The 115,343-nt window shown below is 41.0% G+C and carries 99 protein-coding genes, 2 tRNA genes, 6 pseudogenes, 2 riboswitches and 2 other annotated features (1 of these 111 running past the window's edge); of the genes and pseudogenes, 63 read left to right on the top strand and 44 right to left on the bottom strand.

The annotated features are described in order from the left end of the window. The 3 genes from HUK45_RS03335 to HUK45_RS03325 all read right to left on the bottom strand — a co-directional run. Window positions 1–569 carry the start of an ABC transporter ATP-binding protein gene (locus HUK45_RS03335; protein ID WP_191911081.1) on the bottom strand. It extends 832 nt beyond the left edge of the window, so only the first 569 of its 1,401 coding nucleotides appear in the window; it begins with the start codon at window positions 567–569; the stop codon falls past the left edge of the window. Window positions 570–574: 5 nt separating this feature from the next. Further along, window positions 575–1,132: an ECF transporter S component gene (locus HUK45_RS03330; protein WP_191911080.1), complete on the bottom strand. Its 558-nt coding sequence runs from the start codon at window positions 1,130–1,132 to the stop codon at window positions 575–577. A gap of 61 nt (window positions 1,133–1,193) precedes the next feature. Continuing rightward, a riboswitch (TPP riboswitch) is annotated at window positions 1,194–1,283 on the bottom strand. A 52-nt stretch (window positions 1,284–1,335) separates the two neighbouring features. Next, window positions 1,336–2,292, bottom strand: a complete 957-nt coding sequence (locus HUK45_RS03325) for a nucleoside hydrolase (RefSeq protein ID WP_191911079.1) — start codon at window positions 2,290–2,292, stop codon at window positions 1,336–1,338. 120 nt (window positions 2,293–2,412) lie between these two features. Between HUK45_RS03325 and HUK45_RS03320 the strand changes: the two genes are divergently transcribed. Next, complete coding sequence (locus tag HUK45_RS03320) at window positions 2,413–3,405, top strand: NAD(P)/FAD-dependent oxidoreductase (protein ID WP_191911078.1); 993 nt, start codon at window positions 2,413–2,415, stop codon at window positions 3,403–3,405. 92 nt (window positions 3,406–3,497) lie between these two features. Here the strand turns inward: HUK45_RS03320 and HUK45_RS03315 are convergent, their stop codons facing one another. After that, window positions 3,498–3,719, bottom strand: coding sequence for a hypothetical protein (locus tag HUK45_RS03315; protein WP_191911077.1), 222 nt, complete (start codon window positions 3,717–3,719; stop codon window positions 3,498–3,500). Window positions 3,720–3,925: 206 nt separating this feature from the next. On the opposite strand from HUK45_RS03315, the gene HUK45_RS03310 reads away from it, so the two are divergent. Both HUK45_RS03310 and HUK45_RS03305 read left to right on the top strand, forming a co-directional pair. Beyond that, window positions 3,926–4,576: a L,D-transpeptidase gene (locus tag HUK45_RS03310; protein WP_191911076.1), complete on the top strand. Its 651-nt coding sequence runs from the start codon at window positions 3,926–3,928 to the stop codon at window positions 4,574–4,576. A 23-nt stretch (window positions 4,577–4,599) separates the two neighbouring features. Next, a pseudogene (locus HUK45_RS03305) lies at window positions 4,600–5,835 on the top strand (D-alanyl-D-alanine carboxypeptidase family protein). Between the two features lie 345 nt (window positions 5,836–6,180). Here the strand turns inward: HUK45_RS03305 and HUK45_RS03300 are convergent. Together HUK45_RS03300 and HUK45_RS03295 are read right to left on the bottom strand one after the other, a co-directional pair. Continuing rightward, entirely contained in the window at window positions 6,181–8,313 is a 2,133-nt protein-coding gene (locus tag HUK45_RS03300) for an LTA synthase family protein (RefSeq protein WP_191911075.1), read from the bottom strand. 127 nt (window positions 8,314–8,440) lie between these two features. Beyond that, on the bottom strand, window positions 8,441–8,713 hold the full coding sequence (locus HUK45_RS03295) for a hypothetical protein (protein WP_191911074.1): 273 nt from the start codon (window positions 8,711–8,713) through the stop codon (window positions 8,441–8,443). A 157-nt stretch (window positions 8,714–8,870) separates the two neighbouring features. Between HUK45_RS03295 and HUK45_RS03290 the strand changes: the two genes are divergently transcribed. The 3 genes from HUK45_RS03290 (at window position 8,871) to HUK45_RS03280 (ending at window position 12,647) form a co-directional block, all read left to right on the top strand. Beyond that, the gene (locus tag HUK45_RS03290) at window positions 8,871–9,524 is read left to right on the top strand and encodes a histidine phosphatase family protein (protein WP_191911073.1); all 654 of its coding nucleotides are present in this window, start codon (window positions 8,871–8,873) and stop codon (window positions 9,522–9,524) included. Window positions 9,525–10,090: 566 nt separating this feature from the next. Next, a complete protein-coding gene (locus tag HUK45_RS03285) occupies window positions 10,091–11,512 on the top strand; it encodes a basic amino acid/polyamine antiporter (protein ID WP_191911072.1) in 1,422 nt (473 codons plus the stop codon). A gap of 13 nt (window positions 11,513–11,525) precedes the next feature. After that, window positions 11,526–12,647 carry an aminotransferase gene (locus tag HUK45_RS03280; RefSeq protein WP_191911071.1) on the top strand — a complete coding sequence of 374 codons (1,122 nt, stop codon included), beginning with the start codon at window positions 11,526–11,528 and terminating at the stop codon, window positions 12,645–12,647. 232 nt (window positions 12,648–12,879) lie between these two features. On the opposite strand, the gene HUK45_RS03275 is transcribed toward HUK45_RS03280, so the two are convergent. Both HUK45_RS03275 and HUK45_RS03270 read right to left on the bottom strand, forming a co-directional pair. Next, the gene (locus HUK45_RS03275) at window positions 12,880–13,704 is read right to left on the bottom strand and encodes a response regulator (RefSeq protein ID WP_191911070.1); all 825 of its coding nucleotides are present in this window, start codon (window positions 13,702–13,704) and stop codon (window positions 12,880–12,882) included. A gap of 11 nt (window positions 13,705–13,715) precedes the next feature. Beyond that, the gene (locus tag HUK45_RS03270) at window positions 13,716–14,999 is read right to left on the bottom strand and encodes an ATP-binding protein (RefSeq protein ID WP_191911069.1); all 1,284 of its coding nucleotides are present in this window, start codon (window positions 14,997–14,999) and stop codon (window positions 13,716–13,718) included. Between the two features lie 201 nt (window positions 15,000–15,200). On the opposite strand from HUK45_RS03270, the gene HUK45_RS03265 reads away from it, so the two are divergent. Continuing rightward, window positions 15,201–16,748: a YfcC family protein gene (locus tag HUK45_RS03265; RefSeq protein WP_191911108.1), complete on the top strand. Its 1,548-nt coding sequence runs from the start codon at window positions 15,201–15,203 to the stop codon at window positions 16,746–16,748. Between the two features lie 249 nt (window positions 16,749–16,997). Here the strand turns inward: HUK45_RS03265 and HUK45_RS03260 are convergent. Beyond that, a tRNA-His gene (locus tag HUK45_RS03260) sits at window positions 16,998–17,072 on the bottom strand. Between the two features lie 203 nt (window positions 17,073–17,275). Between HUK45_RS03260 and hdcC the strand changes: the two genes are divergently transcribed. The 4 genes from hdcC to hisS all read left to right on the top strand — a co-directional run bounded on the left by hdcC (window position 17,276) and on the right by hisS (window position 22,235). Then, window positions 17,276–18,730 (top strand): histidine-histamine antiporter, encoded by a 1,455-nt coding sequence (hdcC, locus tag HUK45_RS03255; protein WP_191911068.1) that lies wholly within the window; start codon window positions 17,276–17,278, stop codon window positions 18,728–18,730. 267 nt (window positions 18,731–18,997) lie between these two features. After that, window positions 18,998–19,933 (top strand): histidine decarboxylase, pyruvoyl type, encoded by a 936-nt coding sequence (hdcA, locus tag HUK45_RS03250; protein WP_191911067.1) that lies wholly within the window; start codon window positions 18,998–19,000, stop codon window positions 19,931–19,933. Window positions 19,934–20,078: 145 nt separating this feature from the next. Next, window positions 20,079–20,603, top strand: coding sequence for a histidine decarboxylase maturation protein HdcB (gene hdcB / locus HUK45_RS03245; RefSeq protein ID WP_191911066.1), 525 nt, complete (start codon window positions 20,079–20,081; stop codon window positions 20,601–20,603). A 330-nt stretch (window positions 20,604–20,933) separates the two neighbouring features. After that, complete coding sequence (gene hisS / locus HUK45_RS03240) at window positions 20,934–22,235, top strand: histidine--tRNA ligase (protein ID WP_191911065.1); 1,302 nt, start codon at window positions 20,934–20,936, stop codon at window positions 22,233–22,235. A 125-nt stretch (window positions 22,236–22,360) separates the two neighbouring features. On the opposite strand, the gene HUK45_RS03235 is transcribed toward hisS, so the two are convergent. Both HUK45_RS03235 and HUK45_RS03230 read right to left on the bottom strand, forming a co-directional pair. After that, window positions 22,361–23,512, bottom strand: coding sequence for an MFS transporter (locus HUK45_RS03235; protein ID WP_191911064.1), 1,152 nt, complete (start codon window positions 23,510–23,512; stop codon window positions 22,361–22,363). A 330-nt stretch (window positions 23,513–23,842) separates the two neighbouring features. Next, window positions 23,843–24,784 (bottom strand): LysR family transcriptional regulator, encoded by a 942-nt coding sequence (locus HUK45_RS03230; RefSeq protein ID WP_191911063.1) that lies wholly within the window; start codon window positions 24,782–24,784, stop codon window positions 23,843–23,845. A gap of 130 nt (window positions 24,785–24,914) precedes the next feature. Between HUK45_RS03230 and metE the strand changes: the two genes are divergently transcribed. Further along, window positions 24,915–27,179: a 5-methyltetrahydropteroyltriglutamate--homocysteine S-methyltransferase gene (gene metE / locus HUK45_RS03225; protein ID WP_191911062.1), complete on the top strand. Its 2,265-nt coding sequence runs from the start codon at window positions 24,915–24,917 to the stop codon at window positions 27,177–27,179. After that, window positions 27,180–28,025 carry a methylenetetrahydrofolate reductase [NAD(P)H] gene (gene metF, locus HUK45_RS03220; RefSeq protein WP_191911061.1) on the top strand — a complete coding sequence of 282 codons (846 nt, stop codon included), beginning with the start codon at window positions 27,180–27,182 and terminating at the stop codon, window positions 28,023–28,025. Window positions 28,026–28,079: 54 nt separating this feature from the next. Here the strand turns inward: metF and nhaC are convergent, their stop codons facing one another. Together nhaC and HUK45_RS03210 are read right to left on the bottom strand one after the other, a co-directional pair. Then, window positions 28,080–29,447: a Na+/H+ antiporter NhaC gene (gene nhaC / locus HUK45_RS03215; RefSeq protein WP_191911060.1), complete on the bottom strand. Its 1,368-nt coding sequence runs from the start codon at window positions 29,445–29,447 to the stop codon at window positions 28,080–28,082. A 399-nt stretch (window positions 29,448–29,846) separates the two neighbouring features. Beyond that, window positions 29,847–31,172 (bottom strand): nucleobase:cation symporter-2 family protein, encoded by a 1,326-nt coding sequence (locus HUK45_RS03210; RefSeq protein WP_328797139.1) that lies wholly within the window; start codon window positions 31,170–31,172, stop codon window positions 29,847–29,849. A 62-nt stretch (window positions 31,173–31,234) separates the two neighbouring features. Beyond that, window positions 31,235–31,333: riboswitch (purine riboswitch) on the bottom strand. An 82-nt stretch (window positions 31,334–31,415) separates the two neighbouring features. On the opposite strand from HUK45_RS03210, the gene HUK45_RS03205 reads away from it, so the two are divergent. After that, the gene (locus tag HUK45_RS03205) at window positions 31,416–32,846 is read left to right on the top strand and encodes a C69 family dipeptidase (RefSeq protein WP_191911059.1); all 1,431 of its coding nucleotides are present in this window, start codon (window positions 31,416–31,418) and stop codon (window positions 32,844–32,846) included. Window positions 32,847–33,498: 652 nt separating this feature from the next. On the opposite strand, the gene HUK45_RS03200 is transcribed toward HUK45_RS03205, so the two are convergent. Further along, window positions 33,499–34,416, bottom strand: coding sequence for a magnesium transporter CorA family protein (locus HUK45_RS03200; protein WP_191911058.1), 918 nt, complete (start codon window positions 34,414–34,416; stop codon window positions 33,499–33,501). A gap of 144 nt (window positions 34,417–34,560) precedes the next feature. Here HUK45_RS03200 and HUK45_RS03195 point away from each other — a divergent pair, with 144 nt between their 5' ends. From HUK45_RS03195 to trxA, 4 genes are read left to right on the top strand one after another with little or no spacing between them, the layout of a single operon-like run. Then, complete coding sequence (locus HUK45_RS03195; RefSeq protein WP_191911057.1) at window positions 34,561–35,538, top strand: choloylglycine hydrolase family protein; 978 nt, start codon at window positions 34,561–34,563, stop codon at window positions 35,536–35,538. Continuing rightward, window positions 35,538–36,440 (top strand): RluA family pseudouridine synthase, encoded by a 903-nt coding sequence (locus HUK45_RS03190; RefSeq protein ID WP_191911056.1) that lies wholly within the window; start codon window positions 35,538–35,540, stop codon window positions 36,438–36,440. The genes HUK45_RS03195 and HUK45_RS03190 overlap by 1 nt, the downstream gene beginning before the upstream one ends. Window positions 36,441–36,462: 22 nt before the next feature. Then, window positions 36,463–37,224: a DUF475 domain-containing protein gene (locus HUK45_RS03185; protein ID WP_098044522.1), complete on the top strand. Its 762-nt coding sequence runs from the start codon at window positions 36,463–36,465 to the stop codon at window positions 37,222–37,224. Between the two features lie 2 nt (window positions 37,225–37,226). Continuing rightward, on the top strand, window positions 37,227–37,541 hold the full coding sequence (gene trxA, locus HUK45_RS03180) for a thioredoxin (protein WP_191911055.1): 315 nt from the start codon (window positions 37,227–37,229) through the stop codon (window positions 37,539–37,541). A gap of 92 nt (window positions 37,542–37,633) precedes the next feature. On the opposite strand, the gene HUK45_RS03175 is transcribed toward trxA, so the two are convergent. The 6 genes from HUK45_RS03175 to trpX all read right to left on the bottom strand — a co-directional run bounded on the left by HUK45_RS03175 (window position 37,634) and on the right by trpX (window position 42,917). After that, complete coding sequence (locus HUK45_RS03175) at window positions 37,634–38,968, bottom strand: MATE family efflux transporter (RefSeq protein WP_191911054.1); 1,335 nt, start codon at window positions 38,966–38,968, stop codon at window positions 37,634–37,636. 293 nt (window positions 38,969–39,261) lie between these two features. Further along, window positions 39,262–39,591: an ArsR/SmtB family transcription factor gene (locus HUK45_RS03170; RefSeq protein ID WP_191911053.1), complete on the bottom strand. Its 330-nt coding sequence runs from the start codon at window positions 39,589–39,591 to the stop codon at window positions 39,262–39,264. Window positions 39,592–39,623: 32 nt separating this feature from the next. Further along, on the bottom strand, window positions 39,624–40,199 hold the full coding sequence (locus HUK45_RS03165; RefSeq protein ID WP_191911052.1) for a cadmium resistance transporter: 576 nt from the start codon (window positions 40,197–40,199) through the stop codon (window positions 39,624–39,626). A 75-nt stretch (window positions 40,200–40,274) separates the two neighbouring features. Further along, on the bottom strand, window positions 40,275–41,039 hold the full coding sequence (locus HUK45_RS03160) for an ABC transporter ATP-binding protein (protein ID WP_191911051.1): 765 nt from the start codon (window positions 41,037–41,039) through the stop codon (window positions 40,275–40,277). Then, window positions 41,032–41,931, bottom strand: a complete 900-nt coding sequence (locus HUK45_RS03155) for an ABC transporter permease (RefSeq protein ID WP_003716517.1) — start codon at window positions 41,929–41,931, stop codon at window positions 41,032–41,034. Before HUK45_RS03155 ends, HUK45_RS03160 begins: the two co-directional genes overlap by 8 nt. Further along, window positions 41,928–42,917: a tryptophan ABC transporter substrate-binding protein gene (trpX, locus tag HUK45_RS03150; protein WP_191911050.1), complete on the bottom strand. Its 990-nt coding sequence runs from the start codon at window positions 42,915–42,917 to the stop codon at window positions 41,928–41,930. The genes HUK45_RS03155 and trpX overlap by 4 nt, the downstream gene beginning before the upstream one ends. A gap of 384 nt (window positions 42,918–43,301) precedes the next feature. On the opposite strand from trpX, the gene HUK45_RS03145 reads away from it, so the two are divergent. The 3 genes and pseudogenes from HUK45_RS03145 to HUK45_RS03135 all read left to right on the top strand — a co-directional run bounded on the left by HUK45_RS03145 (window position 43,302) and on the right by HUK45_RS03135 (window position 46,236). Next, on the top strand, window positions 43,302–44,843 hold the full coding sequence (locus HUK45_RS03145) for an ABC-F family ATP-binding cassette domain-containing protein (RefSeq protein ID WP_191911049.1): 1,542 nt from the start codon (window positions 43,302–43,304) through the stop codon (window positions 44,841–44,843). A 41-nt stretch (window positions 44,844–44,884) separates the two neighbouring features. Next, a pseudogene (locus HUK45_RS03140) lies at window positions 44,885–45,569 on the top strand (putative ABC transporter permease). Between the two features lie 73 nt (window positions 45,570–45,642). Beyond that, window positions 45,643–46,236, top strand: a complete 594-nt coding sequence (locus HUK45_RS03135; protein ID WP_191911048.1) for a glycoside hydrolase family 73 protein — start codon at window positions 45,643–45,645, stop codon at window positions 46,234–46,236. A gap of 391 nt (window positions 46,237–46,627) precedes the next feature. On the opposite strand, the gene brnQ is transcribed toward HUK45_RS03135, so the two are convergent. Next, complete coding sequence (gene brnQ, locus HUK45_RS03130) at window positions 46,628–48,007, bottom strand: branched-chain amino acid transport system II carrier protein (RefSeq protein ID WP_191911047.1); 1,380 nt, start codon at window positions 48,005–48,007, stop codon at window positions 46,628–46,630. Between the two features lie 79 nt (window positions 48,008–48,086). Further along, window positions 48,087–48,330 (bottom strand) — a binding site (T-box leader). A 68-nt stretch (window positions 48,331–48,398) separates the two neighbouring features. Next, window positions 48,399–49,634, bottom strand: a complete 1,236-nt coding sequence (locus HUK45_RS03125; RefSeq protein ID WP_191911046.1) for a DUF2325 domain-containing protein — start codon at window positions 49,632–49,634, stop codon at window positions 48,399–48,401. A gap of 126 nt (window positions 49,635–49,760) precedes the next feature. On the opposite strand from HUK45_RS03125, the gene HUK45_RS03120 reads away from it, so the two are divergent. Next, on the top strand, window positions 49,761–50,840 hold the full coding sequence (locus HUK45_RS03120; protein WP_191911106.1) for a DHHA1 domain-containing protein: 1,080 nt from the start codon (window positions 49,761–49,763) through the stop codon (window positions 50,838–50,840). 119 nt (window positions 50,841–50,959) lie between these two features. Here HUK45_RS03120 and HUK45_RS03115 read toward each other — a convergent pair whose 3' ends face one another. The 3 genes and pseudogenes from HUK45_RS03115 to HUK45_RS03105 all read right to left on the bottom strand — a co-directional run bounded on the left by HUK45_RS03115 (window position 50,960) and on the right by HUK45_RS03105 (window position 55,155). Then, window positions 50,960–51,610 (bottom strand): HAD family hydrolase, encoded by a 651-nt coding sequence (locus HUK45_RS03115; RefSeq protein ID WP_191911045.1) that lies wholly within the window; start codon window positions 51,608–51,610, stop codon window positions 50,960–50,962. 143 nt (window positions 51,611–51,753) lie between these two features. Next, complete coding sequence (locus tag HUK45_RS03110) at window positions 51,754–52,653, bottom strand: proline-specific peptidase family protein (protein WP_191911044.1); 900 nt, start codon at window positions 52,651–52,653, stop codon at window positions 51,754–51,756. A 97-nt stretch (window positions 52,654–52,750) separates the two neighbouring features. Beyond that, a pseudogene (locus tag HUK45_RS03105) lies at window positions 52,751–55,155 on the bottom strand (Xaa-Pro dipeptidyl-peptidase). Between the two features lie 630 nt (window positions 55,156–55,785). Between HUK45_RS03105 and HUK45_RS03100 the strand changes: the two are divergent. Genes HUK45_RS03100 through HUK45_RS03085 form a run of 4 tightly spaced genes read left to right on the top strand, consistent with a single transcriptional unit; the run spans window position 55,786 to window position 59,573 of the window. Continuing rightward, window positions 55,786–56,880 carry an ABC transporter ATP-binding protein gene (locus HUK45_RS03100; RefSeq protein WP_191911043.1) on the top strand — a complete coding sequence of 365 codons (1,095 nt, stop codon included), beginning with the start codon at window positions 55,786–55,788 and terminating at the stop codon, window positions 56,878–56,880. Next, window positions 56,880–57,686: an ABC transporter permease gene (locus HUK45_RS03095; protein ID WP_191911042.1), complete on the top strand. Its 807-nt coding sequence runs from the start codon at window positions 56,880–56,882 to the stop codon at window positions 57,684–57,686. The genes HUK45_RS03100 and HUK45_RS03095 overlap by 1 nt, the downstream gene beginning before the upstream one ends. Window position 57,687: 1 nt before the next feature. After that, a complete protein-coding gene (locus tag HUK45_RS03090; protein WP_191911041.1) occupies window positions 57,688–58,503 on the top strand; it encodes an ABC transporter permease in 816 nt (271 codons plus the stop codon). Beyond that, window positions 58,500–59,573, top strand: a complete 1,074-nt coding sequence (locus tag HUK45_RS03085; RefSeq protein ID WP_191911040.1) for an ABC transporter substrate-binding protein — start codon at window positions 58,500–58,502, stop codon at window positions 59,571–59,573. Before HUK45_RS03090 ends, HUK45_RS03085 begins: the two co-directional genes overlap by 4 nt. A gap of 408 nt (window positions 59,574–59,981) precedes the next feature. Here HUK45_RS03085 and HUK45_RS03080 read toward each other — a convergent pair. Together HUK45_RS03080 and HUK45_RS03075 are read right to left on the bottom strand one after the other, a co-directional pair. Then, a pseudogene (locus HUK45_RS03080) lies at window positions 59,982–61,309 on the bottom strand (APC family permease). A gap of 306 nt (window positions 61,310–61,615) precedes the next feature. Continuing rightward, window positions 61,616–62,638: a zinc-binding alcohol dehydrogenase family protein gene (locus HUK45_RS03075; RefSeq protein ID WP_191911039.1), complete on the bottom strand. Its 1,023-nt coding sequence runs from the start codon at window positions 62,636–62,638 to the stop codon at window positions 61,616–61,618. A gap of 164 nt (window positions 62,639–62,802) precedes the next feature. Here HUK45_RS03075 and HUK45_RS03070 point away from each other — a divergent pair, with 164 nt between their 5' ends. Beyond that, window positions 62,803–63,150 (top strand): winged helix-turn-helix transcriptional regulator, encoded by a 348-nt coding sequence (locus HUK45_RS03070; protein WP_191911038.1) that lies wholly within the window; start codon window positions 62,803–62,805, stop codon window positions 63,148–63,150. A 67-nt stretch (window positions 63,151–63,217) separates the two neighbouring features. On the opposite strand, the pseudogene HUK45_RS03065 reads toward HUK45_RS03070, so the two are convergent. Beyond that, window positions 63,218–65,886: pseudogene (locus tag HUK45_RS03065) on the bottom strand (HAD-IC family P-type ATPase). 254 nt (window positions 65,887–66,140) lie between these two features. Further along, window positions 66,141–67,535: an APC family permease gene (locus HUK45_RS03060; protein WP_191911037.1), complete on the bottom strand. Its 1,395-nt coding sequence runs from the start codon at window positions 67,533–67,535 to the stop codon at window positions 66,141–66,143. 134 nt (window positions 67,536–67,669) lie between these two features. Here HUK45_RS03060 and HUK45_RS03055 point away from each other — a divergent pair, with 134 nt between their 5' ends. The 11 genes from HUK45_RS03055 to HUK45_RS03005 all read left to right on the top strand — a co-directional run bounded on the left by HUK45_RS03055 (window position 67,670) and on the right by HUK45_RS03005 (window position 77,096). Further along, a complete protein-coding gene (locus HUK45_RS03055; RefSeq protein WP_003716537.1) occupies window positions 67,670–68,083 on the top strand; it encodes a bis(5'-nucleosyl)-tetraphosphatase in 414 nt (137 codons plus the stop codon). A gap of 1 nt (window position 68,084) precedes the next feature. Beyond that, window positions 68,085–68,654, top strand: coding sequence for a guanylate kinase (locus tag HUK45_RS03050; protein ID WP_191911036.1), 570 nt, complete (start codon window positions 68,085–68,087; stop codon window positions 68,652–68,654). Between the two features lie 41 nt (window positions 68,655–68,695). Beyond that, complete coding sequence (locus HUK45_RS03045; RefSeq protein WP_191911035.1) at window positions 68,696–69,139, top strand: Fur family transcriptional regulator; 444 nt, start codon at window positions 68,696–68,698, stop codon at window positions 69,137–69,139. Window positions 69,140–69,210: 71 nt separating this feature from the next. Continuing rightward, window positions 69,211–69,627 carry a hypothetical protein gene (locus tag HUK45_RS03040; protein WP_191911034.1) on the top strand — a complete coding sequence of 139 codons (417 nt, stop codon included), beginning with the start codon at window positions 69,211–69,213 and terminating at the stop codon, window positions 69,625–69,627. An 18-nt stretch (window positions 69,628–69,645) separates the two neighbouring features. Continuing rightward, window positions 69,646–70,503 carry a DUF6681 family protein gene (locus tag HUK45_RS03035; RefSeq protein ID WP_191911033.1) on the top strand — a complete coding sequence of 286 codons (858 nt, stop codon included), beginning with the start codon at window positions 69,646–69,648 and terminating at the stop codon, window positions 70,501–70,503. 153 nt (window positions 70,504–70,656) lie between these two features. Next, complete coding sequence (locus HUK45_RS03030) at window positions 70,657–71,217, top strand: TetR/AcrR family transcriptional regulator (protein ID WP_098044539.1); 561 nt, start codon at window positions 70,657–70,659, stop codon at window positions 71,215–71,217. 42 nt (window positions 71,218–71,259) lie between these two features. Further along, window positions 71,260–73,845 (top strand): YhgE/Pip domain-containing protein, encoded by a 2,586-nt coding sequence (locus HUK45_RS03025; protein ID WP_191911032.1) that lies wholly within the window; start codon window positions 71,260–71,262, stop codon window positions 73,843–73,845. A gap of 185 nt (window positions 73,846–74,030) precedes the next feature. Next, on the top strand, window positions 74,031–75,263 hold the full coding sequence (locus HUK45_RS03020; RefSeq protein WP_191911031.1) for an L-lactate MFS transporter: 1,233 nt from the start codon (window positions 74,031–74,033) through the stop codon (window positions 75,261–75,263). Between the two features lie 156 nt (window positions 75,264–75,419). Continuing rightward, a complete protein-coding gene (locus tag HUK45_RS03015) occupies window positions 75,420–76,418 on the top strand; it encodes a D-2-hydroxyacid dehydrogenase (RefSeq protein ID WP_191911030.1) in 999 nt (332 codons plus the stop codon). A 216-nt stretch (window positions 76,419–76,634) separates the two neighbouring features. Next, complete coding sequence (locus tag HUK45_RS03010; RefSeq protein ID WP_098044541.1) at window positions 76,635–76,820, top strand: CsbD family protein; 186 nt, start codon at window positions 76,635–76,637, stop codon at window positions 76,818–76,820. 15 nt (window positions 76,821–76,835) lie between these two features. Continuing rightward, window positions 76,836–77,096 carry a GlsB/YeaQ/YmgE family stress response membrane protein gene (locus HUK45_RS03005; protein WP_191911029.1) on the top strand — a complete coding sequence of 87 codons (261 nt, stop codon included), beginning with the start codon at window positions 76,836–76,838 and terminating at the stop codon, window positions 77,094–77,096. Window positions 77,097–77,311: 215 nt separating this feature from the next. Here the strand turns inward: HUK45_RS03005 and hflX are convergent, their stop codons facing one another. The 3 genes from hflX to HUK45_RS02990 all read right to left on the bottom strand — a co-directional run bounded on the left by hflX (window position 77,312) and on the right by HUK45_RS02990 (window position 80,020). Further along, window positions 77,312–78,586: a GTPase HflX gene (hflX, locus tag HUK45_RS03000; protein WP_191911028.1), complete on the bottom strand. Its 1,275-nt coding sequence runs from the start codon at window positions 78,584–78,586 to the stop codon at window positions 77,312–77,314. Window positions 78,587–78,623: 37 nt separating this feature from the next. Further along, window positions 78,624–79,283 carry a histidine phosphatase family protein gene (locus HUK45_RS02995; RefSeq protein WP_191911027.1) on the bottom strand — a complete coding sequence of 220 codons (660 nt, stop codon included), beginning with the start codon at window positions 79,281–79,283 and terminating at the stop codon, window positions 78,624–78,626. An 86-nt stretch (window positions 79,284–79,369) separates the two neighbouring features. Then, entirely contained in the window at window positions 79,370–80,020 is a 651-nt protein-coding gene (locus tag HUK45_RS02990) for a DedA family protein (RefSeq protein ID WP_191911026.1), read from the bottom strand. Between the two features lie 169 nt (window positions 80,021–80,189). On the opposite strand from HUK45_RS02990, the gene helD reads away from it, so the two are divergent. Further along, window positions 80,190–82,517 carry an RNA polymerase recycling motor HelD gene (helD, locus tag HUK45_RS02985; RefSeq protein ID WP_191911025.1) on the top strand — a complete coding sequence of 776 codons (2,328 nt, stop codon included), beginning with the start codon at window positions 80,190–80,192 and terminating at the stop codon, window positions 82,515–82,517. A 56-nt stretch (window positions 82,518–82,573) separates the two neighbouring features. Here the strand turns inward: helD and HUK45_RS02980 are convergent, their stop codons facing one another. Next, window positions 82,574–83,470 carry a DMT family transporter gene (locus HUK45_RS02980; RefSeq protein WP_191911024.1) on the bottom strand — a complete coding sequence of 299 codons (897 nt, stop codon included), beginning with the start codon at window positions 83,468–83,470 and terminating at the stop codon, window positions 82,574–82,576. A gap of 79 nt (window positions 83,471–83,549) precedes the next feature. Beyond that, a complete protein-coding gene (locus HUK45_RS02975; RefSeq protein WP_191911023.1) occupies window positions 83,550–84,443 on the bottom strand; it encodes a DMT family transporter in 894 nt (297 codons plus the stop codon). Between the two features lie 342 nt (window positions 84,444–84,785). Here HUK45_RS02975 and HUK45_RS02970 point away from each other — a divergent pair, with 342 nt between their 5' ends. The 3 genes from HUK45_RS02970 to guaA all read left to right on the top strand — a co-directional run bounded on the left by HUK45_RS02970 (window position 84,786) and on the right by guaA (window position 89,819). Continuing rightward, window positions 84,786–86,876, top strand: coding sequence for an LTA synthase family protein (locus HUK45_RS02970; RefSeq protein WP_191911022.1), 2,091 nt, complete (start codon window positions 84,786–84,788; stop codon window positions 86,874–86,876). A gap of 315 nt (window positions 86,877–87,191) precedes the next feature. Then, complete coding sequence (coaA, locus tag HUK45_RS02965) at window positions 87,192–88,115, top strand: type I pantothenate kinase (RefSeq protein ID WP_191911021.1); 924 nt, start codon at window positions 87,192–87,194, stop codon at window positions 88,113–88,115. Between the two features lie 150 nt (window positions 88,116–88,265). Then, complete coding sequence (gene guaA / locus HUK45_RS02960) at window positions 88,266–89,819, top strand: glutamine-hydrolyzing GMP synthase (protein WP_191911020.1); 1,554 nt, start codon at window positions 88,266–88,268, stop codon at window positions 89,817–89,819. Window positions 89,820–90,032: 213 nt separating this feature from the next. Here guaA and HUK45_RS02955 read toward each other — a convergent pair whose 3' ends face one another. The 4 genes from HUK45_RS02955 to HUK45_RS02940 form a co-directional block, all read right to left on the bottom strand. Continuing rightward, window positions 90,033–91,268: an ISL3 family transposase gene (locus tag HUK45_RS02955; protein ID WP_191911019.1), complete on the bottom strand. Its 1,236-nt coding sequence runs from the start codon at window positions 91,266–91,268 to the stop codon at window positions 90,033–90,035. Between the two features lie 170 nt (window positions 91,269–91,438). After that, a complete protein-coding gene (locus HUK45_RS02950; protein ID WP_191911018.1) occupies window positions 91,439–91,840 on the bottom strand; it encodes an Asp23/Gls24 family envelope stress response protein in 402 nt (133 codons plus the stop codon). 23 nt (window positions 91,841–91,863) lie between these two features. Continuing rightward, a complete protein-coding gene (locus HUK45_RS02945; RefSeq protein ID WP_191911017.1) occupies window positions 91,864–92,055 on the bottom strand; it encodes a hypothetical protein in 192 nt (63 codons plus the stop codon). Between the two features lie 10 nt (window positions 92,056–92,065). Then, entirely contained in the window at window positions 92,066–92,362 is a 297-nt protein-coding gene (locus tag HUK45_RS02940; RefSeq protein ID WP_191911016.1) for an Asp23/Gls24 family envelope stress response protein, read from the bottom strand. Between the two features lie 59 nt (window positions 92,363–92,421). Between HUK45_RS02940 and HUK45_RS02935 the strand changes: the two genes are divergently transcribed. The 10 genes from HUK45_RS02935 (at window position 92,422) to HUK45_RS02890 (ending at window position 100,926) form a co-directional block, all read left to right on the top strand. Continuing rightward, window positions 92,422–92,829 carry a hypothetical protein gene (locus tag HUK45_RS02935; RefSeq protein WP_191911015.1) on the top strand — a complete coding sequence of 136 codons (408 nt, stop codon included), beginning with the start codon at window positions 92,422–92,424 and terminating at the stop codon, window positions 92,827–92,829. Between the two features lie 881 nt (window positions 92,830–93,710). Beyond that, on the top strand, window positions 93,711–94,277 hold the full coding sequence (locus HUK45_RS02930; RefSeq protein WP_191911014.1) for a sigma-70 family RNA polymerase sigma factor: 567 nt from the start codon (window positions 93,711–93,713) through the stop codon (window positions 94,275–94,277). A gap of 188 nt (window positions 94,278–94,465) precedes the next feature. After that, a complete protein-coding gene (gene rpmG, locus HUK45_RS02925; RefSeq protein ID WP_003717523.1) occupies window positions 94,466–94,615 on the top strand; it encodes a 50S ribosomal protein L33 in 150 nt (49 codons plus the stop codon). A gap of 16 nt (window positions 94,616–94,631) precedes the next feature. Further along, window positions 94,632–94,808: a preprotein translocase subunit SecE gene (gene secE, locus HUK45_RS02920; protein WP_003717524.1), complete on the top strand. Its 177-nt coding sequence runs from the start codon at window positions 94,632–94,634 to the stop codon at window positions 94,806–94,808. A 119-nt stretch (window positions 94,809–94,927) separates the two neighbouring features. After that, entirely contained in the window at window positions 94,928–95,473 is a 546-nt protein-coding gene (gene nusG, locus HUK45_RS02915; RefSeq protein ID WP_191911013.1) for a transcription termination/antitermination protein NusG, read from the top strand. Between the two features lie 423 nt (window positions 95,474–95,896). Further along, window positions 95,897–96,322: a 50S ribosomal protein L11 gene (rplK, locus tag HUK45_RS02910; protein WP_191911012.1), complete on the top strand. Its 426-nt coding sequence runs from the start codon at window positions 95,897–95,899 to the stop codon at window positions 96,320–96,322. A gap of 95 nt (window positions 96,323–96,417) precedes the next feature. Beyond that, window positions 96,418–97,110 carry a 50S ribosomal protein L1 gene (gene rplA / locus HUK45_RS02905; protein WP_191911011.1) on the top strand — a complete coding sequence of 231 codons (693 nt, stop codon included), beginning with the start codon at window positions 96,418–96,420 and terminating at the stop codon, window positions 97,108–97,110. 277 nt (window positions 97,111–97,387) lie between these two features. Then, a complete protein-coding gene (locus HUK45_RS02900) occupies window positions 97,388–99,226 on the top strand; it encodes a pyridoxal-dependent decarboxylase (protein WP_191911010.1) in 1,839 nt (612 codons plus the stop codon). Window positions 99,227–99,248: 22 nt separating this feature from the next. Beyond that, window positions 99,249–100,685: an amino acid permease gene (locus tag HUK45_RS02895; protein ID WP_191911009.1), complete on the top strand. Its 1,437-nt coding sequence runs from the start codon at window positions 99,249–99,251 to the stop codon at window positions 100,683–100,685. A gap of 166 nt (window positions 100,686–100,851) precedes the next feature. Beyond that, window positions 100,852–100,926: transfer RNA gene (locus HUK45_RS02890), tRNA-His, on the top strand. Window positions 100,927–100,981: 55 nt separating this feature from the next. Here HUK45_RS02890 and HUK45_RS02885 read toward each other — a convergent pair. Genes HUK45_RS02885 through hemH form a run of 3 tightly spaced genes read right to left on the bottom strand, consistent with a single transcriptional unit; the run spans window position 100,982 to window position 103,888 of the window. Next, a complete protein-coding gene (locus HUK45_RS02885; protein WP_191911008.1) occupies window positions 100,982–101,638 on the bottom strand; it encodes a phosphatase PAP2 family protein in 657 nt (218 codons plus the stop codon). Between the two features lie 10 nt (window positions 101,639–101,648). Then, window positions 101,649–102,953, bottom strand: coding sequence for an Nramp family divalent metal transporter (locus tag HUK45_RS02880; protein ID WP_191911007.1), 1,305 nt, complete (start codon window positions 102,951–102,953; stop codon window positions 101,649–101,651). After that, window positions 102,953–103,888 (bottom strand): ferrochelatase, encoded by a 936-nt coding sequence (gene hemH / locus HUK45_RS02875; RefSeq protein ID WP_191911006.1) that lies wholly within the window; start codon window positions 103,886–103,888, stop codon window positions 102,953–102,955. The genes HUK45_RS02880 and hemH overlap by 1 nt, the downstream gene beginning before the upstream one ends. 145 nt (window positions 103,889–104,033) lie before the next feature. Beyond that, window positions 104,034–104,152 (top strand) — a sequence feature (ribosomal protein L10 leader region). A gap of 31 nt (window positions 104,153–104,183) precedes the next feature. On the opposite strand from hemH, the gene rplJ reads away from it, so the two are divergent. From rplJ to HUK45_RS02860, 3 genes and pseudogenes are all read left to right on the top strand, one after another. Then, window positions 104,184–104,684, top strand: coding sequence for a 50S ribosomal protein L10 (rplJ, locus tag HUK45_RS02870; RefSeq protein ID WP_102168620.1), 501 nt, complete (start codon window positions 104,184–104,186; stop codon window positions 104,682–104,684). 63 nt (window positions 104,685–104,747) lie between these two features. Then, window positions 104,748–105,113 carry a 50S ribosomal protein L7/L12 gene (gene rplL / locus HUK45_RS02865; RefSeq protein WP_191911005.1) on the top strand — a complete coding sequence of 122 codons (366 nt, stop codon included), beginning with the start codon at window positions 104,748–104,750 and terminating at the stop codon, window positions 105,111–105,113. Window positions 105,114–105,346: 233 nt separating this feature from the next. Next, window positions 105,347–106,336, top strand: a pseudogene (locus tag HUK45_RS02860) (DUF5692 family protein); the annotation flags it as partial. A 107-nt stretch (window positions 106,337–106,443) separates the two neighbouring features. Here the strand turns inward: HUK45_RS02860 and HUK45_RS02855 are convergent. Both HUK45_RS02855 and mscL read right to left on the bottom strand, forming a co-directional pair. Further along, entirely contained in the window at window positions 106,444–106,725 is a 282-nt protein-coding gene (locus HUK45_RS02855) for a hypothetical protein (RefSeq protein ID WP_102168623.1), read from the bottom strand. Between the two features lie 374 nt (window positions 106,726–107,099). Then, window positions 107,100–107,474 carry a large-conductance mechanosensitive channel protein MscL gene (mscL, locus tag HUK45_RS02850; protein WP_191911004.1) on the bottom strand — a complete coding sequence of 125 codons (375 nt, stop codon included), beginning with the start codon at window positions 107,472–107,474 and terminating at the stop codon, window positions 107,100–107,102. 173 nt (window positions 107,475–107,647) lie between these two features. Here mscL and HUK45_RS02845 point away from each other — a divergent pair, with 173 nt between their 5' ends. The 4 genes from HUK45_RS02845 to HUK45_RS02830 all read left to right on the top strand — a co-directional run bounded on the left by HUK45_RS02845 (window position 107,648) and on the right by HUK45_RS02830 (window position 110,393). Then, complete coding sequence (locus HUK45_RS02845) at window positions 107,648–107,968, top strand: PadR family transcriptional regulator (protein WP_102168625.1); 321 nt, start codon at window positions 107,648–107,650, stop codon at window positions 107,966–107,968. Beyond that, on the top strand, window positions 107,968–108,597 hold the full coding sequence (locus HUK45_RS02840; RefSeq protein WP_191911003.1) for a DUF1700 domain-containing protein: 630 nt from the start codon (window positions 107,968–107,970) through the stop codon (window positions 108,595–108,597). Before HUK45_RS02845 ends, HUK45_RS02840 begins: the two co-directional genes overlap by 1 nt. Beyond that, window positions 108,581–109,345 carry a DUF4097 family beta strand repeat-containing protein gene (locus tag HUK45_RS02835; RefSeq protein WP_191911002.1) on the top strand — a complete coding sequence of 255 codons (765 nt, stop codon included), beginning with the start codon at window positions 108,581–108,583 and terminating at the stop codon, window positions 109,343–109,345. Before HUK45_RS02840 ends, HUK45_RS02835 begins: the two co-directional genes overlap by 17 nt. Before the next feature lie 142 nt (window positions 109,346–109,487). Continuing rightward, the gene (locus HUK45_RS02830; protein ID WP_191911001.1) at window positions 109,488–110,393 is read left to right on the top strand and encodes a metal ABC transporter solute-binding protein, Zn/Mn family; all 906 of its coding nucleotides are present in this window, start codon (window positions 109,488–109,490) and stop codon (window positions 110,391–110,393) included. Window positions 110,394–110,530: 137 nt separating this feature from the next. On the opposite strand, the gene HUK45_RS02825 is transcribed toward HUK45_RS02830, so the two are convergent. Further along, complete coding sequence (locus HUK45_RS02825; protein ID WP_191911000.1) at window positions 110,531–111,403, bottom strand: LysR family transcriptional regulator; 873 nt, start codon at window positions 111,401–111,403, stop codon at window positions 110,531–110,533. A gap of 111 nt (window positions 111,404–111,514) precedes the next feature. On the opposite strand from HUK45_RS02825, the gene HUK45_RS02820 reads away from it, so the two are divergent. Genes HUK45_RS02820 through menC form a run of 4 tightly spaced genes read left to right on the top strand, consistent with a single transcriptional unit; the run spans window position 111,515 to window position 115,202 of the window. Continuing rightward, window positions 111,515–112,849 (top strand): M20/M25/M40 family metallo-hydrolase, encoded by a 1,335-nt coding sequence (locus HUK45_RS02820; protein WP_191910999.1) that lies wholly within the window; start codon window positions 111,515–111,517, stop codon window positions 112,847–112,849. An 18-nt stretch (window positions 112,850–112,867) separates the two neighbouring features. After that, on the top strand, window positions 112,868–113,323 hold the full coding sequence (locus tag HUK45_RS09730; protein WP_328797134.1) for an MFS transporter: 456 nt from the start codon (window positions 112,868–112,870) through the stop codon (window positions 113,321–113,323). Continuing rightward, window positions 113,286–114,077, top strand: coding sequence for an MFS transporter (locus HUK45_RS02815; protein WP_328797132.1), 792 nt, complete (start codon window positions 113,286–113,288; stop codon window positions 114,075–114,077). Before HUK45_RS09730 ends, HUK45_RS02815 begins: the two co-directional genes overlap by 38 nt. Before the next feature lie 18 nt (window positions 114,078–114,095). After that, window positions 114,096–115,202, top strand: coding sequence for an o-succinylbenzoate synthase (gene menC / locus HUK45_RS02810; protein WP_191910998.1), 1,107 nt, complete (start codon window positions 114,096–114,098; stop codon window positions 115,200–115,202). Window positions 115,203–115,343 lie beyond the last annotated feature (141 nt).

The following is a 115,343-nucleotide window of genomic DNA, read 5'->3' as shown; positions in this document are numbered from 1 at the left end:
TCATGATCGCTGATAATGATCGTTGTACCCCTTTCATTTTGCAGTTGGGTTAGCTTCTGAAGGAGAAACTGCCGGTTAGCTTCATCAATACTTGAAAAAGGTTCGTCTAGTAGAATAATCTCTGCCTTCATTGCAATTGTAATTGCTAATGCGACTCGCTGTAGTTGACCGCCAGAAAGGGTAGTTAGTTTCTGTTGGGCGAGCTTTTCTAAGCCGACAAAAGTTAACGCACTTTTTACCTGCTTATCGATCTCTTCGTGGGGAACTTGAAGATTTTCTAGGGTGAATTCTAATTCATGTTGTGGCGTATCCATTGTGAATTGCATTGCCGGATCTTGAAAGAGCATTCCAATTTGTTGTCCATGGGGAATGACGACTTTTCCTGAACAATTGCCACCATATTTTGGAAGTAAGCCAGCAATCACTTTTAACAGGGTTGTTTTTCCGCTACCAATGGGTCCGCTAAAGATGATTGAAGTATGAAGTGGTAACTCAAGGGAGACATCGTTAAGAATTGGCTGGCCACCATCATATGAGAATGTCAGGTGTTGAATAGCGATTGATTCCATTTATTTTACCTCGGAAGGACGTGACTTCTGTTTAACAGGTTAATAATGAGCTTAACGAGAACACCAGTGAAGAAAAACATTGATAACCAGCGAACAATTAACATCACAATTAACATTGAAAATGGGAAATGGCTGTAACCATTCCGGAACCAGTCCCAAGCAAATGTCAGGATCGTGGTAGTGGTTGCGGAGAGAAACAAGGTCACCCAATTGTATATTTTATAAAGCGTTAAGGTAAAACCAAGCTCAGTCCCGACCCCTTGAACCAGTCCCGAGAGCAGAGTGGTTACGCCCCATTGATCACCAAGGAGCATCTCCACAACGGCACTGAGAAATTCACCGAGAAATGAGGCACCGGGAAGTCGGAGCATAAAACCAGCTAACGGACCAGCCATGCACCAAATGCCTAATGTAATATCGTTAGCCATTGGCCCATAGCCAAAGGGAGTCAGGGCAATTGTTAAGCCGTTATAAAGCAGACCGGTTGCTAAGTAGATCACTCCAAAAACGATTCCGATGATTGCTAAGAGAATAATATCCTTTAAGTGAAATTGATGAAACATAATAATTCCTTTCTTGGGGAAAGAAAAAGAACCGTGACAAAAATGTCATGGTCCCTTAAATGGTTGATTGAAAACGCACTTCCTTCGCTAGCATTATCTAGACAGGTTCAATGGGTCTAATCTCAGCCAAGTGGCACCCCAGACATATAAATTTCTTTTGTTGTTATCATTATACAACAAAAACGGGTCCTTCGACAGTTAATTTAGTGATTAGCTAAAAGATTAATCAGGTGGTTCATAAAGACAGGGACAAATCGTTCTTGGTTAACGTTAATTGCCACCTTGACATTTGGGTGGCGAGCATTCAGCCGTGCTTTATCGCCGATTGTTCGGGCATAGTTGTGCTTGTTAGTAATAACCTTCATTGGCAGGGCAAGGATGGTTACAAATGATGGGTCAATTGCTACGCCAACTGCCAGTGGATCGTGAATTGCGCAGCCGTGCTTATCAATTTCTAACCGGTAATAGGCGTCAATGTAGAAGTCAGTGAGGTCAGCATAGGCAGTCCCAGCTGGTGTTCCCAAATTGCGCCACTGTTGAGTTTCTTTTTTTGTGAGAAGGGTCCGTAAAGTAACGTCAAGACCGACCATTGTAATTGGTAATGGACTAGTAAAGACCTCATTAGCTGCTTCAGCATCTTGATTGATATTTGCCTCAGCAACATCGCTAACGTTCCCTTCGACTGTCAGTGCCCCGCCCATAAGAGTAACATTACCGATTAATTGACTGATCTGTGGATCGCGATGTAGTGCAGCAGCAAGATTCGTCAATGGACCGGTAGGAACGATAATGAGGTCTTTATTATATTGATGGGCTGCTTCAATAATAAAGTCGACACCATCTTTAGGTTGAACTTGGTGGGATGGTTCGGGAAGTGAAATATTACCAATCCCGTTGCTTCCATGGATCTCCTTACTAACCTGCATGACTGTAAAATGGTTAGTAGTGCTTGAATGGCTAAGTCCCTTAAAAACGGGGACATCTTGGCCGAGTAATTCAAGAAGCTGTAATGAGTTTTTAGCGGTTTGCTCTAGCAAGTTATTACCATAAGAGGCGACAACCCCGATTAGGTCAATGTTTGGGTCAGCAATTGCATATGCAAGAGCTAACGCATCATCGACCCCCGTATCTAGATCCAAGATCATTTTTTTGGTGGCCATGATATTTTCCTCCAGTTAGTTATTTATGTTAATAATAGCTAAATGATAGCGGCCCCGCAATTTTAATTTCAGTGAAAATCAATTACAATAAGAAAAAAGAACAGAGAGGAGCCATTACGAATGGCAAAAATGTATGACATTACAATTATTGGTGGCGGCCCCGCAGGAATGTTTGTGGCCTTTTATTGTGGACTCCATGAATTAAATGCCCAATTGATCGAAAGCCTACCTCAACTTGGTGGCCAAGTTAATGCCCTTTATCCGGAAAAACAAATCTGGGACGTTGCAGGACTTCCAGGAGTTACGGGGCACGAATTAATAAGTCAGCTCCAAAAGCAACTTGCTGTAGCTCCGGTCGACCAGTTTACGGATGAGACCGTTGAGGATGTTGTAAAGGAAGCAGACGGAACGTTTACGGTTAAGAGTGCGGGTCGCATCTCGCATTCCCGCGCGATTGTGATCGCATTAGGAAATGGTGCATTTAAGCCCCGAAAGTTAGCTCTTGATGGGGCGGATGAAATTGAGGGACACCAGCTTCACTACTTTGTTACTCATCGCGATGACTTTACTGACAAACGAGTAGCGGTTCTGGGTGGCGGTAATTCAGCCATTGACATTGCATTAATGCTTGAACCCGTAGCTAAACAGGTTTCACTAGTTCACCGTCGAGATCAGTTTCGGGGAATGGAACATTCTGTTGCACTCTTAAAGAAGTCAAGCGTGGATTTGGTTACACCATTTTTGCCGAAGGAACTTCGAGTGGAAGACGATCAATCCGTTACGTTGAAATTAAAGAAGATGCGGAGCGATGAAATGGCAAGTCTGAACGTTGATCGGCTTGTAGTTAACTATGGGTTTACGTCAAACAATGCGGCACTTGATCAATGGTCGCTTAATTTAGCCGCTGAGCGAAACCTGATTAAGGTTGATTCAACGATGCAAACAAATATTGAAAATGTTTATGCGATTGGGGATGGGATTACCTATCCTGGGAAGACCGCACTAATTGCAACTGCTTTTGGTGAAGCGCCGACTGCAATTACGGCTCTTGCCAAGAAACTTTACCCGACTAAACGGTTAGCAACTCACAGTTCATCAATGAAGATTGGTTAATTCCCGCGATTAGACTCTGTAAGTTTAGAAAATATTGAAAAATAAAGACAGGGAAAAATTTTGTTTTTCCCTGTCCCGCAATTTTAGAGGCGCTAAAATAGGTCAAGAAGTAATTTAAAAAGGTAACAGATGTTTAGAATAATCCAAAATTTAAAGAAGATCCCCCATGTGATAATTGCTAATTGAAAATGGCAAAGATCATAGATGATCACGAGAGAAATAAAGAGGATGTTTTCTCGTAGGATGTCCTTTGACCATTTATGGGTGACGATGTATGTCCAAAGATTGCTAAAAAGACTACTAATATTTTGCATAGGGCTGATCTCCAATTAAATTAAGTTAGCACAAATCACCGCAACGATAAAAAAGAAAATTGCGGTAAGATAGCTGAGCTTCAAATTTTGACGCATTTTGTTACCTCTTGATTATTCATTTAAAATACGATTGATTATCTAATAGTCTATAATATAATAGAAATGATTTTATTGGTAGTTGAATTAAAAGGGGTAAGGTAAAATCAATGAAAAAAAGTAGATACGTTATTTATGCGTTATTCTGCCTAATTATTGCCATTTTTGGTGTTCATTCAAGCTTAAAGACTAGTGCAAACGATCAGGGGAGCACGGCAGCTACTACCGTTACAAAAACGATTGCACAAAAGTCAGCAGCATCTTCTAATTCTAGCAGTCAGATGCGGACACCAATTGATTGGCAAAAGTCTTCTGAAACCAAGGCATATCCTAATTTGAGCAAGGTTAAGCACTTATGGATCAAGGTCAATTTAAAGACTAACCGCACCTATTTGTATGATGGTAATCACGTGATCTACACAATGTATTCAACTGGTGGGATTTATAAAAAAGATCCTAAAACAGGTAAAATGAAAAGTATGACACCAACGGGTACTTTTTATGTTCAACAGGAACGGGGAAATAGTTTTTATAACGCGCGATTAAAAGAAGGCGCTAACTACTATACTTCCTGGTTAAACCATGGAGAATATTTGTTCCACAGTGTTCCAACAAATGCAGACGGGTCATATAATAAAAAGGAAGCTGCTAAGTTAGGAAAATCCACAGGCTCACATGGTTGTATTCGGTTGTCAGTGGCAGATGCTAAATGGATGGAAGAGAATTTACCAGTAGGAACAAAAGTTGAAATAGTTGGTTAAAAGCAACTGATTGGAGAATAAAAATGAAAAAGGTTATCGCTTTTCTTTCGACATTATTACTGATGATTTGTTTCGTGGTTGCTAGACCACAAACAGCATCCGCTGCCCAGCTGATTGACAGTCGCTCTGCAATTATGATCGACGCTGATACGGGGCAGATTATTTATCAACAAAATAGTGAGGAAAAGCTGCCGATTGCTTCAGTTAGTAAGTTGTTAACGGTAAGTGTGATTGAAGATGAGATTAATCATCACCAACTTTCATGGAATACCAAAGTAAAGATCAGTAAAAAGATTGCTGAGGTTTCTAATGATTCAAACTATTCTGCAATTGGGTTGCAAGCTGGACAATCATACACGGTTCGTGAGCTTTTCAACGCAACTCTGATTAAGTCCGCTGATGGAGCGGCTTTAGCATTAGCAACTGCTGACGGAAGCACCATAAAACAGTTTAACGAAAAAATGCAAAAGAAGGCTCGGTAAATAGGAATTACTGATGCTACGATTGTTAATCCGGTTGGGTTAAAGAATGGTGATCTGAAAGGATTAAAACAAACAGGAATCAGTAATAACGCTGAAAACTCCATAACTGCACGTGATGTTGCCTTGCTGTCACGGTACTTGGTTAAACACTACCCAAGCGTTCTAAAAGTTACAAGTCAGCCTAAAGCTCAATTTATGATTGCCAAGGGGAAGACAAAGGAAGTTGAAAACCTTAATAAAATGCTTCCCGGTGGTAAATATACCGTTGACGGTGTGCAAATTGATGGCTTGAAGACTGGTACTTCTGATGCTACTGGGGCTTGTTTCGCTAGTACAGGGATTTACCAGGGGCATCGGCTGATCACCGTTGTTCTTCATGCTAACGGTAAGGACAAGGATGATCGATTTACGCAAACGCAAAAGCTGTATCAGTACTTTATTCAGAACGCCCACCAACAAGTGTTAACGTTGAATAAAAAGCAATCGCAAAAGCGGGTTTCCAATGGTACCAAACGGATGCTAACCGTTGGACCACATTCGTTTACGGTATGGCAGATGCAAAAGACAGCCCAGTATACTATTCAGCCTCGTTATTACAAGCATTTGACTAACCATAAAGCAAGGTTGGACGCTCCGGTTAAAAAGGGTGAACAGCTCGGGACTATCGCAGTTACTGGTTCTGACATCAGAACAGTTGATAATAAACCTCTCGCTATTCCATTACGGAGTACCGAGACGATTAACCGCGGAAACCTTTGGCAGAGAATTTGGAATTAATTAGAGGGCGAGCCGATCTCGACTATGTTGCCTAGAGCATTAGCTCTAGCAAGTCGAGTACGTTTCTACTCTGCCACAAAATTTCAAAACACCGGACTGCAATTTTAATTGTAGTCCGGTGTTTTTTGCTTTGTTATGTAGTTAAGCTTTTACTGTATCATTGTCAAAACGTGTTCGCCAGGGACTTGCTAGAGCTAACGTGTCCTACTGCAACTTAGTCGAAACGCGTTCAGCCTAAGCTCCCTCAAGATAACGACCTCTCTCCTAGGCGCAAGTCGCCCTCGTCGAGAGAAATCGTTATCATCCGGGAGCTCTTTACGGCTTCACGCTCTGCTGGCTCACACTCTATTTATTATTCCCATCCGGGTTAGTAATTTTAATTCGGTTAGAATCAGTTGAGGAGTGGTTTTGCTCAGGAGCGTCGGTTGAGTAATCGTCAACGGTTGAACGATCGCCGTTCTTTGAGAAGATGCTGGTTGACTTATCTCCTAATTTCTTTTCGATCTGCTTCTCCCGCTTCAAACCATTGGAATAATTGTAGTCCGCAGGGTTAACCTTCTTGAAGCCTTTTGGATGGTAGAAACGAAGAAGGTTCTTTTCGTTTAAGGAATCGGAAAGCGATAATTCGGTATTAACAAGTTTGCGATCCTTCTTTAGCTGTTTCTTTTGTTTTGCAGTTAACTTAGCAATTTTACCGGTCTTATTATCATAAATTGTTCCGCTAATGCTGGAGAAATGAGGGGTCACAAAATCGTGATTACGGAAAGCAACAACTTGACTGTGCTGACTGGAGAAGAGGTCGGTACCAAACTGGATATACCGCTTGGTGCTAATCCCAAGGAGGTGAAGCAGGGTTGGTAAGACATCAACTTCACCGCCATATTGGTGATAAATTCCACCGTGACCGCCAGAACCAGGGATAACAAACATTAATGGTACTCGCTGAAGTTGAGTATTATCAAAGTCCGTCCACTCATCTGGATTACGATCAAGGGCAGATGCTAAAGCCTTGTTTTCAGAATTTGAAATTCCATAATGGTCACCATAAATCATGATCACCGAATTTTTATCTAACCCTGTCTTTTGCAGGTAAGCAAAGAATTCAGCGAGTGATTGATCGAGGTAATGGGCTGTCACGAAGTAGTTATCAACGGTAGTATTCCCGGTATTGGTAGTTTGGAAGTTAGGATCCTTATCCTCATCGTCCAAGCTGTATGGGAAGTGGTTAGTAACAGTGATGAACTTAGTATAGAACGGCTGCTGTAAGTTTTGTAAGTAGTTAATGGAGTTCTTAAAAAGCAGCTTATCTTTCAGACCATATCCCGTTGCCTTATCACCAGAAGTATCATAGTAGCTTGCATCGAAGAAGTATTGGTACCCTAAGTTCTTGTAAACGTTGTTCCGGTTCCAGAAACTGGCTACGTTACCATGAAAGACTGCGCTAGTATAACCAGCCCGTTGATTTAAAATTGCTGGCGCTCCCTGGAAAGTATTATCGCTACCAAGAGTGGCAAAAAGTGACCCTTGGGGAAGCCCAAATGTACTGGTTTCAAGCATATTTTCAGCATCACTGGTCTTTCCTTGACCAACTTGATGGAAGAAGTTATCGACTGCGTAAGTATCATTGCCATGATACAAAGAGTTTAGGAATGGGGTCACTTCTTGCCCGTTAACTTTTTTATCAATTAAGAATTGTTGGAAACTTTCAAGGTGGATAACAATAACGTTACGTCCCTTAGCGATCCCATACATTTTGGGATTTGGGGATGCATAGTGCTTGTCAGTAAACTTCTTAACTTTTAGTAGCTCTGACTTTGTAGCGCTTTGACGCATTTTGTTAATATGTTGTGATTTCAAAACATCATACCCGGTAAATGCATCAATTCCGAGATACTTAACAATATAAGTTCGGTCGAACGTCCGGGTAAGTAATTGTGGCCGGCTCATTTCGGCAAATGAAAGGTTAACGCCAAAAAGAGTCAATGCCATTGAAGTAAACGCAAAGGCTAATTTAGTGCTGATAGCACGAGGATCAAAATGGATCTTGTGCAACAGCATTAGAATAATAATAACGACAATATCAAGCCAATAAAAAAGATCGTGAATGTTAGTGAGGGCTAGTGAACTGCCACTTAGTCCCTGATTAACCTTTGAGTAACCAGTCATGGTTGCAATTGTCATAAAATCAGTAAATTCACGATAATAGATGACGTTTAGGTACAGTAAAAGCGTGTTAGCAATATCTAATCCCATTAAAACTGGGTAAAAGAAGCGGGACCGCTTAAAGTAAAAGGCAATACTGTAAATTAATGCGGTAATTGGTAACGGATTAATTAGCAGAATCAGGTATTGAAAAATGCCTTCTGCTCCTAATTTAAAGTCAGTAAAGTAAGCAAATAATGTCTTTAACCAAAAAAGGACTACTAGAAGGGTGAAGAACCCGATCCTAGTGTCCACGAATTTGCTTAGTTTTTTCATTAGGAATGTTCCTCGCAATCGAGATTTAATAGTTATTTAGTGCTAGCAAAACTAGCAAATCAATAGCCATTCTATCACAGATTAATTGAGAAACATTTATCTAAGAAAGATTGTTGTCAAAATTTAATTATTTATTTACCTTAACCGGAGCCGGTTCAGGTTCTACTAACCAGTCATGACTGAATAACTTGCGTAACTTCTTGTTGACAGGAATCCAAATTCCAGCACGAAGAATATCTTTTAAAGATTCAAGCATCGTTTTGTCCTGCCGGTATTCCTTGGTCAATGGAATTACCAATAAGTGGCCTTCTTCCGTCACTACGGTAACTTTTCTGGCACTCATGGCAATAATTTTAGCCGCGACAATATTAGGTTGAGAAGTAGTTTCTTTTAATGTCATTAATAATCCCTTCCTTCATCTTGGCTTTAAGAATAATGGGAAAGTATGAAGAAGCTGTGAAAACGCGGATAAGCAATTTCAAAGAATTGGTTCCGCTTCTAAATCGCTAATGGTAGCGCTATAATTAAGGAGATTACAGAAGAACGGAGGATGGGTCATGACAAAATTAAATATCTACTTAGTACGACATGGTCAAACATATTACAACATCTACAATAAACTTCAGGGATGGAGTAATTCGCCGTTGACTGAAAAGGGAAAACAGGACGCAAAAAAAGCTGGCGAGCGACTGAAAGAGATTCACTTTGACGCGGCTTTTTGTAGTGACACAACGCGGGCAATGGAAACTATTCAAGAGATCCTCGACTTAAATCAAGCAGATTCTGTACATTCACCGGTCGTTGCCCCATATTTCCGTGAGGAATTTTATGGTTCTTATGAGGGAACGAATATGGACTTGGCTTGGTATAATGCTGGTGCTCCACATGGCTACAATACATTTAAGGAAATCGTCCTTGCTAGTTCCATTGGTCAAGCGAAGGACTGGCTGAAGGATGCCGACCCATTCCATGATGCGGAAAATAACCAGGAATACTGGGAGCGAATGAATAAGGGACTTGAATTGATCCGGCATGCCGACCTTCCGGAAGATGCCAACGTTCTGTGGGTAAGCCATGGAAATACCCTCTTAAGCCTTGTCGAAAAATTTGGTGGCGGTAAATACGATGTCACCGTCCGTCCAAAGAATGGTAGCCTCACCACCGCCACCCTCACCGACCACGATTTCAAGATTGAGGAGTATGATAAATAGAGTGCCTTCGCTCCAAAGAGTTTCCGGAAAGCTAGCGATTTCTCCTGACGAAGGCGACTTGCGCCTAGGAAGGAGGTCGCTAGCTCTAGGAAACTCGGGCGAAGCACGTTTAAAGTAGAGTGTGAGCTAGCAGAGCGTGAAGCCGTAAAGAGCTCCCGGATGATAACGATTTCTCTCGACGAGGGCGACCTGCGCCTAGGAGAGAGGTCGTTATCTTGAGGGAGCTTAGGCTGAACGCGTTTCGACTAAGTTGCAGTAGGATACGTTAGCTCTAGCAAGTCCCTGGCGAGCAGTTCTCGGCTCAGTTGCCTAGAATTGCTAGCTCTAGCAATGCTGCCTAACATTAGGTAGCTTGTAATCTTAACGCGAATATCATTAAATACTGGGAGACTAATGATCTGTTAATCTCTCAGTTTTTTTGATTTAGGATTCAAATTTAGCCAATTTATCAATTCTATTTGAAAGAAGCAACTAACCCTGTTATAATTACCGTTAATTAATAAATATTTATTATTTTGAATAATAAACATTGAGTGTTACTTGAGGATGGATTGGAGTTAATGCTAATGGATGAGAAAAAAGGAATTAATACAACCGAGCTAACGTTGTTGATTATCGGTTCAACGATTGGCTCAGGAGTTTTTGGAATAACAAGTGACTTAGCAACAGCGGCTGCACCTGGGCCGGCGATTCTAGCCTGGATTATTGTCGGAATTGGGGTTTTAACCCTAGTATTATCGCTAAATAACCTTTCGCAAAAACGACCAGATCTGGATTCGGGAATCTTCAGTTATGCAGGGGCTGCATTTGGGTCGCTTGGCGAGTTCATTTCTGGATGGGCGTATTGGTTATCAGCTTGGCTTGGTAACATTGCGTTTGCCACGATTACAATGAGTGCGTTCGGGACATTTTTTCCTAAGGTGTTTGCAAATGGTCAAAATCTAGTATCCATTATTGTAGCAATTATTTTAACTTGGATTTTGACGCTTTTAGTTAACCGGGGGATTGAATCAGCAGCTTTTATAAATTCAATTGGAACAATATGCAAAATCATTCCGCTGATTGTCTTCGTTATTTGTGTAATCATTGCATTCAAAGCAAAAATGTTTACGACGGATTTTTGGGGTAACGTTATTCAAAACGTTCACGGATTAAAGCAAACGTCACTATTTACCCAGGTTCGGTCATCAATTATTGTTATGATGTGGCTGTTCGTTGGTGTTGAAGGGGCATCAGTACTTTCAAGCCGGGCACGAACACGGACTGATGCAGAACGGGCTTCAATTCTTGGTCTTGCTAGTTTACTGACAATCTACATTGTCGTTTCAATCTTGCCTTATGGAGTAATGACTCGGGCACAGTTAGCTGCTGGTGGTCAACCAGCTCTTGGAGCAATTATGCAACACCTAGTTGGCGGTTGGGGCGCCGCATTAATTAGTATTGGGTTAATCATTTCAGTGCTAGTTTCTTGGCTTTCATGGACGATGTTGCCAGCTGAATCATTGATGTTAATGGCAGATGACCAAACTCTGCCAACCTCCTGGGGAAAGTTAAACAGTAAGAAGGCGCCAACTCGAGCATTAATCATCACCGGGGTGCTACAATCAATTTTCTTGTTCTCTTTGTTATTCACTAATTATGCGTATAATTTTGCATATACCTTATGTACGGCTGCAATTCTGATTTGTTATTTCTTGGTAGGGGTTTACCAAATGGAATACAGCGGTCAAAATAATGAATGGGGTCAGTTTATTATTGGGTTAATCGCAACCCTGTTTGAATTAATGGCGATGATTTTGTCTGGTTGGAAGCAAGTGATGGTAGTTTCTGTCGGCTTTATCCCTGGCTTTATTTTCTACTTACAGGCATGTAAAGAGTTTAAGCATGTTGTTACTACTAAGGAAAAGGTTGTCATGGCCGTAATTGTTATCTTTGCGGTAGTTTCACTAGTCTTAATCGGTAACGGTACCATTTCGATTAATAATTAGGAGGTTATTACTTATGGTAGAGATTGCTCCATTTGGTGTTGAGGCGTGGCTGAATAAATGGGAAAAGAGTGCTAAATATGATATTTCCCAAAGCACGATTGCTTCGTTAACAATGCATGAGGTGTTAAACCTTGACGGTAATAATGGTCAAGAGTTTTATTCAATGTTGGATCAACAAAAGATGAACTATGGTTGGATTGAGGGCTCGCCTGAATTCAAGCAGGAAGTCGCTAAGCTGTACCAACATGTAGAACCGGAAAATGTGTTACAGACTAACGGGGCAACCGGGGCCAATATCTTAGCCCTATATAGTTTGATTCAACCTGGCGATCATGTTATTGCAGAATACCCGTCGTATCAGCAGCTATACGATATTCCTAAGTCGCTTGGGGCCAAGGTTGACTTTTGGCATATTCATGAAGAAGCTAACTGGTATCCAGACATTAACGAGTTGAAAAAACTAATTCGCCCTGATACGAAGATGATTTGCTTAAACAATGCTAATAACCCGACTGGGACAATTTTGGATAAGCAATTCTTAGAGCAGGTTGTCGAAATTGCTAAGTCGGTTGGTGCGTATGTCTTGGTAGATGAAGTTTATTTGCCGTTAGACGATCCAACAAAGTTTACATCAATTATCGATCTTTACGATAAAGGAATTGCCACTAATTCACTTTCTAAGACCTACTCAGTACCAGGAATCCGGATTGGCTGGACTGCAACCAATAGTGAACTCGCAGATCTTTTCCGAAAGTTCCGTGATTATACAATGATTTGTGGTGGTGTCTTTAATGATTTGCTTGCCACCTATGTTCTTCGTCACCGCGACCAGGTGTTGGCACGTAATCGAAAGCTGGTTCTCGGTAACTTGAAGATTTATCAAGAATGGATTGAAAATGAAGATCGGGCTTCAGTAGTAATGCCCCAAGCGGTGTCAACTTCATTCCCCAAGTTAGATGTACCAATTGATATTCATACCTTCTGTGAAAATCTGCTAAAGGATGAAGGGGTCTTACTCGTTCCGGGAGATGCCTTTGATACACCCAAGCACGTTCGTTTAGGATACTGTGCTCCTGAAGATACCTTAAAAGAAGGACTCAAACGATTATCAAGTTACCTTCATCAATGGGATTAGAAAGAAGCCTGATTCCCGCGACTAGACGCTATAGATTCGGAGATCGCTAAATATAAATAGGGGGGAGCGTGATAGAAGTCATTTATGACTTCGTCTTCACGCCCCCGCAAGCACAAATAGAGCTCCAGAGTTCGGATCTTACCGAACACTGGAGCTCATTTGTGTACTGCGCTGTTCGTGTTTTATCTAAATAATAGGACTTATGTCACAACCCCCTCTTATTTTTTTACTTTTACTCTTTACTAACGAGACCGTCTAAAAACTTTTGAATAGAAATTCTCCCACCAGAAGAGCGCTTGCCTTGCTGATATAGCATTTCGCTATGGACGCTTTCATAGCCAAAGAGCAGGTTAGAAATATCAGATAGCTGCTCGTCATAGGGGTTGTCAATCAATCGGTTAGCGATGTTTGCTAAACCAACCTTAATCGCCCGCCGAATCCGCTGGTCAATTATTCGGCGTTCGTGTTCTGAGATGCCCATTAATTGTTCTAAATTAATGTTTCGGTAATTCTCGTTTTGTGCCTTCATCAAGGAGGTAATCTTGAGAATATCGCCCGTCCCTTTTTCTGAAGTCATACCGAGATAGTTGAGGGTAGCGGTAGCCTGGTGGTGAGCTTCAGTTGATTTTGGTTGCGACTGGGGAGTAAAGTTATTAACCATTTTCGAAATATCGGAGAGTTGCGTCGCCATTTGGAGGCTTTGCCTAACGTTTTTAAGAACAGTTTTAACCTCAATCAAGTTAATGGGCTTATTAATAAAAAATTCGATTCCGGCCTTATAAGCTTCTGCCCGCATCTCACTATTTTGCACTTTGGAGATCATAACAAAGCGGATATTTGGTTTCACGTCTTTGACTTTTCGTACGAGGTCAACTCCTGATAATTCAGGCATTAAAAGGTCAACGAGGACAATATCGACATCTTTAACCATTAATTCTTGCAATGCGTCAGGTGAAGAACTGGTCATCCCGACAACTTCATCGTTAAAGTTTTGTTCAATGATATTTTGCAGGACATAGAGAATTGATTGGTCATCATCGACAATATAAAATTTCATCTTTACTCACCCTAACTAATTAGCTTTTGCTTATCCAATGTTACGAAAAAGGTTGTTCCAATACCTGGAGCTGAATCAACAGTGATCTTTCCCGCAAACTGTTCCTCAGCAATTGTCTTGACGTTTGAAAGACCGATTCCCCGGTAAATATCACCAAATTGGTCAAATTTAGTTGAAAACCCTGATTTGAAGATCAGCGGTAAGAGATTTTTCGCGATCCCGCTCCCGTTGTCGGTAACTGAAAAGTAGACGTGCTGACTATCCGCAGTAACCTTAATTAATAATTCCCCATTTCGTTTAGTGCCAATTGCATCAATCCCGTTAATGATGAGATTTGACAGGATGGTGACAAGGTAAAAATGACGCGGAATGGTGATATCAACGTGGTTTTGAACAACGAGGTTAATATGAGCCTGTTTCTCACGGATAATCATTTGGGAATAGTCGACAACGATTTTCAAAATATCGGTCATTGTCATCGGCGCGTTGCTTTGATCATCAAAATAATCTCCTAGTCCTTTAATAAGATTTTGGTAGGAATGCTTGATTTCATGAACGTTTTGAGCAATTTTATATGCCATTGCCTGCTCCTCAGGAAGCCCCTTCTCTTTTAGGCGTTGGTTAAGTTGATAGGCGTTCTTGGTTACCTGCTCAATCTCATTGATCGTTTTTTTCATGAAGTAAACCTCACTCTTGACCGCTGATGCGACCCAGATAAAGTGATAATATTGTCGTTCATGGCTTTCACTGTTCACCGTTAAAAATTGAAAATAACGAATTGGAAAAGCAATTAGGAATGCTAGTGTCGACCGAGCAAAGGCAAGAATAAATAGTCCTTGAAGGGTGTTAAAGGAGAATGAACTAAAGTGATTTAGAAAGGCAATCTCGGTCATGTTGGCAAAATAGTCACAGATAATAATCGTAAAGTAAAAGGCAACATTATTTTGAAAACTACGGAGCCAATAAATTAAATAGTAAAGGAGCACGTAGCAGGTAAAAAAGATGATGTCCGCGATCGTATAGGTGAGGGCATTTGATGCCGTTACGCCGTTACTGACCAGCAAGATGAACCCTCGAAAGACTGGGGATGCAATAGCAATTGCCAGACCTAATTGGAGCGGGTTTAAGTCCTGGTTGAAGTAGAGAAAAACTGGTAACAGAAAAGCAGAAAGAGCAATTGTATTCCCCGTGGTAAAAGCACTGGTACCAATTTGAGAAGCGAGAGCAACACAAACGGCAGCGATAATAATTCGTTGATGTTTCCGGTAACGTAAAAAGTTGAGGTTCTTTAACATGTGAATTCCTTAATTTTATCCATGATTAATTGTGATTATTCTTGATGATCGCGGAAAACGCTTACTAAAATTTTGATTGTAATTGGTTAATCAGTTAATAACTATTAATCATATTAACTACTATTATACAACTATCCGAATAACGGACGGGAGTAGTAATGGTAAATGCAATTATTTTATTATAGTGAGGAGTTTAGGGTTATGGATGCAACTGCTAATCAGCCAAAGAAAAAATGGAAACTGAAGATGCCTGGCGCCTTCACAATTCTGTTCTTTCTGACGGTCATTTCAGTATTTTTAACATGGTTTGTACCAGCGGGGAGTTATTCTAAACTTTCGTATAGCAATGATCATCTTCAGGTTGTAGCGCCTAGTGGGAAAAAGACGGTTTATCCGGCAACGCAGGCAACACTGAAGAAGCTCAACGTAAAAATTGATGTCGATCAGTTTAAATCTGGGGCAATTAGTAAGCCGGTTTCAGTTCCGGGAACCTATAAGCGGCTTAAGCAACACCCAATGAGTTTGTATTCAATTTTTACCAGCATGGTTAACGGGACAATGCAGGCTGTTGATATTATGATCTTCATCTTTGTCCTTGGTGGCCTGATTGGGGTTGTTAAGGCGAGTGGTGCTTTTGAATCAGGACTTGAAGCATTGACGAAAAAGTCAAAGGGTAAGGAATTTATCCTTGTCTTTATGGTTGCCGTCCTGTTGGCATTTGGGGGAACGCTTTGTGGAATTGAAGAAGAAGCGGTGGCTTTCTACCCGATTTTAGCACCGGTATTTATTGCGATGGGTTATGACTCAATCGTCGTTGTTGGGGCGATCTTCCTGGCATCGTCAATCGGGACAACTTTCTCGATTATTAACCCGTTCCAGGTTGTTATTGCTTCTAATGCTGCCGGAACTCAATTTACCCAGGGGATGACCGGGCGAATTGTTGGTTTTACCGTGGCTGTTATTTGCCTGCTCTTCTACCTCCATTGGTATGCCCGGAAGGTTCAAAAAGATTCATCATTCTCATACACTTATGAGGATAAGGAGAAGTTTGATGAAATGTGGTCAATGGATTCTTCAGAAGAAAAGGATCTTACATTTACAATTAAGAAACGAATTATTTTAATTCTCTTTGCCGCTTCATTTATTATTATGATTTGGGGTGTGATGGCTAAGGGCTGGGCCTTCCCAGAAATGGCATCATCATTCCTGTTAATTGCGGTAATTATCATGTTCTTAACCTGCTTTGGTCATAAGGATGGTCTTGGTGAATACCAAACAACCGAAGCATTTTCTAACGGTGCCGCCAGCTTAGTTGGGGTATCATTGATCATTGGGTTAGCACGGGGAATTAACAACATTTTGAATGATGGTTATATTTCTGATACGATCCTTTACCAATCTTCAGAATTAGTTCGCCATATGTCAGGATCTGTCTTCATCATCATGATGATGTTGATCTTCTTCGTCCTTGGTTTTATTGTGCCATCTTCCTCTGGTTTGGCAGTTCTTGCCATGCCAATCATGGCACCGTTGGCCGATACCGTTCATATTCCACGGTACATCGTTGTTACCGCCTACCAGTTTGGTCAATACGCAATGCTTTTCCTTGCACCAACCGGACTAGTTATGGCTACCTTGCAAATGCTTGATATGAAGTACTCCCATTGGGTTCGCTTTGTTTGGCCAGTCGTTGCCTTTGTCCTCATCTTCGGTGGTGGAATTTTGGTAACGGAGGTGCTGATAGGCTAGAGTGTAGAGTGCGAGCCGTGACGAACTAGCAACTGAGCACTAGAAAATCCCGGACGATGATTGTCTTGCAATCAAGGACGGGATAGCTAGGCGGAAGTTGCGGTCACGGCGAGCAAATCTTGACTATGTTGCAGTAGGATATGTTAGCTCGAGGAAGGTTAGGGCGAGCACATTTCTACTCTGTTGCCGAAAACTTTATAATTCAAAAAATGGTGTTCAGAAAATTCTGAATATCATTTTCTATTAAAGGGCGGTATGTGGGATTCGAACCCACGCGTGCCGGACCCACAAACCGGTGTGTTAACCAAACTTCACCAATACCGCCATGAAATAACAGTAACAAGTGTAGCATACTTTTTGAAAAATGAATAATTATGTTTGAGCAGGATCGTGGTTGTTAAGACTATTATTAACTTATGATAGCGGTTAATATTTTATTGAACAATCAATATACAAGTGATATATTGAATTTGAACATTGTGCATATTCCTATTCCTTACAAATACGATGTGAGGGATGTGTACAAAATGGCCGATGGGAATAAACAAGCTGAAAAGATGGGGCTTGTTGGTTTGATTGCACTTTGTGTTAGTGCAATGGTCGGTTCAGGAGTTTTTGACTTACCAAAGAATATGTCAATGGAAGCTGGGGTTACTGCTCAGTTTCTTTCCTGGATTATTACTGGTATTGGTATTTGGTTCATTGCTGAAATGTTTGTTATTTTAAGTGATGTTAAACCAGATTTAACTGCCGGTCTTTATAAATATGCTCAAGTTGGTTTCGGCTCTTTTACCGGATTCTTTAGTGCATGGGCATACTTTGTTTGTGAGTGTGCTGCTAATGCTGCATATGCTGTCTTGGTTATGAGTACCTTAGACTACTTCTTCCCGGGAACCTTTACAGGTGGTAATAATTGGCCATCAGTTATTGGTGCTTCAATTATTACCTGGGCAATAACCGCTCTAGTTCTCCGTGGGGTTGAAGTATCAAGTGGTGTTCAAAAGATTGCTACTGCAATTATGCTAGCAGTTGTTATCGTTTTCCTTGTTTCTGTGCTATTTCACTTTAATATCCATACATTTACCACTAATATGAACGCTACTCACAGTGTCCCATCCGTTAGTGATAAACCAATGGGTAGTGTGATGCATCAGTTAATGAACACAATGATGGTAACCCTGTGGCTCTTTGGAGGAATTGAAGGGGCCGTCGTTATGTCTGGTAAGGCCAAGAATGTTAAGCAGGTTGCTCCTGCGACCGTTATTGGTTTCGTTATTTGTTTAGTGATGTATGCACTTGTTGGGATGCTATCATTAGGTGCTTATTCATATGGTCAATTAGCAAAGATGACCTCTCCTTCAACTGCTTACATCTTGACTAACATTTGGCATAATAATATTGGTCGTGATGTGATCGCAATCGCATTGCTAGTTGCTGTTTTCTCAAGTTGGATTTCTTGGATTCAAATGTTGGCTGAATTGCCACAACATGCAGCAGCAGAAGATGGTTCTTTCCCACGAGCTTTTGCTAAGGTTTCGAAGAAGGGTGAACCAGTATTTTCAATTATCATTGCGACTGTTTTGATTGAAATTATTATTTTAATTGCTCACTTTGATGAAAGTGCATATCAAATGTTGCTAACAATTGTGGGAGTTATGACTGTTCCGCCTTACTTGTTATCTTCAATGTATTTGATTAAGATTAGTCGTAAGGAAAACGGTGACTTCCCTACGAATACAAAACATCATCGTGGAGCGGGAATGGCAATTGGGATCCTAGCATTCCTGTACATTATTTTTATGGCATATTCTGCCAATATTAAATATACTTTGATTTCATTTATTTTCTACGCTGTTGGTATCCCACTGTATATGTGGGCTCGTCACCAACATGGTAAGAAAATTTTTACTAAGGGTGAATTGATTTTTGCAATAGTTATTTTAGTAGTAGCTGTTTATGGGATCTACGATCTGGTTCACTAACTCTTAAAGATTAAATTTGTGTGCTTAATTCAAAAATAGAAAACAATAATATGGCTGTAAAAGGCGTCAAAATTAAAATTTTGGCGCCTTTTTTCTTTTAAATTTTGAGGTTAATTATTTCAAAAATTGCAATTTTTTCAACAAATTTCCCGTTTCCTATTGACATATATATATATATATATATATACTGAGGCTTGTAAGGAATAGGAAGCGCTTTCGTTCGTTGCTATTGTTGTAACTTTTGTTTTAATTAATGGAGGTCTAATTATGTCCGAATTAGATACGAAACTTAATAAGCTTGGCGTTGACCGTATTGCTATTAGTCCATACAAACAATGGAGTCGTGGTTACATGGAACCAGGAAACCTTGGTAACGGTTATGTAACGGGTTTGAAGGTTGATGCTGGTGTCCGTGACAAGACCGATGATGATGTCTTAGATGGTATTGTTTCATACGACCGTGCTGAAACTAAGAATGCTTACATTGGTCAAATCAACATGACTACTGCTTCATCATTTACTGGTCCTCAAGGTCACTGTATTGGTTATGACCTATTGAGAAACACTGAAGTTGATAAAGCTGAACCACTCTTTACTGAAAAGCAATGGGATGGCAGTGAATTACCAATTTACGATGCTAAGCCATTACAAGATGCTTTAGTTGAATACTTCGGTGTAAACGATGATCGTCGTCACTACCCAGCTCCAGGTTCATTTATTGTTTGTGCTAACAAGGGTGTTACTGCAGAACGGCCAATGAATGATTCAGACATGAAGCCTGGTCAAGGATATGGTGTATGGTCAGCAATTGCTCTTTCCTTTGCTAAGGATCCTTCAAAGGACTCCAGTATGTTTATTGAAGATGCTGGTGTTTGGGAAACTCCTAACGAAGACGAACTGATTGAATACCTTAAGGGTCGTCGAAAGGCAATCGCTAAGTCAATTGCAGAGTGTGGTCAAGATGCTAATACTTCATTCAAGAGTTCATGGATTGGCTTTGCTCACACTATGATGGAACCAGGACAAATCGGTAACGCAATTACGGTTGCTCCTTATGTTTCAATGCCAGTTGATTCCATTCCTGGTGGCTCTATCTTGACACCAGATAAGGATATGGAAATTATGGAAGACTTAACCATGCCAGAATGGCTCGACAAGATGGGTTACAAGTCACTAACTGCTAATGGTGCTGTTAAGTACTAATAGTAAACAATATAAGTCTTTTTAGTCAGCTATCTATTAACAGCAGTTTTTAAATTCCCTTCCAGAATGTCTTCTAGTCTTTTTGATAGGAAGAGGGTATTCAATTATATCCCTCTTCCTTTTATCGGTTAGGTTGTGTTGATTTATGACAGATAATTATAACGTAAGTGTTCAGCGGATTGAGAAAGTAGTTCCTGCTTCACTTATTACCAGTGAATTTAAACAAACGATAGAAAGGATAAACGATCGGATGTCACAAGTAATTGTGAATGATAATCATGGCAGTAAAGAAATTTTGATGACATCGATCCATAATTTTTATCGGTATGCTGATGGTAAAATTACTTCATTTAAAAAGGATGAAGTTAAAAGTGTGGAATTTATTAAAGGAACTCCACACGGGAAAGTAGTGATTAATTTTCTTGATTCCAGTCGCCTTCAATTAGACGATATTACTAGTGGTCGAGCATTTGATTTTATTCAGGATATTAAGCCACGAGAAATTAACCATGCAGGATATGATAATACGATTCGCGGTGAGTTCCCTCAATTACTTGATCCTGATCATGCCGAAGAAATTGATCGGTTACGACGCTGGATGCAAGATGGACATATTAGTCATTACGAATATGATGATGCTAACCCAGTTTACCCAAAAGCTGGAAAGTAAAACGTGATAAATGCATATTGACAAATTCATATGATCGTTTATCATTTAATTCAAGAGCAGTATTAATTTAATACTTGTTCTTCAAAAAGATTAGTCGACTAATTCTTTTTATTGATTTGAGAAACATCTTTAATTCACATTTTGCTTATGTGAATACTAAAAATATTTCGTGATGGGGAGCGTTATTACCCCGGCGGGTGGTTATACCATTTACCCGGTGGAACACTTTACCTTGATGGTAAGTGTGAATTAAGGTAGTATATGAAGGCTCTTCATAAGTCGGTAGACTTACTGAGGAGCCTTTTTGTTTGAAAAGGTGGGTTCTATAATATGGCAAAAGCTAAAGTTAATTATCAACGGCCACGTGGTACTGTTGATATTTTGCCTGGTGAAAGTGAACTATGGCAAAAAGTTGAAAATATTGCACGGAATACATTCGCGGAATTTGGTTATTCAGAAATTCGAACACCGATGTTTGAAGACTATAACGTCTTTGCACGAAATGTCGGTGACACCTCTGATATTGTTGAAAAGCAAATGTATGACTTTCACGATAAGGGTGATCGTCACATTGCTTTACGACCAGAAGGAACTGCTGGAGTTGTTCGGGCTTATGTACAGAACAAGTTATTTGGCCCTGAATATGCTAAGCCATACAAGGTTTATTACATGGGGCCAATGTTCCGTTATGAACGACCAGAGTCAGGACGCCAACGTCAATTTACTCAAATTGGTTGTGAAGCCTTAAATAGCGAGTCCCCACAAATTGATGCGGAAGTTATTCTTGAAGCATTAATGTTCTTTAAGCGGCTTGGAATTTCAGGGTTACGGGTTGCCATCAATACACTTGGTGATAAAGAAACCCGGGATAACTACCGTCAAGCTTTGATTGACTACTTAAAGCCACATTATGATGAACTTAGTGACGATTCTAAGGAACGTCTATATAAGAACCCATTACGTGTCCTTGATAGTAAGGATGAGACTGATAAGAAGATTGTTGCGAATGCCCCTTCAATCCTGGATTCATTGAGTGATTACTCTGCCAAGTACTTTGATTCAGTAAAGAGGATCCTTGATAAATTTAATGTTGACTATGTAGTTGATAATGAAATGGTTAGGGGATTAGATTATTACACTCACACCATTTTTGAAATTATGTCTAACTCACCAGTGTTTGGTGGTGGTTACACGACAATTTGTGGTGGTGGTCGCTATAATGGATTGATTTCGCAAATTGGTGGTCCTGATGAGGACGGCATTGGTTATGGTATTGGAGTTGAACGATTACTTCTTCTATTAAGACAAGAAAATAAGAGCTTTGTTCCACAACCAGGACTTGATTTATTCTTTGCTACCGTTGGTAAGGAAGCAGATGAATTTGCCTTTGAATTGATGGAACCGCTTCGTAATATGGGAATCAAAGTCGATAAGGATTATCAAGGCTTGAAAGTTGGTACTCAAATTAAGGAAGCAAGTCGACGAAATAGTAAGTACTTTGCTGTTATTGGTGACAATGAAGTTTCGTCAAAGGAGATCGAGTTAAATCTCACTGAAGCGGACAGCAGTGAGAAAGGACAGAAAGTATCTATTGATGAACTTTTGAGTGATCCAAAAAAGTATTTAAAGTAATATTAATTACTATACAATAGCAATGAAATAAATGGACAGTAAGAAGAGCAATGATCAAGACGGACACTTGGTCATTGCTCTTCTTACAGATTTAATAGAGCTATTTAAATTTGAGGTAGAGATGATTAGTAATCACAATCGGTATAAACGTGACTAACATTAATAGGAAGGCAAATAATAAATAGGACGTTATATGAATAGGCCTCAATGATAATTCCCCCAAGAAGAGGACCGATTGCTCGACCGATAGAAACGGTACTGCTAATGAGACTTTGATATTTACCAGATTTACTAACCGGCGTTATCTCAGAGATCCAGGCAGGAATTCCCGGAATACTAAGCATGTCACCAATGGTTAAAACGATAAAATCAATGGTAAAACCTAGTAATGTGTGGATAAGTGGTAGGAAAAGGAAAGAAAACGTAAAAAGGAGTAAACCAATATAGATCTGAATATGTAGTTTAATATAAGGAGCAAAATAACTAATGATTGGTTGACCTACAATAATAATTGCCCCATTCAAGGTCCAAAGCAGACTATATGCTACAAAAGGAATACCCAGATTGGTTATATGAACGGACATAATACTTTCCCAAAGAGCATAGGCTAAGTAAATCATAATTAGATGAAGAAAAATTGCATAGACCATAACTTCTCTAAGAAATTGATGGCTAGTATCTTCATGAGAAGTTGATACTTGTTTCCTCTTTATTTGTTTGTGAAGCGGTACATTAAAGCAAAGGAGAACTGTTAATAGGAAAATAATGTAAAAACAAGAAGCAACAACAAAAGTCAGCTTAATGCTGATTGGATATAAGATTCCTACCAGTAATGTCCCTAAAACAACCCCAACATTAAATGCGAGATATACCATGTTATAAACAAACCGGGCATCTTTGCTGGAAATAAAATTACCATATGAATTAATGACGGAAGCACAAATGCCGTCCCCAAAGCTAACAAAACAGATTAGAATTGGAAAAGCAGGCCAATTATGATAAAAAATCATTAAAATGATTGCGATAGTAGCAATAGTAGCGCCCCAAACGCTAGTGAGATATTCATTCCAATGATCAAATAAATAACCGCCAATATAGTTCCCCCATATCATGGTAATGGACATAATAAAAAGGACAATCCCAGCAACAGTTAGTGATTCTCCGAGGTGCTTATTGATGAAAACCGTTGTTAACGGCCAAAGAAATGCTGCACCTGTACTATTTAATAAACTTGCTAAAGCTAACCATTTTAGCTGAAGTGTCTTAGCTTTAGGCATAGAAAATTCCTCCTTGTAAAGGAAGCGCTCACCTTTATTCTATTATAAAATGGGTAAGAGTGCGAGTCAGCAGAGAACTTGCGGAAAGATAACACGAACTCCCGACAAAGGCGTCTTGCGCCTAGGAGGGAGGGTGTTATCTCTAGCAAGCTCCTGGCGAAGGAGTGAACCAGAAAACTTGTTTTCGTTTGTGAACCTCGCAAGGCTGATTAGACTTCTTACTATCAACTTGTTGATGAAAGAAGTCAATCAGCTACTACGCAGATCTTGGCTCTACTGCCGAGAAACATCATTTAAACATAAAAGAGGCGTGGACCATAATTAAACGGTTCACGCCTTGTCGTCATTCTCTCCAATAATTTGAAATCCGTAATCACGAATATGATTTTTAAGCAACTGAATAAATTTCAGACTTAACTGGCTTGGCACAGTATGCTGATGTTGAGTAATTCCGATTGTTATGGGATCGTCAAGCTCCAAAGGAATAGCGACAATCTTGTCATCATTAAGCTTACTGCTAATGATTCCTGAACTGATGGTATAGCCATTCAGACCAACCATTAAATTGAAAATGGTTGCCCGGTCACTAACCTTAATCTCCTTTTTATGGCTCAGAGTTGACTGAATTTCCTCGGAAAAGTAAAAGGAATTATTTTCACCTTGTTCAAAAGAGAGGTAGGGAAGCTCAGTCAGATCATCAAGGCTGATTGAGTGTCGTTTTGCAAGTGGATTATAACGGCTCAAAAAGACGTGTGGCTTAGCAACAAAGAGTGGCGTGAATTTGAGGCCGTTTTCCGTTAACAATTTATTGATAATTCGCCGGTTAAAATTATTGATATAGAGTACACCTAACTCACTCTTAAAAGTTCGCAGATCATTAAAAATATTTTCGGTTTCTGTCTCGCGGAGAGTGAACTTATAGGTTGGCGAATTAATTTTCTTGATTAGTTCTACAAAGGCATTAACAACGAAAGCGTAGTGTTGTGCGGAAACAGCGAAGGATTGGTGAAGCGCTTGCTGATGTTTGAAACGATCATCGAGCAGGCGAACCTGATCCAAGATTTGCTTAGCATAATTCATGAATTCACGTCCATCAGCAGTCAAACGGACTCCCGAGTTACTTCTTTGAAAGATCGTGATTCCCATTTCTTTTTCTAAATCCTTGATCGCACTTGAGAGACTGGGTTGGGTAAGGTAAAGTCGTTTAGCCGCTTCGTTAATTGAGCCAGTTTCAATCACGGCTTCTAAATATTCTAATTGTTTAATTCTCATTGATCTGATCCTTTTTTATTTGCATTATAGCCTTTGCCTATATCCAGTTCAAATATTTAACAGTTATTCAATAGCAAGAATCCATGGTAGATTATTAGACAAATAAAAAGGCGAAAGAGATGAATAAGTAATGACAACAACTACTACGATTATCGGCTTCCCCCGGATAGGTGAGAAGCGTGAATTAAAATTTGCTACTGAAAAATACTTTAAGAATAAGATTAGTCAAGAAGAATTACGGACAACGGCAAAGAAACTGAGAAAAAACAACTGGAAACTTCTTCAACAGGCAGGGATCGATGCAATTCCGAGCAATGACTTTTCATACTACGATCAAACTTTAGACGCTGCCTTCCTATTTAACCTGGTTCCACAGGATGTTCAAGACTTACCGTTTTCTGAGTTAGATAAGTACTTTGCCCTAGCACGTGGTTACCAGGGTGAAGAAGGGAATGTTCTGGCTTGGCCAATGAAGAAGTGGTTTAACACCAATTATCACTACCTTGTTCCGCAGCTTAATCAGGATACCCAATTTAAGCTAACTGGAAATAAAATTTTTGCAGAGTTTGAAGAAGCAAAAGAATTAGGGATCATTACCCGCCCCGTATTGATTGGTCCCTTTACATTACTGAAGCTAAGTGAATATCAAAATGTGACTGCTCGTGACTTTATTAATGACGCTGTAACTGCCTATAAAGAAGTTTTTAATAAACTTGCAGACAGTGGGGCGCAATGGATTCAACTTGATGAACCGGCCCTCGTTAAGGATTTAACTACTGAAGATCGTCAACTATTCAATGAACTCTACCAGCCACTATTGAAGGCTAAAGGAAAATTAAAGGTTCTCCTGCAGACTTACTTTGGTGACGTTCGGGATATTTATGACGACTTGATCGAATTACCGTTTGACGGCCTTGGCCTTGACTTTGTTGAAGGAAAGCAGACACTTCAATTAGTTCGTCATCATTTTCCAGAAGATAAGACTCTTTTTGCAGGAATCGTCAACGGAAAAAATATTTGGCGAAACCATTATGATAAGAGTTTGACGCAACTCAAAAAAGCTGGAGTGAAAAATCTTATAGTTAGCACCTCTTGCTCGTTACTCCATGTGCCAATTACAGTTGAAAATGAAAACTTTGAGCCAGCTGTTAAAGAGCACTTTGCATTTGCTGTAGAAAAGTTAGCTGAGCTTAAAGAGCTTGCAGCAATCTACGAAGGTTCTGCTAAAGAAAAGCTTCGTGCTAACCAGGAATTGTTTGCGAAGCAGCGAGTTCAGGAGGATGCTGAATTACATGAGCAAATTGCAAACCTGAAGGATGAAGACTTTGTTCGTCAACCAGCTCGTCAAGTGCGAGAAAAGATCCAGAAAGCAGAATTTCACCTACCACTTTTACCAACCACAACGATCGGCTCCTTCCCACAAACTAAGGAAGTTCGACAGACTCGTCGTCAGTTCCGTCGCCATGAAATTGATCAAAAACAATACGACGACTTTATTAAGGGAAAGATTGACGATTGGTTAAAGTGGCAAGAAAAGATCGGACTGGATATTTTGGTACACGGGGAATTTGAACGGAATGATATGGTTGAATACTTTGGCCAGCACCTTTCGGGATATATCTTCTCCAAAAATGCATGGGTTCAATCATATGGAACCCGCTGTGTTAAGCCGCCAATTATTTGGGGTGATGTTAAACGACAACAGCCAATTACCATTAAGTGGTCCAAGTACGCTCAAAGCCAAACCAAAAAGCTGGTTAAGGGGATGCTGACAGGACCGGTAACCATCCTGAACTGGTCATTCCCCCGTGAAGATATTAGCTTAAAGGAATCAACTCTTCAGTTAGCTTTGGCTATCCAAAAGGAAGTTCTTGACCTAGAAGCTAACGGGATTAAGATCATTCAGATTGATGAAGCGGCCTTGAGAGAAAAACTGCCGCTGAGGAAATCTGATTGGTATTCTGAATACTTGAACTGGGCCATTCCAGCTTTCCACTTAGTCCATAGCAAGGTCAAACCAGAAACCCAGATCCATACCCATATGTGTTACAGCGAGTTTTCCGATATTGTTCCAGCAATTGATGCGATGGATGCCGACGTTATTTCCTTTGAGGCCTCACGTTCTAATTTGGAAATCCTTGATACACTGAAAAAACAACATTTTGAAACGGAAGTGGGACCTGGAGTTTATGATATTCACTCACCACGAATTCCATCCGTTGACGAGGTGAAGACAACAATCAACCGGATCCTTGCTAAGATTGCTGCTCCAAAGGTCTGGATTAATCCAGACTGTGGTCTAAAAACCCGTGGTGTTGAGGAAACAAGGGCTAGTTTAGCCAATGTAATTGAAGCAACTCGTGAAGTTCGTCGTCAGTTAGGAGAGGGTGATTAAATGACAACTTTATCGTACGAAGTTTTTCCGCCTAATTCGACGATGGGGATCAATCATCTTAACCAGGTACTAACATCTTTGCGTGATCTTTCCCCGGATTTCATCAGTGTCACTTGTAACAGCAATACAAAACAGCTTGCTCATGAAACGGTTAGGGTAGCTGATTACGTTGAGAATGGTTGTCAAGTGCCAGCAATGGCCCATCTTCCTGCTTGGTATCTCAGTCGGGAAGACGTTGATCGAATCTTGGAGCAATTGCGAGTATGCCATGTCGACCGGGTACTGGTGCTGCGGGGCGATGAACGACCAAACCTGGAAAAGAAAATTGACTTTGCTCATGCTAGTGATCTGATTGCTTATATCAAACAAAACTATCCTGACTTCCAAATTACCGGAGCTTGCTACCCGGAGAAACATCCCGAGTCACTGAGTATGGTAGATGAAATTCAACATTTAAGATTAAAGGTTGAAGCAGGGTGTGACCAAATAATTACCCAGCTTTTCTTGGATAATCACAGTTATTATCGGTTCCGTGAGTTGTGTGCCATTGGCGGGATTAATGTACCAATTATTGCGGGAATTATGCCAGTCGTTAATGAACGACAAGCTAACCGAATTTTGCAAACTAGTGCGGTGACAGTTCCGGAGAAGTTTAAGGATATTCTGGCAAAATATCATAACCATCCCCAAGCATTGAAACAAGCTGGAATTACCTATGCAATTGACCAAATCGTTGACTTAGTAACCAATGACGTGTCCGGGATCCACCTTTACACGATGAACCACTCGGATACTGCCCGTCAGGTTAAGCAAAACATTGGCTCGCTTTTCCAAGTCTGTTGCTAAGGGGAAACAAAAACTGCTAATGCCTAACTAAGACACTAGCAGTTTTTTTGTAATTTAGTTTTTAGCACGCTTTAATCCAATCCCAGTAAATCCGCTAATAACAGAGAAGACTGGTGAAAAGAGACTGAAGAATGCAAATGGTAAGAAGTGGAGAACCGGTACGCCAAGAGTGGAGGCGGCGAACATCCCGGCAACTCCCCATGGAATTAGGTAGTTAATAACACTACCACCATCTTCAAGAACCCGACTAAGGGCTAGTGGAGAAAGCTTCATATCCTTAAAGGCGGTCTTAAAGGCTCGTCCTGGAAGAATTACTGAAAGGTATTGTTCACCAACGAAGAGGTTCACCCCAATTCCGGAAAGAATTGTAGTCAGAATTAAGCTTCCTGGAGTCTTAAGATGCTTAACAAGGGGATCCATTGCAGATTGGATAACGTTAAATTGCATTAAGATGCCCCCAAGAGAAAGGGTCACAATAATCAAGGAGACTGTTCCCATCATACTGGTAATTCCACCACGAGAAAGAAGAGCATTAACTGAAGCATCATTAGTATGAGCGACGAATCCCTCACTAATCAAGTTAGTTAATGATTTAAGGGATGTGTGTGGATCCTGAACAAAAATCATGATTACGGTCACAATGATGTTAATAAATAGGGTTGGAATAGCTGGAATGTGACGCCAAGCGCAGATGAAGAGTAATGCGATTGGCAGTAAGGCCCACCAGCTAATACTAAAGTTGTTTACTAATGCTTGCGTAGTGTGAACGATCTTACTAGAGTTCATCCCGCTACCGCTTTGACCAATAATCCAGAAAAGAATAAATGAAACAATGAAAGATGGGATGGTGGACCACATCATGTTCTTAATGTGGGCAAATAAATCACTACCGGCAATTGCGGAGGCCAGGTTAGTGGAATCGGATAGTGGCGACATCTTATCACCGAAAACTGCACCGGAGATAATTGAACCGGCAACTAAGGCTGGGTTAATTCCCATTGCGTGACCGACAGCGAAAAGTGCTAACCCGATTGTTGAAATCGTTGTAAAACCACTCCCAATTGAAACCCCAACTAGTGAACAGACGAGGAAAGTAGAAGGAACGAACCACCGTGCGCTGATAATCTTAAAGCCGATTACCATAATTGATGGAATAATCCCGGCTTTAATCCAAACGGCAATTAGTGCCCCAATCAGGATAAAGATAAAAATAGGAATGATTGCTGTACCAATTCCATCTTGGATTCCCTTATGAAGGTCGTCCCAAGAAGCTCCCCGCAGTTTTGCCCAAAGCATGATTAAGGCAATGACGAAGAGGACCGGAATTTGTGGGGAGAGCCCAAACTTAATAACGGCTGTCCCTAAAATAATTAACATAATTAGTAGGATACTAACTGCTTCACCGAACTTAATTGACTTCATAATTCAAATCTCCCTTATAAAATAATTGATTGGTTAGTGTTTGAATTGAAGTTGATAACGGATAATGCCACCACAATTTTTCATTTTTTGCTCCTCCTTAATGAACTGCTTGCATAAAAAATCCCGCTGATGAAATGATTCATCAACGGGACGATTTATTAACCGCGGTACCACCCACATACGTATTGATCTAATACGCTCTCGTATCAGGTGGTAACGGCACTGACTATGGCCGAGCAATCTTAAACTCGCGATAATTCATTAACTCCGCCTGACCGGTTCGCACATCCCCACCGGCTCTCTGACACCGAACGAAGCAATTACTGAAACGATAATTGTTGAAATTATTCTAGCGTGACCAAATTAAATTGTCAATAGTATTATTAAAATTTAATGAGATTAATCTTTGGCTGGTTTTTCTTTCCCGTAACCATTAAATAATAGGTTAAGGACAACGGCAGCAACACTACCGACAACCACACCGTTTCCCATCATAATCTGAAATTCGGTTGGTAGGAATTGAAAAATATGTGGATACATGGTTACACCTAACCCTAAACCAACAGAAACTGAGGCAACCAGGATATTTCTGTTATCAGTAAAGTCAACCTTATGTAGAATTTGAATCCCTTGAACCCCAACGATCCCGAACATAACAATCATGGCACCACCAAGAACCGGATCGGGAATAACGGTCGCAAGTGCACCGGCCTTGGGAAGCAATCCCAGAAGCAACAGCATAAAGGCGGCGTAGTACACTGGTCGACGGGTTTTAACCCCAGACATCCGAATAACACCAACGTTTTCGGAGAAGGTTGAGTAGGGGAAGGTATTAAAGAGACCACCAAGAATGGCGGCAATTCCTTCAGCACGGTACCCCCGCTTGATGTCATCACTCGTGAGCTTCTGTCCGGTAACTTCACTCAGGGCAAAGAAGACTCCCGTAGACTCGATCATCGTTGTCAAAGAGACCAGGATCATTGTAATCATGGCGCTCCCGTTAAAGTGTGGGACACCAAAGAAAAATAGTTGCGGGGTGTGAAGCCAGGCAGCTTCAGAAACCGGCTTTAATGAAACCATCCCCATTGCGCCAGCAACAAAGGACCCGATTAAGATTCCTAGTAAGATGGCAATTGACTTCAAGAACCCTTTTGCCCAAGCATTAAGAAGGAGGATCACCGCAATTGTGACGAACCCAATGAAGAGGTTTTTTGGATCACCAAATGAATGGGCGGTCGGTGTACCACCACCAAGATCCTGGAAACCGACCGGAACCAGGGTAAAACCAATGATGGTGATTAACGAACCGGTAACGACGGGGGGAAAAAGCTTTTTTAGTCGGGAAAAGACACCAGCAATCAGGAAAACAAAGATTCCGGCAGCAATAATTGCCCCGTACATATAGGTGATTCCTAGCTTACTCCCGATTGATTCCAATGGGGTTACTGATTGAACAGCACATCCCAGAACAACAGGAAGACCAATCCCAGTCAGTGGTGTTCGCTTCAATTGGAGCAAGGTCGCAATTCCACACATGAAAATATCAATTGAGACCAGGTAAGTCATTTGGATAGTCGAAAAATGCAAGTAGCTACCAATGAGTAACGGGACAAGAACGTCCCCTGAATACATTGCTAATAAGTGTTGAAAACCAAGTACCAGATCTTTAGGCGAAAATAAAACTTTTCGTTGGTGAGCGTTATTTACTGAACCTGTTTCGTCCACGATTAATCCTCCCTTTAAAACAGAAAAGAGACTGAGTTACGTTACTTCTCAGTCCCTACACATAAACTAGTATGATTGCTTATAGTCCAAAGTTTAAGGCTTTGGGTAGAGACTCACCGACCATATTACGGTATTATATAGGCATATAGTGTTGTTATCCTACCACGACTTGAAAAAGCAAGCAAGTTGATTGGGTTAAAAGTGTTATTATATTAGTAAACGCAACCGAAAGGACGGGACAAAATGAACGTCAAGAAAATGAGCAGTTGTACTGCAATGTTAGTTGGTAAAAACGCGTCAATTGATGGTTCAACCATGATTGCACGAAATGAAGATTATTACGACGGTGTTAACCCCAAGACTTTCCAAGTCTATCCTGCTAAGGACTATACTGGAGAACACTTTAAGTCAACCTACAATGGGTTAGAAGTTGACTTGGATGATCAAGGTTGTCGTTTTACCGCCACAACAAATGGTGATATTAATAACGGTCGGTGGGATGAACAAGGGATCAACGAATATAACGTTGCGATGAGTGCATCCGAAACCGAAATGACTAATCCACGAGTACTGGGTCACGACCCGCTTGTTGAAAAGGGTGTCGACGAAGACTCAATGGTTTACCTTGTTCTGCCATTTATCAAGAGTGCCCGTGAAGGTGTTCAACGTCTTGGTCACTTAATTGAAACTTACGGGACTGGTGAAAGTAACGGAATTGCATTTAGTGATAACAATGAAGTCTGGTACTTTGAAACTGCTGGTGGTCACCAGTGGGTTGCTCAACGAATTCCGGATGATGCTTATGCAATTTGTCCTAACATTATGTGCATTGAAGAGGTTAACTTTGAAGACCCAGACAACTTTATGTTTGCCCCAACAATCCAACAATTTGTTCAAGATAATAACCTAAACCCATACCCAGGTGGCTTCAATTTCCGGAAGATTTTCGGGACTAATGATGAAGCTGACCAATACTACAACACACCGCGTTCATGGTATGGTCAAAAGCTATTTACCCCATCAGTTGACCAAGAACCAACCAGCTTAGATATCCCGTTCATCCAACGGGCAGAGAAGAAGCTGGCTGTTGAAGATGTTGAATACTTCTTGTCATCACACTACAATGGTACGCCATATGATCCAACTGGCTCATACGCTTCTGGTGATGAAAAGGATCAGAAGAAGTTCCGCTCAATTGCTTTGGACCGGAACCAAAGCTCATGTATTTTACAAATTCGGAATAATGTTCCGGCTGAATGCGCCGCAATTCAATGGATTAACTTCGGCTTCTTTGCATACAGTCCATATGTTCCATTCTTCACCAACATTAACGCAACGCCAGCATCATATGACCATGCTGGTAACAAGGTTGATGACAGTGCATACTGGCTACAAAAGCAGCTTGAGGTCATCGTTGAACCACGTTACCACGAGTTTATTAACGAAGTAAATGCTTTCCGTGATGCTTCACAAAGTTATGCCGTTAAGCGGATTGACATGATTACCGCGATCGCAAAGACCAAGCAGGGGGATGCTGTTACCGACTTCCTTACCAAGCGGAACGAAAAGACCGCCACCCACGCCATGGATGCCACCAAGGATCTCCTCAACAGTCTCATCCACCAATCTCTCCTCAACTCCAAATTCCAGTTCGAGAGAGGGGATAATTATTAGGAGAGTGCCTTTGCCCCAAAGAGTTTCCGGAAAGCTAGCGATTTCTCCTGACGAAGGCGTCTTGCGCCTAGGAAGGAGGTCGCTGGCTCTAGGAAACTCGGGCAAAGCACGTTTAGACTCAGTTGCCTAGAACGTTAGCTCTAGCAAGTTCCTGGTGAGCACATTTCTACTTTGTTGCCTAGAACGTTAGCTCGAGGAAGGTTAGGCTGAGCACGTTTCAGTTAGAGTGTGGGCCGTGACGGACTAGCAATCGAGTACTAAGGAATCCCGTCCTTGATTGTTTTTACAATCAAGGACGGGATAGTTAGATGGAGATTACGGTCACGGCGAACAGATCTTGACTCAGTTGCCTAGAACGCTAGCACTAACTACACAAAAAACAAAGCCTAAGTACACAGCCGTTTAAGGTTATGTACTTAGGCTTTTCGAATGCAACCGAGTCAAAACGCGTTCACAGGGACGCACCTATAGACAACAACTTTCTACATAGTGATAACGTGCTTCGTCTGCGCTTCCTAGCTTCTACTTCAACCGAGTCAAAACGCGTTCGCAGGGAAGTCCCTATAGACAACAACCTCCCTCCCAGATACTTTCAGCATCCAGTCGGGAGAAATTGTTGTCTTACGGGACTTCTTAGCCTGCTCACGCTCTCTTACTTCCACCAATCCTTTCTAATCAGGAAGACGGCGCAGAGGATCATTAAGAGGATTGCAATTACAATGGTAATGATCCAGGAATAACTTTTGTTAGCTAGTGGTAGAGCGACGTTCTCGCCATAAAAGCCGGCAACGATGGTGGGGATGGAAAGGAGGATTGAATAGATTGTTAGAAACTTCATTGTTTGGTTTAGATCACTATCCAGGACCTTGCTGTATGCATTGGAAACCCGAGCAGAAACGTCAGAAGTCATCTGTGCCATTTCCAATCCTTGCTGGGCTTCAACAATGACATCATCAAGGTTATTTCTCTGTCGGGTCGACATGATCGGATTCATTCGGCGTTCGAATTCTTCCAGTAGTGAAACGTTTCCCTTTAATGAAGTGAGCATATAGACCAAGCCAGTTTCAATTTCCATAAATTCAGTAATAGCTTTTCGTCCGGTGCGTCCTTGAAGTGAACGCTGGATTTGTTGTCGTTTTTGGTCAACCCGGCGTAACGGACCAAAGTAATCGGTAGACAGGCGGTACAGGACGGCAAGAACCAGATTTAATTTTTCAACAACGGTATCGCGGTTTTGTAAACGTTTGAGCTGGTTAGCAATAATTCCATTAACAAAATTAGTTTTGGCATTTGTAAAAGTAATTAGGTTGTTGTTCGTTAACATGATACCAATCGGTGCGGTCTGTGGAGCAGTGACCTCGTGAGTTGGGACATAAACATCGAAAATCAGCAAGGTAACTCCAGCATCTGGATCAACTTCAACCCGGGCTTTTTCATAGGGGTCGATGGCATAGTCAAGCAGTTCCTTGGTAACCTCGTACTTTTGGATAAGATCCTGTCGCTCATGGGGGAGTGGTTCAAACACACTGATCCACCAGCTATGAGCGTTGATTCTCTCCGTACTTAACATTGCCGTTCATCCCCCTTGCGTAAATCGCTTATAATCCTATTCAACTATTTTAACAGAGAAAAGTAAAGCAGTCTGGAAACAAAATGATAACTATTTCCCGGGAAATCAGATAAACTTAAGATAAAAAATGGGAGGCAAACGATCATGTGTACCAGTATTTATCAGGTAACATTGGACCACACGCACTTATTGGCACGAACAATGGATTGGCCGATCTTGGCTGTCTCACCATTATTTGTTCCTCGGCAATTTAAGTGGGCCAACGCATTCGATCACCGGATTTATACAAATAAATATGCAATGGTTGGCGGGGGAAGCATTTCTGCAACCCGGATTGATGTATCAGATGGGGTTAATGAGCATGGATTAATGGCGCAGAAGCTGACATTTGCTAACGGGGCACACTACGTAGATGAGCGTAACCAGGAGAAAGTTCAGCTTGCAGCGTATGAATTTATCTTTTGGCTTCTCGGCAACTTTCGAACCGTCGCTGAAATCGAAGAGCACCTTAATGAAGTTGAATTAATGAGCGAAAAGAATAGTGATACCAAATATGGCAATCCGGAACTTCATTTTGCAGTTGCTGATCGAACGGGAAGAATTGTAGTGATTGAGCCAACCCAGAACCCGTTAAGAATAATTGAGAATCCCCTCGGTGTAGTAACTAACAGTCCTAATTTTGAAAAGCAGCTTCACCAAATGGAAAAGTATGTTGAATTTACACCCGAGTTTAATGAACACCGTGTCCCACTCAACACACCACGAGTAACAACTGGCCGGCTTTCAGGGAAAACCAATCCACCAGGTTATTATTCACCAAGTGCCAGGTTTGTTCGTGCAGCTTACTTAAAGGAACGATCGGATGTTCCACAAGATGAAAAACACGGGGTGGTTAGCGAATGGCACCTTTTAGATAGTGTGACGGTACCGCAAAATACCCGTCACCAGAGTACCTATTCCGTATATCGGGCAGTGACTGTAGCTGAGAGTTGCAGTTATTACTTTCAGCCGTACCACCGCGGTGACATTACAAAATTACAGTTGACTTCAGAAATGCTCAATTGGGATAAGCCAAAAGTTTATCACGTTCCTGACCAATTAACCGTTCGGGAGGTTAAGTAATGACTAACTATCAATGGCAAATCCGGGAACAGTTAACCGCTAATCAGCCAGCAATTTCCATTCGTGAACTATTGCAGCGACAATGGCTCCTGCCAAACCGTTTTGTTCACTATCTGCGTAGTCGTCGTCAAGTGTTAGTAAATGGTAAGTATCATCCAATGAATACAACAGTTCACCCTGGAGATCAGGTAATGTTGCAATTTAAAGGAGATGAGTTCCGGCATCCGGGCAATAACCAGTACATTCCGACACGGAGGCCGAAGTTGGCTGTCCTGTATGAAAATCGTGATTTACTAGTTGTTAATAAACCACGGGGCCAAAAAAGCCACCCCAATGAGATGGGAGAAACCGGAACACTAATGAACGATGTTGCCGGATATTTACACCATCAAGCATACATGGTTCACCGAATTGATCTGCAAACTAGCGGAGCAGTAATTGTAGCAAAAAATCCGGTTGTGGTACCAATATTAGACCGATTAATTAGTCAGGGGAGAATTCATCGGGAATACCTAGCGTTAGTTGAAGGGCAAATTAAAGGTAGTGGCGAGTGGAACTGGCCAATTGGAAATGACCCGAGTGATATTCGGAAAAGAAAGGTTAATGGCGAGCATTCACAACGGGCACAAACCTTTTATCAAACGGTTAAGAGTAATTCGGAGTATTCGCTGGTTGATTTGAAGTTAGGAACGGGAAGAACTCATCAATTAAGAGTTCATCTTGAATATAGCGGTCATCCGATTGTGGGAGATCCGATTTATAATCCTTCTTCGTCAGCTAAAATGTACTTACACGGGTACAAGCAACGGTTAGTGGTGCCGTTTAGTAATCAGAAAATTACAATTACCGCGCCGCTTCCTGACTATTTTAGTCAAGATCTGGTAAAATACCATTTAGAATAGAGAAATTAAAGGAGGACATTGATTGTCACTTTTAGAAAAGCTTTATGGTCCATTCTTTGATGGTCATAATTGGGCAATGGTAATTACTTCAGGACAGGATTGGTTGATTATCCTTTCCTTAGTATTAATTGAGTGTTTGCTTTCGGTCGATAATGCAATTGTGTTGGCTGCCCAAACACGAGTCTTGCCAACGCTAAAGGAACAGGAAGAATCACTTTTCTACGGGATTTGGGGTTCGTATATTTTCCGGTTCCTGGTTATTGGGTTAGGAACCTACTTGATCCACTTTTGGGAAATTAAGGTTCTTGGTTCTGTTTACCTGATGTACTTAGTGTACCGATTCTTCAGTGCCAAGTTTTCTCATAAGCAAAAGAAAGAGAAAAAACCGTTAATTCATCGTTTAGGCGGAAACTTAACGGGAAGAAAGCTATTTTGGTCGGTAGTTGCCCAGATTGAAATGATGGACATTATCTTCTCAATTGACTCCGTATTGGCATCTTTGGCAATTTCAAATAATCCAGTAATCGTCTTAATCGGAGGGATTATTGGGATTGCATGTATGCGTGGTGTCGCTGAAATTATTATGAAGTTAATGCGGAAGATTCCAGAACTGGAACCAATGGCGTATGTCTTAATTTTCATTATTGCAATTAAGCTCTTCTTAACTATTCCGGCAATTGACATTGAAATACCATCCGGTTACTTTGGGGCATTTGTCCTCATTGTCTTTGTCGTTACGATGATCATTCACTATCTTCGTCAACCAAAACGAAAGGAAGAATAGCAATGGCAATAGTTGTGACTGACCAGACTTTTGCTGAGTTGACTAGCTCTGCTCCAGTGGTGGTGGTTGACTTCTGGGCTCCCTGGTGTGGCCCCTGCAAGATGATGGCTCCGGCATTGGAAAACCTCGAAAAAAAGTATGCCGGTAAAATTAAGTTTTTGAAGTTGAATGTTGATGATAATAAAGAAATGGCTGCTAAATACAAAGTAATGAGCATCCCAACCCTGATCCTTTTTCGCGATGGCGTTGCTAAAGAAAAGGTAACGGGCTTCTACCCTGAAGCAAAGTTGGATCATTACTTTTCAAGAAAAATCTAAAAAACTTGGGAACGGAAAATTTTTTCCGTCCCCAAGTTTTTTTAGTCTTCTTTTTATGGCGAACCAATCGGAAACTTAAAAAGCTTTATTATTCAGCTTTCCTTTCTATCAAAGTGTGGTTCATAGACTTTGTAGAAGATTAGTCCCAAAATCAAAGTTAGCACGTCTGAACATGCTTGAGCAGCTAAGATTCCCGTATAACCAAAGAAATGAGCTAAAATAACGATAGCTAGGCCAAAGATTAATCCTTGACGACTGAATGATAACCAAAAAGCCGGGACAGCCTTTCCCATTGACTGGAAAGCGGTGGTAAATACCAGGATTATCCCAGCTAAAGTAGTTGTTATAGATAACCAGCGAAGCATCAAGGCTCCTTCTTTAACGATTACCGGATCATTCATAAAGATACGAATTACTTCAGGAGCAAAAATAAGAAGAAGGATTGTTAAGACAACGTTAATTGAAGAAATAACGAATAAATCAAAATGGATAATTTCGTAAAAACGTTTTTCGTTTCGGGCACCGTAGGCATAACCAATTAATGGTTGGGCACCAAAGGCAAAACCGACCATGATCATAATAATGATTGAATTAGCTTTCATCGCAATCCCCATTGCAGCAACGCTATTGGCTCCATATGAAATTAAGTAGCGGTTAGTCATTGCAGTGGCAAAGGAGACCATGATATTGGTAATCGATGCGGGAACCCCGATGGCGTAGATCTGAAGTTGGTAATGCCGGCTAATTTTCGTTTCATGAATTGAGGTCGTCAGTTTCTTGCTCTTCGTTCTGAGGTAGTAGATCATGATAATATCTGCAATCACACTTGAAGTGACCGTTGCCAGGGCAGAGCCGGCAGCTCCTAATCCACAGGTGAAAATAAAGATCGGGTTTAAGAAGATGTTAATGATTGTTCCAGCCATTGAGGCAATCATTGACTGGATCGCGAGGCCTTCCGTTCGAAGAATATTGGTTGGTGACAACCCGAAGATGATAAATGCCGCTCCCCAAGCGATTACCAGGTAATATTCACGGGCGTATTTCCAGGTACTAGGTGAGGCACCGAGTAGGTGAAGGATTGGATTTTGAAAGACTAATAGGATGATTGTAACAACAATTCCACAGGCTATTGAGTAATAGAAAGCGTAGCCGGAAACGTTTCTTGCAAGTTGATCCTTACGCTCACCGAAAAGCCGTGAAATTAATGAACTGCCACCAAGACCGAAAATATCACCAATCGCAATCATCAAGGTAAAAATTGGCGCTCCCTGAGATACTCCAGCAACTAGGTCAGGGTTACCAGTCTTAGAAACAAAGAAAGTATCAACCAGATTATAAATAAGCGTTACAGCCATGCTTAACACTACCGGTAGTGCAAGAGTAAAATAGGCCTTTTTAATCGAAGTACGCTCAAATAGGTTATTCACAAATAATCCTCCCGTTAAAAATTGTTTAAATTATTAAAGAGACCAAGAATACTCTTAGCCTCTTATTATCTTAAAGGATATTGATATTGTAGTGCAAGGAAGCTAGTACTTTCTCTCAAACGTGCTCAGCCTAACCTTCCTCGAGCTAATCGTTCCTACTGCAACATAGCAAAGAACTGTTCACCGCGACCGCCACCTCCGTCTAACTATCCCGTCCTTGATTGTCTTGCAATCATCGTCCGGGATTCCTTAGTACTCGGTGGCTAGTCCGTCGCGGTTCGCACTCTCTCTCCCTAATACAAATTCTTCGGGTGAGGTTCGCCTTTGATTTCGTGTTTAACGTGAGCAATCATGTCATCCGTTAATTCCATAATGTGGGGATCGTCAAGAATGTAGAAGACACGGGTGCCAGAGCGACGGGAACAAACCAGTTGGTAACGCCGGAGGATTCCGAGTTGTTTGGAAACCACTGGTTGGGCAAGACCAAGATCATTAACAATTGTTTTTACATCAACCTCATCAGTCTGGTGACGGAGATAGTAGAGGATTTTGATTCTTGTGCTATTGCTTAATACTTTGTAAATCTTTGCCGCTTCGTTAATTAAGGCATCTGGTTGTTCCACAGGTGAAGGCCTCCATCGCTTTTTGGTGAATATTATACCAGACCGACCCACTGTGCCAAGTGACGAATCAGTCCGCTATCGAAGAAGACATATATTCCGACTCCAATGTAGATAATTTTCATTAGCAGTTCGCTATATTTATCCATGAACCGGGCGACTGGTGATAGTTTACCAATTTCCTTAATCAAAATTACAACGAGAATGGTGAGGGTGAGAATGAAACTTAAAGCCAAGCCAAAATGATTGAGTGAGATTCCCGTGAGGATTGGTAAGAAGATCGAGAGGTTACAACCAGAACAAACTGCAAGGTATGTTATGAGAACGATCAGAATTGGTGATCGAGTGGCTGATTGTTGGTTAGAATCTTCATCGTTGTCATGGAGTGCCATGTAAATTGGTAAAATCCCAAGGAAGCCAAGGAGCCATTCAGGAAAGAAGAGTGTAAGTACCTTTCCAGCAGCAAAACTAGCAGTAACTAGGAGAGCGACCCCAATCATGTAACCGATGATAACGTCTCGCAATGGATATTTATTGACCAGACAAAGCAAGATAAAGAAGAAGTCTAGATTAACGGCAATAAAGGTAACAAAAAGAAGCCAATAATTCATGATTTAAACCTCCAACATTCCAAAAACGATATATTTCAATTTTTAATATATATCATTTTTGGAATATTTACAAGGTTAATCTTCAAAATAGGTGTAGAGTTTGTCAGTGGTGAGCTGTTGTTTTGCTTCGCCCTTAAAGTCGGCTTTAATTTGGCCATCTTTTAGGACAATTAACCGATTACCGTATGTTAAGGCATCTTCTAGGTGATGAGTAATCATCAGAGCTGTCAGGTGATCCTGATTGATCCGCTCATCAGTGGCATGGAGGAGGTTTAAACTCGTATGCGGATCAAGAGCAGCAGTATGTTCATCCAATAGTAGAATATCAGGGCGCTTGAGAGTAGCCATTAAAAAGCTAAGCGCCTGCCGTTGACCGCCAGAAAGGGCTCCGGTTGCGGTGGTCATTCGGTTTTCTAACCCGTTATTCATCGTGGCAGCTAATTTGGTGAACCGTTCCATATTTTGCTTTAGTTTTCGCAAAATCAGGTGACGTTTTTCACCACGCTTTGTTGCGAGCAGCATATTTTCAGCAACGGTCATCCGGGGAGCTGTTCCAAGCTTTGGATCCTGAAAGACGCGGGCAAGAAAGGACGTTCGTTGTTCTTCAGTTGAACGGGTGATGTCCTTACCATTATGAAGAATCTGTCCGCTGTCAGCATGGAGGTTCCCGCCAATAACATTGAAGAGGGTTGACTTACCGGCCCCGTTAGTGCCGACAATGGTAATAAAGTCACCTTCGTTAATTTTTAAATTAATTCCTTTGAGAATCGTGGTTTCGTTTGCAGTTCCCTTATTAACAACTGTCTTGACATTTTTTAATTCTAAAATGGGCTTACTCATGTGGTTGCACTCCCTTCAAGATTGGCTTTTTTAAATTAACAACCTTTTCCAATTGTGGTAGCATCATGCAGATTGCAAGGACAATTGAAGAAATTAAGTTGAGGTCGTTAGCGGAGAAGCCGAGTTGTAATACTGCCAATAAAATTAGGCGATAGATGATTGAACCAAGGGTCACTGCAACGAGCCGCTGGTTAAGAGTGAGGTCACCAAAGGCCACTTCACCAATAATAATTGAAGCTAAGGCAATAACGATGGTCCCAATCCCCATATTAACGTCAGCATAGCCATTGCTTTGGGCAACGAGGGCACCACAGAGAGCAACCATCCCGTTGGAAACCATTAAGCCAACATTAATCATTTTGTCGGTGTGAATTCCTAACGACTTTGCCATTGTGGGGTTATCCCCGGTTGCAATGAATGCTTGCCCATAATCGGTGGCGAGAAAGATCATCATTAGGATCGTTACGATGATAATCACAATTAAGCCGACAGTTACACTATCAAAGAATTGGGGAAGTTGACGAAGAAAATTACCATTAAAAAGTGTTGGCTTTCCCAATAATGAAATGTTAGATTTCCCCATGATCCGTAAATCCACGGAGTAAATTGCGGTCATGGTCAGGATTCCAGCTAGGAGGCTTGGGATCTTTCCCTTAGTATAAAGAAGACCGGTAATTAGGCCAGCAATCATTCCAGCACCGATCGCCAATAACGTTGCTAAAAACGGGTTAATTCCGTTTGCAATGGCGGTAACTGCGGTGGCGGCACCAAGAGGGAAAGTTCCTTCAACTGTCATATCACAAAAATCAAGGATCCGGAATGTAAGGTAAAGACCAAGACCGAGTAATGCCCACAATAATCCTTGACCGATAGATGAGACGATTAGATTCATTTGTATACTTCCCCCTTTGTTTGTGCTTCGTGTTCGAACTGGGCAGGAATTTGTAAGTGGAGTTTTTGTGCCTGCTTAAGGTTAAGGACTGGTTCGCCGCGACGAACGTATTCAACTGGGAGGTTACCAACTTTCTTTCCCTTAAGGACTTTTACGGTCATTTTTGCTCCCATTACACCAAGCTTGTATTGGTTAACGCTGTATGTAGCAACGCCGCCTTGTTTAACCATGGTGTCAGTAGCAGGGAAGACAGGCTTATTAGCAGCGTCCGCATTTTTAACCAGTGTCTGCATTGCACCAGCAACCGTGTTATCGGTTGGCACAATCACCGCGTCGACCTGACTTACCATTTGTTGGGAAACCTGGTTTAAATCGTTACTGTTCGAGATCGAGTATGCTTTTAGCCTAATGTTCATCTTCTTGCATTCACGGGCAATTTGGTGGTAGCCAGTAACACCAGAGCTGTCATTAGAAGTGTAAATTACCCCGAGAGTTTTAAGGTTAGGAACGAATTGCTTGATTAAGGTTAGTTGCTGGTGAACTGGTGCTAAATCGGAGACACCGCTAATGTTGCCACCAGGGTGTTGGTTATTCTTTACTAAGCCGGCTCCTTGAGGGTTAGAAACCCCACCGAGAATGATTGGCGTCTTAGTGGTAGAATTGGCGAGCGCCTGAGCAGCGGGGGTAGTAATTCCAAAGAGAACCGTTGGATTGTTATTCGTTAATGTATTGGCCATCGTTTTAAGATTACTCTGGTCACCGTTGGCATTCTCGTATTCTATTTTAATGTTCTTCCCGTTGTGGTAACCTTCCTTCGCCAGCTCATCGACAAACCCCTTGTAGATTTGATCTAAGGCGGGGTGATGCATCAAGGTTAATACCCCGACTTTTGGAACTCGTTGCTTAACAACACCACCGTTTTCGGTGAAAAAGGCAATACCGAGAAAGCCAAGCAGCAGGATAATGACTGCGGACATTCTTTTCATAAAGATAATACTCCTTCCCTAAAGAAAAAACGGGGAACCACATGCAAGGGGCTCTCCGCTTTTTGGAAAAAGAAAAGCCTGCATGTTGGATCCATGCAGACTGAATAAATGATCACTTCTCAGCCGGCACAGATGCAATCTGTTATCTCAGGTTGCATCCATGACGAACTCAACCCGAATTACCGGCTTTGCCAAGTATTTAACTTGTTAGTGTGAGACATAATCATTTAACATTCTCCGTTCATTTAAGATTGCTTATAGTTTAGCGAAGGATGATCTGGATGTCAAGGTAAAGATGAGATTCCTTTAATAATCAGTTTGGAGAGAAATTTGATTTGTGTTACCATATTAAGCAGTTTAAACGGAAAAATGAGGAGAGAAGACATGGCAGTATTAGATGTCAAGGGATTGACAATGAGTTATGCGGATAAGCAACTCTACGATGACGCTAGCTTTCAACTTGAAAAACATGAGCATATGGGAATTGTCGGTCAAAATGGTGCTGGTAAAAGTACCTTAATTAAGATTTTGATTGGGAAAGTTCTCCCGGTTTCGGGAACGGTAACTTGGGCCAAAAACGTCAAGATCGGCTACTTAGATCAGTATGTTGATATTCCTAAGGGGATGACCCTGATCAAGTTTCTTCACACCGCCTTTGCTGATCTTTATGAAATTAATGACCGGATGAATAAGCTGTACGAAGAATATGCTCAAAAGATGGATGATGAGCTGTTAACTAAGGCTGGTCGGCTCCAAGAACAATTGGATGCTCATAATTTCTATGATATTGAGACCGAAGTTGAGCGAGTAATGAATGGGTTAGGATTGACCGAAATTGGGAAGGACCACGTTGTCTCCGAAATGAGTGGTGGTCAGCGTTCTAAAATTATCCTGGCGAAAATGTTACTTGAGAAGCCTGACGTAATCCTGCTTGATGAACCAACTAACTACCTTGATACAGCTCACATTGAGTGGCTGATTGACTACTTGAATGACTTCGATGGGGCAGCGATGATCATCTCTCACGATTATGATTTTTTGGAACAGGTAACGAATACAATCTGTGATGTTGCTTTCGGCAAAATTACTAAGTACCGGGGAAGCTTTGAACAGGCAATGCGCCAAAAGGAAGAGCGGAAGGAAACCCAAGAACGAGAATACGAAAAGCAACAAGTTGTTATTGAAAAGGCTGAGCGGTTTATTCGAAAAAATAAGGCGGGCTCAAAGTCAACGATGGCTAAGTCACGGGAAAAGATGCTGGCCAGGATGAAGCGGATTGATCCACCGGCAGATAATTTAAAGGCCACTTTTAAGTTCCCGTATGAAAATACTGGATCCGCGAATGCGCTTCGGGTAGAAAACCTTTCTGTTGGTTATGGTCACCCGTTGTTAGCGCCCGTGACATTTTCAATGACGATGGGAGAAAAGCTGCTTTTTACAGGATTTAACGGTGTTGGGAAGTCAACGTTGATTAAGTCAATCTTAAAGAAAATTCCTGCGTTTGGCGGAACGGCAACTTTTTCACCATCCGCTAAGGTTAACTACTTTGATCAGGATCTTGAATGGGATGACCCGTCATTAACCCCATTACAGACAATTCAAAATATGTTTCCAACGATGCAGCCCAAAACTATTCGGCAAAAGCTAGCTCGGGCAGGAATTAATGCGGCAAATACAATGAAGCCGTTACACTTGCTTTCAGGTGGCGAGCAAACGAAAGTTAAGTTGGCGATTTTAGAGCTAACCCCGTCTAACTTTTTGATAATGGATGAACCAACAAACCACCTTGATGATGAAACCAAGGAAGGGTTGAAAACGGCATTACAAAATTTCCCGGGAAATTTAATTTTAGTTAGTCACGAACAAAGTTTCTATGAAGGCTGGCTTGATAAGATCCTTAATGTTGAAAAACTTAGCTTAAAGTAAAAAATATGAGACAATAATTGATGAAGGGAGGGTGCCGGACCATGCATTACTCAATTTCAGAAATTATTGTCTTATTTTTTACCTATTCGGTAGTTGGCTGGCTATGGGAAACCTTTTATTGTTCGATTAAGGATCATCACTATGCCTATCGTGGATTCCTTTTTGGTCCATATTGCCCCGTTTATGGATTTGCTGTTACCACGATTTTAATTACAGCAGAGCCCGTTAAAAATAATTTAATTCTCCTATTTATTGTTGGCTTTATTGTTGCTAGCATCTTTGAATATTTTGCGAGTCTCTTTTTGGAGAAAGTCTTTCATATGAAGCTCTGGGATTATTCTAAACTGAAAGGAAACATCCAAGGAAGAGTCGCTCCAGAAATATCATTGTTCTGGGGGATCGGTGTTGTTTTCTTAGTTAAGTACATCCAACCTTTTATCCAGCGAATAATTAATTGGGAAGAAGCGCTGACGCATGGTTGGCTAGCAATCATAATCGTTCTTGTAATGGGTACTGATCCAAGAAGCCAAGCCTGCGGAAGAACAGCGCTTAAAGCAGCGGCTGGCTAATTGGCGGGAAGAGATTATTAATAGTGAAGATACGCGACGGTTTAACCAGCACCTTTCTTGGAACCAACGTCGGCTGATTAGGAACTTCCCAAAGATGAAGGTTACCGATGTCAAGCACTTTAATGATGTCAAAAAGGACTTATTAAAGAAGTCTTAAAACTTCTCGCTTTATAGTAAATGATTGTTTATAATAAGCGCGAATACTTAGTCAAAGTCAAAGAGGAATATATATGAAAAAAGAAACTAAAATTATTTCTGCAATTACAATCGTTTTTCTTGTTGTCGTCTTTACAATTTGTGGGCTAACCATTAAGAATAGTCCATTGTCGGGGTACCCGCGACAAATTCACGATCAAAACATGACTGTCCAACAATTTGTCTCTCAGGTAGCGCCAGCAGCACAGCGTGAACAGAAGAAGTATGGCATTCCAGTAAGTATTACAATTGCGCAAGCTGGATTAGAGTCCCAGTGGGGAAACAGTCGGCTCGGCAATAAATACAACAACTTGTTCGGCATGAAGGCAAGTAAGGGTGAAGATAAGGTACGGATGTATACCATTGAAAACATTAATGGTAAGCAACGGTACATTCCTCAATACTTTGCGGTTTACCAAACATGGGATGATTCAATTAAGGCGCATACCAACATTATTGTTAATGGAACCAGAGACAACCATCACCGCTTCGATGGTGTCCGCACCAATACTAATTACCGAAAAGCCGCTCAAGAACTCCAAAAGAACGGCTATGCTACCGACCCCAACTACGCCAACAAACTCATCTACGCCATCCAAAAATTTGGATTGGAGAAGTATGACAAATAGAGTGTGAGCAGGTAAAGAAGGCCCGTAAGACAACAATTTCTCCCGACTGGATGCTGAAAGCATCTGGGAGGGAGTTTGTTGTCTATAGGGGCTTCCCTGCGAACACGTTTAAAGTAGAGTGTGACCTCGCAAAAAACTCGCGGAAAGCTAACGATTTCTCCGGGGAGTGGTGTCTTGCACCACTTCTCGGAGGTCGTTAGCTCTAGCGAGTTCCGAGGGAACACGTTTCGACTCTGCTGCAGTAGGCGGAGGTTGCCAGCCCTAGGAAACTCGGGCAAAGCAAGTTTTCGTAGAACGTTAGATTACAAAAAAACTCAGTCTAGAATGGTGACATTCTGAACTGAGTCTTTTTAGATTGGAGTTTTTAATTAATGGCGATTACTAGATTAAACTAATCAACTTCTGTCTGCTTAACGTTAACTTGGTTACGCCGGAAGAAGTGGACAAGGAGACCAACAACTAAACCAACAAGTGCTGGAACAACCCATGAGAGGCCCATTGAGGCAAGTGGCATCATCTTCCGCACACCAGCTACCCAGAGACCAAATGAGCTTTGACTTACAACAGCTGGGAAAGCAACAACCATATCACCAAGTGCTGGAACTACAGTCAAAAGGACAACGAAGAAGTAAACAACGCCATCGCGATGGAAGAGTGGTGAAGCAACTGAAAGGACGATTAAGACCATTGATAGTGGGTAAAGGAACATTAACATTGGTGTTGACCAAGCGATGATTTGATCCAAACCGAAGTTAGCAGTTAAGAATGAAGCAAGGCAACTAAGTGCTAACCAAGTATGGTAGCTAACCTTTGGGAAGTGCTTGTGGAAGTCTTGAGCAAAGGCAGCAACTAAACCAACAGCAGTAGTTAAACAAGTAACAGTTAATAGGAATGCTAAAACAACTTGACCAAATGCACCTGCATAAGCGTTGACTAATTGGTTGAAAGCAACACCGCCATCAGGTGAAACCTTAAAGCGACCAAGTGACATTGCACCAAGGACGATTAGGAGAAGGTAGATGAAACCGATGGCACCAACTGCGAGCACACCAGACTTTGTAACAACCTTTGAAACAGCACCTGGACGACGAACGCCCATCCCTTTAATTGCGGTAACAACAGTAACCCCAAAGGCAAGACCTGCTAGAGCATCCATTGTGTTGTACCCTTCAAGGAAACTATTAGTAACGGCACTGTGAACGTAAGCGCTAGTTACTGGTGCAGTAGCTGGGTTTCCCAACGGATTAGCGAAGGCAACCACGAAGACTAAGAATAAAAGTGCCAAGAAGACAGGGTTCAAAACTTTACCAACGTTTGAAAGAATGCTGTTTTCCTTGTAAGAAAAGGCAAATGCTAAGACAAAGAACACTGCTGAGAAAAGTAATAGTGACCAGCCTTGAGCAGCTTTTGGTACGAATGGTGCAACACCAACGGTAAATGAAACGGTTGCTGTCCGGGGAGTTCCGAATAAAGGACCGATGGTAGCATGAATCAAGACCATGAAGACCAGAGCAAATGCTGTACCGAGTGGTCGACCAACATCGTAAACCCCTTCAGCACGGGTGACAGCAATGGCAAGAACGGAAAGTAATGGGAGTAAGACCCCGGTAACTAAGAAACCAAGAGCAGCTGGGCCCCAATTCGCACCAGCTAACTGTCCAAGGTGAAGCGGGAAAATTAAGTTCCCGGCACCAAAGAATAGCCCGAATAGTAACGAAGCAACAACTAAGTATTGCTTAAATGTTAACTTTTTTGTTGTTAAATCCTGCATAATCAATTCCCTCCTAGGAAAAACGTTAAATAATTGCTTTGATCCCAACAAAAAAGTCCCTTAACCAAAATTACTTTGGTTAAGGGACGCTCGAGCGTGGTACCACCCTATCTTTGTATCATCATTACTGATAATACCTTACACGTACAGCCCGGGACTGAGCGATACGCTGGCACGTTAATGGGTGCTACCATTAAGTCTTACTATGAGTTAAGACTTAAGCTCGAAAGTGATTTTCGATTAACGTTGAACCTGTCTCCTTCCACCTAACGAGACTCGCTAATGGATATCGCTAATTTACTCTTCTTTCTCATTGCGATCGAATAATTAAATTGTTGTTTATTATTCTAACTAGTTTTTAATAAAAGTCAACAAGTTTTTTAGAATTTTTTTATTTTTTCTGATAATTAGCCATGTCTTCGCTTGTCTGTGCATAGGCAGGGTCACCATTCAAAGCCCGTGCAATTGCTCGTTCGACAGCGGTATTGGTTGTTGTGTTCGCGATTGCCAATGGTTTCTCGTAACGCTTAGCATGGTGATTTGCCAGTTGACTAATTCGGTGATGAATTTTATCAATGCAGACCACAACGAAGTCAGCCTCACGAATTTCGCGTTTCATTTTACTACTCGAAACCTTATCTTCCATGGAAGCATCAAGGGCATGATAAATCCCGTGGTGCTTATCAACAACTGCCTTTAATTCTTGTGAACGCTCGCGATCACCGGTAATTAAGAGAACAATGCGTTGTTTTAGATCATAGTCCAACTTCTTTTCGTAATCGTGTCGCGGATGGACAGGTTTCTTCACTTGCTTAGGCTTGGCAGGTTGTTTAGTTGTGTCGAAGTCCTGCTTTTCGTGGATCCAGCGAATCGATCCATTCTTAGCGTCTTCAAGACCGTTTCCATGGTCAAAGTAGGCGTAGTCGACCACCATTCCGGCCTTAAGACTCCGCCCAGGGAACTTAAAGGGATCAATAACGATCGTATTAGCCGAATTTTCGTCCAAGATTGAATTACCCTTTAGCGTAGCATTAATTTGCAAGACATCTGAACCGGGAACACTGCTAAGCTCGGCATATTCAATTACTTTAATCTTTTCTGGTTCGTAATCATCTAAGTGGTCAGCAGTCACTCGACGAATTGTGGGCAGACCACGAACCGTTTGTTGGGGATCGAGTTGAACAATGTCACCGTCTTCAAGCGGAAAGTGAAGTGAATGAATCAATGCTTCGTTGTAATAATGGTGATTAATCTCAGCACCACTTAATTTTCGGTGAACAAGGTAAAGATCATCTGCTGCTAGTCGCTCTTCTTGAGAAACTTTTTCGACCGTAACTGGTTCGGGAGTGACTGGCCGTTTGAGAGAACTGGTTGTCACCTCGTGTGCCGGACCGGTAAGCAGAGAAGAATGACTTGCCTGCCTAATCCGCGGGGCTGGTCGGGTTGCCTGATTTTCAGGTTGGAAAAATTGTTTTGGCTTCCGGAATGATGATTTCGGTTCTTCGTAATGATTTAAAATATTAATTACGGTGTTTAAACTTTGGAGTGTTTGCTTTAAACTTTGCTGGTCGCTACTGGTATTTTCTAGTAATTCGATCAACTCATGACGATAATCGTATATTTGCATAGTACTTTATCCTTTCTAAATGCTTACTAATAATAATCATACCAAGAAGTTTTGAAAGTGTCAGGACATATGAATAAGCTTCTTGGTATAATTGGTTAGGATTAAGCAAAGAAAATGGTATTAAGCATGGCAAATCAGGTAATTAAAATTTTCTCACACAACGACTTAGATGGTTTTGGCGCACCGCTATTACTAGAAACGGTCAAAGAGACGATGTTTTCTCATTGTGAATTCGATCTTACCAATTGTGGTGCAGGCCGGATTGATGAAGAATTTGCTAAATGGCTGCAGACTCCAGAAGCAAGTCGCGCCACAGATGTTTACATTATGGATATGACACCAGATAGTGATTATACGTTTAAGCAACTAAACGCTAATTTTGCTAACCACTGGTTGGTATTTGATCATCATGAAACCGAGGCTGAATTACGAGAACAGCATTCAGCTAACAGTATTCGACCGACAAATCCGCAAGTAAATCCTAGTGCAACGAGTCTTGTCTGGGATTGGTTAACAAAACAGCCGCATTTCGCAGAATTAAGTGAAGAACGACGACAACAGCTTGAATATCTTGTAGAACTTATTCGGGCTTATGACACATGGGATTGGCAAAATGATCCAAATATTAGTGAAGAAGAACGAGTTGCTGCTGATAACTTTGACCAATTATTCTGGTTTTATCCTCTGCAAGACTCGGCATCATTCGTTGCGAACGTCTTTAGTGTTGGCTGGGAAGAATATGCAAAGCAAAATCAGCTTTTGATTAAGACACTTAATGAACGGCGGGCAAAATACCTAAAGAGCCATTTGAAGGATACCTTAATTACAAAGATTGCTGGACACCAACTAGGATTTGTTTATGCTGACGATTATAAGTCGGAAATCGCTCATGAATTGCTGATCCAGCATCCTGATGTCGATGCCGCATTGGTAATTAGCCCGGTCAGTGTTTCCTTACGAAGTAACGGGAAACTTGATGTTGCTAAGTTCGCTGAGAAATACTTTAATGGTGGCGGTCATGCTGATGCTGCCGGTGGGCGACTTACTATTAACCCGATTGAGATTGGTGAACAAGCGGTTGCTGATAACCTAGCCGAAATAATTAAGAACAGTCAGCAAACAACAGCAACTGATAATACCGGAACCCTTGCTGACAACCTTGATCCTGAGGTTGCAGCCAAGATGGCGCAATTATTTAAGAAGTAAGGAAACATAGAGTAAAGGTGACATAACAGAAGCTATTTATAACCTCTGTTATGTCACCTTTCTATAATTGTTAGTTTTTAACCTTACCGAGTCTACTTGATTCTCAGCTTCGATTATTTCTAATCAATCTTCAATAAGTCCTGTGGCTCTTGGAGCGGGTAATCGGCGTCCTGAATGTTCTGTGGCTGTGATGATCCATATAGTGCCCCAGCAAATTTAATGCCAGCATTATGAGCAGCTTTCAGATCGTTGATCGTATCACCAACGTAAACTGAATTTTCGGGACGGGCACCAAGCTTGTCCATTGCCAGCAAGATTGGGTCAGGATCCGGTTTGTGGTTGCTAGTTAACTCTTCAGTTACGGCAACATCAAAATATTTCGTCCAGTCGTAATCATTGACAAAGTGTTCTTGATAATCTTCGCGAACTTTAGATGTTGCAATTGCCAATTTTGTATCAGGACGAGCAGCTAGTCCCATAATCATTTCTTTGATTCCGGGGAAGACCGTTACTAAATCTTCGCGTTGGAAAGATAACGCGCGCCATTCATCGACCATTTCGGGGATATCCTCTTCTTTGACACCGCCCTGACGTAAAGAATCAGCACCGGTGATACCGAAGAGCTTTCGCTTGAGAGAATCAACTTGGTCTGCAGGAACATGGTAGCCATGCTTTTCCATTACATCAATCATTGGTGGCATGTATTTCTCATAAGTATTAATGAGTGTCCCATCAATATCAAAAATGAAATTTGTAATTTGGTGTGCCATAAAGTAAACCTCGCAATCTTAAGTATTCCATTCTTATTGTATACCAATTATGGTTAGGAATTAACTAATATCAATATCTGTAACGCAAAGAATAAGAAAAGCCAAGAAAACCAATTCGAATTTTCTCAGCTTCTGAACTATCTTTAGTTTTGTTCGCAATCCCGAATGAAATCAGCGAGATGCTTGTAGTAAACATCTGGATTATCAACCATGTGATGGTGACCACCGTTTGGTGTGGTAACAAACTTAGCATTTGGGATTAATTCGGCCATCTTTTTCCCGGTAGCGAGTGGCATTGATTCATGTTCACCAAAGGTAATCAGGGTTGGAACCTTAATATTCTTAAGCTGGTTACGGAAATGCCAATCTTTTAGTTTTCCGGTAATTACAAATTCGTTATCACCTTGGAAGGCGTTGTAGACCGCATCGCCACCAAGATCTTTAAGGTGGTAAAGCTTAGAAGGTTGTTTCCGGTCAATGTAGTTTTCGTTCATTACCTGAACATACTCTTGATATTTCGGATTGCTGTAATCATTTTTCGCTTCACAATCCTTCATAAAGTCAACGGCTTCCTTAGAAAGCGTCTTTTCCCGAAGCGCATTGACGTGCTTAACGTAATCATCAATTTCGTCGACCATGGATGAAATGATGGCACCCTTTAAGTGTTGACCATACTTAACAGCATATTCTTGAACAAGGAGACCGCCCCAGCTTTGACCAATGAGGTAGAAGTTATCAAGTCCTAATTTCTCACGAACTTCATCAACTTCATCTAAGAAATATTCATAGGTTAAGTATTTCTTGGCAATTTCAGGATCTGAGTAGTCGGGCTGATCAGAATAGAGCGAGCCCAGTTGGTCGTACATTGTAACTTGAACGTTTAGTCCTTGCTTTTTCAGTTGTTCCGCGGCATCTTCCCAGTATTCATGGTTTCCACCAGGACCACCATGAAGAGCTAACAAGTGAATGTCACCCTCGCCTTGAGTGTTTGTCCACAGGTGATAACCGTTATCTAGGGTAATAATCTTTGTTCCTGTTTGCATTCTCAATCTCTCCTTTGCCTGCATATTAATACAATATACAAACTATTCTAGCACAGGATAAGTTTACTTGTGAAAAATAAGCGATTGGTGGAAGAAACTAGAGCGTCATTACTCCCGGAATCAACAAGGAACTATCGGCCGTTTTAACAGTATAGGTAATCTCTTCATTACCGCGAAGAGTGGCGCCAAAGTCAGTGCTATAAATAACCAGACCGAGGCGGTGACCCTTAAGCAGGTGATGAAAAAGCGGTTGAAGCTCAAAGTGAACTTTCACAAACTGATTTGCTGCTAAATCATCAACTTGACTGGCACTATGACGATTTTGCAGGTTGATATGACCGTCAGCAATTACCTTGTAGTCACTAGTCTTTGCTTGTAAACGAAATTCCCGGAGATCATCGCTTGCCCAATGAAAACCTAACTGGAGGACGTTGCGATTCATTAAAACTGGCGAGCTCGTTAAGCGCTTAGCAGTGCCCAAATCAACTAATTGAGCACTAAGCATCCCGTGATCAGTCGAAGAAGCAACGGTAACGGTAACTTCAGGTGTTCCCCGAAGCAAAAGATCTTCTTTTACTGGTGCTGTCATTAATTTATAGGAGAACTTTCCGTGGTCCTTGATTAACGAATTTTGCCAGTCATTAATATTCCGACACCATTTTTCAAAAGTTTCAGCAGTTTGGTGATCATTAAACTGATATTCCAAAGAAAGTTGCGGATCATTAGCGGTTAATTCCGTCTTATTAAAATAGAGCCTTCTTGCGTTCCCGGCAGTCCATTCATTATATTTCCACCAAGTTTCAGGTTGCGTATTATCTTGAACTAACACTTTTGGTAGAGTTTCGTCTGCATAGTTGTCCTTTTCCCAAAGTTTATTGGCTAGCCATAAGTTAACCATTTCAGAAAAGTCTAAGGATTGAAAGGCGTTGATATAGATGTGTTGACCTTGATGTAAGACTAGCTTGCTGGTTACGGGAAGCTTTTGTAATTCGTCATAGAGGGCTTTAACGTTGCTTGGCTTGACGTTGGTATCATTTAGCCCATGAACCATCATGACGGCTGCCTTAATCTTTTTGATTGCTGGTCGGTAATTACGGTTAGCCCAGAATTGATTATAGTTTCCGGTCTTCCGGTCCATTGCTTGTGCAAGCCCGTCAATATATTTATCATTTGTTTCCTTAATTCGTTGGTAGTCAGCTGGCCGCTTTGTTCGACTGAATGTTTCATCGGCCAGAACGTCGGCATCTTCACCCTGAAAGCCGCCTGGAGCACGAACAAGACCGTTTTCACGGTAGTAATCATACCATGATGAGATTGCCGCTTCGCTAATGACTGCCTTTAATCCGGGAACAGCAGTTGTCGCAACGGCGGTGGCCAGGGTTCCAAGATAGGATCGTCCAGTCATTGCAACATTGCCGTTACACCACCATGCCTTGATTTTAATCCCGCTATGCCGATCGGTAAACGCAATTCGATCACCATGAAGCCATTCGACAACAGCTTTCATTGAGTCGGTTTGTTCGGGCGAGCCACATGTTTGAAGCCCATCAGAATCTTTAGTCCCAATCCCCGCAGAGTAGATAATTGCATAACCACGTGCTGCCAGATAATTATTCAGGGTATAAGCTGGTGTTTCCGCAAAACTCTCTGTGGCGCGTTTACTTTCGCCCTTAATTTCACGATGGGTGAATTGCTTTGGAAAAGTTGGTTCGGTAGGAGAATTTTCTCCGGCAACCTTATGGATTAACGGATGATTAACATGGTGGGTTACTTTTTCTCCCCATTCATCATTAGTTCCCTGATTGTAGGGACTAGCGGTAAAGACGGCCGGCACCTTTAAACCATTATTGCTATCGACTGGCCTGAGAATTTCAACTTTAACAAGATCAGCTTGTCCATCGTAATCGGTGTCCATATCGGTTTCAACGTAAACCACTTCACGAATAAACTTGGCTGGATCAATGGAGGCAAGCGGCTTGCCATTAAGGTACAGTGGCTTTTTATACGCCGGTAATTGGTACGACCAGGTGAGGAAGCCTTCGCTCGTTAGTTGATCAATAAATGACTGACCATTCTTATTGCGGGTATTGAGAAGCAGGTAAAAGGCCTCTAGGACATCTAACGTTGACCAGCTAGTGTGTTGAGCAAACGGGAGGCCAATGTGTGCCCAGTCTTCAAGGGGATGGTTAAGATCAAAGTCAATTTCTGGCTCGAAATGAAGGAGCTGAAGTGCAACTAGATAAAAAACATCAGTTGTTAACGGCTGATCATTTTCAAGCCATTCGTCAATTGCAAGGGTTGGGGTGGCAAGGAGATCATGAAGCCATTGGCGAACCGCGATTGGCTGCTCGCTTGCCATGTGAGTACGGGCAAGGAGAGTGAGCCACATTTGGGTTGGATCCAGCTCCGTTGCTTCATTAGCTCTCAGTAAATGGAGTTTCTTTAATTCACGTAATTTTGTTCAGAACTTGTCTTAGTAATACTAAATTGGTTAATTTTCATGAAGAGCACCTCATTATGATAGAGTGTGAGCAGGCAAAGAAGGCCCGTAAGACAACAATTTCTCCCGACTGGATGCTGAAAGCATCTGGGAGGGAGTTTGTTGTCTATAGGGGCTTCCCTGCGAACACGTTTTAACTTAGCTGCAGTAGAACGTCATCTAGGCGGAAGTTGCGGTATAGAGTGTGACCTCGCAAAGAACTCGCGGAAAGCTAACGATTTCTCCGGGGAGTGGTGTCTTGCACCACTTCTCGGAGGTCGTTAGCTCTAGCGAGTTCCGAGGGAACACGTTTTGACTTTGTTGCAGTAGAAACTGGATATGTTACAGTAAAATGCTTGTAACACTTAACTATACATCATTCTACTGCAACATAGCCTAAACGCGTTCAGCCTAAGCTTTCTCAAGATAACGACCTCTCTCCGCAGTAGCTGATTGAACCTTATATCCATAAAGTTCTAGTCATCCTTGCGAGGCTTCACGCTCTGCTGGCTTTCCGCAAGTCCTCTGCTGGCTCACACTCTTCATTATAAATCCAAATTGTCATTGCATTGTAACTACCGGGGAAATAAATAAAGAGTATAATTAATTGGCTAACTATGGACGATGAAGTAAATAAACCGTGAGGGAAGATTATGGCAAAAAATATCTTGGAATTTAAACATGTTGGTAAGCATTACGATGATAATGTTGTTCTTCGTGACATTGACTTTGAGGTTGAAGCGGGAAAATTTTATACCCTGCTTGGGCCATCTGGTTCGGGAAAAACAACAATTCTGCGGATCATTGCCGGATTTGATCAAGCTAGCAGTGGTGAAATTCTTTTTGATGGGCAGCCGATCAATAATGTTCCCGCCAATAAACGACAAGTAAATACTGTTTTTCAAGATTATGCTTTATTCCCGCACATGAATGTCGCTGAAAACGTGGCATTTGGGCTTCAAATTAAGGGAGTAAAAAAGACGGCGATCCAACAACGGGTAAAGGAAGCCCTGCACCTTGTTCGGTTGGATGGTTATGGTAATCGAGAAATTACCGCGATGTCTGGTGGTCAGCGTCAACGGGTAGCAATCGCCCGCGCAATTGTTAAACGCCCGAAAGTTCTTCTTCTTGATGAAGCCTTATCAGCCCTTGATCATAAACTGCGGGTTGATATGCAACGAGAATTACGTCAGTTGCAGCGACAATTGGGAATTACTTTTATCTTTGTCACCCATGATCAGGAAGAAGCGTTGGCGATGAGTGACCAAATCATGATTATTAATGATGGGAAGATTCAGCAAACGGGAACTCCGGTGGATATTTATGATGAACCGTTAAACCATTTTGTTGCTGATTTCATTGGCGAAAGTAATATTGTTCCTGGAGTAATGAAGAAGGACTACGTTGTTAATATTAATGGTCAGGACTTTGAGTGCGTAGATGCCGGGATGAAGCCTAACGAAAGGGTTGAAGTTGTAATTCGACCAGAAGACTTAGACATCACCACGGTTGATCAGGGGAAGCTGAAGGCAACTGTTGATACGCAGCTCTTTAGGGGAGTTGACTACCAAATTACCGCTCACGATCAGCGGAACCATGAATGGAAGATTAATTCAATCCATAAAACAAGGGTCGGGGCTCAGGTAGGCTTAACGTTTGATCCCGAAGATATCCACGTAATGCGGTACAACGAATCCGAAGAAGACTTTGATGCTCGTCTTGATAGTTACGAGGAGGATGAGAATTAATGCGGCAAAAAGTAATGTTCATTGTTCCCTATGCTTTATGGATCATCCTCTTTGTGGTGGCACCATTAGCATTGATTTTTTATCAATCATTTTTTGATATTAATAGTCATTTTACATTGGCCAATTACCAAGATTACCTAACATCGCCAACATACTTAAAGATGACCCTGAATTCCGTTTGGTACGCGGCCCTGATTACAGTAGTAACCCTCGTGATTAGCTACCCGACCGCTTATATTCTTACTCAATTGCAGAATCGCCAGTTTTGGCTGCTGATTGTTATCCTGCCAACGTGGATTAATTTGTTATTGAAAACCTATGCTTTTATTGGTCTCTTTTCACGGACGGGATCAATTAACCACTTTTTACAATTTGTTGGTTTGGGAAGTCACCAGCTCCTATTTACTGACGCTAGTTTTATGTTTGTTGCGGCCTACATTGAAATTCCGTTTATGGTTCTACCAATCTATAATGCACTGATCGAGATTAATCCTTCATTATTAAATGCTAGCAAGGATCTCGGGGCGACTTCTTGGCAAACATTTCGGCGAATCGTTTTTCCGTTATCGATGCCCGGGGTAAAAGCAGGAATTCAAGCAGTTTTTATTCCCTCACTCTCCCTCTTCATGATCACACGGTTAATCGGTGGTAACCGGGTAATTACTTTAGGGACTGCGATTGAGGAGCACTTCTTAACGACCCAAAACTGGGGGATGGGGTCAACAATTGGGGTTGTTTTGATCCTCGCAATGTTTATTGTAATGTTTATTACTGGTGATACGCGTGAGAAAGGAGGTCGGCATTAAGATGAAACAAAAGATCGCGTGGGGCAAGTTATATTTAGGGTTAGTGTTTATTATCCTGTATGCACCGATCCTGTATTTAATGATTTTCTCTTTTAGTTCTGGAAAAACGATGGAACGTTATCACGGCTTTTCTCTTCAGCACTATGCCGACTTATTCGCGGATTCCCGGATGATTACGATCGTAATTAATACCGTGTTGGTTGCAGTGTTGTCGTCTTTAATTGCGACGATTATTGGAACACTGGGGGCCTTGGCAATTAAAGAAACGCACGGAACCTGGCGAAATAGTTTGTTGTCATTAAATAATGTCTTAATGGTTTCACCAGATGTCATTATTGGGGCAAGTTTTTTGATCTTTTTCACTGTTCTCGGCATTCGTCTGGGCTTTGTTTCAGTGCTTTTAAGCCATATTGCATTTTCAATCCCGATTGTGGTTTTGATGGTGCTGCCAAAGATTAATGAATTGTCGCCAACCTTGGTCGATGCCGCCTATGATCTGGGCGCATCAAGGTGGCAGGCACTATCCCGGGTAATCTTACCAGCGATTTCGCCAGGAATTATGGCTGGCTACTTTATGGCTCTGACTTATTCGCTTGATGACTTTGCGGTTACTTTCTTTGTTACCGGAAATGGCTTTTCAACGTTATCAGTAGAGATTTATTCTCGGGCACGTCAGGGGGTTAACCTTGAAATTAACGCTTTATCAACTTTGATGTTCATTGTGTCCTTGGCGTTAGTAATTGGGTATTACTTTGTTAGTAAACATGCTGGCCGTCGTCAACGCGTTGTTACAGTTAAGGAGGGGGATGCTCAATGAAAAAACTTTGGGGCGCCCTCCTGGGAATCATCGCACTATGCTGCTTGCTAGCATTGGGTGATTACTTCATGAACCGGCAGAATAATGGTAGTGGTGGAAAGACCGTGACCGTTTATAACTGGGGAGATTATATTGATCCAGCGCTGATCAAGAAGTTTGAACGCCAAACAGGCTATCACGTTGACTACGAAACCTTTGATAGTAATGAATCAATGTTAACGAAGATCCGGCAAGGCGGGACAAACTATGATGTTGTAGTCCCGAGTGAGTATACGGTTCAACGGATGAAAAAAGAACACCTTTTAGCGCCATTGGATCATCGGAAGCTCAGCAATCTGCGTTATATTGACGCCCGTTTTCTTAATCAGGATTTTGATCCAGGAAATCAATATTCAGTTCCGTATTTTTGGGGAACGTTAGGAATCATCTATAATGATCAAAAAATTACTGGACAAGAGGTGCAACACTGGGAACAGCTTTGGAGCCCACGACTAAAGAATAATTTATTATTAATTGATAGCGCACGGGATGTTTTTGCGGTGGCATTAATTACTCAAGGAAAGTCAGTTAATACGACAAATTATTCGCAATTAAAGCAAGCTCAACACCACCTGCAAGCTTTAACGCCAAACGTAAAGGCAATTATCGCGGATGAGATGAAAATGTATATGGAACAGGACGAGGCAGCTGTCGGGGTAACTTATTCCGGGGATGCTCGGGAGATGATGAGTGTTAACCATCACTTACACTATGTTGTTCCTAGTGAGGGGAGCAATGTTTGGTTTGATAATATGGTAATTCCTAAGTCAGCGAAGAATAAGCAGGCTGCTTACCAGTTCATTAACTTTATGCTTCAACCAGAAAATGCAGCTAAGAACGCTGAATATGTTGGTTACGCGACCCCTAACCGGGCTGCAAAGAAATTATTGCCACGGTCTGTTACTGACGATCATCAATTCTATCCGCCGGAATCAACAATGGAGCACTTGCAGACGTATAAGGATCTTCCTCGACGTGTTTTGGGTGAGTATAATGATCTGTTCTTAGAGTTCAAGATGTTTAAGAAGTAAAGATGGATCTTTACCGCGATTAGACTAAGTAAATTTAAGATCGATAAAGGCCGAGAAAAGCAAACTGCTTTTCTCGGCCTTTATTAGGCTTGTAGGTTTATTTGACAGGTTCTATGCGACAGAGCTGAAATGTGCCATGACCGCAACTTCCGCCTAGATGAAGTTCTACTGCAACAAAGTCAAAACGTGCTTCGCCCGAGTTTCCTAGAGCTAGCAACCTCCTTCCTAGGCGCAAGCCGCCTTCGTCAGGAGAAATTGCTAGCTTTCCGGAAACTCTTTGGGGCAAAGGCACTCTGAAACATGTTCAGCCTAAGCTCCCTCAAGATAACGAACTCTCTCCTAGACGCGAGTCGCCTTCGTCGAGAGAAATCGTTATCATCCGGGAGCTTTTTACGGCTTCACACTCTACTACATTCTCTTTGCATCCATTCTTTTAACGGCATAGAAGATTGGAAGGCCAACGATGACGATTCCAATGAAGAGAAGGACACCGGCAGGATCGTTGAAGACTTCACTGACAAGAACAAAGATTCCACCGGCAATTGCAATAATTGGCACGAGTGGGTAGAGTGGGGTGCTGAAGGACGGGGACCATTATTTTTCTTTCTTAGGATGAAAATGCCAAAAAACGCTAAAAGGTAGAAGCAGTAAACCGTGAAGACACAAAGATCCGAGAGGTGGTCAGGATCAAAGAAGAACATCATCACGGTTGCAAGAGCCACGATAAACAATGTGGCAACGACTGGCGACTTTCCCTTTGGTGTAACGAACGAGAGAAAACGCGAGAATGGGAGATCACCACGACGCGCCATTGCGTAAACGATTCGGGGGAAGGTAATCATCTTCCCGTTAAGGGTTCCCATCATTGAGATAATAATTCCGGCTGAGAGGAGCTTTCCACCAATAGCACCAAATGCCTTGGTTGCTAAGTATGCAGTGGCGTTTTCACCAAGACGGTGGATTAAGTTAGCTGGCAGGAACTTGAGGATTCCGATAGTAATTAGGGTATAGATTACTAAGACAGCTGTAATTCCCAAGATAATTGCCTTTGGTAGTAATTTTTGTGGATTCTTCATTTCACCACCAAGGTTAGCGATTAGGATCCAACCATCATAACCGAAGAGGGTGGCTAAAACTGCGACACCAAAGCCACCAGTAGCGTGTTGAACTTCGGTAACGGTTTGACCAAATGCATGTTGGTTACCAAAGAGGAGACCGAAGATAATAATTGCTGCGATTGGAATCATTTTCCCTGCCGTTGTAATAATGGCAAAGATTGCTCCAACCTTGTTTTCAAAAAGGTTCATCACACCGATTGCCAGAACAGTGATAACAGCCAGTGGAATTCGCCATTCAGTACCAAGACCAAAGAAATTGGCCATTAAGATACTCATAAAGCCGGCAACCGAAGCGATGATTGCGGGGCCATAGACGATTACTTGCATCCATCCGGCAAGAAAACCAAGAATCCGGCCATAGAGGTTTTCGATGTAGACGTAAAGACCACCAGTGTATGGCATTTGGGCCCCAATTTCGGCAACAGTTAAACCACCAGTTAGGGTAATAATCCCACCAAATACCCAGGCAGCAATGGCTAAAGTTGATGAACCGGCACTATCAAGCACGGAACCCTGTTTGAAGAAGATCCCTGAACCAATAATTGTCCCCACGACAATCGAGATTGCCGACCAAAAACCTAACGACCGTTTTAATTCTTCTTTTGGTTGATTATTCATCGCCATTCCTCCAATTCAAAATCGGCATAATAAAAACCGGGTCCACGCTTAATCATCTGGAAAGTGCCAAATGATTAAGTGAACCCGGCAATTCATTAAACCGTTCTATAGGTACACTAAAATCACTCAGCCTCGAATAGAGCTAGAGGCTGAGGAGGAAGATTGTTGTAATTGGTTATTAAATACTAACATTGATCTTTCTCCTTTCGTGTACTTGATGTTTCTTAGAATACCATTAGAAATTTAATTTGGCAAGGTTTAATTTTAAAATGTGTGTTATTAAGTCCTATTATTTTAATTACAAACCTAATTTTCCCATTTAGAAACAACTACTTTTCCAATCATGTGACCACTCTCTACTAAACTATGTGCCTTTCGGAGATTATCTGCATTTAGAGGAGAAAGTGACTGCGTTAATGTTCCTTTTAACTTACCTTCATCAAGAAGCTGTGCAATTTTGTCCAAAATAATATGTTGAGTCTGCATATTGTCTGTATGGTAATAAGATTTTGTGTACATCCATTCCCAGGCAAAAGTGGCTTTTTTCGGAGTTAAGAGGCGCAGATTGATTGGCCGTCTATTTTCGGTGATTGAGGTAATTGTTCCTTCAGGTTTGATTAACTCACACATTTCTTTCCAGTGACTATCAATGTCTCTAAGTTCTAAAATATAATCTACATATTTGTGGCCAAGCTTCCGTACTTCATCAACTAAATTATTCCTGTGGTTTACAGTATACTTGGCACCATGCGCTTTAACCCACTTAATGCTTTCAGGACGTGAGGCAGAAGCAATAACAGTTAAACCTGCATTGGCTGCTAATTGAGTTGCAACTGAGCCTACTCCCCCAGCACCGTTGATAATAAGCAGAGTTTTATCCTTGTTTTTTGAACTAGTAGTTGGTAATGATAACTGTTCAAATAATGCTTCATATGCAGTTAATGATGTAAGAGGCATTGCAGCTGCTTCGTCATCACTTAATGTCTTTGGTGCGTGGCCGACAATTCGTTCATCAACTAATTGATATTCACTGTTACTTCCGGGACGCTTAAAGGAGCCAGCGTAAAATACTCTGTCGCCGGGCTTAAAGAGTGATACGTGAGTACCAACTTTTTCAACAATACCACAAGCGTCCCAACCGATAATCTTAGGTGTCATTAATTTTTTCCGTCCACTGCGTCGTACACCAATATCAACAGGATTAACAGAAACAGCGTTAATTTTTACTAATAGATCATGCCCTTTAGGAGAAGGAATAGGTTTTTCAAACTCAAATAGACTTTTTGGGTCATTAATGTCTAAATGTTGTGTAAAACCAATAGCTTTCATAATAAATCCTCTTTTCTACTTTGTACTTACAAATAGTAACTCGACCGGAAAAATAAAAAAGAGGAGAATTTAATTTTTCTATGTAACAATTATTTCCCTAATAGTAACGTAAATAGAATCAATGTATTATGGAGTAAGTATATCCTTTGAAAGGAGTGCTCATCTTGCAAAGGCATATTTTTGACTGTAGTAAAGGTTGCCCTGTTGAAAGTACTTTACAGATAATTTCTGGTAAATGGAAAAGTGTTATTTTGTATCACCTTATAAAAAATGATGTGTGTAGGTTTAGTGAACTGCAAAAGAAAATGCCAAACTGTTCTCGAAGAATGTTGTCATTGCAGCTTAACGGATTAGAGAAGGATAAGATTATAGAGAAAAAGGTATATCCGGTTGTCCCTCCTAGAACAGAATACAGATTAACTAGTTTTGGAAAAACATTAACACCAATTATTATTGAAATGGAAAAATGGGGTCAAATGTATAATTCGATCAAATCTAGTAGTAATGATTAAAATCAATAATTATAAAAAATAAGGCATCGAATCAATATAGTTTCGATACCTTATTTATCTTTGTATATTAAGCTTTCTTCATCCTCGACCGAATCCACTTATCTCCTTCAGTGAAAATCATAATCAAGCAGGAGAAGAGGATTACTGCACCCCATTCAGCGAGACTGATTCCAGTAACGTGGAAAGCAGTCTCGCTGAATGGTACGTAAGTCAAGAAGAGTTGGAAAATAATCATCAACCCAATTACGCCCCAGGCATTTTTGCTAATGTCGTTAATTTGAGTTAATCCATACTGTTCAGTTCTAATACTGAAGAAGTAGAAGATCTTACTGATAACAATTGTGTTTACCATCATTGTTGTGGCGTTTATTTCGCTTGCACCACCCCGGATGAACCATTCGTACCCAATTAAGGCAAAGATTGCCATTAATGCAGATACATAACCCATTTGGAAGAGATCGTGACGATTCATCAACCGCTGAGTAATTGGTCGTGGTGAACGTTCCATAATCCCATCCTCAGCCTTTTCAAAGACAAAGGCAAATTGGATTGTAATAGCGGCAATCAGGTTGATCCATAGCAATTGAGCTGGTTGAAGGGGAACTTACTGACCGGTCAAAATCGAGAAAGCAACGACAAGTCCCTCTGCAAAGGATGTCGGCAGGAGGAAGAGAATACTCTTCTTAATGTTGTCGTAGATTCGGCGACCTTCCTTAATTACCGCTGCCATGGTAGCAAAGTTATCGTCACCAAGGATCATGTCAGCAGCGTCCTTCGCCACGTCCGTTCCCTTGATCCCCATGGCAACCCCAATGTCGGCCTTCTTCAATGCCGGAGCATCGTTTACCCCGTCACCAACCATGGCAGTAACCTGTTGTTGATTTTGAAGGGCTTCAACGATTTCAAGCTTGTTTTGCGGGGTCGTTCGGGCAAAGACCTGGTTATTCATCGCGGCACTTTCTCGCTCTTTTGCGGATAGCTTATCCCATTCTGCACCGGTAATGGCGTTGATTGGACCATTAGTCAATCCTAGTTCCTTACCAATTGCTCGAGCAGTTTGCGGATCATCACCGGTAATCATCTTAACGTGAACTCCAGCAGTATTCATTTTCTTTAAGGCAACGATGACTTCTTCTCGTGGTGCATCAAGTAGTGCAGCGAGACCAAGGAACTTAATTCCCCGATAAAGGTGCTCGTGTTCTACCTCAGTTAAGTTTTCGTTGCTTGGTACTGGCTGATAACCAACGGCAATCACCCGTTTACCAGCACTTGACCAGTCGTTAACTCGTTGTTGCCACTTGGCAAGGTCAAAGCTTGGATCTTCTTTTTGAGCCATTTCAAATAACTTATCAGGAGAACCCTTGATGAAGATTACTTTTTCGTGGCTTTCTTGGTTCTCTGTTAGTTCGGCAATGTACCGGTAATCAGAGTCAAATGGCAATAGGTCAATTTCGGCATACTGTGATTGGTGCTTAGGACCATATGCCTTGTGATAGAGCGTTAAGAAGGCACCATCAGTAGGTTCACCATTAATGTGCCAAGCACCATTATTTTCGCTTAACACGGTATCGTTGGCTTGATAACCAGCTTCGACAAAGAGCTTGAGCTGGTCAGTGAGCGGCGCCTTTTTACCATTAAGTTTGATTTCGCCATTTGGTGCGTATCCAGTTCCTGAAACCTGATAGAGTTGATCGCCAACCCACAGTTCAGTCGCTGTCATTTCATTTTTGGTCAATGTCCCAGTTTTATCAGTTGCAATTACGTCAACCGAACCGAGAGTTTCTACGGCAGGCATCGATTTAATAATTGTCTTATACAATTTGGCCATTTTACTGATTCCAAAGGCTAGGATCACGGAAGTAATTGCCGGTAACCCTTCAGGAATCGCCCCCCCACAAGCATCGCAACAACCGCGAGGGCTAATGCAGGAAGGGAGTAAATCTTCAGCATAAAACCAACGATGAAGACGATGATTGAAGTTGTAATCGTGATGTATGGAACCACTGTTCCAACATGATCAATTTCCCGGGTAAGCGGGGTCTTCTTTGGCTTAATGTGGGCAACTTCTTGGGAAATTTTCCCAATTTCAGTCTGCTCAGCAGTAGCAATTACAACCCCCAGACCGCTTCCGCTTGTTACGGAAGTGGAAGCATATGCCATGTTTACGCGTTCTGCTAACGGAATATCAGTATCAGTCAATGCTTGGTCTGTTTTAATGACAGAGTTCGTTTCCCCAGTCAACGCAGATTCTTCAATCCGTAAATTATCTGCAGAAACAATCCTCAAGTCGGCCGGAACATTGTCACCAGCCTCAAGGAAAACCACGTCACCAACAACTAGATCAGCAGCATCGATGTCCTGACGCTTACCGTCTCGGTAGACAGTTGCCTGATTAGCCATCATTTCCTTAATTTTGGCAAGGGCATTGGCAGCACTAGTTTCTTGGAAGTACCCGATCAAGGAATTTAAGATAACCACAGCCCCAATAACGATGGCGTCAGTATAGTGCCCAATAATAATTGTTAATAACGTTGCAACTAACAGAATGTAGATCACAATGTTGTTAAATTGACGAAGGAAGATTTTCCACTTAGGAGTCGGCTTTACTTCAAGGACGTTTTGACCATCACTAGCAAGTTTTTGCTTTACTTCCGCGCTGGATAATCCCTGAGTGAAGTCCGTTAAGTTGAATTCTTTCTTTAGTTCATCAGTAGTTAATTGATATTGTTCTTTCATTTTGCTCCTCAAATATTTACTATAAAGCAACAATCCCATGGGATCCCGTCCCCATGATTAACAGTCGGTTGTTCGCTTTGAGTTAAGTTGCTTTAATCAGTCCTTTTCTTATTTTTCGTAAGAATATTATACCATTCTGGTTGAAGCGAGAAGGCTCTATTAAGGTATTTTTAGACAATAGTTCAACAAAAATTCACAATTAAATAAAAGGCGGATTAGCTTCTGAAACGAAGCCAATCCGCAGAGCATTAAATTTAATTTTGTTTGTCATTTAGCTTACTGTGCCAGTAGCCATAAGTGAAGTAGATAATGATTCCGAGTGAGAACCAAATTCCAGCACCAATGTAGGTCTCAAGTTGTAGTTGAGTCATCATTGCTAGACAAAGGAGCCCAGAGAGAATCGGAATAACTGGGTAAAGAGGGACCTTGAACCCGCCACGGTTACCAATGTCCTTTCGACGACGAAGAGGAATGATCCCAAATGAAACCAGTGTAAAGGCAAATAAAGTTCCAATGTTAACTAAACTAGTTAATTGATCAAGTGAAACTAAGCCACCCATAGTAGCGATAATCACCGCAACAATCCAAAGGGCAATTTGTGGAGAGTGACTCTTCTTATCTAGCTTTCCCAGGAATGCCGGCAGTAACCCGTCACGACCAATCGCGTAAATTAATCGTGAACTTGAGTAGATCATGGCAACCATCATGGTAAACATTCCAACTAGAGCTCCGATTGAAAGTAGTTCTGCCAGCCAATCTTGGTGAACTAGCTGAAGAGCGTATGATACCGGATTAGCAACATCCAGTCGGGTATACTTCACCATTCCTGTAAGGACAACGGCAACCCCCATATAGAGCAGGGTAACGATGCCTAAAGTACCGATGATTCCAAGGGGCATGTTGCGCTTTGGATTCTTCACTTCGGCAGCTGAACTAGAAACACAGTCAAAACCTAAGTAAGCAAAGAAACCGATCGTTGCCCCATGAATAACCCCGCTCATGTGGTAAGGCAAGAATGGATGATAATTCTTTGGTTTAATGAAGAACAACCCAGCAACAATAAAAATTAAAATAATGGCAACTTTAATCACGACCGCAATGTTGTTAACCCGAACAGAAGATTGCAGACCACGAGATAACATTACGGTGATTAAAAGGACAATGACGACCGCGACGATATTGATATATGTCCCGTGCGCGGGATCAAATGGCCCCGATAAGGCATGAGGGATCTTTAGCCCAAAACTTTCGATAAATGAATTAAAGTAGGCTGCCCACCCCGTTGAGACTGATGCTACGGCAAGCATGTATTCCAGGATCAATGCCCATCCAAGGAGCCAACCAAAGAATTCGCCGAACACCACGTTACCATAAGAATAAGCACTACCGGCAACGGGTAACGCTGAAGCAAATTCGGCATAACACATTGCGGCAAATGCACAAACGATTGCGGAAAGTAAGAAGGAGAGAGGAACCCCCGGTCCAGCTTGCTTAGCTGCAATAGTACCGGGAAGAATGAAGATCCCGGTACCAATAACGGTTCCGATTCCGATAGCCATCAGATCGCGAGCATTCATCGTTTTAACGAAGAGTTTATCAGCTCCGAGATAACGATCGAGACTTTCTTTTCGGAAAATGTTTAAGCCCATCTTTAACCCACCTTTGCTATAATAAATTTAGCGGCAGGGAGCAATTCCTGTCGCGGATACTAAATATAATACATTTGATTAACATTAAAAGTCAATTAGAAACATTAGATTATTTTAAAGGGAGTCAAATAACTATGGCAATTGAAATTACTAGTGGTGCGGTTGTTTACCGGAAGAATAATGGTGAAATTGAATACTTACTCTTAGAGAGTCAGAATAAGGGTCATTTTTGGGGATTCCCTAAGGGGCACGTCGAAGGAAATGAAACCTTAGAAGAGACCGCTAAACGCGAAATTAAAGAAGAAACGCAGCTAGTATTACCAATCGACACTAGTTTTCACGTATATACAGAATACGACTTGCCAAACGGTAACCGGAAGCAGATGACGCTGTATACCGCTGACTTAACGCAAAGTGAAGACATTCATTTACAAGCAGAAGAAATCAAAAACTGTGGTTGGTTTAACTATGCTGATGCTCGAGAACGGTTAACTTACGACAACCTCAAACAATTACTCGATCAAGTTAACGACCACTTAACAAAGTAATATGAATTCTGGGAAGGTATTTGTAATTGTCGGTGCAGCTGGTTCAGGGAAAACAACGGTTGCTAAGTATCTTCATGATCGTTACAAGATGGTACGGGTTATTACCCACACAACACGAGCACCACGCCCGAATGAACGGGATGGGGTTGATTACCATTTTGAGACGCCGGCTTCAATGAACAGACTTCATTTGCTGGAATCCGTTGAATATGATCACCACCTTTACGGCTCTTCATTAGAAAGTTTGATTACGGGATGGCAAACGGGGCACGATGATGTGATTGTGCTGGATACCAAGGGCGCGATTACCTATCACCAGAAGCTAGGCGATCGCGCGGTAATTATCTTCCTAACGGTGAGTCATGTTGCATCGTTGGCTCACCGGATGGTTAAACGGGGAGATGAATTACAGGCAGTTCAGTCAAGACTGAAGAGCCCTGAGTATCACCGGGACCTTCATTTATCGAATGCGCTTAAAGAAATTGCAAATGTTGTTGTTAATGATTCCTGGTCGCAAACAACTACTCAGGTTGACCGAATAATAAGACAAATCAGTTCAGAAAATGACTAATTTATGGTAGAATACTTTTCTCATTGGGGAGGTGGCATTAGATGAGTACTCTTGTAGAACAAGCTCGTAAGGTATTAAAGGATAATGGCTCACGGTGGACTAAGCAGCGTCAGCAAATGATTGAGATTCTAGCTGAGCATCCTGATCATTACATTGATTTCACGGATGTTGATCAACGCTTGCGGAAAGATAATCCGGGACTTAGCCATGGTACTGTATATCGGAACTTGAAAGATTTTGAAAGCTTGGGGATCGTTGAAACCAGACAAGCTGGAGAACGGATGCAGGTTAAGGTTTGTTGTGATTCTAACCATCACCATCATTTTATTTGTGATGTTTGTGGCAGGGTGCAAGAGATCCAGATGCCACCGATTGATTATGCTTTTTTTGCCAAGCAGTTGCCGGGGGCTAAAATTAATGGTCATACGTTTGAGCTGCACGGTATTTGTGCCGATTGCCAGGCAAAAAAGGAAAAGGAAAAATAACTTCAACTTTCCTTAATATTTATGGAGGAAAAAAGCGAGTATGATAGGTTGTAGAAAAGGAGCATTTATTTATGGCAAATAAAATCCCACCTTTCGTAACTCCCTTTGCGTTGTTTTCAATCGTATTAGCACTGGGAGCTACTAACGTTGTGGTTAATCACGCAACGCATACATCTGAAGGTGCACGAGTAAGTTCTACTTCATCAGTTAGTCGGCGAATGGACTCTGATGATAGTAGTTCAATTAGCCGGTCATCTTCACAACAGGATGAAAGCGAACAGCAATCTTCCAGTACTCGTAGTAATAACAATTCAACTACTCAGGAAAATCAAAATAATACTGGGAACGATACTGAACGCTCATCCTCGACTACTACCCAGAATAAGCAAAATAACGGTGGTAATACTTCAACTGGCAATGAAAACCAGACAGGTCAATCAAATAGTGGTCAAATTACTAATAATCAGACCACGACTGATAATCAATAAGCGGGGTGAACCTAACTAATGTTTAGTTTTCTCGATATGATTAACTCATCGCTAAGTTACTTTAACTTGGACGTTAAATTAAAGAACCGGATTTATATTATTCTGGCAACTCTGGGTGATATTTATTTGGTATACGTGACTTTTCGCTTATTCATTAACCAAGCCTGGTTGCGAGGCTTTTTGTATTGCTTAGCGATGATTGCAATTACGTACTTTATTTACGTTAACTTTGTTTTCTACTTTTTAGGAAAGACATCACAATTTGACTTCTTGTCACCGCGAATTGCTAAAATTACGGGGCAAAAATTTGCAGATAATAATCAGTCACAAGTAAGACGGGGAGCTAGCCGGTACTCAACAGGACTGGCTAACCAGTCAAACGGCCTTTTTGATGGGGCGGATACAATCCCCGCAACCGTTGAGATCGATCATACAGAACAAGAAAACCTCCAAAAAGTGGTTGATCGTCTTTTAACGGAAAAGATCTTTGTTAATGATTTTAACGGGATGAGTGAACGGGAGATTATCCGCCAGTACCAAGAGACTCATAAACCAGTTCAAGCACTAAATGTAGAATCAATTCCGCCATTCTTTGAACTGGTCCATGATCCGATTCGTCACCGTCTTGAAATTTACATGGGGATGAACCAAATGGAACGGCGACCAGTTGGTCATATTTCTAAGATTGGGTTGACTGATGTTCGGGAGGCCCACCAAAAGTACCGAATTTATTTAGCTAACTTGGTCGTGGTCGATGGACCAAATAAGATTCCTGGTCGAAGCGGAACCACAATTATGACAACTGCTGATTATGGCCTGAAAGCTCAGGTTGCTTATCGTCAACGAACTTCAAACCGAAGAACTACAATTGAATAAAATATTGGATAGTAAAACTATTGTCCCGATTTAATGAGACAATAGTTTATTTTTGTCTCATTTTAATGCAGATGTGCCAAATTAACTCTGTTGTCTATTTTTGACATGGCTTACAATATTCATTGCAAAATCGGCGAAAAGGAGGGGAAAGTTGTGCGAGTCACGAGAACCGTGCGTGATTTTCAAAATGCATTGTTGACGTTGCTTGAAGAGTATTCCTTTGAGCACCTAACCGTTGACCAGATTTGTCAAGAAGCGTTATTACACCGGAGCAGTTTTTACCGTTATTTCCGTGATAAATATGACCTCCTTGAACAAACTCTGGGAACACAAATAAACCACTTGGTTGATAGTAGTGATTCTGAAGATGATCTAATTAAGCAGTTAATTTACTACGTCAATGATCATAAGAACGTTTTTCGGCACTTAGCATCTGAAAGTGCTCATAGTTCGCTGTATGCTGAAATGATGCATATCTTAAGCCAGATTATGTTGGAACGTCGGCGTGAAAAGAGCAATGATTCTGTTATCCAATTATTACAACAAACCGATGATCCGGAGATGCTGGCTTATGTTTTGAGTGGCGCACTGATCGGCACATTTTATTGGTGGCAGGAGAAAAACTATGATGTTTCAATTGAGCATGTGATTGAATTTGCCAAACGAACGATGCAGTCGTTATCAATAGGTCGTCAATTGGAACAAAAACGATGAAACTATTAATAAAAATATTTAGGGGATAAGAGGAGAATAGAAATGTGGAATGCGATTAAAGCAGAATTTAAGAATATCCTGCACAATCGACTATTATTGATTTCCACTACTGTTATTTGTATCATCCCATTCCTTTACAGTATCTTTTTCCTGAAGTCTGTTTGGGATCCATATGGGAGTACAGAAAACTTACCAGTAGCGGTTGTCAATAAGGATGTTCCAGTTGAATATCGTGGACAAACGATGGATATTGGACACCGGATGGTTAAAGAATTAAAGAAGAATAAGCAATTAAAGTGGGAAATCGTTTCACCAGAAAAGGCACATTACGGTTTAACCCACCGGAAATATTACACAGTAGTGACGATCCCAAAGGACTTTTCGAAAAACGCCACAACTGTATTGGATAAGCATCCTAAACAAATGCAGTTGAAGTACGAGACTAATGGTTCCCTTAACTACATTGGTGAAGTAATTAGTCAACTCGGAATGACCAAGCTGAACGAAAAAATTCGGGCACAAGTTACCCGGGCATATGCTACGGCAATGTTTAAGGCCTTGCACACCGTTGGTAAAGGAATGAGTACCGCTGCTAACGGGGCAAAGCAATTGGATACCGGATTGGTTACGCTGCAAAGCGGAATGAACCAGTACGTTGCCGGGGTTTCTCAAGTAAACAACGGTGTTCAGACATTGCAGGTAAGCGTTGCTCCGTTAGCTGCCGGTGCTCAACAGTTGGCATCTGGTAGTCAAACGCTTGCTAACGGTATTCGCCAATACACTGGTGGTGTCGGTCAGCTTGCTGCTGGATTGGGTCAATTGAACGCCAATTCTGGTGCGTTGAACTCTGGTGCGAGCCAGTTGCAAGGCGGCTTGAATACATTGAGCGGTAAGTCTGGTGATCTTCAAAGTGGAGCAGCTCAGGTTGCTGCTGGAAATTCGCAATTGAATAATACTATTAGTACCATGCTTCCTCAAATTCAAACTCAAATGGGGACAATGTCTAGTGATATCAATGCTAAGGGTCAAGCTCTCAATAATGCGTTGGCTCCAATTGCTCAGACAGGTACCCAACTTAGTCAACTTTCTTCGCAATTAAATAATTTGAGTGCTGCCATTGGTCAAATTAAGCAACAAGTATCTGCTGCTGGTGGAAGTAGCGATCAAAGTGCTCAGTTGAGTGAAGCAGCTAATGCATTAAATGGTGTTCAGGCAACTGATGCTTCTAAACAAGCAGCAATTGAGCAGGCTAAGGCAGCTTTGAATATGGCAGCAAATGCAAGTTCAGAAAATGCTCAACAACAAAATTTAGTTAAATCTCTTAACGAGTTACAATCTAATGTTAATAAATTAAAACAAGCTGTTGATCAATCTGCCACAGGAGCAAATCAGAGTGCTGCAAATGTTAAGAAAGCAGCAACCGATTTGCAAACTAGTTTAACAAACATGCAAACGCAAACTGGTTCTTCATTAAATGCAATTTCTGGTAAGCTTCCTGAAATTCAGAAATTAACAGACGGAGCAAACAAACTTAGTGCTGGTGTCAACCAATACACTAACGGAGTAGATACCGCTGCCGCTGGTGCCGGAACGTTAACTTCTGGGATTGGTCAATACACTGCTGGAGTTGCGCAAGCAGGTGCTGGGGTTGGTCAATTAACGGCTAACTCTGGTGCATTAAATGCTGGTGCTGGTCAACTTGCTGGTGCTCTTGGTCAACTGAATGGTCAGGTTCCTGCATTGACTGCGGGGGTTAACCAATTAGCCGCTGGTACCCAGCAATTAGTTGATAATTCACCTGCCCTTGTTCAGGGAATTACCAAGTTAAATGTTGGTGCTGCTAAGCTCTCAACTGCTCTTGGCAAGGGTGCAAAGACGATCAACGGTATTAAGACTTCACCACGGACTGCTAAGATGATTGCTGAACCTTCAGTTGAAAAGCACTCTAATTACAGTTACGTACCAAACTATGGTCACGCACTGGCACCTTATGTTCTGTCAGTTGCCCTCTATGTTGGGATGCTGGTCTTCAACTTTGTTTACCCAATTCGACGGGTTGCAGATCCAAAGACCTCCGCAACTGCTTGGTGGTTTAGTAAAGTTGTCGTTGGTGCGGTGGCCGCAATTGCCATGGCCGTTGTTGAATGTGGAATCATGATGCTGTGCGGCTTAACAGTTGATCATGTTCCATCATTCTTTGCAACAACGATCCTCTTCGGACTCGCTTCAATGGCCGTTGTTATGTTCTTATCAATGACCTTTGATAACCCAGGACGGTTTGTTGCCATGGTTCTTCTGATGTTACAACTTGGTGGTTCTGGTGGGACATTCCCAATGGAAGTTACCATGAAGTTCTACAATGTTATTCACTGGTACTTACCAATGACCTACTCAATCTTGGGTCTCCGTGATTCAATCAGTGGTGGTCTTGGTACCCATTACACATTGTTCTGTAACCTTGTTCTTCTCGGAATCGCAGTTGTCTTCAACCTGTTACTCTTGCTAACGATGAAGGGAATTGCATCACATGAATTCCGTGCCCCAACTGTTGAAAGCATGAAAGCTAATGAACACGGTCCAATGGGCAAGGGCGATGGTTTTACATCAGATGGCAAAAATGATAAATAGTAAAGTTGGTAATCAAGATTAAAAGTACCGGGAAAAGCAAAGTCTTCTCCCGGCTTTTTTATAATTTACGATTTAATCGCTTACAATGATAAAGTTCGTGTTTTGCTTATTGTTTAATTAAAAGTCCTGTGTTATTTTTTAAACACCGAACTAATACAACTTATTTAAAATAATGTTCGGAAATAATGGCAAAGACGAGGAACCGGTATGGAGTTGCAATTGCGGGGGTAATCCTCCACTTAATGATTGGTGGGGTATATGCTTGGAGTGTGTTTACCAAGCCAATTTCTGCCTATACTGGTTGGAAGGAAACATCAGTATCATTTGCGTTTAGTTTGGCAATCTTCTTTTTAGGGATGTCAGCTGCATTTATGGGACGGTTAGTTGAAAAGTTTGGCCCAACCGTTACTGGAACGATCTCAAGTATTTGTTACGGAAGCGGAATTGCATTGACTGGATTAGCGATCCAATCACACCACTTATGGTTGCTTTACTTAGCTTATGGTGTTATTGGCGGATTAGGATTAGGCTCTGGCTATGTTACACCAGTATCAACTATTGTTCGTTGGTTCCCTGACAAGCGGGGATTAGCTACTGGGTTAGCAATTATGGGATTCGGTTTTGCGGCAATGCTTACTGGTCCAGTTGCTCAACACCTGATGGCACTTGTGGGGATTGCTAATACCTTTTATGTTTTAGGAGCATTCTACTTTGTTGTAATGATCGTAGCTGCTCAATTTATTAAAAAGCCACGTCCTCATGAATTACCACAAGCGATCGCTGAAAATGCTCAACGGGTAAGTTTAACTAACCAAGAATTAACCGCCAACCAAGCATTAAAGACCCGAACTTTTGCATTCTTGTGGTTCATGTTCTTTATCAACATCACCACTGGAATTGGTCTCGTTTCGGCAGCTTCTCCAATGGCACAGAATATGACAACAATGACTGCCAGTGCTGCCGCGGTAATGGTCGGGATCATTGGCTTATTCAACGGTTTCGGTCGGCTTGCCTGGGCAACACTATCTGATTTCATCGGTCGGCCGCTTACGTACAGTTTGATCTTTGTGCTCGATATTTTAATGCTCTTTGTTCTCCTTTTCTTCAAGACACCATTTATCTTCGCGTTAGCACTCTGCTTGTTAATGTCTTGCTACGGTGCCGGATTCTCAGTAATTCCGGCGTACCTTGGCGATGTCTTTGGAACGAGGGAATTAGGCGCAATTCATGGCTACATCTTAACTGCCTGGGCTGCCGCGGGGATGGTCGGACCAATCCTGCTTTCCTACACTCACCAAGTGCTCCACAATTATTATGTAACTTTGATTGTCTTTGTTATTATTGACGCCTTAGCAATGATTGTCTCCGTTTGGATTCAGCGTGATTTTGTCACTCGTCGAGAAACTAAGACTGCTTAAATTAAAAATGACTTTATAAATAAACAACCTAAGATTATCTTCGTTCTGAACTAATCTTAGGTTGTTTTTAGTTTGTTCATCAATCTAGTATAATAAAGATTGTAAGCGATTTTTTGCACACAAATACTTACAGATATATAAAGGATGGGATTACAAATGAAGCTAATTATGTTTGGCGTAGACGATAAAGAGGTGCCTTACGCTAAGGAGTGGGCGGCTAAAACCGGCAATGAGGTTAAATTAGTTAAGGAACAACTAACCGCCTCAACAATTGATTTAGTAGAGGGTTTTGATGGAATTTCAGTTCTTCAGACCAGTAAGATTGATGATCCAGCGATCTATGCTAAGTTAAAGCAATTTGGGATTAAGCAGCTATCAACCCGGACAGCAGGATTTGACATGTTTGATCTTGATTTAGCAAAGAGCAATGGTCTGAAGATCACGAATGTTTCTATCTATTCTCCACGGGCAATTGCGGAAATGGGATTGACCCACGCAATGTACCTTTTGCGCCGGATCGGAGAATTTAAGGAACGGATGGTAAATGACGCTGATTTCCGCTGGAGTAAAGATCTAGTTAGCAATGAAATCTACAACCAAACCGTTGCGATTGTCGGTCTCGGTCATATTGGCGGAGCAACCGCACAGATTTATAAGGCGTTGGGTGCACGGGTAATTGCGGTTACGCGGGAAGCGAGCGTTATTTATGCACCGTATGTTGACGCTTTTGTTGATCTAGAAACCGCGTTAACGGAGGCTGACATTATTACCCTCCATGTTCCGTTGACTTCCAGTACAGAAAACATGTTTGCTGCTCCGCAATTTAAGCAAATGAAGAATAATGCAATCTTGATTAATATGGCACGGGGAAAAGTTGTTAATACGAATGACCTGATTGCAGCTCTGAAGAACCATGAAATTGCGGGAGCTGGGCTTGATACTCTTGGTGATGAAACAACTTACTTTAGTAAGAAGGTTTCGCCAGAAGACGTTCCAGCTGACTTCAAGGAATTAGTGGAAATGCCAAACGTGGTAGTGACGCCACACGTTGCCTTCATGACGACTACTGCTGTTCGCAATATGGTTCAGGTTAGTTTGAATGATATTGCCGCGATTATTAAAGGAAAAAATGTTAAGAACGAAATTCGTTTTTAATTCATAATTAATAAGTGAGCAGCCGTTAAAAGACGTGAGAATGCTGGTGAAATAGTATCTTCACGTCTTTTGTTAATTTAAGGAAAAGATAATTAATATTAATACTTTCGTAAGCAAACTGGTAAAGGGTCGCTAATGAAATCGCTTATTGTTATGATCAAACCATCAAAGAAAGTTACTAGCACACAGTCACTTAGATAGAGAAAGGAGCAGACTATGACTAGCAAAAAGAGCATTAAGAACAAGGTTGTCGGTAAGCTGAAACAGGTTGAAGGAAAAATAACTAAGGATAAAGTTCGTGAGGCAGAAGGTAAAGCACAAGAAACTCACGGTAAGGCGCAAGCAAAAGCAGATGAGTTGAAAAAGAAAGCAGATAAGAAAAAAGAAGAATTAGCTGAATAAAAGGAGGGGATGTAAATGCTTCATTGGATTTGGGTATTAATTGTCGGTGGTGTCATTGGATTGATTGCCGGAGCGATTACTCGTCGTGGTGGTTCCATGGGAGTCATCAGTAATATCATTGCCGGACTAGTAGGTTCATCACTAGGTGAAGCAGTCCTCGGTGACTGGGGACCACAAGTTGCCGGAATGGCAATCGTCCCTTCGATTATCGGTGCAGTAATTCTGGTATTAATTGTTTCCTGGATTATGGGGATGATTAATCGCAGGGCAGCGTAGTATCATTTATATAAATATAGATAGAGGGTGAGAAAAATAAAAGTTTTTCTCACCCTCTATCTATATTTAGTTATCTCCGAACTTACAGAGTCTAATTGCGGAAATTAACCCGAGCCTTCGAGTCTAACTACGAACGACTCTGATGAATTCATCATCATTCATCGTTCTAGGTTAGCCCACCAGGCTCTTAAATGGGTTAATTCCCAGCTTCCTATTTATTGAATAACGTATTTTTGATACTTATCGTAATCTTTTTGCGAAAGTTCAACGGTTAGAACGGTTCCGCTATTTTGGTATTCAGTATTCAAGATGTTGGTGTTTTCGTTAAGGTACGAAACAACATTCCCGTCCGCAAACGGGATCAACATTTTGGCTTCAACATAGTCTTGGAACAGGTGCTTTCGAATGGTTGAAACGAGGAGATCAAGTGATTCATCATCCTTAGCAGAAATCACGATTTGATCGTCACCTTCAAGCACTGGATATTCCATGTCGGTCTTATCGGCCTTGTTAAAGACATACAGCATTGGGATATTTTCAATTCCAATCTGCTTGAGTGTCTTTTGGGTGGTTTTCATCATGTCTTCGTAATGTGGATCTGAAGCATCAATGACCTGAATTAATAGGTCAGCATTAGCTGCTTCTGCCAACGTTGACTTGAATGATTCAACCAGGTGGGTTGGCAACTTGCTAACAAAGCCGACCGTATCACTAAGTAAGAACCGTTTTTGATCCGGTAATGTTAATTGACGAACACTGGTATCCAAAGTAGCAAATAGCATGTCCTTTTCAAAAACAGTCTTGTCTTCGCCGGCACCATATTTTTCAACGAGGCCATTCATGATCGTAGACTTACCAGCGTTAGTATAACCAACGAGGGCGGCCGTTGGAATGGCACTCTTGTCCCGTTGCTTTCGTTTAACTTCTTCGGAACGATCAATTACCCGCAGTTCTTTTCGCAGGTGGCTGATTGAATTCTGAATTGTCCGGCGGTTCATTTCCAACTTGGTTTCACCGGATCCCCGGTTAGTGAAGCCGCTACCGCCACCGGTTTGCTGATCAAGTCGTTGGTTAGCACTAGTCTGTAATCGTGGCAGTCGGTATTGTAATTCTGCAATTTGAACTTGGAGTTTGGCTTCCTTGGACTGTGCCCGTTCAGCGAAGATTTCAAGGATCAGTGCAGTACGGTCAAGAACACGACAGCCAAGTTCGTCCTCAAGATTTCGTAACTGACTAGGAGTTAACTCATCATTAGTGATCACGGTTGAAACATTTTCAGCTAAAACTGCTTCTTTAATTTCATCAACCTTACCACTTCCGAAGTAGGTAGCTGGATTAGGCCGGTCAATTGACTGATCAATCCGGTCGATTACCTTCATGTGATTTGCCTGGGCTAATTCAGCAAGTTCGGTCATGGAATAATCAAAGTCTTCTTGTTCGGTGTTTAACCCAGTGATTAATACTGGCTCTTCAGTTTGTATGTTATCCATTGAAAGATAGTGTTCCCCCTTTTAAGTTCAATTATTTTTATTTATCAGGAATGTGGAGTTGGCTATAAAAGTCCACATGAGTATCAGTATCAGTTAATGTCATTTTCATAATGCTGCCGTTTCGTGGCGAAACATTTTGGTCGACCCCTTCAAGGTAGCGATCAGCGATTGAACGGATCGCAGCGCCGTGTGAAACGACAACCGCAACAGAGTTATCTGGCAGGTTACGCAACCGATCAAAGCCCTTATCCATTCGTTGCCAAAAACGTTCGGCATCTTCGGCGTCCCCATATTGATCCGCCTTTGCAATTCGATTTTTGAGTTCATCTGTGCCCCAGCCGGCAGCCATTTGGGAGAATGTATGGTAGCCGTATTTGCCGCCAACGATGTCAGCAACTGCACCACCATTTGCTCCTTCAAAAAAGCCAAAGAAGATTTCCCGAAATGCTGGTTCTTGAATTGGCTCCTTAAGGTCAGTATTCGGATCAGCAGCAAGGAGCAACCGTGCGGTATTAACTGCCCGTGAAAGATCACTACTGAAAATGTAATCAAACTTAACCTTCGATAGTGCCTTTCCTACACGCTTAGCATCTTCAATCCCCTTTTCGGTCAGGGGAGCGTCAGACCAGCCCTGCATCCGATTATAACGGTTGAGGTAGGTTTGACCATGACGAACAAAGTAGACAGTAATTGCCAACTTGATCAGCTCCTTTATTACGTAATAACAATTATCTACTATTTTACCATGCTTTAATGGTAAGTGGGAACTGTAGCGGCCTAATGTTACAGCATGTTATTCCGCTTAAGGATCTTTCGCCGAATATGACGAATAAGAGCAAGGGTGGCGATAACCAGCAGAGCGCCAGCAACAAAAATCAGGATAATTAACGAGAAGTGTTCCTTAACAAAGGGAATGCTACCAAAGTAGTAACCGACGACACTGGCAAGGAGAACCCATATTATAACCCCAAGAAGGTTTCCGATCATGAACCGGCGAAAGTCAAAGTGCATTGTTCCGGCGATTAACGGCACAAACGTCCGGATCAGCGGGACAAAGCGACCAAACGCAACGGTTTTAATCCCGTGCTTTTCTAGTAACTGATGGGCTTTAACCATTCCGGGACCATTAACTCGTTTTGAAAGCCATTGCCAGCGCGAAAGGGAGCGACCAATAAAGTAATTGACCGTATCACCAATAAAAGCGGCTAAAAAGAAAACGGGAATCACAATTTCCATTTTCAGGACAGGGTGAAATGCAATAAACGAGGCGGTAAGGAAAATCAGTGATTCTCCCGGGAGCCACGGAAAGATGACCAGTCCGGTTTCCATGAAGATGATTGTAAACAATAGAACATAACTCCAGGGTCCCAACCATTCAAACATTGGAATGATCACTTCAGCAATGTGAGTCAAGATATAAAATAAGTTGGCCAATCGACAAGGCTCCTTTCTGAATCGAGTTATTATACTATTTTACCGTTATTCTGGACTTAAAAGTTAGGGTAGCAGTGATATTTAAAGATAATTTAGCATTCACGATAGCAGGGTGATATTGTTTCGGTCACCGCTTCATCAATGATATAATAGTAAGACGATTTCACGAATGGAGGTAGAAAGAGTGACCGAACAGTCAGTACAAGAATTTGAACAGCAGCATTTAGATCACGTTATTGATGAGATCAAACAGGCTAAGGAAAGAGCCGAAGAAAAGATCCATACCGCCCGACATGATATTAAGGGAATTAATAAACAGATTGATGATATTCACCTAAACACGACGACCTATTCAGGGATGATGGATACGGCAATGTCATTTCGTGCCCAGCAGCAGATGCTGGATGAACGACAAAATAGCTGGCAACACGCTGCGGATCGCCTTTCAACCTTGAAACGCTTAGAAAAGAAACCTTACTTTGCCCGAATTGACTTCCAAGAAAAGGGGGCTGAAAAACCCGAAACCGTTTATATTGGCTTAGCATCATTTAGTGACCAGCCAGATCATTTTCTGGTATACGATTGGCGGGCACCAATTTCTTCGATCTACTATGAGGGAAAGCTAGGAAAGGTTAGTTACGAGACGCCGGTTGGAACTCAGGAAGTTAACATGACCCTCAAACGTCAATTTCAGATTGATGATGGGACAATTGTAACGATTTTTGATACTGACGAGCAGGTCGGTGATCAAATGCTTTTGGAAGCTTTGGGGACTCATTCCAGTACTAAGATGAAGAGTATTGTTACAACAATTCAGCGAACCCAAAATGAAATTATTCGGGACACAAAGGATGAACTTCTCTTCGTCCAGGGAGCTGCTGGTTCCGGTAAAACAGCCGCAGTTCTTCAACGGGTTGCGTGGCTTTTGTACCGTTACCGGGGCAACCTAAGTTCTTCTCAAGTGGTTCTCTTCTCGCCCAACCAATTATTTAATGATTACATTGATCAAGTGCTCCCAGAATTAGGGGAACATAACATGGTTCAGATGACTTATTACCAGTTTGCTAATCGGCGGGTTCCGCGATTGCATGTAGAAACGCTCGCCCAACGCTTTACCAGCAGCCAGGATCCGGCAGTCAAGAAGGCGGTTCAATTAACAACGAGTTTAGCTTATTTTAAGGCAACCGGACGTTATGCTAAGCACCTCGGAAAGGCCAATATGCGTTTTCGCAATCTGATGTTCCGTGGAAAAGTCTTCATTAGCAAAGAAAAAATTAAAGAAATTTACTACTCATTCAATAATAACTACAATCTTGGCAACCGGCTTGATGGAACTAAGGAAGCATTAATTAAGTACCTCAATCACCGGATTAGTGTTGAAATGCGCAGTAAGTGGGCTGAAGAAGCCGTGCAAAACCTGAGCAAGGAACAAATTGATGACTTGATGGACAACCAGCCACGAGAATTTGCGGATGAAAATCAACAGTTCAAGTTTCTCGCCCGCCAGATTGTAATGAAGGCGCTCACACCAGTGAAACGGGCGATTGATCATAATTTATGGCTAAACATTAACGCCCAATTTATCCACCTCCTCCGAGCAACCCCTAAGTTCATGGACCTGAATAAATTTGGCATTAGCACTGCTGAATGGGAAGCGTACGTTGAAAAAACAAAGGATGATCTCCGTCAAGGAAACATTAGTGCCAACGGGATTACCATTTATCTCTACCTCTACGATTTAATGACCGGGAAGAAGGGCCAACGGGATATTCGATATGTCTTCATTGACGAAGTTCAGGATTATGATGCCTACCAGTTAGCATACTTAAAGTTCCGTTTTCCTAATGCTCGGTTTACTCTTCTTGGTGATTTGAATCAGGCAATCTTTACCCATGAGAATAGTCGTTCGCTCTTACGCCAATTGGGGACAATGTTTGATCCGGAAAAGACAAAGGTTGTTCAACTGACTAAGTCTTACCGGTCAACTAAACAGATCACGGACTTTACGAAGCATTTCTTAATGAATGGTGAGGCAATTGAAGCCTTTGACCGAAATGGCGACTTACCAACTGTGATTGAAACTGATAATTATTCTGCCGGTGTTGATAGTGTCGTTGAAACGCTAAAGAAGTACCAGCAGGAGCATGATGCAGTGGCGATTATCGGCAAGACGCTTGATGATTGTGAAAAGCTTTATGACGAATTAAAACAGCGGAATGTCAAGACAACGCTTATTCGGACAGAAAACCAGCGCTTAGTTGATGGGGTTATTATTGTGCCATCCTTCTTAGCTAAGGGACTAGAATTTGACGCAGTGATTGCTTGGAACACGAATGAGCAAGAATACCCTGATGATAGTGAACGCCAACTGCTTTACACGATTGCTTCTCGGGCAATGCACGCGTTAACAATGGTTTCCGTAGGTAAAGTGACGCCGTTGCTCAAAGATGTCCCAGATGAACTTTATTCATTTGTGAAGCGCGGTAAGAATAATTAAGACAAAGACCTAAGTCTCCGTTTAACGGGAACTTAGGTCTTTGTCTTAAAGATAGTTTAATCTTGTACTCTTAGTTTTGAATTGCGGAAATTAACCTGCATAATCACGTTAGCCATAATAATCAGTAGGCCACCGATAACTAACCGTGGTGAAAGCTGGTCATAGCCGAGAAGAACGGAAATGACGGTTGCAAAGAATGATTCGCTCATCAAAATCAAACTGGCAGAAGTGGCATCAGTGTACTTTTGTGCCCTAATTTGGATTCCCCGAGCTGCAAAGGTAATCACTATGGCAATGATTGCTAGCGGGAGAAGTGCTTGGAGCCAATGAATATGTGTAAGTGATGCTCGTTCCGTGGTTAGTGCTAATGGGGTACCGCAGATTACTTGGACAAATCCAATTAATGTAATGATAATCCACGGATTAGATGCCCGACTCGCGTACTTACCAAAAATGATAATTTGCAACGCCCAGAAGAAGGCAGAGAAGAAAGTGATTAGGTCGCCTGACTGAAGAGACCAGGTACTTCCGGTAATGCCCGTTAGAATTGCCATTCCAGCAAGCGAGAGCGGAATTGCAAAAATGATCTTGAGTTGTGGGCGCTCATGCCAAAAAATCCATAAAATTAGTGGCGTCAAGATAACGTAAGTCACGGTAATAAAGGAACTCTTAGCCGGTGTTGTGGAACGAAGACCGAGCGTTCTTAGATAATAACCGCAAAAGTTAACCAGACCAACGATTAAGCCTACTTTGATGTCAAACCGGGTAGCTTGTTTTAGTTGGCGGTGAAAGAGGATAATCCCACCAACTACACACATAGCACCACGAACCGCATTGATGGTCCCCGATTGCATTCCGGCATTGACCACCACTTTATTGAAAATATAGGTGCTCCCCCAAAGAATGGTTACAAAAACAAGAAGGAGGTTAGCGGCTGTTTTGTAAAGCTTCATCAGCGTGCTCCTTTCAACTTCCAGAAAATTCCTGGCTAAAAGATAATTGCAGAGTACCAATTGTTGATCCAAAATGCAATTAATTAGTTCGTTTTAAGAATGGAAGACGGTGGAGATCAGTTTGCATAATCGCGTTTGCGAGGAGTAAGATTGCGCCACCAATGATTAGTGAATGGGTTAATGAATCATAGCCTAAAATTACTGACAGGACACTGGCAAAGAAAGATTCAAGCATCAGGAGTAACCCGGCTGATGTAGCATCGGTATATTTTTGGGCGGTAATTTGCATTCCCTGAGCAATGAAAGTAACGAGAATGGCAAGCAGGGCAACAGGGATGAGCGCTTGTAGCCAGTGGATGCGGGAGAAAGTTTGGGTTTCGGTTGCAAAGGAAACACCCCATCCGGCAGCTCCCTGAATTAATCCGATCATAAAGATAATTACCCAAGGATTTGAAGCTTTCGAGGCAATTTTGCCAAAAAAGATTAACTGGAGGGCCCAGAAGATTGAAGAAATAAGGGTTCGAAGATCACCGTAGTTTAAGGCTAATCCAGTAGCCGTAACGTTGGTTAAAATGCCCATCCCAATTAACGCTAACGGAATAACAAAGTAGGTTTTTCGTCGTGGCCGTTCGTGCCAAAAAATCCATAAGAGAAGTGGTGAAAGAGCAACGTACATGGTAGTGATAAAGGCGTTTTTGGCTGGCATGGTAAAACGGAGACCATCAGTTTGTAAGTAATAGGCGACAAAGTTAGTAATCCCCATTAATAGGCCTGCCTTGAAATCAAACCAAGTCATTTGCCGGATACTTTTATTAAAGACAATCAGGCAGCCGACCACACACATCGTCCCCCGGACAGCATTAATCATTCCTGACTGCATTCCAGCATTGATTGCCATTCGGACGAAGATATAACTTGCACCCCAGAGAATGGCGACGGTTAGTAAGAGTAAATTAGCCTTACGTTTTGACATTAAGATTCCTCCCCAAAATATTTACTATCCTAGTATATGATATTTTGTTGCAAATACAACAAAGAAAAAGAAGAGGGGGATTGTTTTTGGTAGCAGGGTTAAGGACCTTCTTCCTAGGCAACATAGCCGAAACGTGCTTCGCCCGAGTTCCCTAGAGCTAGCAACCTCTCTCCTAGGCGCAAGTCGCCTTCGTCGAGAGAAATTGCTAGCTTTCCGGGAACTCTTTGGGGCGAAGGCACTCTACTTTATTCTTAATTTTTTTTGAAATAAGTTTTTAAAGGTTGCTCACTCTAAATTGTTGTAATATTGTAGGTATTGATATTTTTTAATGGAGGAACGATTATGAAGACAGCGTTGCAGAAGCTCTGGCACGGCTTGAATACCAAGCTTGGCTTTTTTCTGCTAGTAGTACTCCTGTTTGCAATTAAAAGTTACTGGGCATATAGCACTGAGTTTAACTTGGGCGTTAAGGGAAGCGTTCAGCACTTTCTCTTGGCATTTAATACCATTCCGGGTGCCCTAGTTTTTCTGGGAATTGCGTTATATTTTAGGGGACGGTTATCGTACTGGTTAATGCTGATTATTAATGCATTACTCTCAACCTGGCTGTTCGCTAATATCCTGTACTACCATGAATTTTCCGATTTTATTACATTTAATATTATTAAGGGATCAGGAGCAGCCTCTAATAACTTAGGGACGAGTATTCTCGGAATTATTCGTCCAGAGGATTTCTTGGTCTACGCTGATGTGATTATTCTTGCATTAGTACTCCTGTTCCATGTTATTCGAATCGATATGCGGTACTTTAAGATTCGTTATGCAATGACGATTACCGCGTTAGGTTTTGTCTTGTTTGGTGTTAACTTGGGGATGGCCGAATCAAACCGTTCGCAATTGTTAACCCGGACATTTGATAATAACTACATCGTTAAGTACCTCGGGTTACAAGCTTATACTATTTATGATGGGGTAAAGACAACTCACAACAGTGTGGTTAAGGCTAAAGCAAATAAGGAACAGCTAAAGCCAGTGCAAAAGTTCTTAAAGAAGAACTATGCTGGTCCAAATGTTGAGTACGAAGGGACGATGCGGGGAAAGAATATCTTTGTTATCCACTTGGAAAGTTTGCAGCAATTTATGATTGACTATAAGCAAAATGGTCAAGAAGTAATGCCAAACTTAAACAAGCTATACCACTCATCTAATACTCTGGCGTTTGATAACTTCTTCCACCAGGTTGGTCAAGGGAAGACTGCCGATGCCGAAATGATGCTGGAAAATTCCCTCTATGGCTTGCCAGAAGGTTCAGCAATGGTTACTGATGGGACGAATAACACGTTCCAGTCAGCACCTGCTCTATTGCACCAAAAGCTGGGTTACACGACAGCTTCGTTCCACGGGGATGTGCCGAGTTTCTGGAACCGTGACAATGCTTATAAGTCTTTTGGTTACCAGTACTTCTTTAGTAAGAGCTACTACCCAAAGGTTAAGGATCAAGAATTGGGTTATGGGTTGAAGGATAAGATCTTCATGAAGGAATCAATGCACTACATAGAGCAGTTGCCGCAACCATTCTATGCTAAGTTGATTACCGTTACTAACCACTACCCATACATTATTGATAAGAAGAACACTTCAATTGATGCCTGGAAGACTGGGGATGACACGGTTGATCACTATATTCAAACCGCCCATTACCTTGATCAATCAATTGGTGAATTCTTAGATTACCTTGATAAGTCTGGCTTACGGCAAAACAGTGTCATTATTTTATATGGTGACCACTACGGAATTTCAAATAACCACCGGCCGGCAATCGCTCAGATTTTAGGTAAAAAGAAGGTTACCAACTACGACTTGGCAATGTTCCAAAAGGTTCCATTCATGATCAATGCTCCTGGCCTTAAGGGGGGAATTGATCATACTTATGGTGGTGAAATTGATGTTCTGCCAACCATCGAGGACCTGTTAGGAATCAGTTCAGACAAGTATATTCAATTCGGACAAGATCTTCTTTCTAAGGATCGGAACCAAATTGTGCCATTCCGGAATGGTGACTGGGTAACGCCAAAATACACGAAATACAATGGCGATTACTACCACACTGCTACTGGAAAGCAGATTAAGAACCCAACGGCAAAGGAACAGAAGCAGTTTGACAAGATTCAAAAGTACGTCACAACTGAGTTAGGCTTAGCCGATAAGGTAATGAATGGTGACCTGATTCGCTTCTATAATCTTCCAGGATTCAAGAAGGTCAACAAGAAAGACTACACTTACAATATGAAGAAGAGTCTGAAGAACCTGAAGAAGGATCAGAAGAAACACAAGACAAGTGTGAAGGCAGAGAACAATAATCAAAGTACTTACGATGATTACTCGACTGACGCACCGGAATTAAAGGATCAGAATCCTAGTTTCCCAGATTAGGGTGTATATAAACCTGTCAGCAATAAACTGACAGGTTTTTTATTTGATTGAAATATAAAATAAATATAAAATGAAATTATCAAATATAAAGCAAGTATAAAAGAAATATAAAATAAGATAAGCAAATATAAACGGGTATGTTATAGATGATCAATTGATTACGGTTCCTCGTCGTGGTTTTGTCCAATTATCATTACCATTCTTTGCTGCATTTGTTGATAAGGATAACCAAGAACACTTTCTGATCTAGCCACACTAAACTATGGTATGATTATTGTTAATCGCTTACATTAATTAATGAAGGAATCAGTAACTATGAATGAATGGATGAATTATGAGCAGTTTGATCGGCAGGAGTGGCATAGCTTTTTTCCGACTGATACGGTTCGTTTGAGTCAGGATAACCTTGATGAGATTAAATCGCTTAATGACCGAATTTCAATTGAAGATGTTCAAGATATCTATTTGCCACTAATTAAGCTGCTTCAATTGCGCTTTCAAAACCATCTGGAATGGCAGATGCAAAAGGCTAATTTTCTCCACCAGAAAAGTGAACGGGTCCCGTATATTATCGGGATTGCGGGATCGGTTGCAGTTGGTAAGAGTACAATTGCTCGGCTTTTAAGTATTTTGCTAAATAAGCTTCTCCCAGATAAGCGGGTCGAATTAATGACCACGGATGGTTTTCTTTATCCAAATGCCGAATTGAAACGGCGGGGGCTTCTGGATCGGAAAGGGTTTCCTGAATCGTACGATATGGAGAAACTGCTGCGCTTTATGAATGATATTGAGGCTGGCAAGGCGGTAGTAGAGGCACCAACGTACTCACATCAGGTGTATGATGTAATGCCAGACCAACCGTTAGTTATCCGGCAACCGGACGTTTTAATTGTGGAAGGAATTAATACTCTGCAACTGCCATCTAGTCAGCAGATCTATGTTAGTGACTATTTTGATACTTCCATTTATGTTGACGCGGATGCTGAGCAGATTGAAAAATGGTACTTGCAACGGTTTGGGATGCTGTTAGACACGGCACTTACCGATCCGGATAATTATTACTATTCATATTCCCAGGGGCCACGAGAAGAAGCATTTAAGATGGCAAAGAACGTTTGGCAAACAATTGATTTGCCGAACCTTACTGACTATATTTTGCCAACCCGTAATCGGGCAAATATCATTCTTCATAAAACTGCTAATCACGTGGTGGATCGAATTTACTTGAAACGCGGTTAAAAGTCGACTCTTGATGCATTACTTTTTAAACGGTGCACCAAGAGTTGTCTAGTTTAAAAAACGAACTAATAATGATCATTGACCATTAAACGTTTAGCTTGTAAACTTAGTTGTTAAGAAATAAGAAATTCAGAAAAGGGAAGTGGCAACGTGGCAAAATTAAACTTGGATGCTTTTGATAAGATTATCGTGCTTGATTTTGGTAGTCAGTATAATCAATTGATTACCCGACGTTTGCGTGACTTTGGGGTATATTCTGAACTCCTTTCACACAAGATTACGGCTGATGAAATCAAGAAGATTAACCCGAAAGGCATTATTTTCTCTGGTGGTCCAAACAGTGTCTACGACAAGGATGCCTTTAAGGTTGATCCTGAAATCTTTAAATTAGGTATTCCAATTTTAGGGATTTGTTATGGGATGCAATTAATGTCATACGATCTTGGCGGTAAGGTTGAAAAGGCCGATAATTCCGAATATGGTCGTGCTGATATTGAAGTCTTAAAAGATGACGCGGTATTGTTCAAGGGCTTGCCAAAGAAGCAATACGTTTGGATGAGTCACGGTGACTTGGTAACCAAGGCACCTGAAGGCTTTGAAGTTACCGTAACCAGCAAGGACTGCCCAATTTCTGCAATCGCTGATAATAAGCGGAAGTTCTACGGGATTCAGTTCCATGCTGAAGTCCGAAACTCTGAATACGGGTTAGACATTCTTCGGCGGTTTGCTTTTGACGTTTGTGGTGCTAAGAACAACTGGACGATGGATGACTTCATCGATCTTCAAGTTGACCATATTCGTCAAGAAGTTGGTGACAAGAAAGTGATCTTAGGTCTTTCTGGTGGGGTTGATTCTAGCGTTACTGCTGTATTGATTCACAAAGCAATTGGTGACCAATTAACTTGTATCTTTGTTGACCACGGTCTGTTACGGAAGAACGAAGCCGATCAAGTAATGAATGCCTTGAATAAGGATCTTGGAGTAAACATTATCAAGGTTGACGCTGCTGACCGGTTCCTCAGTAAGTTAGAGGGTGTTACCGATCCTGAAACCAAACGGAAGATCATTGGTAAGGAATTTATCGAAGTCTTCAATGAAGAAGCAAAGAAGATTCCTGATGCTGACTTCCTTGCTCAGGGAACTCTTTACACTGATGTCATCGAATCTGGAACCGATACTGCCCAAACAATCAAGTCTCACCACAATGTTGGGGGCTTGCCAAAGAAGCTCGGCTTTAAGCTGATCGAACCATTACGGAAGCTCTTTAAGGATGAAACTCGTGAATTGGGTGAAAAGCTTGGCATTCCGCACGAATTAGTTTGGCGGCAACCATTCCCAGGTCCAGGCCTTGGTATCCGGGTTATCGGTGAAATTACTCCAGAAAAGCTGGAAATTGTCCGTGAATCAGACGCAATCTTGCGTGAAGAGATCAAGAAAGCCGGACTGGATGAAAAAATCTGGCAATACTTCACCGTCTTGCCAGGAATTCGTTCAGTTGGTGTCATGGGTGATGGCCGGACATATGATTACGCTGTTGCTATCCGTGCCGTAACCTCAATTGACGGGATGACTGCTGACTTTGCCAAGATTCCATGGGACGTCTTACAAAAGATTTCCGTCCGGATCGTCAATGAAGTGGATCACGTTAACCGGATCCTTTACGATGTCACGAGTAAGCCACCTTCGACTATTGAGTATGAATAAAATAGTAATATTACTTAGAGTTGGAAAGGCGATATATCAACGTTTCGGCAGCTATAATAAGACCTCAAAAGTCTTAAAATAACATGATTGTTTGCCAGAATGTTTGCCAGAGATGAAGGAAGCACCCAGCAGTTGCTGAGTGCTTTTTTTGGGTATCTGTCAACTGGTATTGATGGATATCGATGCCACTCACATAAATGTGGGTGGTATTTTTTATGCAAAAAGACAATCAATTCTTAAAAAGAAAAATTTTTGATTGGCAAAGCCATAACAGGTTCGTTTGAGTGTTTTAATTTTGCGATTAATTCCTTCTAGTGGACCATTCGGGAATTCATACTTAGTGCTATTAATAACTGCTTGTCGATTCTTCTTTAGGGTATTAATTGTCGTATTCATTTCAGTATTAGTAGTCCGATAGTCCTGAAGAACTGCTTTAAGCAGTTCAGGATCACGTTCATGAATGGCTTGAGTAATTCCTTGGTATGTTTGGTAAACTGCCTTAAAATCAGTGAATTTACTGGTGACTAGATCGACGGCGTTTTGCTTAGTCATATATTCGTTTATTCCCCGAAGATAAACTGGTTTTTCGGGATTAAGCTTGGTCTGCTTAAGATGGAATAACCGCCATTGAGTTTTCATAATTTTATATTCACGACTTTGCTTATCGAGGGTCTTAAGAAGATTGATTCGACAGTTATCTAAAGCTCGTCCGGCTAATTGGACGATATGAAACCGCTCAATAATGATTTTGGCATTAGGGAAGAGGCGGTAAATGAAACTTTGGTATTGAGCATTGAGATCGATAACAACGGTTTCTACTTGAGCCCGTTCAGCCCGACTATAGCGATTCTCAAAGTAGTCGATGATGGAAGGTGAGAGTCGATCGTGGAGCTTAACTACCAGTTGGTGAGTTTCACTGTCACAACAGATAAATGACATGATGGACTTCGTTGAACGGAATTCATCAAAGCAGAGGTGTTTAGGCAGGACGGCCATTCGATAATGAGGTTCAACTCGTTCGGTGATGGTCCGACGAACACTACTGGCTGAACAATGACAAAGGCGAGCGATTAGCTCGCCATTCAAACCTTCACGAACTAATGCCATGATTTGATTTTTAAGATCTCGGGAAAGAGTATGATTATGTTTAGTTAATTGTGTAATAGCACCAAAAGTAGTTTGACAATTGGAACAATAGTAACGTTGCTTAGCTAGAATCATTTCATATCGAGTACCGTTAAGACTTGCCAAACGAAGATGACTTTTTCGCAAGCCGTTTTTGACCACTGATTTAAATCCACAGTTTTTACAGCGATCCACGGGATAAGTCAGTGAAGCATGAATCAGTTTCCACTCTTCATTGTTTTTCAAAATAGTTTCGACTTTGAGAACCTTGATATTCTGGTCTTCAATTCCGAGGAGATTTAGGATAGAATTGTTTTGGGACATCTGCATAACCTTCTTTACATGATTTTTGTGGTGAATTGATTGTACAACATGAGGGCAGCAGCTGTCCTTTTTGTGTACAAAAAAACTGGCATTGATGTTGTATCAATACCAGAAAGTGTATACCCAGGTCGGTAATTGAACTAATTAATTACCTCCTACTCGATTTTAAGCTAGTTGACGCTGCGCTCTTTGTCCGCGTTCATTTCTGCCTTCGTCATGACGTCATTGATGTGAAGTTCAAACTTCACCAGCTTGAGGCCGGTCATCTTTTCGATTTCGGCGGCTACTTCCTTGCAGACGTCCTTGAAGATTTCTGGCGCGGATTTACCATATTCAATCGTAGCATCCATTTTGACGGCGACTTGTTTTTCGCCGGCATCAACCTTGATCCCCTTGGTGATATCCGTTCCGGACGCCACCTTGTCAGCAAATTCGCTAAACATGTTGCCGTCGAGCGAGATGATCTCGGAGACGCGGCTGGCGGTGATTCCGGCAATCTTCTCAATGACCTGGTCATCGAAGGTTAATTTTTGGTCGACAGCTGGTTTGGTTGTTTGGTTTGTGTTAGGCATAGTAGTTCCTCCTTGGAATGTTGCTAGTTACTGAGCCTTTTCAGCAACCGTTGTGTAAAGTCGTTAATTGAGTACCCTAGAATGTCTAAGATGTAGCCAATTGCGCCAAGAATTAAGGTTGTCAGCAGGATCGCCAGCATGGGGAGAAAGCCCCAGGCAACCCAACTGATGCTGATGATCAGGCCGACCACCATAAAGATTGCCGTTAATTTCATCGTGCACCTCCTAGACGATGACGACGTCCTGTTTGTGGTTGAACGGCTTGAGATTTACCCGCAGCTTGCGGAGGTCAATGTCAAACTGTTCCTTCAGGTTAGTGACGATGTGATCGTGGATTGACTGTTTCAGGTGACGCGAATCCGATCGCTGGGACAAGATCCCGTTGACAGTTACGTCAGCTTGTCGACTATTTTTGTGCATTTTGGCTTTAGCGTCGTTGTTGTACAAATCATAGTCGGCTAGTGCTAACTGAATGTTCTTTTTATGCATACTATAAGGGAAAGCATGATCTACTAAACACAATTGAGACTCAATTACTTAAGGGATTAAAAGAAAATTTAGCAATTGATCGGGAAAAGCTTATGCAAATTAAGCATATTCCTAGTGCTGAAGAAATTAATAAGTTAGCTGACATTGCTTTTAATAATACAATTGCGTACTGTAACCGGAATAAGACGGCTTTCTCAGGATTGCTATCCCAAAATGACGATATTTATTTTTATAAAAAAGTGGTTAAGTTAGGCAATCAGGAATTTAATAACCGCTTTCCATACTTGTTTCAAGAAGAAATGAAAACGGAAAATTCTTTAACATTGAGATTCATAAGAAATATTTATGTACATGGCATAATTGATATTCTGGTACTTTGGGGAAATAGTAATGATTCAATCGGAATTGATGATGTTAAACGATTATTAGGCCTTGTTCAAACTAAGTCGCCAGTAGAATTAATGAAACTCTATCAAATTGAAATAGATCGATTTCATTAATTATTTATGTAAGTGGCGGTACTGATTAGTCTCGTATTTAGTTAAGGGAGCAATTAAGCTTTTCCCGGCATTAAAACGATTCCTAATAACGAAAACGTTGAAATCGGGATACATTATTAGGAATTCTTTAATAGTAATTTTTTTGTTATTAAATTTGATGAAACTGTAAGGGGACTCGTCATAGACATGCTTGACTACTAAATTATCTTCGCGACAGCCATGCTCGTAACGAAAAGTGATTTCCTTAGCAGAAATTTTATATATTGTAGCTAATTTATGGATATTAATTGTTTTACCATGAAAAGAAATTCTTTTTAGCATAAGTTCACCTAGTAATTATAGTTTTGTTCAGTATATTCATAATCACTATTGTTTTTAATATTAGTGAAAGAAGATAAACTTAGCGTGCATATGTGATACTAGGCGTATATAAAAATGGTTGAACTATGATGACGCAAAATCGCATAATTCACCTTACGTGCTTAAGCCAGAATTTGAAAAGTAGAAATTTTTTAAATTATAAAATATCCCATAATAACAAATAATTGGTATATTAAAACACTTGTCGCATTAAAAGACGATTATGGTGGCAATGTTCATTCTAGAGAAGCAAATTTTTATGCAAAAAAAGTTGTTGATTAACTATCATTTGAATAGTTGTTCACCAAATCACAATAAAGTGCTATTCAAACTAATAAAAGTTTGGTAGATTATTTTCAGGCATTAGTCACCAAGATTAAGAAACTTAGTATAAGGAACCGGTACTAGGAATTAGAATCTTCCTGACGATGGGAATGAGACCCCCTCGACCAGGCAATTAATGAATGGGTGAAGGAGCCAAATTCAAGAAAGGTGATCCTTAATAAAATTAAGGTGAAACAATGATAAGAAATCATTCAGCTAATCTCGAATTACTCACTCAGGTACAAGTCGGCAACGAGGATCAATTTATGGCATTATTTAATTGTTACTCTTCACTTGTTAAACGACTTTGGCAGAAATTTTATATTGCTGATTTAGAGCTTGAAGATTGGGAGCAAGAGGCGCAACTTGTCCTGCTAAAAGTTATTTATTCATATAGCGGCGAAGATATTAATCAATTTAGTGGTTTTTATAAGCAGAGCTTGATCAATCGTCTCCTTGATTTATATCGTGCTAGGCAAGCAGACAAACGGATCCCGGTTGATCAACTAGATTCTTTAGGAGAAAGTGATAGTGAGACAATGCTTGGTGGAAAAGTCTTACTAGAAGACATTGTCTACTGTCATAAGAGTATTAAGGAGATCGCTAGGATTAGTTCGTCATTTGAACGAGATGTTTTAGCACTGACTGTTACTGGTAAATCGGTTGAATATGTATGCCGAAAACTTCAATGTAGCAAGCGACAGGTTCAGAGTGCTCTTTCACGAACCAGAACAAAATTAATCAAGATTTTAGCGGGCGAGTGATTGAGTCAAATATCGATAAGTTAAGAACGAGGCTGGTAATTTTATCGGCCTTTTTCTAACCCTCAGGTATAAAAAACATAATTTTGAGACCCTTAGTCGCTTTCGATAACAATTGATAACGACATAACGCAAAGACTTGTTTTAGTAGAAGGAACATGCTAATCTTAGTTATGTGTGGAGGTGAAAGTATGTCCCAAAAGAAAGTTGCGCTGGAATGTACGAAGTGCGGTGCTCATAACTATACAATTACCGCTAATCCTCAACGACAAGAACGATTAGAATTAAAGAAGTTTTGTAAACATTGTGGTGAATATACTCTTCACCGTGAAACCCGTTAGTTAGCTGGAGGAAATTATGCATCTGTTTCGTTTTATTAAAAGCGTAAACCACGAAATGAAACTGGTTGTTTGGCCAACCGCTCGTGAAAACCGGCGTGACACAACCATTGTTATTTCGTTGACGCTTTTCTTCGTCTTATTCTTTGCACTGTTCGATTGGCTGATTCAACTCTTGATGAAGTTATTTGTCTAAGCAGTGGTCAAAGCATAAGAGATTTGTTATACTAAATGCAACAAGCTTCGTGGGGATCCGCGAGGTTTTTTATTTTGAAATTGAAAATGAGAGTTAATTTTAATTAAGGAGGATTCATCGTGGAATCAAACGAAAAACGCTGGTACGTTTTACATACGTACTCAGGCTATGAAAACCGGGTTAAGAGTAACCTAGAATCACGTGCTCAATCAATGGGGATGCAAGATTACATTTTTCGAGTAGTTGTTCCCGAAGATGAAGTTCGTCAAGTTAAGGACGGTCAAGCTAAGGAAGTAGTTGAAAAGACATTTCCTGGTTATGTTTTAGTAGAAATGGTTATGACTGACCAAGCCTGGTACATTGCGCGGAATACACCTGGTGTTACCGGTTTCTTAGGTTCACACGGTGGTGGTTTAAAGCCAACTCCATTACTTCCAGAAGAAGTAGACCGGATTATGAAGCGAATGGGCGTTCAAACGGTTCAACACGATATTGACGTTAGCGTTGGTGATAGTGTTAAGGTGATTGCCGGACCATTTGCTGACTTAACTGGTAAGGTTACAGAAGTTGACCATGAAAAGATGAAGTTAAAGGTTAATGTTGAAATGTTTGGTCGTGAAACATCTGCTGAATTAGGCTTTGACCAAATTGATACGGTGGAATAAAAAAGAGGGTGAACCGCGACGTACTAGCCACCGAGTACTAAGGAAGTTCAGACAATGATTGTTTACAATCAAGTCTGGACTATTTAGACGGAGGTGGCGGTCGCGGTGAACTATTCTCGACTGTGTTGCATTTACAGCTCTAGCAAGTTTCTGATAAGCACGTTATGACGATGCTATGAATCTTAGCTTAATTGCATTAGGATAGATGTTGTGGCGGTCGCGGTGAACTGTTCTCGACCGTGCTGCATTTACAGTTTTAACAAGCTTCTAATAAGCACGTTATAATCTTGTTTTTACACTATTTACCTTGAATTTTAATTATAAATGTGGTAAGTTACCTAAGTATGCTATTCGACATACTGTGGGAGAGGTAAATTTACTGCCTCATCATGACCACAACACGGACTAAGGAGGTTTTGTCTCGTGGCAAAGAAAGTAGCTAACGTTGTCAAGTTGCAAATTCCTGCCGGTGCTGCTACACCAGCTCCACCAGTAGGTCCTGCACTTGGGCAAGCAGGTATTAATATTATGGGCTTCACTAAGGAATTTAACGCTCGGACTGCAGACCAAAAAGGAATGTTGATTCCAGTTGTTATTACTGTATATGAGGACCGTTCATTCGACTTCATTACCAAGACGCCACCTGCTGCTGTCTTATTGAAGAAGGCCGCTGGTGTTGAACACGGTTCCGGTGAACCTAACACTAACAAGGTTGCTTCTGTAACCAAGGCTCAAGTTAAGGAAATCGCCGAAACTAAGATGCAAGATCTAAACGCCGCTGACGTTGAAGCAGCTATGCGCATGATCGAAGGTACTTCACGGAGCATGGGCTTCACTGTTGAAGACTAATTGCTGAGAAGCAGGCCGGATGCACTATAAAAGTAGTACATCCCGTGGGAGGTATTAACTCCGCTAGACCACATTTGCAAGGAGGAAAACACAAGATGGCTAAAAATCGTGGTAAGAAGTACCAAGATGCGCTTAAAAAGGTTGACAGCAAGAAGAAGTACGCTGTTAACGACGCAGTTCAATTAGTAAAAGATATTGATTTCGCTAACTTTGACTCAACTGTTGAAGTTGCATTTAAGTTAAACGTTGATACTAAGCAAGCTGACCAACAATTACGTGGTGCCGTTGTTTTACCAAACGGTACTGGTAAGGATCAAACAGTTATTGTTTTCGCTAAGGGAGACAATGCTAAGGCAGCTAAGGATGCTGGTGTTGACTTTGTTGGTGACGCTGACTTGGCTGACAAGATCCAAGACGGTTGGTTAGACTTTGACGTTGCAATTGCAACTCCAGACATGATGCCAGTTGTTGGTCGTTTAGGTCGGATTCTTGGACCTAAGGGCTTAATGCCAAACCCTAAGACTGGTACAGTTACTATGGATGTTGCTAAGGCGGTTGAAGAATCTAAGGCTGGTAAGGTTACTTACCGGACTGACCGTGATGGTAATGTTGCTGTTCCATTTGGTAAGGCTTCATTCGACACTGATAAGTTAGTTGAAAACTTAAAGACTATTGAAGATGTTGTTATGAAGGCACGTCCAGCTTCTGTACGTGGTACTTACGTACAACACGCTTCAATTGCTTCAACTTTCGGACCAAGTGTTACACTTGATTTGGAAAGCTTCTAAATTTAGTAATTAGAAGATAAAAAGGATGGAATCAGATGATCCCATCCTTTTTTGCGTTATCAAGGCAATGACTTAACACATTGCCTTGATAATGCTTTTTTATTTTACTTATGTTATTTATTCGCTCATTTTTAATGACTTATAAAATTAATATGGCTTTTTGTTTGGTAAAACGACTAAGATCGTTTATTATAAAAATATAAAAATAATTATTTTTATATTTTTATAAATTTAAAAGCGCTTTTAAGAGATCGCTATTCTGGAAGGAGAATAACTAATGAGTGAAGATATGAATTATAAATCACTATTTATTGGTGATAAATCAGAAAACGGCTCAGTCTATATGGATGAATTAAAACGATTAGTCACCAATCATTTAGGCTGGCGGAAAGATTATATTCCTTCAGATATTCCAGCAATTACTGACAGTGATCAAACAAAGAAAGAATATCAAGATTCATTGCGTCGTCAACATGAAGTGTTAACTGAACTTGATCAACGGTTACGTCCAGGTACTATTCCTTGGATGTCAGCTGGTCGTTATTGGGGTCAAATGAACTCTGATACATTGATGCCAGCCATGCTAGCATATTGTTATGCCATGTTATGGAACAGTAATAACGTTGCGTTGGAATCATCAGTTGCTACTTCAAAGATGGAATCGGAAGTCGGTGAAGACTTTGCCAAGCTATTTGATTATAAAGATGGCTGGGGTCACATTACTCATGATGGTTCAATGGCTAATCTTGAAGGATTATGGTATGCTCGGCAATTCAAGTCAATGCCATTAGCCTTTAAGGAAGTAGTTCCTGATAAAGTTAAAGGCTTAAGCGATTGGGAACTTCTTAATATGTCAGTTGAAAAGGTTCTTAAGATTTTAGCAACACTTACTCCAGATGAAATTAATGCTGTTAAGGCTCATTCATCACGAAGCGGTAAGAATATTCAAAAACTTGGGAAGTTTATTGTTCCATATACTAAACACTATTCTTGGCTTAAAGCTCTTGATATTTCTGGTGTTGGTCTTGATCAAATGATTCAAATTCCGGTAAAGAGCGATTTTCGGATGAATATTGATATCCTAGAAGATACGATTAAGAAGTTAGCTGCCGAAAAGACCCCAATTCTCGGAGTAGTTGCCGTTGTCGGAACCATTGAAGAAGGTCAAGTTGATGAAGTTGATCGGATCGTTAAGTTCCGTAAAGAAATGGAGAAGCAAGGTGTTTACTTCTATCTTCACGTCGATGCTGCTTATGGTGGTTATGGTCGTGCACTGTTTAAGGATGAAAATGGCAATTTCGTTGAATACGATCAATTAGCAGATATGCTTAAGAAGCACCACGTCTTCAACTACCCAGTTCGTATTTCTGAGCATGTATATCGTGGCTTCAAAGCAATCAAGGATGCTGAATCAGTAACTATTGACCCTCATAAGATGGGGTACGTTCCATATTCAGCTGGTGGAATTGCTATTAAGTACCAAAGCATGCGAAATGTTATTTCTTACTTTGCTCCTTATGTTTTCGAAAAGAAAACTGCTGAAGCTCCAGATATGCTTGGTTCTTATATTATTGGTGGTTCGAAGTCTGGTGCTACTGCTGCCGCTGTTTGGGCTGCTCACCGGACATTGCCACTTAATGTAACTGGCTATGGTCGTTTAATTGGTTCTTCTATTGAAACTGCTCAACGTTTCCGTGACTTCCTTAAGAAGTTAAAGTTTAATGTTAAGGGTAAGGAAGTTGACGTATATCCTCTTGATAACCCAGACTTCAATATGGTTGATTGGGTTTTAAAGATTAACGGTGAAACTAGTCTAAAGAAGACAAACGAATTAAACGAAAAGATGTTTAACTTCTCATCAATTTATGATAGCCATGTTTATTCTAATCGCTTCATAACATCTCATACTATCTTTAGAAAAGATACGTATGGTGATTCACCAGTTCCATTTATTAAGCGGATTGGTTTTTCTGAAGACGAGTGGAATAAAGTTGGCGCAGTGACATTGTTACGGGCTGCTATTATGACACCTTACTTAAATGATACTAAACTCTTCGACTTCTACTCAAAAGGTATCGCTAAGTCAATGGAAAAGAAGCTAAATGAAATTCTTTAATTATTAGAGGGGAGTTTATCGTATGAAAAGTAAAACGTCAAAGGTTAGCCTCATAACTTTTATTGGAATGACGGTTGCTTTGGCGGCAAGTATTCGTAATATCCCTGATGTAGCTGGTTCTGGATGGACCATGTTCTTCTATATGGGAGTAGCTAGTCTACTATTCGCTTTGCCAATTTGCCTAATTGCCGGTGAATTTGGTAGTGCCTTTCCTGAAAAAGGTGGGCCAGAATTATGGGTTAGTAACTCTTTAGGAGGAAGTTATGGCTTTGCCACTTCTTGGTTACTATGGGTTCAAATGTTCCCAGGGATGGTTATGGTTGCCTCAGCTTTGCCACCGCTTTTAGCAACTGCAATTAACCGAGAAAGTCTTGGTAATAACAACATTTTTACGTTAATTGTTATTTTAGTTGTGTATTGGATAATTACTTTCCTTAACATGAAATTTGATATGGCGAAGATTACTGGTCAAATAGGTGCTTGGGCTGGGATTTATATTCCACTAGTTATAATGACTGTTTTAGGAATTTGGGCAGTTATTAAATCTGGAATTCACCCTTCATCAATTCTAGGTAACTTCTCAGCTGGTAAATTGTTACCAGATCCTACAGACATGAAGTCACTGACTTTCTTCTCACCAATTATCTTCATTTATACGGGAATTGAAATGTCCTCTGTTTATATTACGCGGATTAAAAAGGTATCTTACTACCCAATTGGTGTTTTAGTTACATTAGTCTTCATGTTCTTCCTTAACATCGTTAACGGGTTCCTTGAAGCATCAGTTGTTTCGTCAAGCAAAATTGATCTCAATAACATTGTGCAACCAGTTATCGTATATGATAAAATCTTGGGCTTACCATCATGGATTGCTAATGTATTTAGTATTTTAGTTTTCATCGGTGTTAGTGTTCAATTATCTGCATGGGCATCAGGTCCAGGTAAGACCATTATTTCAAGTGCTCAGAAGGGATTGTATCCTCCTAAGTTTAAGTTCTGGAAGACAGATCGCTTTGGTGATTCGCATGCTATTCTAATCACTCAAGCATCAATCATTTCTTTCTTTGCACTTGTTTACTTACTAATTCCCGGTATTAATTCGGCATTCTTGGAATTAGTTAATGCTACTACTGTTCTTTATTGTGCTGTTTACATCTTTATGGCAATCGGGTTCATTAAATTACGGATTAAACAGCCAAATTTGAAACGACCATTTAAGGTTGGTAATACTTTTGTAGCATGGTTAGTTGCACTGATTTTAATTGCTACCATTATTATTGCCCTAGTTGCAACGTTCGCTGTAGGAACACTTAAGGACTTTATCATTGTTGCAATTATTAGTGCAGTATTAATTCTTTTGCCATTCTGGTTTGTAAGAATTCGGAAAGATTCATGGACTCCAGAAGTTAAGAAATTAATGGCAGAAAGTGATCAGGTAAGTAAAAAGGCAGAAAAGTAACTAAAAATACTGATTAATTCTTTTAACAGCAAATGATGATGTTCCTGATTAAAAAGGCTTTGGATGGTGCTAATTTATACTAAATTAGTAACCATTACAAAGTCTTTTTGATTTTTATTGTATTACTGAACCAATATGTGATATTATTTTCTGTGGAGTCATTATGGCGGTATTGGTGAAGTTTGGTTAACACACCGGTTTGTGGGTCCGGCACGCGTGGGTTCGAATCCCACATACCGCCCTGACCTAAAAAAGAACTCAGGAGAAGGATTCTTCTTCTGAGTTCTTTTTTTGTCTTAATTTCTCCTTTGAATTCTTGTGATAGGTTTGATCAGCCATTGGGAAAGTTGGTGACGAAACGTCGTGGTGATTAGCCACCAGCCACTTGCCAGTAAGAGACCGCCAATGACATCGCTTGTAAAATGGTCACGGAGATAAACTCGAGTAACCATAATTATAATAATCCAGAGGAAGAATATTATGGTTACACCAATTCTTGCTCCTTGAAAGTGAAGGTAAGGAAGAATCACGGCAAGCAGAGTAAAAACAAAGATTGCTGTAGCGAAAGTGTGCCCACTAGGAAAACTATAGCTGTTAGCCGGGAAAAGCTTATTACTTGGGCGAGCGCGAAGAACGTTATACTTAGTCAAAATAACTAGTGAATAACCAATAAATTGAAGAAGTACATACCATAAACTCTCGTTGAACCTGTCTTGCCACCAGAGGTAGAGCGCAAGGAAAATGGTAAGGACTTGAATAATGATTGGATCTCCAAAGTATGTTAGGGCAATCATGATTTGCGTTTTTAAATGGGAAGTGGGCTGGGTTAACTGATAACCAAAACGATCCACTTGATTAATCCAGTGTGCATTCTGGATAACACCAACTAGAAATATCCTAAATAGTAACCAACAGACGATCCCACTAATTAATGTTAACGTTTTTTTCTTCATTACTTTCTCCTTAGAACAATGCTGTGATATTTAAGCCAGTTAATAGGAGGACAAGAGCATATTCAATAATTGTTTGCCAAGTAGGACTAGCATGGTTTCCCATTAATTTTTGATCACTCGTGATGGCAACAAGTGGGAACAGGGTAAACGGGAGTGCAATGCTGAGAACTATTTGGGCATAAATGATTAATTGTTCAAATTGTTGCTCGTTAAAGCGGATTAAACAATCGATGATAACAATCGGAATTAGGGTTACAAAACGGGTAAGTAAGCGGCGTTTCCATAACGGAAGACGGATGTTGATGTAACCTTCCATAACGATTTGACCAGCTAAAGTACTGGTAATTGATGAAATTAACCCTGTGATTAGAAGTGCAAAACCGAATAACCAGCTCATAACGGAACTAGATAGCGCACCAACAATGTGAGGATTTTTCAGTCCGTAGAAGACATCTGCCAAACTATTTAATGTTGCGGTGTGGAAGAAAAGGGTTCCGCCAAGAATAAGAAGGAGAGCATTAACAATCAGGGCAGCAATAAGGTGAATGATTGAATCCCAGTTAGCAAATTTAAGCGTTTCAATAACCTGTGCTGGATCATGCTCATCGTATCGCCGACTTTGTGCTAACGCCGAGTGGAGATAAATATTATGGGGCATAATTGTTGCTCCAATGATTCCAAGGCTCATAAGCAGCTCTGAATGGTTAGTGATAATTTTTGATTGGGGAATAATGCCATTAAGGATTGCAAGCCAACTCGGGTGTGCCCGGCAAACTTCAATTGTAAAGATTATGCCAACGCCAAGAATTGTTGTCAGAACAATAAATTCAACCCGACGAATTCCAAAGCGTAAAAAGACAAGCACAATCAGGACGTCCGCAACGGTTAGGAAGATACCGACAATTAACGGAAGGTGGAAAAGAAGGTAGAGAGCAATCGAAGTTCCAACTACCCCAGTTAAATCTGTTGCCATCATGGCAAGCTCATTTAATAGCCATAAGCTAATTCGCACTGGTTTAGGGACTCGTTGAGCGATCGCTTGAGCTAGATCAGTCCTTGTAACAACACCGAGGCGAATTGAGAGCGACTGCATGATCATAGCAACGATAATTGACACGAAGAGGACGCTTAACAACGTGTAGCCATACTGTCCGCCACCAGCCAGTGAAGTTAGCCAATTACCAGGATCCATATAACCAACGGCAACAAGCGCGCCTGGGCCACTATACGCAAGGAATTTTTGCCAAAATGCTGATTCATAGACAGTAGGGACATTGACGCTTCCGTTGATTTCATCTAAGCTTTTCTTTTTCATTAATTTAGTTGCTCCTTAGCGAGATCAGCAATAAATTCAGCAAAGCGGGAGTCATCATTGAGAGATGAGACAACATCAAGAGTATTACCGCCATTTTCACGGAATGCTTGGTAGTTTTGAACTGAATTTTCTTCGATCGTCTCTAAGCAATCAGTAACAAATGATGGAGCAACGATTAAGATATTCCGCTTGCCAAGTTGAACTAACTGGAGTAGACGGTTTTTTAAATAAGGTTTTAGCCAGGGCATTGGGCCGAATTTAGATTGGTAAGCCATCTCAATTTGATTTTTGGGGATGGTAAGCCGCTTTTTTAGTTCGATTGTAGTTCGTTCAGTTTCATCCTGGTATGGATCACCGTGCTTAACCATTGAAACGGGAATACCATGATAAGAAATAATCAACATGTCGTAATTTCCGTTGTCCCAAGCTTCTTGAATGTGCTTGCTAAGAACGGTGAGGTATCGTGGATCGTCAGCGAACCGATCAATAATTGGTAAAGTTGGATCAACAGCCTGGACTTGTTCAATAATGGATTGGGTTGTGCTCTTAGTGAAATGCGGGAATAGGGAAAGAACGATGATATGTTTACATTCCTGCTTCATTTGTCGGAGGGTGTCGCTGATGCTTGGCTTGCCATAAGTCATTGCCATTTTAACTGACCACTCAGGAAGCATTTGCTGAACCTTAGCAGTTAGTTTTTTAGTATTAACAATTAATGGAGAGCCGTTTTTTAACCAACAATCGCGATAAAATGTTGCGGAGCGCCAAGACCGCATCGGAAGGATAATACCATTTAAAAGCGGTTTCCAAAGTGCAGGTGGCATTTCCACAACGTTGTGATCCCCGAGAAATTGACGGAGATAGTTCTTAACTGCTGGTGTGGTTGGCTCAGCGGGAGAGCCAAGGTTAACAAGTAATAGACCATAGTCTTTCATAAATCGGTACTCCTTGAAGTAAGTTAGTAAGTTAATTGTACAACAAAACTAATCTAAGGTGAGCTTGGGGATAATTCCTGGTCCCTGATGAATAATGCTAAATTGTTCTTTACAAGGATTAAGGGAGATGTTATACTACAACAGTTGATTAAATATGACTCTGCCTAAGACTCAGGTGGCGAAAGCCTTAATGATATAGCCTGCCGAGGAAGAAATTAAGTTCCTTCTCTATGTCTGCGGTCATAGGGATTTTTTTATAAATCCGGTCAAACTACATTGCAGGAGGTGAAAATTCATGAGTGAAGCAGCTATTGCTAAGAAGGCTGAAGTTGTTAAGCAAACCGTTGAATTACTTAACAATGCCGAATCAGCTATCGTTGTTGACTACCGTGGTTTAACTGTTGCCGAAGTTACTGATTTACGTAAGCAACTTCGTGACGCCGGTGTTAAGATGTCAGTTATCAAGAACAAGATTCTTGACCGTGCCGTTGAAGGTACTGACTACGAAGATCTTAAGAGCACTTTTGTTGGCCCAACTGCTGTTGCCTTCTCTGACGAAGACCCAATTGCTCCAGCAAAGATCTTAAAGAACTTTGCCGATGACCACGACGCTCTTGAAATCAAGGGTGGTTTCATCGAAAAGAAAGTTAAGACTCTCGATGAAATTAACGAATACGCTACTATGCCTAGTCGTGAAGATCTGTTGTCAATGCTTGCATCTGCATTGCAAGACCCAATGCGGAAGATTGCTCGTGCAGTCAAGGCCGTTGCCGACAAGGAAGACGAAGCCGCATAATTGTCGTATTACCATATATTATCAAATCAAAATTAATTACCTAAATATTGGAGGAATATAATCATGGCTTTTGATAAGGATGCTATCATTGCTTCATTAAAGGAAGCATCAATTTCTGACCTTAACGATCTTGTTAAGGCTATCGAAGAAGAATTCGACGTTTCTGCTGCTGCTCCAGTTGCAGCTGCAGGTGCCGCTGGTGGCGCTGCTGCTGCTAAGGACAGCTTCACTGTTGAATTGACTGAACCAGGTGCTGCTAAGGTTAAGGTTATCAAGGCTGTTAAGGACATCACTGGTGTTGGCCTTAAGGATGCTAAGGACCTTGTTGACGGTGCTCCTTCAGCAATCAAGGAAGACGTTAAGGAAGACGAAGCTAACGACATCAAGGAAAAGCTTGAAGCCGCTGGTGCTACTGTTACCCTTAAGTAGTCTAACTTCAAATAAACGAAGGAAGGGGTTGAACAATTATGTTCAGCCTCTTTTTTTGTTTAAAAATGTTGTCTTATAAGACAAATATCCCGAAATGAGTTTGCTATCTCTAGTATCCTTTTAGAAAATAAAAGTAGGTTCTATATAACCGCTAACATACATTATAGGGAGGAGATAGTATGTTATTTCAAATTTATGGTAGCCAATCAGGTTGGTAATTATTCGGTTGGGTATTAGTATTTGCTTGTTTGACTATCACAAATGAAATAGCACGGCGGAGTAGAGCTGGTGGCCTGTTCTTCTTCGTTGTCTTACCGATTGCATTGACGATTTACTTCACAGCAATTTATATTGGTGCTGCTCAAGGACAGGCATGGGCATTACATAACCAGACCTATGTCCATATGAATAGTTGGTTTCACTATGCGAAGTTATACGCTGCAACATTTGGCTGTATCGGGTTTATGATCCTTAAATATCATTGGGGTAAATTGGGAAAAGCATACTGGTTTAAGTGCTTCCAGTTTGTAATTGTTGCAATTAATATTTTTATCACTGTGAGGAGCGACTTTGAATCAGCTATTCGGGGAATGAATGCGTTACAAACTACTGGAAGTCAGTGGTGGCTTTCTTCTGAAGGTGTTTGGCTTTACGGTGGCTGGTGGAATGTCCTCAATGGTATTGCCGGAATTATTAATGTTTTCTGTATGACCGGTTGGTGGGGAATTTATTCCTCAAAGAATGAGGACGACATGTTGTGGCCTGACATGATTTGGCTATTTATTCTCGCCTATGACGTTTGGAACTTTGAGTATACTTATAGTAACCTTCCAACTCATTCATGGTACTGTGGTGTTGCTCTTTTGCTTGCACCAACATTTGCGGCTGCCATTTGGAACAAGGGTGGTTGGATTCAAAACCGGGCAAATACGCTAGCAATCTGGTGTATGTTTGCTCAAGTAATTCCAGAATTTCAGGATAGTGGAAGATTCTCAGTTTTACCTGTTCTGTACAAGAACGGTGTAATGAATCCAGCAGTTCATCCAGGAGCTGCTGATCCGACAATGATGGGCGTAATTGCGATCCTATCACTTGCAATTAACGTTGTGGTCTTTGCTATTATTTGGAAGCGGGCTACTAGTATGGGGATCAACCCTTACACTCATGAAGTCTTTGTTGGAACTAAGGATTATGAAGAAGCAATGGCTCGGGCACAAAAGTAGTGAACCATTATTTTATTAAGATCGAAAAAGGGACGCAACCAGGAAAATCTTCCTCGTTACGTCCTTTTTAGTGAACAAATCAGCTAATCGCCGTGCCATCAATTAAACTAGTTTGCCGGGTGAGTGTGGTGAGTAGTAACAATCCGGTAGCCAAAGTAGAATTGAATAGCGGCAAGAACGATGTTGATCCAATTCAAGGCAACGAACCAGCCATTTAGCATGCTGGCATCGTGGGTTACTCCATAGTAAACCCAGAATCCAATGAAGACAGCACAGACATTAATCCAAGCAAATGTCTTTTGAAGGGTTTGGTTGTCGAGTTGGAACCACATCCAAATAACGTTAACAACGAACCAAATAGCTAAAATCCAGAAAATAGTGTTAAACATAATGCATCTCTCCTTTACAATTCATGCGAATGAAACAAGACCAGCAGTTACATGTTAAACAAGAATAAAATTTTAGCCAATACCGGTTAGTGAAGGGAATAAGTGAATACTAATTAAATGCCTTTATTTAATAAGAGCTAACCTTAGAAAATAATTGCTGATATTTAATTAGTAAATCAACGTGGGTAGTACGGATTCCTTTGCAGTTAACGATATAGGTAGATCTTCAGAAGTCCTGCCAATAATCACCTCACTTATTACTACCCCCTTTAAGTTATATTAACAAGAAAGTTGCCGTAAATCCAATAATAAGTAAATAATAAAAATAATAAATCCTGCCAATGAAAGTTATAATTTCATCGGCAGGTTCGATTTTAGTTATGCTTTTTTTCCTTTAGTAGTTCAGTAATTTCTTTCAGGTACTGAACTTCCTCGCTTGGTTCAGCCGGCTCTTCATCTTTCTTTATTCGAAAACGGTTAATTGCTTTGACCATCAAGAAAACCACAAAGGAGATGATCAAAAAATTAATGACTGCATTGAGAAAGCTTCCATACTTAAATTGAGCTTCACCAACTGTCCAGGTAAGGTTTGAGAGATCGATCTTACCGACAAAGATACCGAGTAGTGGATTAATAAGGTTATCTACTAATGATTTTACGATCGACGTAAATGCAGCACCGACAATAATACCGACGGCCATATCAACAACGTTTCCGCGCGCAATAAAGTCCTTAAATTCTTTAATCATATGGTCCTCCTTTTTGTTAACTACTTATTAGGTAAGTTATATTTTATCAAACAAGATTATAGTGTATCTGATAATCAGTGATAAATTTAATCAAATTTAAAAATATTCATTATTATATTTACATCCAATATTATATCCTATATAATATTAGATGTATTAAGGAGGAAGGATAAATGAAGATTCAAATAACAGCTGAACTCCTTGATGGATTGGTTTTAGCAATTCTGAAACAAGACGATTATTACGGCTATGCATTAACGCAAAAGGTGAAAAATGTGATTGATGTTTCGGAGTCGACAATGTATCCGGTCCTTCGCCGTTTAAAAAAGAATGGCGATTTGACAACTTATGATAAGCCATTTCAAGGGAGAAACCGACGTTATTACCACATAACAGAAATTGGTGAACAAAGATTACAGGAAATCTTGCGAATATGGGAAGGGTATAAGCAAAACTTGGATCAGATTTTTTATCAGAAGGGTGGAGAAAAATAATGGATGCTCGCCAAAAGTATATTTCAGAATTGAAAAGATTTTTAGCGCCATTAACTACTGAAGAAAGAACGGACGCGTTAAATTTTTATAATGAATATATTGAGGATGCTGGTTATGATAATTACCAGCAGATTATTAAGGAGCTAGGAAATCCCCGACAACTAAGTCATAAGATTCTGGCGGATTACTCAATTAAGGCTAATAATGAGGAAATTAAGAACAGTCATACAGCATCACCCCGTTCCAACTGGCGGGTCTTTTGGTTAGTAGTTATTGCAATCATTACATCGCCAATTACGTTTGTGTTAAGTCTGGGAGCATTAATTGTACTTATTTGCGCCTTAGCAGCTGTCTTTGGGGTTAGTGTGGGAATATTAGGAACACTAGTTGGTTTGATTTTTGGTAGCGGGGTAATGATCTATTCAGGAATTGGAGTTATTGCTGCTGCACCAATGACGGGGATCCTGTATGCCGGAATTGGGGTAACAATGATCGGGTTTTTACTCTTATGTATCCCCGTAGGATATTGGATAATTCGCTGGTTAGCACAGGCAATTGCTAATTTAGCTAAGTATATTTACCAAAAACTACTTCAAAGGAAGGCTGAGAAGCATGAAAAAAACATTTAAGATTGGTCTAGGAATACTTGTTATTGGGATTGTTTTAATGGTAGTTGGCTTTGCTGGTCACGGAATGAAAAATATTAGTTTTGAGGGAGCTACCCCAGTAATTGAGAAACAAGTTACTAAAAAATTAAGCACAGCTAAAGAGTTTAATAGAGTTAATCTTACTAGTTCAAGTGCTAATGTTTTAATCAAGACAGGATCAAAATTTGCGATTAGTTACCAAGGTAGTAATGCTCGACTTCCTAAGGTTACGGTAACTAATCAGTCCGCAACCATTCATCAAGGTGAGGGTCGTGGGACATTCTTTTCCTACAATAATGGAGACGATACCATTATTATTACAGTGCCTAGGGGGACTAAATTAGCCGGAAAACTTGATGTTGCTGATGGCAATTTGAGTATTACAAATGTTGATTTGGAGAACATGGATGTTAACGTTGCTGATGGTGACGTTGTTTATAATAATCTCACGGTGACTGGAGGAAAGACAACTCTTGGCGACGGTGACTTCACTAGTAACAGAGTAATCTTTAAGGGACACTACACGGTAAAAACGGATGACGGTGACAATAAGGTGATTACTTCACATGCCGATGGCTTTATTCTCCATACTGATGACGGTGATAATAAACTCGATGGGGTTGACCATGGAACTGAAGACCTTCAGCAAAATGAATCAGCAGCGAACCTTCTTCGCTTGGAGTCAAATGACGGTGATAATTCGGTAATTAACATTAAAGCGGTCCAATAAGGTTAAACGGTCTTAGTATTAGGAAAGTCTTAGTACTAAGACCTTTTTTGTTGCTTGTTAAAAAAGGCTTGCATTTTTAGTAAGGAGTGTTTAATATATTTATTGTCGTAAATAGTAATTATTACGATTAAGGAGGAAAAATATGAAGCATTTTTTTAAGAGACTTGTAATAGTTGGGTTATCATTAACATTAATTTTGCCGTTAGTGATGACCCATACAGTAAGTGCTAGTAGTCAAAAATCAATTAAGGTAGTCACAGGGCTTAACTTTTACGGTGAAGTTGCCAAAGCCGTTGCTGGTAATCAAGGGAAGGTGACTTCCTTTATTAATAATTCTTCGATTGATCCCCATGACTATAACCCAGGAATCAAGCAGGCTTCACAGGTTGAACAAGCGAATGTCGTGATTGAAAATGGGATCGGTTATGATCATTGGATGAATAGGCTGGTTAAATCTAGTGATAATAAGAAGAACATTAAGGTGGTTAACGTTGGCTCCCTGATGGGTAAAAAAGTTGGTGACAACGAACATATTTGGTATCAACCAAATACCATGAAGAAACTCGCTAATAAGTTAGCTAAGGATTATGGTAAAATTGATCCTCAACATGCTGACTACTACCAGCAGAATGCTAAAAAGTATATTGCATCATTGGATCAACTTGACCAAAAGATTGCCCAAGTTAAGAGCCAAGTAAATCCGCAAAAGAAGGAAGTTGCGGTAAGTGAACCAGTATTTGACTACGCGTTGGAAAGCCTTGGTTATAAAGTAATGGATCAACACTTTGAAAAGGCAATTGAAGAGGGAACCGATCCTTCACCTAAAGATATTGCTCAAATTCAGACTGCAATCAAGAACCACCAAATTGCTTTCTTTGTTGATAATACACAAGCAAGTGATCATGTTGTAGATAATCTTGTTAAGCTTGCTAAAAAGAATCATGTTCCAGTTTTAAAGGTAACTGAAACAAAGCCAAGTCAAAAGATGACTTATACAGACTGGATGATGAAACAATATCAGGAATTATCATCTATTCAGCAACAATAATTTTAATCTCTCAATAATGAAAAACGGTCTCCAGAGTTCGGATTTGCCGAGCACTGGGGGCCGTTTGTGCATTCATTGCCTGTCCTTTATTTAAGTAATAAGGATTAGCTTCTTATATTTGACCTTTTCCTTTTCAGTTAACTTGGGGAAACTATGTCTTTTTTTAAGGAATGACAGTAATTAAGAAGGAGCGTTGCAACTTGCTCTTGGATACTTGTTCTTGGCCCATAGGGATAGGAGAGATAAATCCTTCTATGAAAGCCATTCTTCCCAATTCTATGTAATGAAATCTTTTCAAGGTTAGTTGTACAGTTCCAGGATAACTCAGGAACAAAGCATGAAGCATAGCCCTGAGCTACTAAATTAATCATGAGATTACGATCTCCTGTTCGCAAGACAACCTGAGGATCTATTCTTTGTGCAGAAAGAAAGCGTTGGATAAAGTCGGCAAATGGTGACTCATTCATTTCAATTAGGGGTAGTTGGTTAATTTTTTCCAATTGAAATGTGGACTGTGGATTTTTCTTACTCGTTGCTAAAAAGACTTCTTCGGATAGTAACAATTCGTTATGTTGCTCGGGAACCGGTAGAGGTACAAGCTGAAAATCATAATGCCGAGGATCGTTATCGATTTTACTTTGGATAAATTGAAGATTAATTTGGGGATATTTATTATGAATTATTTTGAGAAACGAAACCAGTAAGGGAGTAGTTTCACACATTTTAATAGTGATTTTTTTATTGTTAAGTGAGTGAATTGCCTTCACATTTTCCTTTGCTAACCGTAGTTGATTGAATGACCGATTAACTACCGTAAAAAAATAATTACCTTGAGCGGTCAAGATTAACTTTTTCCCTTGACGAATAAATAACGAAACGCCTAATTCGTTCTCCAACTCCCGAATACTGCGACTGATAGATGGTTGAGCAACATGTAATTTAGTTGCTGCTTTTGTCATATTCATTGTTTTGACGACTTCGGTAAAGTATTTCAATTGCGTTAAGTTCATCTTTGTTACCTCTTTCATAGCAATTTTGTTATTAACTACATAAAAAGTAATATTGGATTTTAAAAATAAATGAGAATATTCTAATTATATTATAATTTTGGAGGTGATGAAATGACGATTGATGACTATGTGAGGAAAAATCAGCAGCAGTTTATTAATCTATTGGCTAACTTTGTAAGTCAAAAAAGTCTTAGTCAAACAGGAGAAGGAATTCAAGCAACGGTTAAATTCTTGAAAGAACTTTTAGAACAACTCATTCATGCGAAAGTTGAGATTATTGAAACGGCTGGTAATCCAATTATTATCGCAACCCTTTCTCCAGGGAAGGATAATGAATATTTGTTTTATGGGCATTATGATGTTCAGTTACCAGGGAAATTGACTGAATGGAAAGTAAAACCATTCAAATTAACTCAGCGTGATGGTCGCTTGTATGGTCGCGGTACTGGCGATAATAAGGGTCAATTAATGGCACAAATATGTGGCTTTTATGTTTATCAGCAATTATATGGGGAGTTACCTTTTACAGCCAGAATTCTCATTGAGGGTGAAGAGGAGATTGGAAGTCCGCACCTTCTTCAAACAGTTCGCACATTGAAAGATCCATACTTAAATAACCTTTCAGCAGTTTTTGTAATGGATGGATCAATGAGTCAATCAGGAGACCATGTTTTGCGATTAGGAAACCGGGGTGTCTTATCGTTTAGGTTAGAAGTGAGGACTAACGAAAGTGCTCTGCATTCAGGGAATTTTGGCAATGTTAGTAAGAATGCGGCCGTTGAACTTATATGGGTTTTAAATAAGCTAATTAACCCGCTAACTGGTCAATGTAGAATTAAGGAATTTTATAAAGGAGTGGTTGAGCCAAGCAGCCAAGAACGAGAGTGGCTAAACGCTCTGCCAAGTCCGGACAATATTCCAGCACCAATTTATAAGAATAAATTTGATTATTACTATCGGCTGATGTTTCAACCATCAATGACAATTAATGGTTTGAGTAGTGGCTATGAGGGTAACGGGGTAAAAACAATTATTCCTGCTAAAGCAACTGCAATTATTGACTGCCGCTTGGTTGCCAACCAGACATGTGATGAGGTAATTAAATTAATTGATAACACGCTTAAAGCGGAATTAGATGAGGAACAAATCCAAATTAAGTACTTGGTTAAGCTTAATCCTGTAAAAATTGCAGCCAGTAACCCATTAATCCCTCGGCTGGTTTCGACAATTACAGAAGCCACCGGTAAAGCACTGATTGAGCCAGTAATGCCTGGCAGTGTGCCTAATTATATTTGGAAAGATATTGTCGGGATTCCGCCATTTACTATTCCATTGGCAAATTATGATCAGCATAACCATGCACCAAATGAGAATATAACAATTGATGCTTTTCTTGATGGAATAAAAATTATTACTTACCTCTGTCGAAATTTAAATTCTAAATAGTGGAAAGAAGGTTACCTTATGGATGAATCACAACATTTAATGAGCCAGAATGAAAGGCCGAAGTCGTATCGAACACTAGTATTAGTTTTTCTAGGATTTATTATTTGCTTTATTGATCGTTCCGCAATGAATATTGCACTTGCTTATGTTGGAAAAAGCTTTACGTTAACTCCGGCCCAATTAGGAGTAGTCGGCTCAGCATTTTTCTTTAGTTATTCATTAGTGCAGGTTCCAGGTGGTTGGCTTGTTGACCGCTTTGGCACTAAATGGATGACGGTGCTCTCGCTTTTAGCCTGGTCAGTATTTACCGTGATGACAGGATTTGCCTGGTCATTTACTTCACTGATTATTATTAGGGTTCTGTTTGGAATTGGTGAAGGCTCATATCCGTCAGCAGCGATGAAACAGGTCCGCTTGGCATTCCCAGAAAATAAACGTGGTCAAGCATCCGCGGTTGGTTGCTATTTCATCTAATTATATTGGGAATGCACTAGCACCGTTTATTGTAGCTCCCTTGATTGCCCTGTTAAGTTGGCGTGGTGCGTTTCATGTCGTTGGGGTGTTAGGCCTTGTTTATTTGGCATTCTATTATTTCTTCGAGCGACCATTAAATCGTGAAATTCCAGATTATGATACAGGAAATCAAAAGGTTAAAGGAAAGTTTGACTGGCGAGTATTAAGCTTTTCAGTAGTTGTGTTTGGCTTTAGCGTGATTACAAAGGGATTAGATACTTGGATGCCTACTTATCTTCTTCAAGCACGTCATATTAATCTAAAAGGAATTGCTTGGCTAGTTCCTCTTCCTTCCATTACGGCAGGGATTGGATCATTTATTGCCGGATTCATCATGGTTAAGTTCTTTACCGGTCACGAGAAATGGCTAATTTCTCTTTCAGCTCTAGTAACTATGGTATTCATGTATGGGATGTTTCATTCATTAAGCTTGACTGGGGTGATTACCTTTGAAGTACTAGCCTACTTTACTAAATCAATTGGTTTCGCTGCCTCCTATGCTTTTGTGGCACAATTAGTTGCAAAAACAAATTACGGGGCTTCAATTGGGGTAGTTAATTTTGGTGGACAACTTGCAGGCTTCTTAGCACCGATTTTAATTGGTCTTGTTATCCAAGGTACTCATAGCTATACAGCAGCCTTCTTGGTATTAACATTCTTTGCATTACTGGCATTTGTTGCTTCATTAACTATCCATGGTAAAAAGGCAAACTAGCAGGGAGAAAGTGATGAGATGAAAATTGAAAAGGCACGATTATTTAAAATTGATTTTCCCTTAAGGAACGCTTTTGAGGTTAGCTTCGGGGTAATTAAGTATAAGCGCACGATTATCTTAGAGTTGACGGATCAGGATGGCAATTGTGGATATTCAGAGTGTTCAGCTTTTGATGTTCCATTTTATAATGAAGAATTTCGCTCAGGAGCATGGGACTTATTAAAAGAACAATTATTACCCAAAGTTGTTGGCCATGACATTAATCATCCAGATGATATTTATCAACTATTTAGTTATATTCGGCGAAATAATATGAGTAAGGCATGTGTAAATTGTGCACTCTGGGATTTATATGCTAAACGGCTTCAGCTTCCGTTAGCAAAAGCACTAGGCGGAGACAAACAAAAAGTTGAAGTTGGGGTTAGTATTGGCGTTCAACCCTCACCAGAGAAATTAGTTGAAACGGTTCGCGGCTATCTCAATGATGGCTATCGGCGAATAAAAATGAAAATAAAACCGGGAGCAGATTATCAGTTCATTAAAGCTGTCCGGAACGAGTTCCCGGAAGCAATGCTGATGGCTGATGCCAATTCGGCATACCGCTTAAAAGATCTACCGATGCTACAACGGCTTGATGAGTTGGGGTTACTCATGATTGAACAGCCGTTGGAACCGGGCGATTTAGTCGATCATGCACAACTTCAATCCAAATTAAAGACAGCAATTTGTCTGGATGAAAGCATTCTTTCGTTAGCTGATGCTAAGAAAATGATTCAATTAGGTAGTGGTCGGATTATTAATATTAAAGTTGCTCGGGTTGGCGGACTAGGAGCAGCAAAACAAATTCAGGAATATGCAAGTAAGCATAGTATTCAATGCTGGTGTGGCGGGATGCTAGATTCTGGAGTGGCAAGAGCGGAAAATATTGCAATTGCCACTCTCCAAGGATATACACTTCCTAATGATATCGCTGCCTCAACTCGTTATTATAATCAAGATATTATCAAACCAGTAGTTGAACTAGATGGAACTTACGTCAATGTTCCTCATCGCCCTGGGCTAGGCTACGAAATTGATTGGGATAATATGAAAAAATTTTGTAAAGCGGAACTGGTATTAAAGTAAAAAATTTAAGTAGCAAAAAAGGGGTATACACTTTCTGGTATTGATAAAAAATCAATGCCAGTTTTTTTGTACACAAAAAGGACAACTGCTGTCCTCGTGTTGTACAATCAATTCACCACAAAAATCATGTAAAGAAGGTTA

This window comes from Limosilactobacillus urinaemulieris, assembly GCF_014838745.1.
GTDB classification, from domain to species: Bacteria; Bacillota; Bacilli; order Lactobacillales; family Lactobacillaceae; genus Limosilactobacillus; species Limosilactobacillus urinaemulieris.
The sequence above is the reverse complement of the archived record's forward strand: the minus strand, read 5'-3'. Positions and strand labels throughout refer to the sequence as shown.

What these genes read in the sequence shown, in the direction of transcription:
- HUK45_RS03330 (WP_191911080.1), bottom strand. Translation starts at nt 1,132, where the DNA reads ATGTTTCATCAATTTCACTTAAAGGATATTATTCTCTTAGCAATCATC.
- HUK45_RS03325 (WP_191911079.1), bottom strand. Translation starts at nt 2,292, where the DNA reads ATGGCCACCAAAAAAATGATCTTGGATCTAGATACGGGGGTCGATGAT.
- HUK45_RS03320 (WP_191911078.1), top strand. Translation starts at nt 2,413, where the DNA reads ATGGCAAAAATGTATGACATTACAATTATTGGTGGCGGCCCCGCAGGA.
- HUK45_RS03315 (WP_191911077.1), bottom strand. Translation starts at nt 3,719, where the DNA reads ATGCAAAATATTAGTAGTCTTTTTAGCAATCTTTGGACATACATCGTC.
- HUK45_RS03310 (WP_191911076.1), top strand. Translation starts at nt 3,926, where the DNA reads ATGAAAAAAAGTAGATACGTTATTTATGCGTTATTCTGCCTAATTATT.
- HUK45_RS03300 (WP_191911075.1), bottom strand. Translation starts at nt 8,313, where the DNA reads ATGAAAAAACTAAGCAAATTCGTGGACACTAGGATCGGGTTCTTCACC.
- HUK45_RS03295 (WP_191911074.1), bottom strand. Translation starts at nt 8,713, where the DNA reads ATGACATTAAAAGAAACTACTTCTCAACCTAATATTGTCGCGGCTAAA.
- HUK45_RS03290 (WP_191911073.1), top strand. Translation starts at nt 8,871, where the DNA reads ATGACAAAATTAAATATCTACTTAGTACGACATGGTCAAACATATTAC.
- HUK45_RS03285 (WP_191911072.1), top strand. Translation starts at nt 10,091, where the DNA reads ATGGATGAGAAAAAAGGAATTAATACAACCGAGCTAACGTTGTTGATT.
- HUK45_RS03280 (WP_191911071.1), top strand. Translation starts at nt 11,526, where the DNA reads ATGGTAGAGATTGCTCCATTTGGTGTTGAGGCGTGGCTGAATAAATGG.
- HUK45_RS03275 (WP_191911070.1), bottom strand. Translation starts at nt 13,704, where the DNA reads ATGAAATTTTATATTGTCGATGATGACCAATCAATTCTCTATGTCCTG.
- HUK45_RS03270 (WP_191911069.1), bottom strand. Translation starts at nt 14,999, where the DNA reads ATGTTAAAGAACCTCAACTTTTTACGTTACCGGAAACATCAACGAATT.
- HUK45_RS03265 (WP_191911108.1), top strand. Translation starts at nt 15,201, where the DNA reads ATGGATGCAACTGCTAATCAGCCAAAGAAAAAATGGAAACTGAAGATG.
- hdcC (WP_191911068.1), top strand. Translation starts at nt 17,276, where the DNA reads ATGGCCGATGGGAATAAACAAGCTGAAAAGATGGGGCTTGTTGGTTTG.
- hdcA (WP_191911067.1), top strand. Translation starts at nt 18,998, where the DNA reads ATGTCCGAATTAGATACGAAACTTAATAAGCTTGGCGTTGACCGTATT.
- hdcB (WP_191911066.1), top strand. Translation starts at nt 20,079, where the DNA reads ATGACAGATAATTATAACGTAAGTGTTCAGCGGATTGAGAAAGTAGTT.
- hisS (WP_191911065.1), top strand. Translation starts at nt 20,934, where the DNA reads ATGGCAAAAGCTAAAGTTAATTATCAACGGCCACGTGGTACTGTTGAT.
- HUK45_RS03235 (WP_191911064.1), bottom strand. Translation starts at nt 23,512, where the DNA reads ATGCCTAAAGCTAAGACACTTCAGCTAAAATGGTTAGCTTTAGCAAGT.
- HUK45_RS03230 (WP_191911063.1), bottom strand. Translation starts at nt 24,784, where the DNA reads ATGAGAATTAAACAATTAGAATATTTAGAAGCCGTGATTGAAACTGGC.
- metE (WP_191911062.1), top strand. Translation starts at nt 24,915, where the DNA reads ATGACAACAACTACTACGATTATCGGCTTCCCCCGGATAGGTGAGAAG.
- metF (WP_191911061.1), top strand. Translation starts at nt 27,180, where the DNA reads ATGACAACTTTATCGTACGAAGTTTTTCCGCCTAATTCGACGATGGGG.
- nhaC (WP_191911060.1), bottom strand. Translation starts at nt 29,447, where the DNA reads ATGAAGTCAATTAAGTTCGGTGAAGCAGTTAGTATCCTACTAATTATG.
- HUK45_RS03205 (WP_191911059.1), top strand. Translation starts at nt 31,416, where the DNA reads ATGAACGTCAAGAAAATGAGCAGTTGTACTGCAATGTTAGTTGGTAAA.
- HUK45_RS03200 (WP_191911058.1), bottom strand. Translation starts at nt 34,416, where the DNA reads ATGTTAAGTACGGAGAGAATCAACGCTCATAGCTGGTGGATCAGTGTG.
- HUK45_RS03195 (WP_191911057.1), top strand. Translation starts at nt 34,561, where the DNA reads ATGTGTACCAGTATTTATCAGGTAACATTGGACCACACGCACTTATTG.
- HUK45_RS03190 (WP_191911056.1), top strand. Translation starts at nt 35,538, where the DNA reads ATGACTAACTATCAATGGCAAATCCGGGAACAGTTAACCGCTAATCAG.
- trxA (WP_191911055.1), top strand. Translation starts at nt 37,227, where the DNA reads ATGGCAATAGTTGTGACTGACCAGACTTTTGCTGAGTTGACTAGCTCT.
- HUK45_RS03165 (WP_191911052.1), bottom strand. Translation starts at nt 40,199, where the DNA reads ATGAATTATTGGCTTCTTTTTGTTACCTTTATTGCCGTTAATCTAGAC.
- HUK45_RS03160 (WP_191911051.1), bottom strand. Translation starts at nt 41,039, where the DNA reads ATGAGTAAGCCCATTTTAGAATTAAAAAATGTCAAGACAGTTGTTAAT.
- HUK45_RS03155 (WP_003716517.1), bottom strand. Translation starts at nt 41,931, where the DNA reads ATGAATCTAATCGTCTCATCTATCGGTCAAGGATTATTGTGGGCATTA.
- trpX (WP_191911050.1), bottom strand. Translation starts at nt 42,917, where the DNA reads ATGAAAAGAATGTCCGCAGTCATTATCCTGCTGCTTGGCTTTCTCGGT.
- HUK45_RS03145 (WP_191911049.1), top strand. Translation starts at nt 43,302, where the DNA reads ATGGCAGTATTAGATGTCAAGGGATTGACAATGAGTTATGCGGATAAG.
- HUK45_RS03135 (WP_191911048.1), top strand. Translation starts at nt 45,643, where the DNA reads ATGAAAAAAGAAACTAAAATTATTTCTGCAATTACAATCGTTTTTCTT.
- brnQ (WP_191911047.1), bottom strand. Translation starts at nt 48,007, where the DNA reads ATGCAGGATTTAACAACAAAAAAGTTAACATTTAAGCAATACTTAGTT.
- HUK45_RS03125 (WP_191911046.1), bottom strand. Translation starts at nt 49,634, where the DNA reads ATGCAAATATACGATTATCGTCATGAGTTGATCGAATTACTAGAAAAT.
- HUK45_RS03120 (WP_191911106.1), top strand. Translation starts at nt 49,761, where the DNA reads ATGGCAAATCAGGTAATTAAAATTTTCTCACACAACGACTTAGATGGT.
- HUK45_RS03115 (WP_191911045.1), bottom strand. Translation starts at nt 51,610, where the DNA reads ATGGCACACCAAATTACAAATTTCATTTTTGATATTGATGGGACACTC.
- HUK45_RS03110 (WP_191911044.1), bottom strand. Translation starts at nt 52,653, where the DNA reads ATGCAAACAGGAACAAAGATTATTACCCTAGATAACGGTTATCACCTG.
- HUK45_RS03100 (WP_191911043.1), top strand. Translation starts at nt 55,786, where the DNA reads ATGGCAAAAAATATCTTGGAATTTAAACATGTTGGTAAGCATTACGAT.
- HUK45_RS03095 (WP_191911042.1), top strand. Translation starts at nt 56,880, where the DNA reads ATGCGGCAAAAAGTAATGTTCATTGTTCCCTATGCTTTATGGATCATC.
- HUK45_RS03090 (WP_191911041.1), top strand. Translation starts at nt 57,688, where the DNA reads ATGAAACAAAAGATCGCGTGGGGCAAGTTATATTTAGGGTTAGTGTTT.
- HUK45_RS03085 (WP_191911040.1), top strand. Translation starts at nt 58,500, where the DNA reads ATGAAAAAACTTTGGGGCGCCCTCCTGGGAATCATCGCACTATGCTGC.
- HUK45_RS03075 (WP_191911039.1), bottom strand. Translation starts at nt 62,638, where the DNA reads ATGAAAGCTATTGGTTTTACACAACATTTAGACATTAATGACCCAAAA.
- HUK45_RS03060 (WP_191911037.1), bottom strand. Translation starts at nt 67,535, where the DNA reads ATGGGCTTAAACATTTTCCGAAAAGAAAGTCTCGATCGTTATCTCGGA.
- HUK45_RS03055 (WP_003716537.1), top strand. Translation starts at nt 67,670, where the DNA reads ATGGCAATTGAAATTACTAGTGGTGCGGTTGTTTACCGGAAGAATAAT.
- HUK45_RS03050 (WP_191911036.1), top strand. Translation starts at nt 68,085, where the DNA reads ATGAATTCTGGGAAGGTATTTGTAATTGTCGGTGCAGCTGGTTCAGGG.
- HUK45_RS03045 (WP_191911035.1), top strand. Translation starts at nt 68,696, where the DNA reads ATGAGTACTCTTGTAGAACAAGCTCGTAAGGTATTAAAGGATAATGGC.
- HUK45_RS03040 (WP_191911034.1), top strand. Translation starts at nt 69,211, where the DNA reads ATGGCAAATAAAATCCCACCTTTCGTAACTCCCTTTGCGTTGTTTTCA.
- HUK45_RS03035 (WP_191911033.1), top strand. Translation starts at nt 69,646, where the DNA reads ATGTTTAGTTTTCTCGATATGATTAACTCATCGCTAAGTTACTTTAAC.
- HUK45_RS03025 (WP_191911032.1), top strand. Translation starts at nt 71,260, where the DNA reads ATGTGGAATGCGATTAAAGCAGAATTTAAGAATATCCTGCACAATCGA.
- HUK45_RS03020 (WP_191911031.1), top strand. Translation starts at nt 74,031, where the DNA reads ATGGCAAAGACGAGGAACCGGTATGGAGTTGCAATTGCGGGGGTAATC.
- HUK45_RS03015 (WP_191911030.1), top strand. Translation starts at nt 75,420, where the DNA reads ATGAAGCTAATTATGTTTGGCGTAGACGATAAAGAGGTGCCTTACGCT.
- HUK45_RS03010 (WP_098044541.1), top strand. Translation starts at nt 76,635, where the DNA reads ATGACTAGCAAAAAGAGCATTAAGAACAAGGTTGTCGGTAAGCTGAAA.
- HUK45_RS03005 (WP_191911029.1), top strand. Translation starts at nt 76,836, where the DNA reads ATGCTTCATTGGATTTGGGTATTAATTGTCGGTGGTGTCATTGGATTG.
- hflX (WP_191911028.1), bottom strand. Translation starts at nt 78,586, where the DNA reads ATGGATAACATACAAACTGAAGAGCCAGTATTAATCACTGGGTTAAAC.
- helD (WP_191911025.1), top strand. Translation starts at nt 80,190, where the DNA reads ATGGAGGTAGAAAGAGTGACCGAACAGTCAGTACAAGAATTTGAACAG.
- HUK45_RS02980 (WP_191911024.1), bottom strand. Translation starts at nt 83,470, where the DNA reads ATGAAGCTTTACAAAACAGCCGCTAACCTCCTTCTTGTTTTTGTAACC.
- HUK45_RS02975 (WP_191911023.1), bottom strand. Translation starts at nt 84,443, where the DNA reads ATGTCAAAACGTAAGGCTAATTTACTCTTACTAACCGTCGCCATTCTC.
- HUK45_RS02970 (WP_191911022.1), top strand. Translation starts at nt 84,786, where the DNA reads ATGAAGACAGCGTTGCAGAAGCTCTGGCACGGCTTGAATACCAAGCTT.
- coaA (WP_191911021.1), top strand. Translation starts at nt 87,192, where the DNA reads ATGAATGAATGGATGAATTATGAGCAGTTTGATCGGCAGGAGTGGCAT.
- HUK45_RS02955 (WP_191911019.1), bottom strand. Translation starts at nt 91,268, where the DNA reads ATGTCCCAAAACAATTCTATCCTAAATCTCCTCGGAATTGAAGACCAG.
- HUK45_RS02950 (WP_191911018.1), bottom strand. Translation starts at nt 91,840, where the DNA reads ATGCCTAACACAAACCAAACAACCAAACCAGCTGTCGACCAAAAATTA.
- HUK45_RS02945 (WP_191911017.1), bottom strand. Translation starts at nt 92,055, where the DNA reads ATGAAATTAACGGCAATCTTTATGGTGGTCGGCCTGATCATCAGCATC.
- HUK45_RS02935 (WP_191911015.1), top strand. Translation starts at nt 92,422, where the DNA reads ATGCAAATTAAGCATATTCCTAGTGCTGAAGAAATTAATAAGTTAGCT.
- HUK45_RS02930 (WP_191911014.1), top strand. Translation starts at nt 93,711, where the DNA reads ATGATAAGAAATCATTCAGCTAATCTCGAATTACTCACTCAGGTACAA.
- rpmG (WP_003717523.1), top strand. Translation starts at nt 94,466, where the DNA reads ATGTCCCAAAAGAAAGTTGCGCTGGAATGTACGAAGTGCGGTGCTCAT.
- secE (WP_003717524.1), top strand. Translation starts at nt 94,632, where the DNA reads ATGCATCTGTTTCGTTTTATTAAAAGCGTAAACCACGAAATGAAACTG.
- rplA (WP_191911011.1), top strand. Translation starts at nt 96,418, where the DNA reads ATGGCTAAAAATCGTGGTAAGAAGTACCAAGATGCGCTTAAAAAGGTT.
- HUK45_RS02900 (WP_191911010.1), top strand. Translation starts at nt 97,388, where the DNA reads ATGAGTGAAGATATGAATTATAAATCACTATTTATTGGTGATAAATCA.
- HUK45_RS02895 (WP_191911009.1), top strand. Translation starts at nt 99,249, where the DNA reads ATGAAAAGTAAAACGTCAAAGGTTAGCCTCATAACTTTTATTGGAATG.
- HUK45_RS02885 (WP_191911008.1), bottom strand. Translation starts at nt 101,638, where the DNA reads ATGAAGAAAAAAACGTTAACATTAATTAGTGGGATCGTCTGTTGGTTA.
- HUK45_RS02880 (WP_191911007.1), bottom strand. Translation starts at nt 102,953, where the DNA reads ATGAAAAAGAAAAGCTTAGATGAAATCAACGGAAGCGTCAATGTCCCT.
- hemH (WP_191911006.1), bottom strand. Translation starts at nt 103,888, where the DNA reads ATGAAAGACTATGGTCTATTACTTGTTAACCTTGGCTCTCCCGCTGAG.
- rplJ (WP_102168620.1), top strand. Translation starts at nt 104,184, where the DNA reads ATGAGTGAAGCAGCTATTGCTAAGAAGGCTGAAGTTGTTAAGCAAACC.
- rplL (WP_191911005.1), top strand. Translation starts at nt 104,748, where the DNA reads ATGGCTTTTGATAAGGATGCTATCATTGCTTCATTAAAGGAAGCATCA.
- HUK45_RS02855 (WP_102168623.1), bottom strand. Translation starts at nt 106,725, where the DNA reads ATGTTTAACACTATTTTCTGGATTTTAGCTATTTGGTTCGTTGTTAAC.
- mscL (WP_191911004.1), bottom strand. Translation starts at nt 107,474, where the DNA reads ATGATTAAAGAATTTAAGGACTTTATTGCGCGCGGAAACGTTGTTGAT.
- HUK45_RS02845 (WP_102168625.1), top strand. Translation starts at nt 107,648, where the DNA reads ATGAAGATTCAAATAACAGCTGAACTCCTTGATGGATTGGTTTTAGCA.
- HUK45_RS02840 (WP_191911003.1), top strand. Translation starts at nt 107,968, where the DNA reads ATGGATGCTCGCCAAAAGTATATTTCAGAATTGAAAAGATTTTTAGCG.
- HUK45_RS02835 (WP_191911002.1), top strand. Translation starts at nt 108,581, where the DNA reads ATGAAAAAAACATTTAAGATTGGTCTAGGAATACTTGTTATTGGGATT.
- HUK45_RS02830 (WP_191911001.1), top strand. Translation starts at nt 109,488, where the DNA reads ATGAAGCATTTTTTTAAGAGACTTGTAATAGTTGGGTTATCATTAACA.
- HUK45_RS02825 (WP_191911000.1), bottom strand. Translation starts at nt 111,403, where the DNA reads ATGAACTTAACGCAATTGAAATACTTTACCGAAGTCGTCAAAACAATG.
- HUK45_RS02820 (WP_191910999.1), top strand. Translation starts at nt 111,515, where the DNA reads ATGACGATTGATGACTATGTGAGGAAAAATCAGCAGCAGTTTATTAAT.
- HUK45_RS09730 (WP_328797134.1), top strand. Translation starts at nt 112,868, where the DNA reads ATGGATGAATCACAACATTTAATGAGCCAGAATGAAAGGCCGAAGTCG.
- menC (WP_191910998.1), top strand. Translation starts at nt 114,096, where the DNA reads ATGAAAATTGAAAAGGCACGATTATTTAAAATTGATTTTCCCTTAAGG.